Origin of the sequence: Chthonomonas calidirosea T49 (assembly GCF_000427095.1) — a bacterium.
GTDB classification, from domain to species: domain Bacteria; phylum Armatimonadota; class Chthonomonadetes; order Chthonomonadales; family Chthonomonadaceae; genus Chthonomonas; species Chthonomonas calidirosea.
Genome location: NC_021487.1, coordinates 2,880,034 through 2,995,376, shown reverse-complemented (window position 1 = coordinate 2,995,376; position 115,343 = coordinate 2,880,034). Strand labels below are relative to the sequence as shown.

The following is a 115,343-nucleotide window of genomic DNA, read 5'->3' as shown; positions in this document are numbered from 1 at the left end:
TGCGAGAGTTCTGGCGATGTTTGGGGATAGCATCACAACCGATCACATCTCCCCAGCTGGCTCCATTAAACCCACCTCTCCCGCGGGGCGCTATTTGATTGAACGCGGGGTAGACCCGGCCGATTTCAACTCTTATGGGGCGCGCCGCGGTCATGATGAGGTCATGGTGCGGGGAACTTTTGCGAACGTACGCATCAAAAATCTCTTGGTGCCTGGCACCGAGGGAGGCGTTACCATCTACTTCCCCACCGGTGAGGTGATGACCATCTACGACGCGGCTATGCGCTATAAGCAGGATGGCACGCCACTCATTGTGCTTGCCGGTAAAGAGTATGGCTCTGGGTCGAGCCGCGACTGGGCCGCCAAAGGCCCCTATCTTCAAGGCGTTCGCGCCGTGTTGGCCGAGAGCTTCGAGCGCATCCATCGCTCCAACCTCGTGGGCATGGGTATTCTTCCCATCCAGTATCGCCAAGACGAGAGCGCAGCGAGCTTAGGGCTCACGGGTCGAGAGCACTACGATATTTTGGGTTTGCGTGAAGCCATTGCTACCGGCTTCGCCCATGGCCGAGAGCTCACTGTACGGGCTACCGCAGAGGATGGAGGCCATAAAGAGTTTCGGGTGATTGCCCGCATAGACACGCCTCAGGAGGTGCAATACTACCGACATGGCGGCATCCTCCAATATGTGCTGAGGCAGCTGCTCGAAACCGCTTAGAACGCGAGGATTCGCCGCGGAGATAGACGGCCATCCACATGCCCGCTAGCCTATTTAGGAATGGGCTAGCGGGTTAGCTTCTAGTGTTGTCCCCACGGTGTGGACACGGATAAGGTTGGTAGTGCCGGGGCGATTTACGGGCACACCGGCCGTCAACACCACCGTATCGCCAGGACGCACCAGCTGCAATCGCTGAGCCACATCCAGCGTTTCACGCATCATGGAGTCGGTGTCTTTTACCGCCTCGACAAGGCAGGGTTGCACCCCCCATACCATGGCAAGAGCGTGATAGGTTGCGCGGCTCGGAGTGGCCCCAAGAATACGGACGGGAGGCCGATGCGAGGCCACCAGGCGAGCGGTTCGGCCGGTGGAGGTAGCACAGAGGATGGCTTTGGCGCCAATTTCACAGGCGATCTGGGCGGCCGCATGGCCGACGGCCTCGGTGAGTTGGTGCGGAGGCGCCAAGCGCTCCGCATAGCTGCGATTGCGGAAAAAGGCCTTTTCGGTTGTCAGCGCAATACGTGCCATGGTGCGCACGGCCTCCACAGGATAGGCTCCAGAGGCCGTCTCGGCCGAAAGCATAACGGCGTCGGTGCCGTCGAGGATCGCATTGGCCACGTCGGCGGCTTCAGCACGCGTTGGGCGCGGACACTGTATCATCGATTCGAGCATCTGGGTGGCCGTGACCACCGGTTTTGCCGCTCGGTTACAGGCGCGAATGAGCTGTTTTTGCACGATGGGCACCTCGTCAAAGCGCATCTCCACCCCGAGGTCGCCTCGCGCTACCATCACCCCATCCACAACCTTTAAGATGGCCTCAAAATGGTGAACCGCCTCGACCTTCTCTATTTTGGCCATCACGGGCACCCGCACTCCCAGCTGCTGCATGGTGGAGAAGATGGGTTGAAGGTCTTCTGCATGGCGCACAAAAGAGACAGCCACCCAATCCACCCCCTGACTTAGGCCAAAACGCAGGTCATCGAGATCGCGCGCAGTGAGAGCGGGAATAGAGAACGGAGTGCCCGGCGCCGCGACCCCTTTACGCGAAAGCAGCTTTCCTCCGGAGAGGCATTGCGCCCAAACAATGGGGGCTGGCGCCTCCCTTGTGGGCTCGGTGCGCAGAACCCGCAGAAGGATTTTTCCATCATCGAGCAGCAGCTTGCGTCCCGGCTGAAGCGCCGCCAGCAGCTCCGGCACCGGCAGCGGCAGGAGAAGCTTGTCGGAGGGGCTTGCAGGAGGTTCCAGGACATCATGCGCAATGAAGCCCACCACCTGACCTCTTTTCAGCGACACACCGTCGGCTCCAAGGTCACCTAGCCGAAGTTTTGGCCCGCAGAGGTCTTGCAGAAGGGCGAGAGGTTTGCCCACTTTTTGCGAGATTTCGCGCAGGTCGGCGATCACCTGCGCGTGCCAGGCATGGTCACCGTGGGAAAAGTTAAGACGGGCAACATCCATGCCAGCTTGCAACATACGCTCTAGCGTTTTACGATGACAGCTACTTGGCCCGATGGTGCAAACAATTTTTGTTTTTCGCAATGTCATGCCAAATTTGCTTTCGGAGCGTTTCTTTGCTTCCTTATGGTTTCTAAGTTATCAGATACTTTACCCCCTTTTCAGCCCCATTGCAAATTTCCAGTAGCTCGCACGGCCCTCTTTGGCACATCGGGCCGCAGCGTAAACGCCTGTTTGGCTCCTGAGAGATCGTTTCCAACAAGCCGCACGCGCGCGGTCTGAGGCCCCGATAGCGCTAGAAAGGTTTGTACGCCTTGCGGTACCGTGCATCCATGGATGAAGACGCCTTGCGCATCGTTTAGCAGCACCAATGGTATTTCGGTGGAGGGTGCCGAAGCCTGCAAACCGTTCAGCGTGAGGTGCTTCACGTCGTCACAAACCAGGGCGGGTCGCTCATCCCGAACCTTGGTTACAACCTCTATTTGTGAGAGCCGCAAATCGTCCACATGGCGACAGTATAAGCCGTAGGCGGGCAACCTTCCAAACATGCGCGCCTCAGGGTAGGCTTTTGGCTGCTCTGGCACCGTGCGCTCAACCCAATCGGCCTTGCCTCCCTCCACGGTCTCGATGAAGATATTCTCTAGCTGCACCTCTTGTACTCGATGGCTCGGTAGCCCTGTAACGGAAGAGGTTAGCAGAGAACCGGTGGCATAAATTTGGCTGATTCGGACGCCTCGAAGCGAGGTGGGCGTGGTCGGGCTCTCTGTTCGTGTGCCGAGGCGTACAAAAAGAGGGGTACGCACGTTGCGCATCGCAATATTCGAGATAACGATGCCCTCCACCGATCCCCCATCCACCATCTCGATGGCGATACCGGCAATCACCCGTGCATTGATGGGGTCGGCATCCGCATTGTAGATCACCGAGTTGGTGAACGTGATGTCTCGAAAGGCGCCATGGGTCGCTGTGCCCATCTTAAAACCGTTACAGCAGGTGGTAAGCACACAGTTGGTGATCGTGATGTTTTCGTTGGCTTGCACCGGACCACCGTAAGGGTTCTCGCTTTTAAGGCAGATGGCATCGTCGCCGGTGGCGATGTCGCAGTCGGAAATAAAGACGTTGTGGCAACAGGTGATGTCCATTCCATCGGTGTTGGGGCCGTAGACGGGGTTACGCACGCGGATGCCCCGAATGGTAACCGATTCGCAGAGAATGGGGCGTAGCGTCCATCCTGGCGAGTTAGCAAGCAGCACGCCTTCTATATGGACGTTTCGGCAGCGAACAAACTCCAACATTGGGGAGGGACGTATCTGCTTCCCACCTTGGCGAATGGGCCGATAGTCGTAGGCGATCACATCGCGCCAAAGGTCTTCTGGGCGAGGAGGCGGACGATGGGTAGGCTGCCAAAAGGTCGGGCCTTGCCCATCCACCGTTCCTAAACCGCAGATGGCGATGTTTTCGGCGTTCTCGGCAAAGAGGAGATGGCGCGTGTTGGCATCGCCACCGGCTGCCGGACCAGGATGGTCTTCATAATCTGCGGGGTCGGTGCTGCCCAACAGGGTAGCACCGGCATCAAGATAGAGACATGTGTTGCTCTTCAACACAAGGCCACCTGTGAGGTAGATGCCGGCGGGCACGTACACCGTTCCGCCACCGGCCGCCGAAGCCGTGTCTATTGCGCGCTGAAGGGCAGCGGTGTTCTTTGTCTTCCCATCTCCCACCGCGCCAAAACGGCGGACATCCAACCCTAGATCCTTTGCTACCGCTTCGGTTTGGCCTCCTCCCGTGAGGAAAAAGGCCCCCGAAAGGCCGAGCAGCTCACGTCGCTTCATGGTCTCGCTCCTCTATAGGAAAGGTCTCCCAGCCCCAACCCTGCAGGGCCTCCATCAGCGAATAGGCCGTCATATCGAGATGGATGGGGGTAATGGAGATGGCTCCGTGCTGAACCGCATAGACGTCCGAGCCAGGTTCAGGCTCTTCCGGTCGCACACTGCCCCCAAGCCAGTAGTAGGGTCGTCCATAGGGGTCTTCACGCACCGCGATGCGGTTGACATACTCCCTCCGCCCCTGCCGCGTGATCGCGATGGGAAGCTCCGATGCATCGGGTTTGTAGGGAATATTGATGTTGAGCAGCACATGGGGAGGAAGGCCATAGCGTTGAATACGCTCGGCCACCTGCCCAATGAAGGTCGCGATAGGCTCGAAAGAGATAGTGTTGGCGGCCACGTTTTCGGGCAGACAGAGGGAAACGGCAAGCGAGGGAATGCCGAGCACGGCCCCCTCACGAGCGCCAGCTACCGTACCGCTGTAGACCACATCCCAACCTAAATTGGCGCCCGCGTTGATTCCAGAGACCACGAGATCGCAGCGACCGCTCATAACAACCTCGTAGCCGAGGGCGACACAATCGGCGGGGGTACCGTTGCAGGCAAAGCCTTCTGCACCATCTGGAAAGGTGATAGCGGTAAGCCGAAGGGGCTTGTGAAGCGTTATCGAGTGCCCAACGGCACTTCGAGGGCGTTCGGGCGCAACAACAAAGACCTCCCCGATACGGCCGAGCGCACGACGGGCCGCATGGAGACCCGCGGCTTGCACGCCGTCATCATTTGTTAGCAGAATACGCAATTTGACTTTCTCAACAGGAGAGCTAAGCGGATATCAAAATGGATTATACCTGCTTCGAGCGCCCCCTAACCTCCGGAAAGACGGCAAAATATCTTTCCAACAGGGGCTGCTTTGCGGTATAATAAGACCACTATGGGCGAATAGCTCAGTCGGTAGAGCGCTTCGCTTACACCGAAGAGGTCCGGGGTTCAAGTCCCTGTTCGCCCACTTTTTTATTGTAAGTAAGGTACCGTTTTGTTGTAAAAATTGAAACCGTAGGCCGACCTGCTCCGTTAGAGAAGGTAAATAACTTCGGAGCGCACTCATGTCGCACAATGAGATCCAAGAGCCTTCTTTTGAATCGCGAAATGATACGTTACATTATCCTCACGCTGCCTCTCAACTCGACCCTGTCGAGCGATCGCGGGTGGAATCGCTTCTTCAGAAAGTGCGCGCTTCCAGCCCCATACGTCAAGCCATAGAGCGTTTCTTAGCCGATCCCTCTCATGCGCCGTTGCCCATAGAGCCGTTTAAAGATGCGCTGAAGTCACCCAAATACTTGCCATGGCGACGGGCGGAACAGCAACTTGCCGTCTGGGGTCTGGTGCATACGGCTCTTACGCCGGAGAACCGCGAAGAGGTCGTGTCGCTCCTCATACATGTGCTCATAGGCCAGCATAACAAAGCCCTACGGGCTCTACTAATTGGCTCAATCGCGATCCTATTTATAGCAGTAGTTTTCAGTTTGTACCACGACATGGTGCTAGTTCTTGACTTTTCGTTAAGTTCCTTGGCGACATTTCTACTTACGTGCAACGGCCCTGTGCCCTACGCCGATGCGGTACGAGAAGAGGCCTCCCACGCTGTGGTGCAACTAAAGGCCCTCGAAGCTCTGGATGCTCTTGCCCCAAGAGTCATCCTTTCGATGCGTGCTTTGGTGAAAATAGAGATTACCACTCTGTTTAGCCTTCTGCCCGCGCTGACCTCCGCACACTATGGCACCGTTGCACCGCGCACCCTCTCCTGTCTGGCATGGCTCCTCTCCGAGGAAGAAGAGGAGGCTAAGGCCCTCCTCTTGCTGGAGGCTCTTGAAAAGGTGGGAGATCAAAGCGTGCTACCCATCATTCGACAGCTTGCCAATGGGAAAGATAAGCTAGGAAAGTTTCCATCGGTTCAGCAGAAGGCGGCCTCCGTGCAACGCCACATTGAAGAGCGTCTTGCCAAGCAGAAGGAGGCAGAGACCCTGTTGCGCGTTGCCTCCCACTCTTCCTCTTCTACCCTCGAACTTTTGCGCCCCGCCCGAACTGACCCTGAACAGGAGGCTCTTGTTCTATTACGCGCTGCCATGGAGAAGGAGACGGAACAAGCGCTGGTGCTGGCCGTGCTCGACGATCTCAAACGATGTGGCGATAAGCGCGCCATCCCTCTACTCCAACAGCTCTTGTTGCTTCCCAACCTTGCTCCAGCGGTTCAGTCGGCTGCCTCCGACTGCCTACAGACGCTTCAAGCGCATGAAGAGACGATGTAGATAGGCGTCTTTTGCAGAGCAAGGTAGACTATCTGTGCAGTCTGTTTCAGTTTTCCTGCAACGGTAAACGCTCTTGACATCTCAGAACTTATCGGAAGCCATTGAGGATGCAATCCATCGCCTGCGTGAGGCCACCCGTGGCACCCCTTATGAAGGCAGGCTCTATCTTGTGGGAGGGCTCTTACGCGATCGGGAGCTGGGCATCCCTTCCTCGCCCGACCTGGACATCGTTCTCGAAGGGGATGCCGTTGAGCTCGCCTATTTTCTCCATAAAAAAGGGCTTTCAACGCATGCTCCTGTGGTCTACCCTCGTTTTGGCACCGCGCGCATCACGGTGGCTACGGCTCAGGGAGTTGCCTGTACCGTCGAGCTGGTTTCGGCACGGGCGGAGAGCTACCGCCCCGAGTCGCGCAAGCCTGAAGTGCAGTTCGCCGGCCTCCGTGAGGATGTGTATCGAAGGGATTTTACGATCAACACGCTCTTAGAAAACCTTCATACCGGCGAACTCCTCGACCTTACCGGCCTGGCCTTGGCCGATCTGCGCGCAAAAATTATTCGCACGCCCCTCGACCCGGCCGTCACCTTTTACGACGACCCCCTGCGCATGCTGCGTGCCGTGCGCTTTGCCGCGCGCTTCGATTTTGAAATAGAACCCAAAACCAAAGAGGGAATCATGAAAGAAGCCTATCGCTTAAGTCCCCCTACCATATCGTATGAGCGCATTCGTGATGAGTTCGTGAAGATCGTCCTTTTGGATGGCCCCAAAGCCCATCGCGGACTTCAGATGCTGCTCGAACTTAAACTTCTCCATCAGTTCCTGCCGGAGATGGTGGAGATGGTGGGTTGTCAGCAAGGAGGTTGGCACCGTTACGATGTGTGGGATCACACCTTGGTGGCCTTAGAGTGCTTACCCCCAAACGCCAGCCTGACGCTGAGGCTAGGCCTGCTTTGGCACGATATCGGCAAACCACGAACTCGCACCGAAGTCCAGGGACAGATACGTTTCTACCACCATGCAACGGTTGGGGCTGAGATGGTGCGTGAAATGATGCGTCGCCTCAAGTTTTCCAATGAGGAGATAGAGGGCGTAACCACACTGGTTAAGCTGCATATGCGACCTGGCGAATACCGGCCTGATTGGAGCGATGCGGCCGTGAAACGCCTGATCCGAGAGTGTGGGCCCTACCTTGAAGACCTGCTTACCCTTGCTGAGTGCGACGTTGCAGCAACCGTGGTACCCGAGCAGGCGCGGGCAGACATTGCGGGGTTGCGCGCTCGTATCGCCCAGCTCAATGCCGACAGCGTTCGCTCGCTACAAAGCCCACTGGATGGCAAAACGATTATGCAGCTCCTCAACGTAAAGCCGGGGCCGGTGGTTGGGCAGGCCAAGGAGTTTCTGATCAACGAGGTGATCGAGGGGCGGTTAGCGCCGGACGATCGCGAAGCGGCCAAGCAGAAGCTTCTCTCTTGGTGGCAACAGACCGCCCCCCAAGCTCCGCCTAAAAGCCAGGGATAGAAATGGCATCATGAGCGAGAGAACAGTCTCTTAGCTAGTTCCCACCAGGCCAATTCTTAAAGAGGCGTACAAACGAGTTCACCATAGCGTTTAGAAGGATGCGGGTACGTCTTCACGGTAATGAGAATACGTTCTCGAACGAAATCATTTCCTAGCGTGGCATGTTCTCACAGATGTTGAATAGGAAGTGGGCACTGCTTTGCAAGCCAGGCCGCTAAGCGGCTCCGATGGCAGAGAGCTGGGTCGGCCTCGAAACAGAGCAGAACCACAGGCTGTTGCGTTAAAAGGTTCAATGCACGTTCGACAAATACCTGCTTTTCTTGGAGGCCCCGTTCGTAGATGATGAAGAGTCGGTCGTAGTCGGGCCTCTCCTGAAGATGTCTGCGCGGGGCTGGTTCCACGCCCAGCACAGGAATGTGCCAATAACGCAGTTGTAGGGCCTTCGCATACTTCTTTAAGGGGCTTCCTGAAAAGCCAAACTTGTGCGAGTAGGCATGACAGCGAACGTCGAGGATGCCCCGAATACCCTTCTAGAACCTTACCCTATCACTACAGAACTGGGAGGCGTGGATTCGAACCACGATTCGCGGCTCCAAAGACCGCTGTCCTGCCATTGGACGACCTCCCAACGGCACATGCGCTCTATAGTATACCTGAGCACCCATAAAGAAGGCGCGCCTGGTAGGACTCGAACCTGCGACCTTCTGCTCCGGAGGCAGACGCTCTATCCGCTGAGCTACAGGCGCGCGCTGATAGAAATATACATTGTTTCGCGCTCTACTGTCAAGCGTCCTTTCTCACCTCAAGGGCCTACGGACAGCTCCATCTTACATGCGGTGGTTCTGTGCAGTTCCGTTTCCTTCGCACGTAAACAGGGTTAAGAAACGCTTTTTCAGATATTGTGAATACTACCATGCCACCCTCGCTAGCTTCATTTTTAAAGCCAATACACTTCACAATCTTGTTCTATGCTATTGCACAGGCTTCAATTATAACAACTTTTTCTGTTTTACTACTGTTTATTGGATATCAACCTCTCTACGGCTCTCAAAATGCAGGCAAAGAGTCGTGGCCTGAGCGCTGGAAAAGATTTTTTGTATATATCGCAATGGTTTTTATTGAAGAGCTCGTAGCACTTCAACACACCCCCATGAACACACGTGTTGTAACGAGCTGTGTAGCAGGTCTGCTTGAAGGGCCTGGTTTTGGCTTTGGTATTGGATGTTGCGCGGTTCTCTTAGCGAAGCTCTTTCAGGCAGGTTCCCTGGCCGGTCTTGGGATCAATATGCTGCTTGGAGGTCTGCTTGGGGGCGCAATTCAACGATATCAACCCCTTTGGGCAAAACGTCCTTTAACCGGTTTCGTCATTGGCACCCTAGCCTCCTGGGCACGTTACCCTATCGCATGGGGGCTACATCAGCTTGTGTCTTCCATGCCTGCACCGCCGCTTTCCATAGTAGTCGAAACTTGTACTGCCCTCATCAACGGCTTTGGAGTGGCTCTACTTCTTTTTGTGATCGCCACCATACAGTATCAGAAGCTGCAGGCCCAATCGGCAGCTAACTTGGAAGTCAGGGCGCTGCTTGCGCGCATGAATCCACACTTCCTCTATAACGCTCTTAATACCATATCAGCTCTTTCCAAAATTGCCCCTGAAAAGGTACCTCAGGCGATCGAGAGGTTGGCTTTTTTCTTGCGTTCATGCGCCTTTTGGGAAAAGGATTTGGTCTCCTTATATGACGAGATACAGGTGGTAGAGGCCTATCTCGATATCGAAAAACTGCGTTTTGGAGAACGCCTTAAGATCTCCTGGGAAGTAACAGTTGATCCGAAAACCGTTCTTGTGCCTCCTTTTCTCCTTCAGCCGATCGTAGAAAATGCCGTACAACATGGCCTCCAAAACAAAAAAGATGCGGGAGGCCTTGTTTCCATAAAGGTATTCCGAGAGCATCAGAAACTTACTATTCAGGTGGAGGATACAGGGATCGGGATACCACCCATTCGTCTTAAACAGCTCTTCTCATCAGATATTCATCCGCCTCACGCACTTAGCACTCTACAACGTCGTTTGGAGGTATTGTACGGTAAAAAGGGGCAAATAGATGTTAGGAGTACGCCCAACAATGGTACTTATGTAAAGATTTGCATTCCCATTGCTACCGACGAATCGGAGCTGTCACCATGATACGTGCCTTACTTATAGAAGACGAACCGCTCGCTCAGGAGTATCTCCGACGGCTGCTTCATGAAACAGAAAAGATAGAGGTTGTGGCTTCTGCAATAAGTGCAGATGAAGGCCTCGCCCTCTTTGCTCAACTACACCCCGATGTGGTCTTTATTGACCTCCGCTTAGCCGGATCAGATGGATTTGCACTAGCACAGCAACTTAGGAGATTCTCGCCTCAACTTGCCATTGTCTTTGTAACAGGATACTCCGATAAGGCCGTTGCCGCCTTCGAATTAGCGGCAGTGGATTATCTGCTGAAGCCCCTTCATTCCGACAGAGTACGCCAAACTGTGCTCCGTCTCGAAGAGCGCTTGCGCAATTACCATCTACCGGAGACCTTTACCATAGCCAACCTTCGTCCTGATGAGGAGAGACTTGTCGTAAAAAACATCGCTACCGATACGATTAAACTTCTCTCAAAAATGGATATTTTTGCGGCAGTACACCGCGATAGAAAGACCTTTATCTATACGCAACAAGAGCAGTATCCAACCTATTACTCCCTTTTGAACTTGGAGCACTGGTTGAAAGGTATGCCTTTTTTGCGCATCTCACGCAGTGCGATCATTAATTTAGAAGCCATTGAGAAGATCATACACTATGGGGATAGGCTCTATCAGGTTCATCTGTGCGACCAAAATCACACCATCATCGAGGCCTCACGCTCTGGAGCCGTTTTGCTGGCCTCCCACCTAAAAAATCATCGCCTGCCGTCTTCGTCCATTCAGTCAATAAAAACGGCAGTTCGAGCAAATCTGTGCAAAGAGAAGAATCCATCCTCGTAAAATAGTTGAACGGTACTCATCTCTTCTTTCTGTGGCGGGTTTGGGTACCGTAAAAACAATATGACTTAAGGAGGGAATTTCATGAAGTTTGCACTTCGCTATCTTCTCTTCGTTCTTCCTACGTTTGCTCTTGTAGGTTGCGGTGGCAGTTCAAGCAGTCCTGTATCGAATCCCCCCACACGAAACACGATAGCCAGCCTCCAGCATATCACCACTGTCTCCAGTACGGTAGACCCAACGAATGGCGATCAGAATCCCTATGCTATTGCTTTTGCGCCTACCAGTTTTACGGGAGATGGGAATCCAGCCCATGTGCAGCCCGGAGACCTTATTGTTTCTAACTTCAGCAATGCCTCTGGAGTCAATGGAGCTGGCACCACCGTGGAAGCGATTCGTAATGGGAAACCGGTAACCGTTTATAATGAGATGAACGCACCCACAGCTTCTGGCGGCACCGTGAGCACGGCCGGCCCGGTGGCTATTGCCTTTGCGCCAAACGGTAATATGTGGATAGCGAACTATGGCCTTAGCGGTACAGGCAATGATGGAAATGTACAGATCGTAACCCCCAAAGGCATCGTTAACCAAACTTTCACCGATCCGCGAGTGGTAGCCGGCTGGGGACAAGCTTTCAATGGAGGCTATGGTGGCAAACTAGCTTTCTTTACGGTGAACGTCAATGCAGGCACGGTTGTGCGCATCAACATTAGCATCGTCAATGGGAAACCGTCATTTAGCTTTGATCAGATCACCCCAGACCTGGGGCATAGCGGTAATAACGCCTCTAATATCGTTGGACCCCAGGGAATGGTGCATACGGCCGACGATACCCTCTATGTGGCCGATGGTGCCACAAATTCCATTATCGCCATTCCTAACAGCACTACTACAGGTATGACTACTGGTCGGGTGGTTTACCAAGGCAGCCCCTTAAACCAGCCAGCGGGGATGACATTGAACCCCCTAAATGGAGACCTCATCGTCGCCAACCAAAAAGACAATAACTTGGTAGAGCTTACTCCATCTGGTCAGGTTGTCGCGGTTAAACCCGTTGATTTAACCCCCGTAAATCCAATTACGGGAGCAGGTTCCGCCCTTTTTGGGGTGGTTGCTACCACGGATAGCAACGGTAATCTAGTAGTCTATTTCACTAATGACAACCAAAACACTGTCGAGAAGCTGTCACAATAACAATAACAGTAGTTCTACAAACTATGTGGGACGTGTCTTTCTACACGCCCCACATATCTGATGCAAGGAGCATAGATATGTGGCTTAAAGGTAAGAGGAGCATTCTTCCACTCTGTGGCGTTGCCGCCGGCGTCCTAGCGGTTACCTTAACAGGCTGGGGACAAACAACCGCCAAAGAAAATGCCAAATGGAGCTTGCGCGCCCCCAACGGCATCCATTTCGGGCTCATTAAGGGTTACGAGCACTGGGAAGTAGTGGCCATGCACTATCGCCCTGACATGAAGGAGATGCGCTATATTCTTGGCAACCCCCTGGCCGTTCAGGCTTACCGGCAGGGGATCCCACAAAACGGTCACAACTTTCCTACGGGCGCGATCCTTGTGAAGATAGGATACTCTCTGAAGCCGATCCGCTCTTTTCCTAGCGCCATCGAGCCGAACGTGTTGCAGCGTGTGGAGTTTATGGTGCGCGACCCAAAGTTCAAGAGCACTGGTGGCTGGGGCTTCGCTCGCTTCGTTTACCACCCCGCAACGAAAACATACACGCCTTACGGCCAAAATGCCAGCTTCGCCCAAGAGTGCTTTAACTGCCACGCTATTGTAAAAAACCGCGACTTTGTCTTTACAAGCTACGTTCCAAAAGGTTAAAGCAGATATTGGTGATAGTGCCTTCTGACCGGAGCGGGGATTTTAGGCCGAAAGCTTGGCCTCGTTACCCCTTTTTTGTCTTCACGCTCTATGTCCCTCGCTCTGTTGTCGCTAAAATTTCACGATAATTTTACGATACAGGGTTATACTAGACATGTCGTACATGCGTGTCTTCACAAGGAGGAGGTTGGTAGTAGTGAATGGAAGATGAGAGCCGTAGAACTAACCAGAAAAAGGCAGCATCTAAAGATGTCATCCCCTTAGAACCTCTTGAAGAAGTCCTCATCTCTGAGGCTGTGGTCATCTCCGATAGGCTCGATGTTACTTCACGAGACGATACCTGGCTCAACGCCTTAGTCAACCAAATACGCACCACCTATTTTGCCGATGTCGTTCAAACCTACCCCATTGTTGCCCACTTCGGGCGCAGAGCGCATCGGCGTTTTGGCTCGATTGGGGCACGAAATCATACCTCTATCCTTCGTCTCAATGGCCTCTTGGCAGACCCAGCGGTTCCTCTTTATGTGGTGGAGGCGGTTATCGCCCATGAATTGGCACACTATGCCCATGGGTTTGGTTCCGGTTCAAAACAGCGCTACGCAGCCCCACATCGCGGGGGCGTGGTTGATAAAGAGCTGGAACAAAGGGGGCTGGCGCCCCTTGCGGACCGCGCAAAAGCCTGGATAGAGAGTGAATGGGAGGCGTTTTATCAGAGCCGCTGTGCCGATCTGCTACGCGCAGCCCACGTAAAACAGAAGGCAAATGAGGTGCTATGGCAGGAATTTTTAGCCGCCCCAGGCCGACGCACATTAGCCGATATCCAAGAGGAGATGGCCGATCTGGCCGCCCGAGTCGGGTTCTTTAGGCCGCTTCCAAAAGTGGACTGGCTCTTCGCAACTCAAAGACAAAAGGCTCCATCCTACTGGCAGTCGAAGCAGCAGGTGCTGCATTTGCACGGTCTGTTGGCCGACCGCCGCGTCCCCAACTATTTTGTTCAGTTCCAAATTGCCTACTGGCTTGTTCGCCAAAAAGAGGGAGCACCGTGGAGCGCCATTCAACCCAAACTATGGGAAGCCGGTCTGCGCTCCGTTACCCAACAGGCATTGAATTGGCGCCCCCGCTGGAGCCTCTTCGTGCAGAGATATCATCCGCATAAAAAAGCTAAATAGGCTCTCTTTTATGTTTCGCTTGTGCCTGCGTGTAGGCGGCCAAAATGTTCTGAGCTGTGCGTGCAGGAGCATAGATTTCCGCATGCCGATAGGCGTTCTGCCCCATCTGCTTTCGACGGTATGGGTTGGTTAGGAGCATTTCAATAGCGGTTGCAAACGCCGACGCACTAAAAGGGCATAAAATCCCCGTCTGCTCCGGTATCACCGCCTCCCCTGCCCCTCCCTCGCTCACGGCGATGCAGGGCAGACCGCAGTTCATGGCCTCGATAACCACCAATCCCTGGGTCTCCATGGGCGAAGGCATCAGGAAAATGTCGGAAGCCGCATACCATGCGCCTATCTTTGCATGTGGCTGAGCCCCAACAAAAACGACGCGGCCTTGAATTCCTAATCGTTGCACCTGCCATTCGAGCTGAGCACGACAGGGGCCGTCGCCAACCAGCAACAAACGAAAAGCGCCTTGCGGTCCCTTCAAAGACCTCTGCTCCAGCAGCGCCACCGCCTCCAACAGAAGATCGACTCGCTTCTCTGGTGCCAGCCGTCCCACGTAAAGAAGCACTGGCACCTCTTCCGAAATCCCTATTTGGCATCGCACGGATTCGCGATCTCCCGGTGTAACATGCGGGGGTATCACTCCGCTAGGCACCACCTGAATGGGCACCGCGATCCCGCAGCGGGCAAGCGCTTGGGCGACATAGTGCGACGGGGCGATAACGACATCAGCCTGATTACAAAACCGTCGCATGACGTTACGCATGGTCGGCGGCCCGAGTCGCCTCACAAGGGCGGGTTTCGCCAGCAAAAGCATGGTATCGTAAAGCGAATGCACCGTGTAGACCAAGGGAATGCCGTTTTTGCGGGCTAAACGGGCACCGAGACGCCCCACAGGAAAAGGGTGTTGACAATGCACGATATCAATCTGCAACTGGCTAAAGTCAAGCGGTAGCGTGGGAAACGGACGAGCAAAACGATAAGGATGTTTCGGAAACGGTAAGGCTGGGAGACGATAGACCTGCTCATCGTCTGGCTGGGGATCTCCGGCCGCAAAAATAAAGACCTCATGCCCCATAGAGCGCAGGGTCTCTCGGAGGGTTTGAATGGCGATGACTACCCCGTTCAAAACGGGAGTATAGCATTCGGAAAAAAGAGCGATACGCATAGATGTTATTTAGCGCTTTCGGTTTGCCCGGCAAAAGCGCTGTGTCAAGATTACCTCAAGTTGGCACCTGCAAACAAGAGAAAACCCCGTTGATAGCCAGTGGTTTTTGTTTACAACAGACCGCTGCGCTTGCGCACAAGCCATTCGATCGCCAAAGGCACAATGAACAGGGCAAGGAAAAACGGCGAGTCCCAAAGCTCCGTCTCCCGTGTGCTGGTGACCACCAAAGGACGGTTTTTAAGGGAGCGCAGCCAGTCATCTAGTTGGTTAGGACGATAGTAGTGGCCTCCACCGGCAGCCGCAATACGTTTTAACATCCTCTCATCCAGCTCAGGCTTTTGCAGCTCCAACGCTAGGCTTTCCACCACAAAGGTGGCCGTTCCCTTCGCGTTCGGGTTTTGCGGCGAAGTCACCGAGATGGTATATTTGCCGGTAAGATTTGGCAAGTAGCGTGCCGTATAAAGACCGGGGGCATTCGGGGAGGGCTGAAGCGCGATGGTTTGCCGCACCCCATTATTGCCGACGATAGTGGCCGCAAGTGAAGAGACCTTCACCGGGTGATAGTAGGGGTCGAGCAGTCGCACGGTAATGCTTACCTGTTGTCCAAGCCGATAACTGCTGCCGGGCCTATCGGTGGCAACCTGAACGAAGCGTTGGTTCCCCGGCAGATCTCGCGGAGTAAGGAACCGAATCACCTGTCCCCAATAGCGATAGAAGTAGCGGTCGCCCACACGCCAGCGCCAACGCCAGGTGCTATCGGCCAAATCCATGTAGCACTTGCCCGCGCCAAAGTTCTGGTAGAGCGCCAACGGATAGGGGCCATACGCATTGCTTCGCGCCGAGTTCACGGCCAACACAACGGCACCGGGTCGAACCCTCTCGGCCCCTTCACACCAAAACATCCCCGGCAAGCTCTGCCAGATCTGCAAGTTACGGGTGGGATCGTCATCAAGGCGCATAATGGGGCTCTCCTGCCCTTGTGGGGTTAGCTGCCATTGGAAGGGATCGTCGGTGGTAATTGGGTTTGGAGAGGAGCTGAACACCGCGGGCATCAGGGGGTCGAGCACGGTTCCCACATACTCCTGAGGCATGTGATTCTCACCTGCAATGAGTAGAAGGCTTCCCCCGCGGTCTTCCACAAATCGGCGTATCAGCTGCAGTTGCGCGTCCGAAAAGTAGGAACGCGGCACATCGCCAAGAATGAGAATATCGTAGTCGAAAAGCGTTTGTTCGCTGGAAGGAAAACCATAGACCTTTATGTTGCCTTCTCCTCCGCTGTTGACATCGTCACCACTTAGCAAAAGGCAGGCGAACTGGATGCTTGTATCCCGGAGGATCGCGTTCTTGAGATAGCGGAACTCCCAGCGAGGCCGCTCCTCCACCATCAGCACCTTTAAGGGCTTTTGAATGACGTTCTGCACGGCGGAACGGGCGTTGTTGGAGGCCGTGATCTCGCCGGGCAGCGGCGGCACACGAACAGTGTATACAAACCGGCCGGGCTGGTCGGGCACATAGGTAAAGACGATCTCCTGTTTTTGATCGTCTGGAGCGAGACGAACGGTCTGTTGTTGAAATGGCTGACCGTTTCGCAGCAAAGAAACCGTCACCGTTTTGCCAGCGTAGCCGCGCTGTTCCAGATCGGCATAGAGGTTTACGACGTTGTGAACCCGCACGTTGTCGTCGGTCAGCACGCTTAGCACGGCCACATCTTTGGTTTTGGTTGGGTCGCCCACTCCGAGCGTGCTCACGGTGGTATGAAGCGCACGCACATCCATGGCTGCCGTGAGCGGGTCTTCCCCTTGGTTATTCTCACCGTCGCTAATAACGAGCAGGCCGGCTACGGGACGCCCTGCCAAATCTTGGGCGACCTGGTGTAACGCGGTGCCGATCTGGGTGCTATCTCCACCGGCTCTATCGAGAGCGAGTGGAAAGGCCGTAGGAACTCCATTTTTATCGTGGGGTAACTCCATCGCATGCGCCTGTGAGGCGAAGCTGTAGAGCTGAACATTGTAGCGTTGAGCGAGCGATTTTAACAGTCGGTCATGCTCAAGTAGGCGCTGTACGCGTGCGATACGAGAAAGGCGGCGGATATCTTCTGGCGATAGGCCGGTAGCCTGCGCCTCATTGGCGACGTACTGCGGGGGCATGCGGGGGTCGGTAAGCCCCATACTCTGCGAGGTATCTACCAGGATCGCTACGGAGGGGCGCAAGTGCTGTTCTTCGCGTAGGCGAAGGGTGGGCTGTGCCAGCATGATCATAAGGGAGAGAAAAGCCAGCAATCGGAGGACGAGCAAGGGGGTTTTTACCAGCCAGGAAGGGCGTGTTCCATCGCGATAGTAGCACCAAGCGAACCAAAGTGCAGCGACGATCAGGATCGTTAAGGCGACCGGGAGAACCCAAGGTGTTGCAAACACCAGGTGGGCATAGCGAATGTGACTAGCCGTTTGGGGTGAGATGCCCAAAAAACGCTGCCACAAACTAGAAGAGAGCCAAGAAAGGGATAATATCATCGTTCCATTTGTTTTACTATACCTGTTTGGACGTACCAGTGGCTCCATCTGTTACAACATTTCGCGGATTGTTCCCAGCCCATAAAAAATGGCAGCGGAAACCTGTTCCGCTGCGCACTCCTAAATCGTCACCTAAATCGTCGATTCACGCGCTAAGGACCGCCCATACCCGCTGGGGCACCGGAGAGCGTGGAAGAGCCACCCTCTTTTTCTTGAAGAGCATTCGATTTCGGTAAAGCGCTATTGGTAGAGTTTCCACCAAACCCAGGGGCTGTTTTCGACTCGTTGAGGCTGCCAAGCGAGCCTATCGTGCGACCATGGGGTCCAAAAGTCCGCACGGCCGACCAGATGGCAAGCGCCACAGCAATGACCACTACGATAATAACCAGAACGGTCTTCCGTTGCGAGTCCATCGTGTCACTCCGAATTTATTTATACTGGTCGTCCCAGCTTACAAGGTTAAAGTTCTTCTGTCCTGCGGCGGCCCGCTGAGCAATAGCTTGTGGCGTCCATGGCCACGACATAATAGAGGTTCGCTTCAGCGTCTTCACGTGGCCGTCTACGAACGCATAGTTTGACATGCCGTTATGGGCGCCCATCGAGAAATAGCCCTGTCCTCCGCACCAACTCACGCTGAAGTTATCGGGCGCTGTCGGCCAATTTGGATCGGCAAGGTTACGTTGGTCCCACCGCCAATAGGCGTAGCCATTCCACATGCTGACCGTAGTCCAAAGCTCGAAAATGGAGATCGTCGAGGCGGGAGCGCCGATGCCGGCCAACCTTTTCGAGTCCTGCCCCACATAGTAGGCATGAATGCCAAACGTCGCAGTATAACCGCCTATTTGGCCTTCATCGTAGCCATCTTGATAGTGAGTAAAGGAGTAGCTGATCGGGCCACCGGGGTCGCCGTTTGCACGGGAGATGCAGTTGACGCGTTGATAGGGATCGTCGGGACAGTGCCAAATCGCTTTGTTTTTAATGTAGGGGTTCAGTTCGTCTTGGGCACCTATCGCCCACTTGTCTCCGGTACAGACACTTGGGTTACAGGCAACCCGTATTCGTTCAAGCATCTCATCGTAGTCTTGCGTATACATCTGCTCAGCCGTGGCCAGCTGCTTCATATTTGAGAGGCAGCTAATGGCCCGTGCTTTCTCGCGTGCCTGAGCGAACACCGGAAAGAGGATCGCCGCAAGAATCGCGATAATGGCGATAACGACAAGTAACTCAATGAGTGTGAACGCTTGCTGTTTTTTCATGATCCTTCCTCCGAGAAGCGAATGAATGAGTGAGATGATTTTTAAGGAGCTATGTCTCTCTGAGATATGCTGCACTCCATTATAACATAGAACCTGTCAGGAATCAAGAAGGCTGTGCAAAAAAGTGTCAACTTGTAGGCTGAGTAGCTGTGGATAATTACTGAGGTTTTAGATGGTTCACTTTCCTTAGCCAACTCTTCGAAGTCCGCTCACCCCCTGATCTCAGTGTTCTAGCAGGAAACGGCAGGCGAATGGCGAAATTTCCTCTGCACTTGAAAGGAGTTGAATGGACGATGGCGGATATGCCTCTACAAAAAAAGCCGTTTCCTCAGCTTGCATCGGCTCTATCCGAGAGCCAACCTCGGCCTTACGGGCGCTCTCTCACCTGGCGTGTCGTCCTCCTTTGTCTCATTCTTATTCCCCTAACCGATTTTTGGCAAGTGGAAATGGAGGTCGTGCGCTACTCCGCGCATCCCACCACTATCTCCCTTTTTTTCGATACCGTGTTTGTTCTGCTCTGCCTCACAGTGGCCAATCAAGGCCTTAAACGCATCGCCCCTCGACTTGCCCTGGAGCGCGGAGAGCTGCTTCTCACCTACTCCGTTCTCTGCATCGCCGCCGCCGTCAGCGGACACGACATGTTGGAGGTCTTCGTCCCCATGCTTACTTGGCCTTTTAAGCACGCCAACTCCTCCAACAACTGGGCGCATCTCATTATCCCCCACCTAAAACCGGGGCTTTTCATCAGCGACCCTAAAATCTATAAGGGTTACTATGTGGGCAACGATACCATCTTTCGATGGGTCTACATTCGGGCCTGGCTGCCTGTCGTGTGCATCTGGACGGCTTTCGTCTCCATGTTGCTATTTGTTATGCTTTGCATTAATGTGATTTTGCGCAAACAGTGGACCGAACACGAACGCCTAACCTACCCCATCATTCAACTGCCTCTACAGATCACTTCAGAGCAGGCTTTTGCACCGAATGGGCTTTTCCGAAACCGGCTCTTCTGGCTCGGCTTCGCCATCGCCGGCTCCATTGATATGATCAACAGTCTTAACTACTACTATCCCAATATTCCCACGGTGCTGACCCCCGGTTTCGGCCAAAGTTTTTTAGATATAGGCCAATATTTCACCTCAAAACCGTGGAATGCCTTGGGGTGGACTCCGGTTTCCTTCTACCCTTTTATGATCGGATTAGGCATGTTTATGCCGCTCGACTTTCTGTTCTCTATGTGGTTTTTCTACTGGTTCTGGAAGTTAGAACGCGTCGCCGTCGTGTGGCTTGGCTACGACCGTGACCCGCGCTTCCCTTACATCGAAAATCAGTCGTTTGGTGCCTATCTCTCTTTCTTCTTCTATGCGGCTTGGCTTAGCCGCAACTACATTAAGCAGGTGCTGCGCTGTGCGTTAGGACGTCCCTCTGAACTTGACGATAGCACCGAGCCCATTCGCTATCGCTGGGCCGTATTGGGCGTTATTGTGGGTGTAGGCTCGCTCGTTGCTTTCTCAGCTTGGCTAGGAATGGTCTGGTGGATAGGCATTCTGTTTTTCTTTATGTACTTTATGCTTGCCATCGCCATTACCCGCATGCGTGCAGAACTGGGCACGCCGGTTCATGACCTCCACTTTACCGGCCCAGAGATGATCATGACACGCGTGGCCGGCACAGATAGCTTCTCGGCCAACACACTCACCGTGTTCTCCCTCTATTTCTGGTTCAACCGCGCTTACCGTAGTCACCCTATGCCCCATCAGTTAGAGGGATTCAAACTCGCTGAACAGACTCGTTCTCGCTATCGAAGCTGGTACTTTGCGATGCTTTTCCTCGGTATTTTTGGGGTGTTTGTAGCGTTTTGGAACATGCTGGGGTTGATGTACCACTACGGCGCCGAAGCCAAAAGCGTCCTGACCTTTGGGCCGGAACCTTACAACAACCTAACCGCCTGGCTCAACACGCCCACCCGTGGCAAGTTCGGCGAACTGATGTCTATTTTTGTGGGATGCGGCATCGCCTTCTTTCTCCAGTGGATGCGGGTTCGGTTCCCATGGTGGCCTTTCCATCCTTTGGCTTTTGCCGTCACCTCCTCTTGGGAGATCAATTTGGTATGGGGGCCGCTTTTCCTCGCATGGATATTCAAAGGCCTTATCCTTCGCTACGGAGGGCGAGGCACTTTTCAAAAAGCGCTACCCTTTTTTATCGGCTTGATGTTGGGGCAGTTCGTGGTAGGGAGTCTATGGAATATCTACGGCATCGCAAGAGGCCTACCAACCTATCAGTTCTGGCAATAGCCTAAGAGGTGATCTTAGGGTTTTACAGGGACATAACGCGTTGCGTTTGGATAGGTTAGAATGAGATCGTGGCTGCAGATAAGGGCGTGCGTTTTAGGGTCTATTTGAGCATCTATTGGGTAGCTGGCCTTGCCGATCTTCAGCCATAACCGATGGGGTCCCTTTAGCTCGTAGGTGCCCTGCCAGCGAATAAGGAGGGTTTGTCCATCATCGTCTGAACTTACCTGCTGCACGCTTTTATCTGGGAAGGGCATTTGGGTGGTGCCATCGGGGGTATTGGCTAAAAGCCGGGTTGTTCCAGTGACCACCCCATGCGCGAAAGTCACCTGCTGATCCAAAATAGGGCAGCCACTTTGCGGGCCGGTGGCGGTTTTACCGATGCTTTGCAAAACCCAGCTTCCTTGAAGCTTCGCCTCCGTCAGGCCGGTTGCTGCCGAATTAGGACGATGGGGCACGAAAACCGCAAACCCGAAGGCGATCAGCGCCACGAGGGCTGCAGCAAAAACCTGTTTGCGACCTCGTTGGCGTGGGTCGGGCGGCGCGATCCTCTTCTCGGCCTCCTCTGTCTCGTAAACGGCAGGCTCTACCACCTTTCAGAAACTCCTTAAAGCGCAGTTAGCACGGTGTTATAATCGGCGTTTCCAAGAGAAAAATGGAGGCTGAGACTACGGAGCCTTATCGCAACAGCTCAACGAGGCGATACAGGCGAGATCGCCATCTGCATCCCTCTAATTCTGCTCTATCTCTTTGCGTAAAAGCGCTAGTTGACTTTCAAAAGCGGCAAGCGCCTGCAGCAGTTCCTCTCGATTCTGCAGAAAAATCTCTCTCCAAAGGGCGTTGTCAGCAGCCGCGATGCGTGTGAGGTCACGAAAGCTGCCCCCTGCCAACTGCTTTGCAAGCTCTCGTTCCGGCTCGGCCTCCACCGTTTTCATGAAAGCAAAGGAAAGCAGATGGGGCAGGTGGCTGACGAGAGCCGCTAGATGGTCATGTTGCGCCGCCTCCATCGGCAGAGGATGCGCCCCTAACGCTTCGACAAATGCTGCTAGCCGTAGCGCCCAAGGGTCATTTTTCAACGTGAAGGGCTTTGAGCGGACGATGGCCCATGCGGCCTCACGAAAAAGATCGGGTTGTGCGGCCTGTGGCCCCGATTGCGTTCCTCCCGCCATGGGATGCCCCCCCACAAATCGCGCCCCCAAAAGCTCCTCACCGCGTTGCACAATCGCCCCCTTCACGCTGCCGAGGTCGGTCACAAGAGCTCGCGCGGGAATGTAAGGGGCCAAGCACGTCAGCTGCTCGATGATGGCATAAGGGGGCACGGCAAACACCACGAGATCGGCATCTGCAAGCGCCTCCACAGGTGTCCCTACAACCTTATCTAAGGCACCTTGCTTAGAGGCCATATGCAGATGGCTTGGCTGAACATCATAGCCGACCACCGTTTGCGCAAGCCCTTGCTGACGTAGGGCCATCCCCAAGGAGGTGCCCATGAGGCCCATGCCGAGGATGGCCACCTGACTGAAGAGAACAGGGCAAACCCGCTCTTCAGATGCCCTCATAAGCGCTTACCAACAGCCTCCGCCACAGGCCTCACCGCCTGCATCAGCTGCCCAAACTGCTCAAACGAAAGCGACTGCGGCCCGTCTTTCACGGCCTTTTCGGGGTTGGGATGCACCTCAATAATAAGCCCATCTACCCCCGCGGCCACGGCCCCTAAGGTTATTGCCGGCACCAAACTGCGTTTGCCTGTGGCATGAGAGGGATCGGCAAAGATGGGCAGATGCGATAGCTCCTTTATCGCAGGAATGGCGTTCAGGTCAAAGGTATTGCGCGTATAGGTTTCAAAGGTGCGGATGCCGCGTTCACAGAGAATGATCTCGTAGTTCCCTTGACTTGCGATGTACTCTGCGGCCTGGAGCCACTCCTCGATGGTGCTGGCCCAACCGCGTTTCAGCATCACGGGTTTGCGCGTATTCCCCACCTCCCGCAGAAGGCTGAAGTTGGTCATATTGCGCGTGCCGATCTGAAAGATGTCGGTGTAGCGCCCCACTAGCTCCACATCGCGCGTATCCATGACCTCGGTGATGATGGGCAAACCGGTCTCTAAACTCGCCTCCTGAAGGATTTTCAACCCCTCCTCCCCGAGTCCGTGGAAGGAGTAGGGCGATGTGGAGGGCTTAAACGCCCCGCCACGCAGGATGTGCGCGCCCATTTTCTTCACAAAGCGGGCTGTCTCCAACAACATCTCCGCCGACTCCACCGTGCACGGACCCGCCATAACGCAGAGGGTGCCGCCGCCAATCTGCACACCCCGTACGTTCAAAACGGTTCCTTCTGGGCGGAAAGCTTTGCCAACCAGCTTATAGGGCTTGAGGATAGGGATGACGCGCTCCACATAGGGCAGCGATTCGAAATGCTCGATCAATCCGTCTTTATCCCGTTCCGGCGTCCCGATAACCCCAACAATGGTGCGCTCTACGCCGCGCGAACAGTGAACGCCATAACCACGGGCTTTGAGATCGGCCAACAGTGCCTCTTGCTGTTCCTCCGTTGCATCCGGCTGCAAAACGATAATCACTTACAATCCTCCATTTATCCTCGTCCAATTCTCTATCTCTCCTCACCGACGCTGCAGAGACGGTGAGGCGCTCTTAGAGCTATTATTATAGCGCATGGCAGGGCGGCTTTAGGTCGTTATGGAGGAGGGGGTACTCTGTTTTGTCCCCAACCGCCGCCGATAACGCAGCGTAGGGCGTTCCACTGCTAGATAGAAGAGATAGGCCGCCAACACCGCTATCGGCGCTCCGATCCCAAAGAGAACGAGACAAGAGACAGCAGGCCCTACACGATGCACGCGAAGCGCATGGGCCAGTTCGTTGAGGACAGGATAGTGAATGAGGTAGAGACTGTAGGAGAAATCGCCGAGCAGCCGTACCGGAGGCGACTGTAGGCAACGCAGGGGCCATCGCATCGCCCGCGGATTCTGCACACAGCTTACAATGAAGCTGGTTGCGAAAAGGGCCACCAAAACATCGGGCAACCGTAATGGCGCGTGAAAAACCTGGATGCCGGCCTGGGTGGGAGGCCAAAGGGCAAACAGTACGACCATTGCGATACCGAGTGCCCCAACGACAGCCGGCCAGCGCCAGGTGCGACATCGCGCCGCCCACCTATCCGTAGGAGACCAGTTCACGATGGCACCGGCCACACCAAGCGCAAAAATCCCCAACATCCAGAAACCTTCCGGAATATCCCTATGAAACCACAGGCAGGGCAAAAACCCCAACACCATGGCCGCAAATACCATCTTGGGAATCCCATAGCGATGCCAAAGGGGCAAAATAAAGAAAGGAAGAAAGAAGTAGATCTGCCACTCAGTAGCGATGCTCCACATGGGGGCGTCAATCTGATGAGACCAATGGGGACTAAAGTTATGTATTAAAAGCAGATGGGAAAACAGGGTGGAACCGTTCACCGTTGGCCGTAACCGTGCCCAAAACGACGCCGCAGGCAACGCGATTCCCGGATGAAAGAGAGGCGCAAGAAAGAGAGTCCATAGCGCGAGGGCACCGTAGTAGGGAGGCAAAATGCGCCAGGCACGACGCCAAAAATAGCTACCCACCGCCATTTCCCCCTTTGGATTGCGTGCAACGGGGATCATGAGCGAGTAGCCAGAAAGCACGAGAAATACGGTGACCGCGAAATAGCCGAAGGGGCACAAAAACAGCAGATAGGAAAGCCCTTTTTGGAGGGCATTCGGCCGGTAGTGGATGGCTATTTCATGATAAAACTGATAGCAATGGTAAAGCATGACGTAGAGGGCGGCAAGCCCTCTCATCCCGTCAAGAAAATTAAGATGAATGCGATTCGTTTCACCAACCTGCGGGCTCTCCACTCCAATGCCCTTCCTCTTTGAAACACCCTATGATGACTTAGTGTAGCACGTTACCGCCTTTCATGTAGGGCCGACAGTCACGTGTGGTGGATTTGTGAACCGTACAGCTCAATCTTGGAAGGTTTTCAGGGCCTCTGCCGGCTAAGCCGCCTTTTGTAAGGAGGAAGAGGGCGGCTGGAGACGCTCCTCTAAGAGGCGTAATAACGTGGCCGGATGGTTCGCTTCCATTGGAAACCAAGCGACGCTATAGGCAAAACAGAGCGGTGAGTGGCCCCTATTCCATCCCTTTTCCTTCAGCAAGTCCTCAAACGTAGCCCTGATACGTTGCAACACCGCGCTGGCAGTGCTCCCTGTGTAGGGAAGGATCACGGCGAAAGTGTCGGTCGCATAGCGGGTTACGATGTCGGAGCGACGCACGGTTTGACGTAGGAGCTGAGCGCTTAGCTGCACCGCCTCATCTCCCCAAAGCGTACCATGGTAGTGAGTGAAGGCCTGCAGCCCTTCCATTCGCAACAGGATCACGGCCACTTCCGAGTTAATGCGGCGGGCGCGATTTAGCTCTTCCTGAAGCCGCATATCAAAATAGTGGCGATTATAGAGCTTGGTAAGTGGATCTACGATGACGGAGGGGTCTTCGCAAAGCGCCATGTCAAACTCCTGGCGCAGCTGGGCGAGCTGAACCTGGGTCGTGCGCAGATCCTCGGTGGTCAGGATTTTGCGCAGCTTGCGGGTGGAGTTGCGAATAAGATGAGAAACGTAGTTGCAGGAGATGCCCAGCTTTTGGGCGATCTCCGTCTGGTTTAAGTCCTTAAAGTAGAACTCTACAAGCACCTGTTGCTCTAAAGCTTTCAGCTTTTTCATAGCGGTTTCCAGCATAATGCGGTCTTCGATGGGAAGCTGAAAAGCCACCGCTTGATCGGCAATATCGTGTCGCTCGCCATAGCTATGAGCAGAGCCATCCTCATTTTCGCGGAAGCCATCTATCGAGGTTACCCGAAACACCTCACGCGTGGTCATGAGTTCGGCTACCTCCTCCTCACGCATCCCCATCTTTTCGGCTATCTCACCATAGGTAGGGGTTCGGCCGAGCTGTTGCGTTAGCGCATCACTGATGCGGTTCAGGCGCAGGTTTAGTTCCTGAAGCCAGGCAGGCTCCTTGATGATCTTGCCACGGTCACGCAGATAGTGTTTGATCTGGCCGATGATGAAGTGGGTCGCGTAGGTAGAGAATTTCACATTCTTCTTGGGATCGTAGAGCTCGATAGCCGTGATGAGACCAATATAGCCCTCCTGTGCCAGGTCTTCCATTGGCTCCGAAGCCCCGGAAAAGCGTCGGGCAATGCTCTCCACTAAGTTGGTGTAGTTTAATACAATGCGATCGCGCAGACGAAGGTCTTGTTGCTGCCGATAGGCTGCAAGCAGCTCAAGTATCTCCTCCTCCGAGTAGCGTCGCATGGGGTTATCTCTCCATAGGTACGTTTTGTTCGTTTGTTCGTTCTTTTGCTGCGTCATCCTTACCACAAGAGAGCGTTTCGTCGTTAGCCCATCAATGCGCGATTCGCTCTTATTCCGCCTTTCCCTCAGAATCAAAAATTATAGAGTTATCAACGTAGATGGCCTTGGACGGGCAAGGCATACAGATTATTGCCAGGATCGGGCGTTTCCTATAGACGCCAATCCTCTTCCGGGCCGTGAGCGCGCGGGGATAGTGGTTGTGGCCTATTGCGAGGAACTTTTAAGGAAGTTAGTGGAGGTATTTTTACTCTTCAAGGTTCCGAAACCGATCGCTTACCACATCGGAAAGCGTATCTTGCTCGAAGCGTTGGGCGAACTCCAAATAACGCTTAGCTTCGGCATGGTTTGGCTCGCGCTGCAGGACTTTCCGAAATTGAAAGATGGCCTCGGCATAGCGCGAGCGATCGTAGGCCTGCTTGCCAAGCTCAAAGTCTATCTGAACCTGAAGAGCCGCCATGGTCTGTGCTCGCTCAGCGGTGGGAGCGAACGCCTGAGCGCGCTCGTAGCAAGCCAGCGCCTCCTGCAGTTCGCCACGTTCGAGTCGCTCCTTCGCCTCTTTATCGGCCTCTTGCGCTCTGCCGGCACGAAACTCTTGCAGCCGTTGACGCGCCTCGAAGAGATCGGGCATGAGATGGATCGCCTTGCGCAACAGCGGCTCCACGGTGTCCGCTTGGCCCTCCTGAAGCAAGCTCTTCGCTTGCTGTAGCAGCGCTTCGGCGAAGCGTTGTCTTAGCTCGACATATTGTTGAAACAGCGCCACGTCATAGGGCGCTAAGGCGAGCGCCTCTTGCAGGAGCGTGAGGGCCGCCTCCCACTCTCCGTCGGCCTGAAGATGCGCCAGCTCCCACTGAACGTCGGCCATCCACTGGGCCTTCAGCTCTTCAAACTGCTGCCAGCACTCCACATCATCTGGGCACTCTTCTAGATAGGCATAGAGGCTCTGAAGCGCCGTCTTCATGGCGCCCTTTTCCGGCACAAGCGGTAAATAGGCTCTCCAATCCTTCCGGCTTACCGAGAGAGCCTCCACCGTTGTGCTGACCACTCGATACAAGCTGAAGCGACTCCCCTGAGCCGAGGTAGCGATGTACTCGCCACCGGGCGAACAGGCAAGACCGGTAAAAGGAACATCGCCCTCATACTCCCAAACGGGCTGACCGGCCTGGTCGAGACAGATCAGCGTTGTGGGCGCGCGTGGGTTCTCTTCGGAACCGCAAAGGGCTACCGTAAGCTGCCCCTCTTTGGCCATGGCGAGAGCGTGTACAGGCCCTGCTACTTTCGTCTGCCAACGGCGCGCACCCTCTGCATCAAGCATGCCGATCCATCCCGTCTGCGTCCCATAGGCCAGCTCCTCACCCTCTGTGGCGCACGCGAGCAGCGTAACCGGCTCTTCCGTATCGAATCGCCACCACTCCCGCATGTTCGCATCGAATAGCAGGATCAGCCCATTCTCATAGGCGGTTGCCATGCGCCGCCCCTCTTGCAGTAGGACGACACTGTTGGCCGCCGCTTCTAGCTCCATATTCCAAAGCCCTGTGCCGACAAAGGTTCCATACACAAGGGCAAAGTTTTGGCCGGAGATGTCGGAGTAGACGGCAGCCACGCGCGAGCCCCCTACATCCATGCTTGCATCGAGGTAGATAACGCGCTTTTCCATGGTGAGTCGGCGTTTTGTGCCCTCGGCAAACAGGTAGACCTCGTCCGGTCGCATACCTAAGAACGATTCCGTGACGGCGCTAAGTAGCAGCTTCTGGAGGATTTCGGCAGAAAAACGTGCCACCGCTGTCTGGTTCTGCGGATCGGTTATGCGAATGACCTCATAAGTGCGCGGTTCAATGGAATGTGGCCGCGCAAGCGTGAGGGAACCTTGATCGTCCAGCGGGTAGCCCCGTAACGGATAGGCTCCGCGGAGGCGCTGCTGCCATTCAAGTTGGAGGGTACGCACGGTTCTCATGGGCGCGATGGCTGTAGTACAACTCGTAGGAGACGGTGGTTTTGGGTATCGCTAACGTAAAACCCTTGATAATTTGGCTCTAACACCAGTCCGGTAGGCGCATGGAGAGTGCCTAGCCGCCCCGGAAGTAGCCGCAGCGTGGCCAGGGCTTCCCCTTGGGAACTGAACACAACGACTCTATCGTTCGCCGGATCGGCAAGATAGATTCGGCCTTGCAGGTCGAGGGCAAACTGGCCTTTTTCTCGGATGCGGTGGACTCCCGTGAGAACGGAGACGGGCGGGGTGTTGGCCGTAAAGCGCACGATGGTACCAAGGTAGTCGTCGGCAACATAGAGGGCTCCAGTGCTATCGAAAGCGAGGGCAACGGGATGCACAAGCCCTCTCTCGCGTCCTATGCTCACTATGCAGTCGCCGGTGTAGGGATGCAGTCGCACTATTCGGCCGTTGCCGGTATCGGCGACCCACAAAAACCCTTCCACGTCGAACACGATATCGAGAGGATTAACAAAGCCGGAGAGTCTACGGAAACGACGCCCCGTTCTATCCAAGCCATAAACGCAATGGTCGCCGAGGTCGGCCACAAAGAGCCCCTGTCCCTGTGGATGCACAGCCACTGCCTGCGGCTCTAAGAAAGGCTCGAAGCGCACCACATCACCATTAAGGGCGATACGCTGTACCCGCTTATTGAGGCTATCGGCCACATAAAGGGCGCCATCGGCATCTATGGCTAAGCCTTTTGGGCAGCGAAACTCCCCCACCTCCATGCCCGGTGCGCCGATAACTTCCACAACCTGCAACTCCACCGTTTCTCTGGGGGAAGCGCCGGAGGGGTTCGCAGCGGTCTCCTCCAAACTGGCACCCTCATCGGGGATGGGCGTTGAGGTCGGTTGATCTTCAAACTCCAAAAAGCGGAAGCGATCGAATTCCACCGTTTTATCTCTAGTTTGTGCCCGTCGCCTGCTGTTTTTCTTCCACAAGCAGGTCAAACTTACCCGACTTCGCCAACATCAGCTGCTCGGTGATCTCCTCCATCGTTTCGGTATGAGCGCTCGAGGCCGCGCGCGCTCGGGTGCGAGCCCAGTCCCTCAGCTCCTCGATGCGCTCACGCATCGTCATGGATAGAGGCACGGTGTGGGTGGCGGCTTGGACGATGGCGTCGGTGGTAAGATCGCCGTTTTTATCAAAAGCATCGTAGAGGGCCTCCACCACCAAGGCCTCGATCTCCGCTCCGGAGAAGCCGGGGGTCACGGAGGCAAGCAGGTCGAGGTCAAAGTTTTCGGGGTTGCGGTGCCTTTTCTGCAAGTGGATACGGAAGATCTCTTTGCGCTCCTTGTGGGCAGGCAGGTCTATAAAGAAGATCTCGTCGAAGCGGCCTTTCCGTAAAAGTTCCGGTGGAAGGGCGGTGACATCGTTTGAGGTGGCCACAACGAAAGCGGGCGCCTTTTTATCTTGCATCCAGGTGAGGAAGGTGCCAAAGACACGGCTTGTGGTGCCTCCATCGGAGTAGCTGGAGCTTTGTGTTCCGGAGAACCCCTTTTCGAGTTCATCGAGCCAAAGGACGCAGGGGGCCACCGATTCGGCCACTCGGATCGCTTTCCGCATGTTCTCTTCGGAGGCTCCCACAAGGCCGGCAAAGATGCGGCCCACATCGAGGCGCAGAATGGGCAAACGCCACAGCGAGCCGATGACTTTTGCAGAGAGGCTTTTACCGCACCCCTGCACCCCAAGCAGCAGCACGCCCCGCGGGTCGGGCAGCCCAAATGCCTTCGCCTTCTCGGAGAAGGCTACGGTGCGTTTTTGCATCCAATCTTTTAGTAGGTCGAGGCCACCGACGTCCTGAATGCCCTCATTGAAGGGGTAGTACTCAAGAATGCCGGATTTTCGGATGATCTGCTCCTTCTCACCGAGGATCACATCCACGTCGAAGCGGTTGCGCTCGATGAGCGATCGGGCGAACACGTTCTCCGCCTCCATGGCCGTTAGCCCCTGCGCGGCCTTTAAAACCTGGTCACGCTCCAGCTCGCTGAGGTTACAGTTGACTTTGGGGTTATCCTTCACCGCCTGGATCACGCGCTCCAGGATGAGGTCGAGGTCTTCGTAGTCCGGCAAGGCATAGTCCACAACGGCGATATCTTTCTCAAGTTCAGGAGGCAGTTTTAGAAACGGGGCAAGGATGATCAGCGATTTATGCGATGTTTTGAGGACAAGAGCGAGGTCGCGCAGTCTTCGTGTCACCGTCACGTCGTTGATGAAGGCATGGAAGTCTTTCAGAAGGAAGATGGCCTGATCGCGCGAATCGTTGACGGCATCGAGGGCGGCCAGAGGGTCACGGGTGGCGTTATCTCGGTGGTTGGGGTTTGTCACCATCCCCTGAGTCACCGTCCACACAAACAGCTTTTTTCCGCGCTCTTGGGCAATGCGTCGCAGGGCGTCTTCGACCCTCTGCTCCTCCCAAGACACGATGTAAATGATGGGGTACCGGGCCCGGATCAGTATCTCTAATTCACGATCAACCTGTGCCGATGACAATCTCGCTGCTCCTCACTCTCGCAACAATCTGCTTTAGCAACGATGTCATTATACACCCTGAGGGTTTTCCCTTGCAACAAGCGATCGCACGCATAAAAAGCGGCAGGGCAACGTCCCTGCCGCAAAGGATTTCTTCGTGTGAAGTTGAGTGGGGACCTAGGAAGTTTTCTGCCTCAAGCCTGGAGACGTCCCGATCGCAATATGGAATTCGGTTTATTCACGCTTCAGCACGTAGTCTTTAGGGCCTTTTGTTGTAGGAACGTTGCGCAGGGTTACCTCGCGCCACTCGTAAGGCCAATGGGGCGCAAAAGTGGCCTCACCACCCTGCCATTTCAGTCCCAACAGCCCTTCAAGTACCGCCCAAATAAAGGTAGGGGCCACCCAAGGCGAGAGGTGCATCCCCAAATTTACGCCGGTCTCGCCATGAAAAAACTCAGCAAACTCACCACGATGCACGTTCACCTCCGGCGGCATCGCCTCCACAACCGGCTGCGCCACAAGTCGAAGGGCATTTAGGGCGGTGTCCGGATCGTGGGGAGCCACTGCCGCCGCATACCACAGCGTGAGGTTCGGCCAGCTTCCCCCTAAAAGCCCATAAGCTCGCTCCGGATGATACTGGGGATCGGTGTTCGGTAGAGTGCGCATGCCTCGCACGCTCCAAAAATCTGGCTGGGACAGCCGAGTCAACACGGCGCGAGCCTGCTCGTCCGAAGCCACTCCACAAAGCACTGGAAACACCATGTCGCCCGTTACTTGCGGGTTCGGCTTTCCTTCAAACCGGTTTAGCAGATACAAACTGCCCGTCCAAAGATGCGTGTTGATAGCCTCCTGAAGGCACTGGGCCTCCTGCAGGTAGCGCGGCTCATGAAGAAAATCGGCCATCTGCCGAAGCGCCATTGCCGCAAGCGCGTTGATCTCGGTGACCTCCCCGGCCTGCACATAGCCCTCGATGATGTTGCGCCAACCGCATGTGCCAAAGGAGCCTGTACCCGCCGGGACGCCCACCAGCAGGCCGGACGGACCGCGCTCAGCCAGCAGATGCTCGCAGGCCATTTGGGCAGAGGCCGCAAACTCCTCTCGAAACGCCTCATCGGGATGCATCTGCCAATGATGCGCCAACGCCCAGAGGTAGAGGGGCGTATTGTCGCTGACGTTGAGGTTATAGTCGGACTGAGCGCCGCTCTCCAGGTCTACATACTCGATGATCTGCCCATTCGGTTTTTGCCGGCGTCTAAAAACACGAAGCGCTTCGGGGGCAAACCAAGGCGCCACATAGTCGGTGCCCAGACACATCCAGCCGGTGTCGCGCCCCACCACAATGGTGGTAGCATGGGGGCAGTTGCTCATTCCCCAGCCCAGCGTGTAGTAGCGCATGCATCGGGCGATGTTGTCTTTGGCATACTGAAAGGCATAGTTAATGAGAGGGTCGGGAGTTTCAAGCACGCAGGTTGCGCGCAAAGCCGTGGCATGTGGGGTGGGTAGTTCCATCGTTTTAACTGATAAGCTAAGGGTGGTTTTGGTTTTTATTCCGTTTTCCCTGGCGGGACGTAGCTCCAAGAAATGCGAGTTTTGGTATATCGAAAAATCAGAGATTTGTCAAGTAGGGGCAGGCCCCTGTGCCTGCCCGTTTTACACACGTGCCTGCCCGTTTTACACACGTGCCTGTCCGTTTTGACAACGTGTCCACCAAAATTAGGGCGACCACGGGGGTTTCCTATTAGGGCGACCACAGGGGTCGCCCCTACAATTTTGTGTGTCTATCTACCAATCTCGCCACCCGTACAAAACCCACCCACATAAAACATCCACCGATTGTAGGGGCAGGCCCCCGTGCCTGCCCGTTTCACCCCCTGTGCCTGTCCATTTTATCCCGTGCCTGCCCGTGTGTGCCCATGTGCCTGTTCGTTTCACCCCGTGTGCCCATGTGACCATGGTTTTCCCCGAAATCGGGTGGTCATGGGGGTTATTGGGCGACCACAGGGGGTCGCCCCCCACAGTTTTGTGTGTCTATCTACCAATCTGGCCACCCGTACAAAACCCACCCACATAAAACATCCACCGATTGTAGGGGCAGGCCCCCGTGCCTGCCCGTTTCACCCCCCGTGTCTGCCCGTTTCGCCCCTGTGCCTGTCCGTTGTGATAACGTGTCCACAAAAATCAGGGCGACCATGGGGGTTTCCTATTAGGGCGACCACAGGGGGTCGCCCCTACAATCCAATACCCCTCTCCCTAGAGGGAAGGTGTGAATGTTGGGTAGGGGCAGGCCCCTGTGCCTGCCCGTGTGCCCCTGTGCCTGCCCGTTTCACCCCCTGTGCCTGCCCGTTTCACACACGTGCCTGTCCGTTTTGACAACGTGTCCACCAAAATTAGGGCGACCATAGGGAGTCGCCATAGATGGGTGAATCCATTATTCCTTATTCCCCTCTCCCGCAGGAGAGGAGTAAGGGTGAGGGAAGACACCTGTCTTCCCTCCCTTGTCTCCTTGCTCACTCCTACCCTAGTGCTTCGAAGGAAGGCTATTAATGACAGGGATCGGATAGGCATCTCGACCGCCATGAGCACGCTTCCACGCCTCCCACTCCGTATCAGGCACGAGTACAAGGCAACCCCATAGATCCTGCATTAGGCAAGGATCCACTGTCTCATAAGCCGAAGGCCCTTTCTGCGCTAAGGCATACATGTGCCGCCACACCTCTATCGCCTCTTGATAGCGTTTGAATGTACACAGTAGCACATAATACTGCTGAGCCAAATCCAGGTTATTTGGCATCAGTTTGTAGCCCTCCTCTGCATACTTTAACGCCTTGTCCCAGTTGTACGAGTAACGAGGGTCGGGAGGTATTCTAAATGGCAAAGAACTTGCTCCATCATCCATAGTCACATTCCCGCTCTCCATCAAGGCCAACACCGCCCCTAACTCCTTCGGACCTACCAGCTGCGGCGTCTTCTTGAAACGCGCATAGTACAGAGGATACAGGGTCATCATACCGTACTCTTCCAAACCCGCACAAAACGTCTCCATCGCTTTGGCATACTCCCCTAAATGATACTCGCAGTAAGCTTCGTCAAAATAGGGATTGCACATCGGTAATGGGGGTGTCATAAGGTCTAATACCGACTTCGTCTTCTGCAGCAAAGAACGACCATCCGCAGATGGATACTGCGCTATCACCTCCTCCCCGCGCCCCGCATCAAACTCCTGAACCGCTTTGCGATACTCCCCCTCACACGTCAGCAAATGGCCTAAATAGATATGGGTCTGAACTTTTTTACTTAATAGACGTGCTAGCATTTCCTGCTCATAATAATCCTCCGATGAGCTGCCGATCAAACCCTCCTTCACTGAAGCCGAAGACCCCTTTTGCATCTGCTCTACCGTCTTTATGGCGGCCTTCACGGCCTCCTGAGCTTGCTGTTGGGTGTGCTTGTCTTCCACGTAGGCCAGCGCTTGCTTTGCAAGCGAAAACGCCCGAGCATACTGCCCTTTCTGCTCCCATTGACAGGCTGTGAACAGCAGGGCGTTGACATGGTCAATAAAGGGGACTACAGCCAGATAGATGAGACGAACGTCCGGTTGGGGCGCTGCGATTTGAGCCTGTGAGGATGGCATGGGCTGCAAGAGCCCTAAAATGCCTAATCCACACAGCCCCAAGAGGCGTTTAAAGCAAAGATGTTGGTGGTTCATCGCTAATGTAGCCCTCCATTCGGAAAAGTTGTCCAGAAGAAAGCTCCAAAATTAATAAAAAAATGGTTCCACGTCGGGAAGGCAGGGTATATCGGACCGTCATTTATGTTGGCGCCTCTCTGCAGAGCAACCCATGTTCCGTTCTGGAACGTCATGGTAACATTCCAAAACCAGCTCTCTTCCTTTAGAGGAACCCAGCAACTCGTGGACTGCGGTGGGGGTAGGTACATCATGGTCGTTTGAAATTGCTCATCTACACTGAAGTTCAGCACATTGTTGGGAGGTCCGATGTCAGGCGTGTCTACAAAGGAGATTACAGGCGGGTATCCATCTGCTGGGACGTAATAGCGGCCTTCGGGGAACCAATTATCTAGTCCTGTTTGTTGGTTTTCATTCGGAGGTGGTAGAGGACCGAGACCGCCGATGTTGGGAGTAATAAGTTGGCAGGTACCCCACGTACCCTTATCTTCGGAAAGGTAGAACTCCGGTGGAGTTTGTACCGTACTACCGCTTTTCGGGTCATTCGGATTGGTGATATGACTAAAGTTGATCCAGTCTAGCCCCACTGTGCCTCTATTAAGGTCTACATAGACACCCTGCTGATCAACATTAGGATTATTTTGGGGCTCAATCTGAACACTAAACCTAAATATCGGATCCCTAAATTTAATTTTAAGGCTGGTTACGACTGTTCCTGGGAACCCCCCGACCGGATGAGCTCCAGGCGGGACAGCTAAATCTACCTTGCAAGAGACGACGCCGTTGGCAGGGGTTTTGGGGTAGAAGGTCAAAGTATTTTTGGGTAAGGTCTTGATTGCCAAGAAGAAGAAGCTGGGCAGCTTGAGGTCGGCTACTATCGCCTTGGTAGTAGTTAAATCTTTGCCAATACTTGAAAGGTTGGCAGGCGGCGGGAGGTGTCCACTGGTAGTTGCTGGGCGTGAGGCCGCCGGGGATAAGGCTACACGTGACCTGCTGCCCGATGAGGTACTCAGGTTGGACGTTCAGGTTGATGCCGCTGCCCCCCAACACAATCATCAACGGGGTGGCTGATGCCTTGTACGTTACACTCGCTGTTGCACGCCCAACGCCAAATCCAAATGCGGCTGGAACGGTGATGCTGGCCGAAGGCGTACAGTTCTCTGTAAAATTGTTCGTACTATCTGTTTTGATGAGGTATTGCTGCCCTGAGGAGCTTTGCCCTACCTCGTACGTTCCATCGCCGAGATTTATCGGGGCAAACCCCAAACCGTTATCCGCGTTGCCGGTACCCAAGTGCCGATTCTTGGACTCGCACTGCCACTGAGCTGTACAGTCTTGCATCACCACGACGGCTGGAGGAGGGGGCTCGTTGGGAAAGTCGGGCACCCAAGTAAACGTTGCCGTGATCTGGCCGCTGCACGTGATGGTGAGATTCTGCATGTCGGGAGAACCGCTTCCCCCGTAGGTGCCGTTGCTAGATAAGGTATAGGGCTGCCCGTTGCAGTTTCCTCCGGCATAGGTCACGGTGTAGTGCCCAGCGAGAGCGAGAGAGGGCCGAAGCAAAGCGAGAACAGAAGAAGCATAGGGCGGAGCAACAGGCTCTGCAGCCTGTGCAGAGCAGCGCGCGGTTTAACTCACTGTTTAAAATTTAGGTGCCAACTGCGGGGGGGTACATGGTGATTGCGGCCCCATCGCGAGCACGTTACGAACAGTTGCTGTTTCATCGTTTTTAATTTGACCTCCTTTGATGTTTGGCTTGTCAAGAGCTTTCCATGTTGTTGGTTCGTAGAAACCCTGAGCTGTAGTGCTCCTCTTACAGCTCAACCTAGAAACATTATATCATACATTTATCACTACAGCAAGTAATTTTTATTTTTAAAAATTCGATAACCTCTACTTAAAGCAAGCGATCTTTTCTTAGTTTGAAACAAAAAAGCGAGCCACTAGTTGTGGACAAAGAAGCATGTTCTCTCCAAGGTGGAGTACATTGAGGCACCTGTAGCTTGATCTCCTTCGCAGTCCTCTACGCAACCCCTGGCACCCTCATGACCTCAACGTAAGCGCGTGCACGCGGCCGTTGAGGGTGCCAAACGCCAAGGAGATCCGAGCCCCACACACGTCGCAGGCACGCTAGCGAGACATCAGGCTTGTGACCTGTGTTGGACGATAGCCCAGCCTATAGACGCGGCCATCGGGGCAGCATAAAAAAGCATAAAAAGAAGGTGGGGGGTTGAATCAACATGGCAGCGTTCGGCAAGCTTTATATCGGCGTATACGCGCTGTCTGGCAGCGGCCAGTTGGGTTGGTGGCGCAGTGCTATAAGCGCACAGTGCGCAGACGTAGCGAATTCGAGACAACGGCAACGCTGCTAAAGGCCATGGCCAAAGCGGCGATCATGGGGTTGAGGCCGCCAAAGGCCGCTAGAGGAATGCCAATCGTGTTGAAGAGAAACGCCCAGAAGAGGTTTTGCTGAATGACTCGCATCACCGCGCGAGAGAGACGAAGCGCCCGTGCCACGTTCCGCAAATTCGTCCCCAACAAGGTGATGTCGGCTGCCTCCTTGGCCACATCTGTGCCCTTTCCCATCGCGATGCCGATATCGGCCTGCACCAAAGCGGCGGCATCGTTAATGCCGTCGCCCACCATGGCGATCGGCCCGCGCCCCTCTGCTTGCCACCGTTTTATGATCGCCACCTTTTGGTGAGGCTGTAGTGCAGCGTACACTTCGGCAATGCCAAGCTCCTCCGCCACCACGCGCGCCACTTTCTCCGAATCGCCGGTTAACATGGCGACCTCTAGCCCCATCGCTTGGAGGTCCGCAATGGCCGCTTTTGCCTCCGGTCGGGGCGTATCGGCGATGCCAACAAGGCCTAGCAGGCATCCATCTACCCCGATAAACACCACCGTTTTTCCCTGTGCTTCCAACGCCTCGGCGTGGGTGAGGAGCGTGGGGTCAAGCGCGATTCCCCGCTGCTCCATCAGCCGGCGGTTGCCCACGCACACGAGCCGTCCATCCACAAACGCAACCGCACCCGCGCCGGCTTCGGCCGAAAAACCGGTTACCTGAGCCGTCAGCAGCGCGGGGCCGGCCTTGGTGACGAGGCTCTTTGCTAGCGGGTGCTCCGAGCCGCGTTCGGCGTTGGCGGCCAAATAGAGCAGTTCGCGCTCCCGCTGGCGTGTGTCCGCCTCGTCTATCCCCTTTACCGTGAAGATATCGGTTACGGACGGGCGTCCTTCGGTGAGGGTGCCCGTTTTGTCGAAAACGACCCTACGCACCGCCTGCGCACGCTCCAACGCCTCTCCGTTGCGGAAGAGAATGCCCATCAACGCCCCTCGCCCAGTACCCACGAGGATGGCGGTGGGCGTGGCCAAACCGAGCGCGCAGGGACAGGCGATGACCAGCACGGCTACGGCCGCCGTAAGCGCCGCAGTGGCGCCCTCATGCAGGGCCCAAAAACGGATGCCAAAGGTAAGCAGCGCCACGGCAAAGACGATCGGTACAAAAACGGCTGCCACCGCGTCGGCCAACCGCTGCACCGGGGCTTTGCTCGCCTGCGCCTCTTCCACCATCTGCATCATATGGGCCAGCACGGTGTCGGAGCCGGTGGCCGTTGCCCGATAGAGCAGAGTGCCGCTCTGGTTCAACGTCCCGCCGACCACCCTATCCCCCGGACGCTTCTCCACAGGGAGGCTCTCTCCGGTAAGTAGCGATTCATCTACGGCCGAAACGCCCTCCGTAACCACTCCATCCACCGCGATCTTCTCTCCAGGGCGCACCCGCAGAACATCGCCTGGCTTTACCTGCTCCAACGGAATCTCCTGTTCTCCACGCTCGGTAACCACCGTGGCGGTTCTTGGAGAAAGCTCCGCCATGGCCTGGATGGCACCGGCGGCTTTGCGCTTCGCTCTCTCCTCCAAATAGCGTCCGAGCAGGATAAAGGTCACGATGGTCGCTGCCGTTTCAAAGTAGAGCTGAGGATGGTTGGAAGTGGCCAGTTGGAAGAGGCTGTAGGTGTAGGCCGCCGTGGCGCCCACCACGATAAGGGTGTCCATTGTGGCGCTGTGGCTGTAGCGAAAGGCGCGCCAGGCGCCCACAAACAGCTCTCGTCCAAACCCGAACACCACCACAGCGCTGAAGACGGCCAGCAAGCTGTTGAGGGCGAACGAGCGGTGAGACATCCCCATGGAAAGCCCCAAAACGGGAGCCGTGAGCACGGCGGCAGCGATAAGCTCCCTCAAGCGACCTGCATCGGAGGCCGACGCGTGCGTTGGGATGGCAGCGGCCTCTTTTTCGGGCATTAAGGGCGCCTGATGAGAAAAAGCACTCCTTTCAGACACCGGCTGAGCCCCATAGCCCGCTCTCTCCACCGCGTGAATCAGCGCTTCGGCCTTCGTCTGTTCAGGGTCGTAGACCACGATCGCCCGATTGGTCGCCAGATTGACTCGGGCCTCGCGCACGCCCTCCACCTTTTGCAAAGATCGTTCAATGCGTCTCACGCAGGAGGCGCAATGCATCCCCTCGATATGAAGCGTGCAAACGGCCTCTTGGCCTTGAGATGACGGAGGCAGCGTGGCCTCTGTCGCCCCTTCATTGCGAGCCATTGGTGTGTTCCTCTTTGCCACCCAGCGAGGGGTCATCGGCAAACGCCTCATACCCCTCCTCTTCCACGGCCTTCAAAAGCTGCTGCAGATGCACGCGATCGGGGGCGTAAACCACTTGGGCGCTCTTGTTTTGCAAGCTTACCTCCGCTCTCTCCACACCCTCTAAGCGCTTGAGCGCCTCGGTAACGTGCCTTACACAGGCCTCGCAGCTCATCCCCTCAATGCGCAACGTGATCGTTCTGGTCATCCTAACTCTCCTCTCTAACTTTTGAGAAAATGGGTCAAAACCTTCTGTACCTCCTGCAGCATCTCCTCTTGGGTAAGCCGCTGGGCATCAGGGTGTGCGCTCTCGACGTTATGGCCGATCACACAGGTTTGGAGATGTTGCACCAGCAGCTCGATGCCCAAGGCATCCAATGCCGAGCGGGCCGCTGCTATTTGATGGAGGATATCCACACAGTATCGTCCCTCCTCGATCATGCGGCCAATGCCGCGGATCTGGCCTTCGATGCGGCGCACACGATTATGTAGTTTTTGGCGCTTATCAGAGCTCGATGATAGGGCCATAGAAGCCTCTTAATGAGAAATATACCCCCATGGGGTATTTCTAGATTACGTCTTTAACGACATCAGGAGTTCCCTTGGGGGTGATGTGAGGAGAAGCGTCTTTAGTAAACCGTCTGGTCAGACTACGCCGTCGGGTATGATAGTGTCTGTATTTTTCTCTTTGCGCGCTGAGAGAGCGAGGCCTTGCGTGTCTGGCCCATTCGACCCAAATCTATTCCTGCCGCTGTTTTTAATCGCCGTTTTCGTCGCCCTCATTGCGCGAAAACTGCAGATTCCTTACGCGGTGGCGCTCGTGGGGGCGGGGCTGGTCGTCGGCTTTAGTCATCTGCTGCCGCGGGCGCGGCTCGATGCTCATGTGCTGCTGACCCTCTTTCTTCCACCGCTGCTGTTTAAAACAGCCTTGCTTTTAAACTATCAAGACCTAAAAAAGAACGCTCTGCCCATCGTCATCTACACGCTCGGTGCCTGCCTCTTTTCGGCACTGGTGGTCACCATTGGGGTGGCCTGGGCGCTAGCCATCCCCCTGAAAGTGGCGTTTGTCTTTGGTGCGCTCATCTCGGCCACCGACCCCATTGCCGTCATCGCGCTGTTTCAAAAACTGGGTGCCCCGGCCAGGCTCACGCTTCTTATCGAGTCGGAAAGTCTCTTCAACGACGGCATCGCCGCCGTCCTCTTCACCCTTGCCACCCAAACGGCGCTAGGGCGACACCCTACCCCGGTAGGTATTGGGCAGCACTTCGCCATCCTGCTTTTAGGGGGCGTCGGCATTGGGGGCCTTATCGGTCTGCTGGCCTCGCTGTTCCATCGCCATGTAGACGACCACCTCTTGGAGCTGATGCTCACCACCGTTACCGCGTTTGGCTCGTACCTGGTTGCCGATCGTCTTCATGCCTCAGGGGTGGTGTCGGTGGTTACGACCGGCTTGATTGTGGGGCATATCGGCTGCGAGGCGATGTCGGCCACCACAAAAGAGGCGGTCTATGCCTTTTGGGAGTATGCCGAGTTTGTGGTGAATTCGTTAGTATTTCTGCTGATAGGCGCGGAGCTGGCCTCGTTGCCCTGGTTCTCTTTGTGGAAAGCGGCCCTAGTGGCGGCCGCTTTAGTTATCGTGGGGCGTCTGAGCGTCTATCCTCTCTCTTTTTTGGCAAACCGTCTCAACGCTTCCGTTCCGTTGCGCTGGCAGCCTATTCTGTGGTGGGGTGGGCTTCGCGGGGCGCTCTCCATGGCGCTGGTGCTGAGCCTCGCGCCTCGATTTCCCTTTCGCCCGCAACTTATCGCGATGACGTTCGGCACCGTCGCGGTCTCCATCCTGTTGCAGGGGCTTACTATGGCGCCTCTTCTCCACCGTCTGCTTTCCAAGGAAGAACAGCTTGCCCCACCTACTCCAGCCCATAGGCCTTCGTGAGGATGCTCACTTTACGAGAGAAGGTGAAACGATTTCCCCTCGATAAGAAGCGCCTGACATTCCATTCGGGTCTATTCCCTCCGTCAAACCATCTCCTCCTGTCCACGCTAGCTGTGCAGGAGGGCTTTCTGCTCGGCAGAGCAGAAGAAGGAGATTTCCAGACGACCGTAGAAAAGATGATCTTAAAAAGCTATTCCGATTTCGCCTGCAGCAGGAATGGAACAACCATAAATTTGCTAACGATGTGCCAGAGCATGCACCAACGTCGTGGATAAGCCTGTATCTTACCGACGATCCAGCCTATTTGCTGAGAGAAGTCAAACACCGCAATGTACGTGGTGCTGGCTATGCATTTCCGTGTATTTCTCAGAGCTGCTTGCCGAAAATAGAGACAATACAATTTTTCGCCTACCAAATGCTCCGAGGAATACCGGTTTATCAAAAATTTTGCAACAACGGGGCGGAGGGGGTGTCTAAAATTTATGTCATAAAAGCAGGCCGAGCGGCCTATAATGTGCTATTCTTAATGAAGGCGTTTCATAAAGATCGCTCCTGCCAAAGGAGAAGCGCAATGATGAGACAACATTTGCTGATAACATCCTCTCTCTGCCGAGCCTCAGCGCTTGGAGGTCTGCTCTTTGTGCTAGGCGGGTTTTTGTCGCCCGCGCAAGCGGCGCCACGCAACCTCTCGCCTACCAGTCAGCTGCACGTGCAGCCTCATCTCCCGGTTGGCTACGTCAGTTTTGTCAATGACGTAGAGCCCACCCTCACGCGGCTTGGCTGCAATCAGGGCGCCTGCCATGGCTCTCAATATGGCAAAGGGGGGTTTAAGCTCTCTCTCTTTGGTACCGACAGCGATCTCGATTACATCGCGCTAACCCGTCAGGCCAAGGGGCGGCGTGTGAACGTGGCCGACCCAATCCACAGCCTTATTCTGCTTAAGCCCACCATGACGGTTCCTCATGGAGGTGGCCGGCGTCTCATCCCCGGTTCAAGCTACTATTACACCCTTCTTCATTGGATACAAGAGGGCGCCCCCGGCCCAAATCCCAACGAGCCGAAGCTGGTTTCCCTCTCGGTAACGCCTTCCGAGAAAGTGGCCTACAAGGGGAGTTCGCCTTTTCATATCATCGTAAAAGCAACCTACAGCGATGGCTCCGTCCGTAATGTTACCTCTCTTGCAAATATCAATACCATTGACGATGGGGTCGCGTCCTGTACGCCGGATGGAGTCGTGCGTGCGGTGGGCAGCGGACAAACACCGATCATGGCACGCTTTGGCGGGCTCGCCACGGTGTGTATTGTCATGGTTCCTTATCCGAGCCATGCCCCTTACACCCCCCAAACCGCCGGCTACCACGCCAACCCTGCCGACCCCGATCAGAAAATCGTCGACGAGATTGATGCGCTTGTCGAGCAGAAGCAGAAAGCGCTGCACCTTTCCCCATCCCCAATCTGTAGCGATCGCACCTTCATCCGTCGCGTGTTCTTCGACCTCATCGGAACGGCACCAAGCCCGCGCGAAATCGAGGAGTTCGTCGCCAGTAAAGATCCCAACAAGCGCGCGCACCTTATTGACACCTTGCTGAATCGACCAGAATATGCCGACTATTGGGCTCTTAAATGGGCAGACCTGCTCCGCGTGAACCGAAATGACCTCCAAGTGAAGGGCATGTGGAGCTTCGACAACTGGCTTCACAATGAAATTCAGCAAAATGTTCCTATTGACCAGATGGTGCGCACCCTCATTCTTGCTGAGGGCAGCACCTACACCAACGGGCCAGCCAACTTCTACCGTGTCTCCCACGACCCCTCCGAAATGGCCGAGACCACCAGCCAGGTGTTTCTAGGCGTACGGTTGCAGTGCGCAAAATGCCATCACCATCCCTTTGAGAAATGGAGTCAGGAGGACTACTACCGTTTTGCGGCCTTCTTCGCCCGCATCGGTCAAAAGGGCAGTCAAGACTTCGGCATTTTCGGCAACGATACGGTTGTCTATGTGCGTGACAATGGAGAGGTAGTAAACCCCGCCACTGGCAAGGTGGCCCCTCCCGTTCCGCTCGGCGTTCATCTGGCGGCCCTGGAGAAAGATGGGAAATACAACCCAGATGCCACCGGAGATCGACGCCTTATTTTGGCAAACTGGATCACTAGTCCTCAAAACCCATGGTTTGCCACGAACTGGGCTAACCGCTATTGGGCTTATATGATGGGAGCCGGCCTTGTGAACCCTATTGACGATCTGCGCGTTACCAACCCGCCGACCAATCCACCTCTGCTCAACCTGTTAACGCATACCCTGGTTCAGTTTCACTTCGATGCAAAGCACTACCTGCGCGTGCTTTGTCTTACTCGAACCTATCAACGCAGCAGTAGAGCTACGGTAGATAACGCCAAAGATACTCTCTTCTTCACACACTATGTGCCAAGGCGACTTCCGGCCGAGGTGCTCTCCGACGCCATAGATAAGGCTTGCGGTACCACCCCACATTTCGGCGGACTGCCCGCAGGCATCCGTGCTATAGACCTTCCCGACCCAAATGTCGGCTCCGATTTCCTCAATATCTTTGGGCGACCACAACGCTTGACCTCCTGCGAGTGCGAGCGGAACGAAACTCCCAATCTCTCTCAAGCCCTCGAGCTGATGAACGGCAACGACATCAACAATCGTGTCACCTCGCCGGATGGGCGCATTGCCAAACTCATCAAATCGGGAGCATCCGATAATGCGATCATCAACGATCTCTATCTCGCCACGTTGGGGCGCTTACCTACCCAACGCGAAAGAGACATCATCTTGGGCGCCCTTATCTTCAGCGAGCATAGAGAGCATGTCTTTCAAGATGTACTTGCCACACTACTAGGCACAAAGGAGTTTATCTTCAACCACTAATATGAAGGCCTTTTGGCCATAATCCTGCGCAGTGCAGAGGAGGTTAAAACTTATGATAGAGATCGAACTAGGTAAACATCGTGATTGTGACGGCATTACGCGTCGAGACGTGCTTCGCATCGGAGCCTTATCGGTGTTGGGTCTGACCATGCCCGACCTGTTCCGCGCGGCCTATGCCGAGAAGGTGTTAACGGGCAAAACCAACATTAAAGACATCTCTTGCATCCTGTTATGGATGGGAGGTGGGCCAAGCCATATAGACACCTTCGACCCCAAGCCGGATGCTCCGCAGGATATTCGCGGCCCGTTTGGTGCCGTCGCTACGAATGTGTCGGGTATTCAGATCGGGGAGCATCTGCCAAAATTGGCCAAACACGCGGACAAGTTCTCCATTGTTCGCTCCGTTACCTCGCCCGATGGAACCCACGAAACGGCCACAAGCTATCTACTTACCGGCTATCCTTTCTCAAGAGCCATCGAATATCCGGGCTACGGAGCCGTTGTCGCCCGTGAAAAGGGCTACCAAAACGCCATGCCGCCCTTTGTATCGTTTGGAGGCCTTCAATTTAACCATGGTGGAGGGGGCTACATGGGCGATCAGTACAACCCCTTCATCATCAATGGCGATCCGAACAACCCAGGCTTCACCGTCAACGATATCACACCACCGAATGGGATCGATCAGACTCGCATGGAGCGACGCCAACTGCTGCGCACCGCACTTGACGACTGGCAGCGCAACACAGAGACGGCAGCCCCGGCAGCGCTCACGATGGATGAGTTTTATCAGAGGGCGTACGCACTGGTGACCTCGCCTGCCGCTAAAAAGGCTTTCAACCTTCATGAAGAGCCGGATAAGCTGCGCGATGCCTATGGGCGCAACTACTTTGGACAGTCCTGCTTACTCGCAAGGCGATTGGTAGAGGCTGGCGTGCGTTTCGTGCAGGTTAACTTCGGAGGATGGGATACCCATCAAAACAACTTCGAGTGGCTGAAGAATAATATGCTTCCTCCCTTAGATGCCGGCTACTCTGCTCTGTTAGAAGACCTGCACAATCGCGGAATGCTCGATACAACCCTGGTTCTGTGGATGGGCGAGTTCGGCCGAACACCGCGCATCAACTCCGCCGCAGGAAGAGACCACTGGCCTAACGCCATCAGCGTATGTATGGGCGGTGGTGGCATAAAAACAGGAATCGTCGTCGGCAAAACCAACGAGCGAGGAGAGGCCCCTGTAGATCGGCCGGTTCGCGTGGAAGACGTTGCGGCCACCATCTATACGGCTTTCGGCATTGACTACACGAAATCTTACATGTCGCCCCAAGGTCGTCCGATTAAGATCAACTATGATGGGACGCCGATCCAAGAGCTGCTGTAGCGTGCTGCGTTCTTTTGGAGCGCAACTGGTGGGAGGGTGGCTTCTGTTGTGCCTGTTTGCAGGACATGGACAGAGCCTCTCTCCCGCTGCTTCTCCTACTTATACCGACATTGCACCTATTCTTAAAGAACACTGTATCGTTTGTCATAGCCAGCAAAACATCAAAGACGTCTCTATCTCTGGTGGGCTAGCGCTTGATAGCTACGAGGCCATTCGTAAAGGCGTAGTTGTGGGAAAACCCCATGCCATCCTTATTCCGTTTAAAGCCGCACAGAGCCCCATTGTTCAGCGCGTCAAAGCCACAAGCCCCACCCTTCTCATGCCGAAAGGTGGCCCTCCGCTGCCTCCCAACCAGATCGCCCTTCTTGTCCGATGGATCAATGCCGGAGCTCCCTTAGGGACGACGGTTAAAGCCACAGCCTCTTTGCAAGATGCCAAAGCGGCTTTTGCCCTACGCCCCCTGCCTCCAGCTCCTATGCGCCTCTTCATTTATCTGCCCACCCACATAAAGCCGCCGCTTGCTCTGCAGACACAAGATAAAAACGAAACTTTGGAGTACGCCCTGCATGTAGGGCCACTTCCTCCCATTGGGGCGCTCGCCTTTAGCAACGACGGCAACACTTTGGCCATCGGAACCTACCGTGCCGTTGTGCTTTGGGATGTCCACAACGCAAAACCCTTGGGTTGCTTGCGAGGGCTTTCCGGACAGGTGCTCTCTTTGGCTTTCCATCCTTCTGGCAAGTTTCTTGCCGTGGCCGATGGCATCTCCGGTATGATCGGTGAAGTGCGTATCTTCGATCTAGAAACCGAACAGCCTACCCAAAACCGTTTTCCACAAGAGCCCGATCAAATTACAAGTATCGCCTTTAGTCCCGATGGCAACCGTTTGGCCATAGGAACCCAACGGCACGATGTGCGTGTTTACGACTGGACATCTGGTATTCGGCTTAAAGCCTTTTCCGATGCAGGTGACCCTGTGACCAAAGTGCGCTTTTCACCGGACGGGCGCTATCTCTATGCGGCGAGCATGGACCACAATATCCGCCGCTACGATCTGAACTCCGGTAAGTTAGACCATCTGTATGGTGGACCTGAGGATGGGGTTGTAGGCCTCGCCGTTTTGCCAGATGGACATCGTTTTATCTCCTCCAGCTCCTCCCAACGTCTTCGTTGGTGGAACGCCGACAACGGCAATACCGATCGTTTCGTCTACGGAGTCAACGGCCCTGCCTATGATATCGCTGTCAGCGCCGACGGACAGCGTGTCCTCACCACCTCCTCCGACGGCATTGCCCGCGTTTGGAACGGCAACGGCGACTTCCAGCGCGGTTTGGAGGGAGGCAGAGATTGGCTCTATGCGGCCGCACTTACGCGAGACGGCAAACTGGCAGCCGCTGCCGGAGCGAGCGGTGTCTGCTACCTTTGGGATGTAAATTCAGGCCGACTGCTTGCCAGCATTGTGCTCTGGCCAGAACAGCACCAGGTGCAGTGGTGCATCGTCACACCCCAAGGCTACTACGCGGCCTCACCGGATTGGGAAGGGATCATTGAACCCGCCCTGCATGAACAAAGGCTCCATCAGCAGGAGCTAACCATTCAGATGCGAAATTTAGATCAGCCCGATCAGGTCCAAAAAATCTGTCAAGGTACCGATCTGCCGGTGGCTTCCATCACAACCGCAGAGCGCTAGAACGGTTTTCCATGCAAATTCAGCAAAGAATGCTAAGAGGAATGCGGGTATGAAGCGAATCGTTCTCTATGGTCTTATCGTCCTACTTTTCTTGCCACCTTTCACCCAAGCACGAGCTCAGACCTCTTTTCCCATGATCTTCTCCACCTTCCCACTTGCTGTGGAGCGAGGAAAGACATCGGATGTCACCGTTAACAGCGATGCGGAAGGGGGCAATCTCTATGGCGCCTATAAAGTTATGTTCGACGACCCCCATCTGTCGGCCCAGATCGTGCCACCAGAGAAGGGCTGGCCGCCCATAGATCCTAAAAATCCGGAGAAGATTCCTCAGGTAAAAAGCGTAACAATGCGTGTTACCGTCGCTGCCGATGCCCCACTCGGCTTGCATGAGTTTCGCATTGCTACTCCTCATTTCGGCATCTCCACGGTAGGTCAACTCTATGTCGCTCGTCACCCTATTGTGGTGCAGCAGGTGCCAAACTACGATATCGAGCATGCCCAACGCATCGAGATCCCTTGTGATGTAGACGGAGTTATCAATAGCCCCACCGCTTTTCAGTTCTATCGCTTTCATGTTAACGCCGGGCAACAGGTCGTTTTTACCATCCTCTGCGCTCGAGCAGAAAACAAGATTCATGGCCTGCAGGATCATGCGGATCCTATTCTCACCTTGTGTACTCCAGACGGTGTAGAAATAGCCGAAAACGACGACTATTATGGCCCCGACTCCCTGTTAGCCTATCGTTTTGAAAAATCCGGCGACTATCTTCTAAAAGTTCGTGATGTGAACTACGGGGGCAATCCCCACTGGGTATTCCATCTCATCATCACAACAGCACCCTATGTGATCGCCGTCACACCCTGCGCGGTAACGGCAGGGCAAACGGTTACTCTGCACGTAGAGGGATACAATCTAGGCGATACGAAAACGGTTACTTTATCCGTCCCTTCCAACCTACCGGACGGTATCTGGAATACACCGCTCTCCTTCCCAAATGGAGAGTCGAACCCGGTAAAGCTGCTTGTCACCCACTTGCCGGTCACTGCGGTAGATGCCTCTGCCTTCCAAAACAACTCCGATTCCCCGCTGGCCGGTGCTAAACCGATAACCGTTCCCTGTTGTGTTTGCTCTTGGATTGCTTCGGCGAATCAGCTGCAACCGTTTACCTTCCACGCCACGAAAGGAGAGAACTGGAGCTTTGAGACCGCGGCGGAGCGGCTCGATTCCCGAATGGACACTCTGCTGCGTCTCTTTGATGCCAAAGGGAACAAGATCGCCGAGAACGACGATGCGCCAGGCCTCGGCACCGATTCCCATATAGATTGGACCGCTCCTGCTGATGGGGATTATACGATTCAGGTGAGTGACAGGACGGGACAATATGGCGCCAACTGCTACTATGCTCTCACAATCGTTCCGAACAAGCCCGATTTTTCCTTGCGGCTTGACCCCGATCGGGCGATGATCGCTCCCGGCAACCGAACGGCATGGTTTGTACTGCTCGACCGGAAGAACGGTTTCAACGGCCCCGTCACCATCTCCGTTCAAGGTCTGCCTCCTGGTGTAAGCGCCTCTCCCCTCACCATTCCGCCCGGAATAGGGCAAGGTGTTATTCTGCTCTCTGCCGATTCGAACGCCAAACAGGATGCGGCACTGCTTAATGTCGTGGGCACCGCCCAAATTCCCACAGGCCCCAGCGGCCAAATGGAGACTGTGACTCGGCAAGCTCAAGATCAAACCGAAATCTACATTCCCGGTGGTGGGCGCGGCCTCTACCCAGTGGATACGGCCGGGGTCGCTATCACCGATCCCAACGATCTCACGGTTACCGTTGCCAACCCCAATATCACGCTGCAGCCTGGTGGCACGGCCAAAATTGAGGTCACCATCCAACGGCGCCCCGACTATAAGCAGCCAGTGACGCTCGATTTACGTGTCAACCATCTCGGTGCCATCTACACCGATCCGCTTCCACCCGGAGTGCATATCGAGAGCGATGCGGTGACCATTCCGGCGGATCAAAATAAAGGGGTGATCACCATTAAAGCTGATGCCAACGCTCCTCCCATCTCCAACTGGCCTCTTGCAGTTATGGCCAACGTCAGCATCAATTTTGTGATGAAGGTTTGGTACGCAGCCCCTATCTTCCTTACCGTCGAACCCAAAAATGGTATGAAGAAATAGCGAAAAAACAAAAGAAACCTTTTGAGAAAAAGAAAGGGAGCTACCAAGCGCAAAATGGCTCCCTTTCTCTTTCAAGCCGATATATGGTACTGAGTCGCCATCGCCTTTACACTGTCCTCGGTTACTGGAAAGCGCCATCGCTGGAACAAAGGTACCAGGTCGCCCTTCGTCAAAGCGTTTAAAATGGCAGCGATGAGCGATAGCTTCTCCTCAGGCGTGGAGGGAGGTTTCATGTTCTCCGCCTTCAGCCGCTGATAGGTGCGAAAGAACTGCTTAAAAACATCCCAACCGTAAACGATCTGAAGGCGCTGAAAGAACGTGTGAATATCGTCGGAGCTCATGGATTGCCATTTACGCGAGGGATCGGCCAGATACTCATCTCCCCATAGCCCGAAGAACTTCAGAAGCAGGTCTTCGCCGGTCATCACGACACGACCTCCAGGGGTGGGGTAGCCACGAGCATAGTCCCATTTAATGCGAATGTAGGACGGGATGTGGGTGAGAGCGTAAGCTAGCTTGAAGTTCGCCCAAAACTCCGCTGAAGGGCCGTTCCAGATATACCACTGTCCGATGCCATCGTCAAAATCGTGCCCCATCTCATGAACCCATCCGAAGGAGATAAGCCCCTTGTTAAAATCTTGAATGGTGCTGCCGACGTAGTTCGTGTTCAGGGTAATGCTTTCCCCCGCGTAGGCCCAGTAGGGGTTCGCGGGCGACTCGGTGTAGATGATTCGGCGTCCCTTATAGGGAGTGTTGCCCGTTAGGTCGCGCATGGCCACATAACAGTCGTCCATCCAGCTAAGTGCCCTGTGCAGAGAGGTAAAGTCTTTGTAGCGTGACTTCATTAAACGGCATCCCACATATCGGCTTGTGGCGAGCACCAGCGGTTCGGGCAGCGTGGCAGCGGGCACAGCAAACCGAAACGGCAACTGAAGCGTCTGTCCGTTGTCAAGGACCTCCACAGTACCGGCCATATAAGGCGTGGCTGCTCCCGCCTTCGCCACTACGTCCTTGGGCAGATAGCCGATCTGCTCAACGGTTTCGGTAGCATCGGCTGCAAGGGTTTTATGGAGATCGCCGCCCCATTCGCCGGGCAGTGCGGTACCGTTGATCTCCCAATGAGCCGTCCATTTAACGAGGGTAACAGGGTGGTCTGCGTTATTCTTAATGGTAATACGATAGTTACCATAGCCCCCGGCCATCCATCCTGAACGGATGAGATTCACGGCATCCACGGTAACGCTCGGCATCTGCTGGGCCGATGTTTTGCCGGCTAGAAGAACTAAGCTAAGCCCCAGAAAGGCTATCGTGAACAGGCGAGTTTTCATGAATTTGTTCACCTCACTAAAACAAATAAACGTCGCCGAGATATCTGGAGACATGCTCATTATACCATTTTTTATCTGAACTACAGTCAAATGCTGAAGTGATCAGGAGAACTATTACTTAAATACAGAGAAAAGAGATACTTCTGTCTAGTGACCAAACGTTAGCAAGTCTAAGATTTTTATTTCGCTTACTCCGACTCAACAACCAACTAACTTTCCTCATTTTGTGGAACTGGTGCGGAGAATGTTAGTTTGCGTTTCTATTATTAAGCTTTAGCAAGTCTCGTACCCCTCCACAGCAGGGGGATCGGCCAATAGGGTACAATAGGCACAGAGAAAGTAAGCGACCACACGGCTAATAAGCAACGGCTTTTTGCCCTGGGGCTAGCGTGGAGGTGTCGGCATCAACGTGATCAGGGTGGAGGCGCTGTCTTGAATAGGGCGATAGTGTTGGGCACTCATAGGCTAAAGTCATCAAGTGAAAGGGTGTGACATTGCTCCGTATGGTGAAAGCCAGCGGTTTCCTGCTCTATTTTCTATGAAGCGGTTTGTGCTTGGACTTACTTTAGTTGGCACTATCCTTGGAGTCGGGCTTTGGATATGGCATCGGCATCGCCTTGCTTCGACGACGAGACAACTTGTGATGGCCATCGAGACCAATGATCTGCGAACGCTGCAAACGTTGCTCTCTCAGAACCCTAAGGCCGTAAACCTAACCACAGCAGAAGGGACTCCTCTTTTGTTAGAAGCTACCCTCTGTAACCGTTACCATATCGTTGCTCTGCTCCTGACGCGCTACAGGGCCAACCCCAACGCGCCCGATGCCGATGGGGAAACGCCACTTGAGTTGGCCGCCCAGTGGGGCAACATCCGCCTCGTCCACCTTTTATTGCACTATCATGCGAACCCAAACCGGCCCGACTCGAAAGGGGTAACCCCTCTCTACTGGGCCGTGGACAAAGGTAACTTGAAGCTGGTGCGGCTGTTGCTAAGCGCTAAAGCCTCGCCCAATATGGCGGACTATAGGCATCAAACTCCGCTTCATCTGGCTGCCCTGCACCGACAGTTTGCCATCGCAAAAGCGCTCTTGATGGCAGGGGCTTCCCCCGACAGCCCGGACGACCATGGCGATACACCTCTCCATATCGCAGCTGCCGTAGACGATGCCAAAATCGTTCGTCTATTGCTAAAAGCCCACGCCGACATCGAAGCGCGCAATCGTCGCGGCCAGACCCCTTTACTGGTTGCCATTGAGAGCGATAACGTGGCGGCCGGAAAGGTGCTGCTTCAGGCGGGGGCCTCTGTGGAGGCACAAGACGTTAAAGGTGATACTCCGTTGATGCTTGCGGTATCCTTGGGCGATGTTGCTCTCGCCAAGCTCCTAGTGCGCTTTGGAGCCCACCTAACCGACACCAACCTACAAGGGCAGACGTTGCTGCATTTGGCGGCCCAGCGGGGGCACTTAGCTATGGTAAAGTGGCTGCTTCAGGCAGGCTTAAACCCCAGCTCCTTGAACGCCGAGGGGCAGACACCGCTGCAGCTTGCGATGGATAACCGCTTTTATGAGGTGGCCAACTTCCTTAAAAGAGCCACTCAGGTCACTGACCACCCCTTCCTTACCGGTAAAACAGACTTCCTAGCGCCCTAAAAAGAGTAGGGCGACCTGTTGTCGCCCTACTCCTCTTGCATGCGCTCGAAGCTAGTTTTCTTCTTCTTTCGGCTCCTCTTGCAACTCTTCAGCAGGTTCTGTATCCCCGTGAAGGTCTTCGGAGTCTTGGGCACCAACCGTCTTCAAAGCAGCAACAGCCTCCTCGGGGGTATAGCGCTCCGGTTCCTCTTTGGGAAGTTCGGCGCTCTCTTCGGGAAGGGCTTTTGCCAACCGCTCCGCCTCTCGCTTTGGCGGCTCGATGATGATCGGTGTGCCATCCGAAGCGGCCACCTCGAGGCTCCGGTAGTGCGGGAGGCCCGTGCCAGCGGGAATGAGACGTCCGATAATGACGTTCTCTTTCAAGCCCACCAGCTCGTCCTTCTTACCTCGCACGGCAGCATCGGTCAGCACGCGCGTGGTCTTCTGGAAGGAGGCAGCGGAGAGGAAGCTTTCGGTCGCAAGCGCGGCATCGGTGATGCTCAGCAACACCCAATCCGCTGTGGCCTCTCGAAGGCCTAACTTCCTTACTCGCGCGTTTTCATCCTGGAACACGAACTTATCCACGATCTGACCGATAAGGAAACGCGTGTCGCCTGGATGGCGTACCTTGCGCTTGCGCAGCATCTGCCGCACGATCACCTCGATATGCTTGTCGTTAATGTCCACTCCCTGCGCCTTGTAGACGGCTTGTATTTCGCGCACAAGGTAGTCCTGCACGCCGCGCGGGCCTTGTAGCTCCAACACTTTGTGGGGGTCTAGCGGACCATCGGTGAGGCGATCACCACGCTCCACATGCTGCCCCTCCTCCACGGCCAAATCGCCACGATAGGGCACGAGGTAGGAGTGAAGCACCTTAATCCGCTTCAAGCCCGCCTCAAATATCTTGCGTAACTGCTTATCGGCAAGCGGCTCCCACATTTTAGCGATTGGCTCGCCTGTTTCGGGGTCGAAGATGTCTTCACCAGCGATGGGGTCTGTCCCAAGACCATAGTGCGGCTGATCTTCGTGCAGCTCTACCTCAGAGCGGATGTAGACCTTACGTGCGCCTTCACTGCGTATGGCGACCACGTCGCCAGCATACTCGGTAACGATGGCACGTCCTTTAGGACTACGCGCCTCGAAAAGCTCACTGACACGCAGAAGCCCGCGCACCTGATCTTCCAGCACTTTCAGCATTGCTTGGATGGAGGCGCGCCGCTCTCGCTCGGAGCCACCCGTTTCTTCGAGGTTTACAATGCCCTTCTGGATGTCGTCATGGAGCTCGCGAAGGGTAGATTGACGGCGCTGTTTGACGTTGGCCACGCCGGTAAGGTACTTACCGGCGACTCCGCCCGTGTGGAACGTGCGCATGGTGAGCTGCGTACCCGGCTCACCGATTGACTGCGCTGCGATAATCCCCACAGCCACCCCGATCTCAACGAGCCGACCGGTGGCCAGATCCCGCCCGTAGCAGTGAGCGCAAACACCCTGACGCAGCTCACAGTTCAATACGGAGCGCACCGACACCCTAAGGGAGCGGGTGATCTCGTAGATGTTGGATGCCAGCTCGCCGCGCTTTGCACGTGCGCGTGTCACCCCCCGATCCACCAGTTCTTGCGCCTGTTCGACCGTCATCAGATCGCCTTCATGTGCAAGCACCTCTTTGGTTTCCGCATCGAGGATGGTATCACGCGCCACTCGAATCTGCTCCAATCGGCTGGCGACCGCATCGGATATCTCCTCATTGGCGCCAACGAGTATTTCGCCTGTCAGGGGGTCTTCGATCTCCGAGAGTGTGTAGCGGCCTCGGATACGCTCGCTCAGCGATTCGAGCACCTCGGTTCCGTCGAGGATCTCCTCTACCTCGATGCCCTCGGTGGTGCCGCAGTCCTTATCGCGCACGATCACGTCCTGCGACACATCCACCAGGCGGCGGGTAAGATAGCCTGCGTCGGCGGTGCGCAAGGCGGTGTCGGCCATTCCTTTTCTGGCGCCGTGTGTGGAGACGAAGAACTCCAGTACCTTGAGCCCCTCATGGAAGTTGGATTTAATGGGCAGGTCTTCAATGAGGTTTCCAAAGGGGTCGGTCATCAAGCCGCGCATACCGGAGAGCTGAGCCACCTGCTTCGTTGAGCCACGGGCGCCGCTATTGGTAATGATGTAGATGGGGTTAAACTGGTTATGCTCGTCGAAATCCTTCATGATGGCTTTGGCCACATCATCGGAGGCTTGCAGCCACTCCTCCAGGACACGACGTTTTCTTTCGGCGGCAGACAACATCCCCATATCGTAGGATTGGTTGATCTCGCGAACCCGCTCTTCCGCCCGTCGGATGATCTCGTCCCGCTCACTGGGACTATCCATATCCGTCATGGCGATGGTGATGCCGCCCTTCATGGCGTACTTGAAGCCGAGCGACTTCATCTCATCCAAGAACTGGACACATCGCTCTTTGCCATGCTTGTCGTAGACCGTGGAGACAAGCTCCGCAAGAGCGCTCTTGTTCATGGTGTTGAAGAGGTAGGCATCGGCATATCTTAGCTTCTCGGGCAGAATCTGGTTAAAGATCAGCCTACCTACCGTCGTGCAGTGACGGGTAATGGCCTCTTGAAGCTTGCCAGGAGGAACCTCCTGCCAGCCCTCGGCCGTTCGGTAGCGCCACTGGCCATCGCTTCCTTTCACAAGCCCTACAACCTCTTGTCGCCATTGGGGCGTATCGTCGCCGTCGTTGTAGAAGGGGCGCGGCATCTTGAGGGTAATCGGGTCGTGCAGCCCCAACTCGCCGCTGCTATAGGCCAGCAGCGCCTCATCTGGCGATGAGAAAACATAGTTTCTAGGCTCCTCGCCCTCCTTCAGCATGCGCATCATGGTGAGGTAGTAGCAGCCCAAGACGATATCTTGTGTGGGAGCCACAATGGGCCCACCATGAGCCGGGCTAAAGAGGTTGTGCGAGGAGAGCATCAGGATGCGCGCCTCCGCTTGGGCATAGGCCGAAAGCGGAACATGCACCGCCATCTGGTCACCGTCGAAGTCGGCATTGAAGGCATAGCAGACCAGCGGATGAATCTGGATGGCCTTTCCCTCGATGAGAATGGGCTCAAAGGCCTGAATACCCAAGCGGTGCAGGGTAGGTGCCCTATTCAAAAGCACCGGATGCTCTCGGATCACCTCTTCAAGAGCGTCCCAAACTTCGGGTTTCGCCTTCTCGATCATGCGCTTGGCCGTCTTGATGTTGGTGGTGTAGCCGTGCTCCACAAGCGTTTTCATAACGAACGGCTTAAACAGCTCAAGCGCCATCTCTTTTGGCAGACCGCATTGATGCAGTTTTAGGTGGGGCCCCACCACGATAACCGAACGCCCCGAGTAGTCTACGCGCTTACCCAACAGGTTCTTGCGAAAGCGTCCCTCTTTTCCTTTCAACATGTCGGAAAGGGACTTCAGGGGCCGACCGTTGCTGCCGAGCACGGGGCGTTGGCGGCGGCTGTTATCAATGAGGGCATCAACGGCCTCTTGAAGCAGGCGTTTCTCATGGTTTACGATGCTTTCGGGAGCCCTGATCTCTATAATGCGCTTCAACCGGTTGTTGCGGTTGATGATACGACGATAGAGATCGTTCAGGTCCGATGCAGCAAAACGCCCACCCTCCAGCATGACCATGGGGCGCAGCTCCGGAGAGATAACGGGCACCGCCTCCAGGATCATCCATTCGGGTCGAGTACGAGAGGCAAGAAAGGCTTCCACCAGCTCAAGACGCTTTGTGGCACGCACGCGTTTAGGGCCTTGGGTGTTCTCCACCTCCTGGCGCAGCTCGCGCTTCAGCTGTTCGAGGTCAATCCGTTGTAGTAGCTCTTTGATGGCCGCCCCTCCCTGACCTGCCCGTACCACCTCGTACCATGAGTTATCACCGAAGTGATACGCCAACACCTGCTGGAGGTTTTCGAGGGCGCGATACTGATCTTCGGTAATCAAGTCGTGGGGTTTCACCTTTTCAAGGACGGCCAGGGCGTTGCGGAGGTCTTGAATACGAAACTCCACATCCTCCTCATCATGACGCAGCCGCACCTCGAGATCGGCTCGTTTGCGCGCGATGATCTCTTCAGACCACCCCTCAGCGGCCACCTCTGGGTCGTCCGAGGCGGCTGCGCTGCGCCGGCGCTGTACCTCGCGATTAAACTCTTGAATGCGCCGCTCTCTGGTTTCGGCTCCTTCTTGGCGGATCTTCTCCTCTTCAGCGGCCACCACGGCGCGTATCTCGCTGAGGTTCTCGGCGATGCGCACCTCGTCCACATCAATCACAATATAGGCTTGGAAATAGAGCACACGCTCCAGATGGCGCGGGCTCATATCGAGAATAAGCCCTAGGGGGCTGGGTACGGCTTTGAGGTACCACACATGGCATACGGGCGCGGCCAGCTCGATATGCCCCATGCGCTCGCGCCGCACTTTGCTGCGGGTTACCTCCACGCCGCAGCGTTCACAAATAACCCCCTTGAACTTCATCTTTTTATAGCGGCCGCAGTGGCACTCCCAATCCTTAACGGGGCCGAAGATCCGTTCACAAAACAGGCCGTCCCTCTCCGGTTTAAAGGTTCGGTAGTTAATTGTCTCCGGCTTCTTCACCTCGCCATACGACCACGCTCGGATCTCTTCGGGAGAAGCTATCCCGATCTTTATTTTTGCAAACGTGCTGGCATCTGCCATAGGAAACGTTTCCTCCAGACCGTAACGATCAAAAACGTTGACGACAAAGAGTTCCGGCCTACCCTAGCGGTACAGACCAGGGTAGGGCCAGAACTCTCTTGCGTGCGCTTGTAGCGACTTATTAGAAATCATCACGCGGATGTTCGCGTAGAGCTCTCTGCTGACGCCGTGCGGCAGCTTTGGCAGGATCTTCACCTGGCTCGATATCATCATCCCCCGCATTGAGGTCAATAGGTTCGTCCTTATCGTTCAAAACGGTGACTTTCAGGCAAAGGCTTTGGAGCTCATTCACCAGTATTTTAAACGACTCGGGCACGCCAGGCTCCAGAATGGTATCGCCTTTTACGATGGCTTCGTAGGTTTTTACGCGCCCCTGAATGTCGTCGGACTTGATAGTGAGAATCTCTTGCAGGGTATAGGCGGCGCCGTAGGCTTCGAGCGCCCACACCTCCATTTCGCCGAAGCGCTGTCCTCCAAACATCGCCTTGCCTCCAAGCGGTTGCTGGGTGACAAGGGAGTAAGGCCCTGTGGATCGCGCGTGGATTTTGTCGTCCACCAGGTGAGCGAGTTTCAGCATGTAGATCACGCCTACCGTCACCGGCATATCGAACGTTTCACCGGTAAGCCCATCACGAACCCAAGACTTGCCGGTATGCGGGTCAAATCCCACACGCGCTCGACAGTTCTCCTCGATCTTTTGCACGATGGCCTCTACCATATCCTCTCGGGAGGCGGTGTTCGTGACAGCGGCTGCCAAAAGCAGCGAAAGCCGTTTTAAGTCGTCTACCGACCTCTCCATCAGCGCCTCGCGCACTGGCTCTAGCAGGCGACGAATATAGGCTTCGTAGATGGCACGAGACTGCTCGGCCTGTTCTGGAGTGGCTTGACCGTTCTGGGTGGCGTCGCTGGGCAGCGGGTGTTCCTCACGGTAGACTTTTGCAAATTCGTTGAAAGGCTCTACCGTATCCAGCGATACAGACAGGCGTAACTCGCTGTTCAGATATTTCTGCAGCCGTTCGCGCCAGAACTTAGCGCCCAGGATCTCCATCTGCTCGATGATCTCGCTCTCCGTCATGCCTTCGAAAGAAGGGTTGACGAAGCTACAGTTCAGATGGTGGGCCACATAGCCCAGATGGGTTTCTAGAATCTGGCCGATATTCATACGCGAGGGCACGCCAAGTGGATTGAGCACAATGTCTACGGGCGTGCCATCCGGTAGGAACGGCATATCCTCCACGGGTAGTATCTTGGAGATGACCCCCTTGTTACCGTGGCGCCCTGCCATCTTGTCGCCTTCCATGATTTTACGTTTCTGGGCGACGTAGACTCGCACCAGCATATTTACGCCCACGGGCAGCTCGTCTTGCGGAAGGCGAAGCAGCTCGCCATCTTGCGAGTCGCGCATGCCGGGTTCTGGCCTTTTGCAGAAGTTGTAGATACGCCCGTCACGCGCCCCTTGATACTTATAGCGGCTAAACACCTTTACATCTATCACGCGTCCGCCGTTGCCATGGGGAACGCGCAGGCTGACATCGCGGGTCTCTTCGGCCTTCTTTCCAAAGATCGCGATGATCAGGCGCTCTTCGGCCGTCAGCTCTCCCTGCCCTTTTGGCGCCACCTTGCCTACCAGGATATCGTCCGGCCGAACTTCGGCCCCCACGCGAATGATACCGTTCTCATCCAGGTCGCGCAGGGCATCTTCGCCCACGTTGGGGATATCGGGCGTGATCTCCTCCGGACCTAGCTTGGTGTCGCGCGCCTCGGTGTCGAACTCCTCGATGTGAATCGAGGTATAGACGTCGTCCTTCACCAAGCGCTCCGAAATGAGAATGGCATCTTCAAAGTTGAACCCGCCCCAGGGCATAAAAGCTACCAACACGTTTTGCCCGAGAGCCAGCTCGCCATTTTCTATGCAAGGGCCATCGGTCAGCACCTGGCCTTGGCGCACATGCTGTCCCTTGCGCACAATGGGGCGCTGCGTGATGCAAGTGGAGTTGTTCGAACGCAGCATATTAAGCAGAGAGTAGCTGTCCACACGCCCATCGGGGGTTGTCACATCAATCTGTTCCGAGGTCACGCGTGTTACCACTCCGCTGCGGCGCGCGCGCACCACCGCCCCTGAATCGAGAGCTGCCCGTCGCTCCATTCCCGTTTTTACCAACGGGGCCTGAGGGCGAAGCGTCGGCACGGCCTGGCGCTGCATGTTAGCTCCCATCAGGGCGCGTGTGGCCTCGTTGTTCTCAATAAACGGGATGAGCGCGGTGGCGATGGAGACCAGCTGAACAGGGGCTACATCCATGTACTGCACTTGAGAGCGATGGACTGTGGGATAGCCATCCTCATAGCGCACCTGAACATACTCATCCTTAATCCGCCCGTTTTCATCGAGGGGAATATTGGCGGGTGCGATATAGTAGCGGTGGTCCTGATCCGCCGTCATCCACACGATTTCGTCGGTAACCACCCCATCTATCACTTTGCGATAGGGCGTCTCCAAAAAGCCGAACTGGTCTACGCGGGCGTACACCGCCATGGAGCCGATGAGGCCGATGTTTGGCCCTTCAGGCGTCTCGATGGGGCAGATGCGTCCATAGTGGCTATGGTGGACGTCGCGAACCTCCAGTTTCGCATTTTGGCGCGACAGCCCACCCTGTCCTAAAGCCGAAAGGCGCCGTTTGGAGACCAGCTCTGCCAAGGGGTTGGTCTGATCCATAAACTGTGAGAGCTGCGACGACCCAAAAAAGCTCTTAATGCTGGCGCTAATCGGCTTAGTAGCCATAACGAACTGAAGATTAATGTTTTCGGAGGCGGTCATACGCTCCTTTACCACCTTTTCCATCCGTTGAAAGCCGAGGCGCAACTGCGCAGACAGCTGCTCGCCTACGCTGCGGATACGCTTGTTCTCAAGGTGGTCAATGTCGTCGGTCGAGCCGACACCAGCGCTCAGATTGATAATGTAACGTAGGATACCTACAAGGTCTTCCTTCGTTACAACACGGCACTTCAGGTCAAGCTGAATGCCAAGCTTTTTGTTGACCTTATAGCGCCCCACACGAGCGAGGTCGTAGCGGCGCACATCATAAAACTGCGCCTGCAGCAAGCTTTTGGCCGATTCGAGCGACACGGGGTCGCCAGGCTTCAGCTTGCGATAGATCTCTAGCAAGGCCTCTTCCGGCGTATTGGAGGTATCTTGCTCTAGCGTGGCCTCCACGTAGGGATTGACCTCCAAGACCTCAATAGAGGCGAGTTTAAGATCGGCGATAGCTTTGGCTACGTTTTTATCGGGGATGCGCTGCGTCGCCCTCACCAACACTTTGCCTTTTTTATCTAAAATATCGGTAGCGGGACGACGGCCAACAAGCTGTTCAGGCGTGGGGTTCTCGATGAGGGTGACCGTAGAGAAGGCGCGAAGAATCTCCTCTGTAGAGCCAACAGGCGAGTACAGGGCGACAACGAAATCGGGGCCGAGCTTCTCCGCAAGAGACTGTAGCACCTCATAGGTCGCCGGGGCGTTCTCCTCTGCCAAAATCTCTCCGGCGACATGGACCACTTGGGTTTTGTAGCGCTTTGAATCTATCGAGCTCTGCTGAGAGGTGTAGCCGACAATTTCACCGGTTGTTTTGTCCACTTGAGCCACGATGTCGTTCGGGGCTACTACTGGTGCGGCAAAGCGGGTGACGAAGAAATAGTCTCTCTCTGCTTCCTTGCCATCGGCGCCCTCTACCTGCTTATAGACCCAAAGGTTTTCCATTGCTTGGCCGAGCGAAAGGTGCATGGGCTCGTGGGCCTCGGGAAACACCTGCAGCGCGCGCAGCAGCATGGTTAGGGGGATAACTTTGCGGGCCGACCCAACAATATGGGCCATAATTTGATGTTGCGGATCGGTTTCGACCTCGAGCCAGTTCCCCTCTTGAGGAATGAGGCGAGCCCGAAAGAGCACCTGGCCGGAGAGATCGAGCCAGTCTTCAAAATAGACGCCAGGAGAGCGCGACAGCTGGCTCACCACCACGCGCTCGGCACCGTTGATAATAAAGGTACCCTTATCCGTCATGAGCGGCAGATCGCCCAAATAGACCTCGCTCTCGATCTCCTCAGGGCCGCTCGTCTCATCCCTATAGATACGAAGCAGTACTTTCGCTTTAATGGGCGACTCGAAGGTGAGATCGCGTTCACGACACTCTTCCATCGAGTACTTCGGCTCGCCCAACACAAAATCTACAAGAGAGAGCGAATTCTTTCCTGAAAAATCGTAGATGGGTGAGAAGCTATCGAAAAGCTCTTTTAGGCCTTCCTCTAGGAACCAGCGGTAGGAGTTGAGTTGAATCTCGACGAGGTTGGGGACATCAATGACATGACGCGTTCGCTTCGCACGACCTTGAATCTCTCGCATGAAGAGCCTCCCTACAAATGTGCCGGAGACGAAAAACAGAGGACTGGTTGCAGACAACCTGGCTCCGCGCACGAAACTATATTATATCACAGGATCTAGGCCTTCGTCAACATCGCCTTGCAGCATTATCTATCCAAATGTCGAGAGGCGCTCTCTTATTGATACGTGGGAACCGAGGCGATTTGCACCCTCCTAACACCCATAGCGGCTCCTTCTGCGACACCACAGCGAAACAGGATGGTCGTAAGGTAGAATCGCAAAATAAAGTCGGGTTTGGATTCACTTAGGGTACATCCTTTGTATTGAGGTTCTTTCTAGACAATGATAAAACCGCTTTCGCTGTATGTGCACATCCCTTTCTGCGTTCACCACTGTGCCTACTGCGACTTCAATACCTATGTGGAACCGGCCCAGAGCGTTCTGGTTAAGGAGACGGTTGAGGCGATCGGCCTCGACATCGCCAAGGCAAGTCAGGAGCGTGTAGCGGGTCAGGTGCTTTCCGAACGCCCGCTTGCCACCGTCTACTTTGGAGGCGGTACCCCCACCTTCTTAAGCATTGAACAGCTTACGGAGATTATGGCGGCGATCCGCTCCCATTTCCACCTGTTACCCGACGCCGAAATCTCCAGCGAAGCCAACCCTACCTCGGCCGATGTTGCCAAATTCGCTGCCATGCGTGCCCTCGGGTTCAACCGCCTTAGCATCGGTGTACAGGCCTTCGACAATGGGTTACTCACCGCGCTCGATCGCTTCCATACCACTACAGAGGCTGTACACGCCTACCAAGCGGCGCGAGCCGCCGGCTTTACCAACGTGAACCTCGATCTGATGTTTGGACTTCCGAACCAGACTCTGCCTCTTTGGAAAGCCTCCCTTGAACAGGCCATACAGCTTGCTCCAGAGCACCTCTCCCTCTATGCCCTCACCATTGAGCCAGGGACTCGCTTCGAACGGCTCCATGTTGGAGGGCGTTTGGTCTTACCCGACGATGAGACGGTTGTAACTATGTATGAGTATGCCCAGCAACGTCTAACCCAGGCCGGATACATCCATTACGAGATCAGCAACTTTTCTCTACCAGGATTTGCATGTCGCCATAACCTTGTATACTGGCACAACGAGGAGTATTTGGGTGTAGGCCCAGGAGCCGTCTCTTATCTAGGAGGGTGGCGTTGGAAGCGCGAGCGCCTCCCTAAACGCTATGTGCAAAAGGTGAAGAACGGCGAAAACCTCTGTGTGGAAGAGGAGTGCCTAGCTCCCCCTGAGGCGCTAGACGAAACCCTTCTGCTAGGTCTGCGCCTTCGCGCCGGCGTCTCGCTTCATGCGCTGCGCGACCGATTTGGCCTCGACCCTCTAGAGCGCTACAAACGCGGAATAGAAAAGCTTGTGCAGCAGGGCTTGCTTGAGCAGCATGGCGACATACTGCGCGTTAGCGACAGAGCTCTCCCGATTACCGATACGGTGATCGTAGAGCTTTTGGCCAGCGCCGAGGCGTAGCTGTTGCATGGCAACCGTTCTACCGTTTGCTTCTGATAAAGCACCATGCTACTTTTGGCGGCGCTTAGAGGTCTGAAGGGTAACGCTGCGTACCAGCACGGTGCCGTCACGTTTGTGCTGCAGATGCACCGTCACCAAAAGCCCCGGTTTCAATTCGTTCGCCTCTAGCGTTTTTAGCCGGGAGGCTCGCTCGTGGGTAGCATCGGATGGAGTCGGCGTATTGAGTGTGCGCCGCTCTCCTAACTCTGTTTGAAGCACAAAGGTGTGTGCCTGACTGTCCACAGCTACGATCTTTCCACGTAGAGTGGTGGCTAGCTGCTCCTTGAGCAACAAGGCCTGATGGTGTGTGTCGGCCACGGCGCGCGCCAGCATGCTGCCATCGGAACGGGTGCGGGGAACGATCCAGACCTGGTCACCTGTGTGAAAAGGATTGGCAGGCACTTGAGAGCCTTTAATGCCCCACAAAGTGTCGCTACTTAGTCCATAGGTGATATCCGCGCCGGTGCCGTTTGGTCTTACCTGAAGCTGGTCTTCCGTAGCGGATTCGAAGGTGGCCTCCACAATGTCGCGACGTAGGTGCTGGAGCCAGCGCCAACTTTGGAGATCGGCAAGGTCTACAACAAGGCGTTGGCTCTCGCCATGAAAGCGGCGCAAGTGGGCGATAACCGTTTGTCCCTCTTTAAAGGCGTCACGAGTTACCGCCTGCCGGTTGCGCCAGTAGTGGGTTTGGTCGGAGAGACGCACCGTCTCCGTGCCACCGCCGACATGGAGGGTAAGCATCTCGGCCGTCAGCTGGAGGATGGAACCCTGAACGATGTTGGAGCTGCGTTTTTTAGTGGTCTTTGGCGAGGCGACCGGCGGTGTTTTACCACCGGAGGAGGGCGCAATGGCAGGCGCTTGCCAACCGATGAACAGTAGGCAGAGAGACGAAAAGACAATGGGTTTCATAACGGCGGATGCTTTCTATGCCAATCGGTCTCTTGTTGAAAGGTCATCCCCAGCGCGAGCAGGGTCTGTTCGCCGCCGGGCGGGCCGATGATCTCGAGCCCAAGCGGCAGGTTCTCCTTGCCGAAACCCATAGGGATGGAGAGCGACGGCCAACCGGCCAAGTTGCCTGGCCCTCCGTTACCACCCCAAGGCTCGGTGCTTGCGCTGAGCGGTTTGGAGATCTCAGGGGCCACGGTGAGGAGTGTGGGCGCGATGAGGAGATCGAAGCGCTCCCAGAGCGAGTTGAGGGCTTCGATAGCCTTTTTTCGAACGCGTTGGGCGCGCAAATAGTCTGCAGCGGAGACGGAAAGTCCGGCAATGAGGCCGGCCTGCTGTTGAGGGTCGGCCAGGAGTTGAAGGCGCTCGCTGCGAATAAGCTCTTCGAAGGCAGCCGAGCCTTCGGCCGCCACGATAAGCCCCGTGGCTGCGTTGTAGGGGATATCCGGAGGATAGGAGGCCTCTGCCACATGGAAGTTCCGCTTGCGAAACACCGCTAAAGCCTCCTCAAAAGCTTTTTGAACCTCAGGCACCTTAGAGGTATCGTGCGGCAGCACACCGAGTCGAAGCGGGTGTGATTTACGGCTCACAAGCGGACGAGCCCGGAATCGAAAACCGATAGGAGCGCAGGTGGCATCGAGCGGGTCTGGGCCGGCGATCGCCTGCAAAATAAAGCCACAATCTTCGGCAGAGCGCGCCATAGGGCCGATCTTGTCGAGAGTCCAACAGAGCGCCATAGCGCCATGGCGGCTTACTCTTCCATAGGTGGGGCGTAAACCGCTAATGCCACAGAAAGCGGCAGGAACCGTAATACTGCCCCAGGTCTCTGTGCCTAGGGCAAACCCCACCAAACCCGCTCCCACGGCGGCTCCGGAGCCCGAAGAGGAACCACCAGCCCAACGATTAGGGTTCCACGGACAGCGACAAGGCCCATCCAACGACGCTGCCGGCATGTCGTAGCCTCCGCCTCCCGCCAGCTCGATGAGGCTCAGTTTGGCAACCAACACCGCGCCGGCCTCCTGCAGTTTGCGAATGACGGTGGCATCGTAGTCGAAAACCTGGTCTTTATGGGCAGGCGATCCCCACCGAGTGGGAATATTTTTAGTGGCTAAAAGGTCTTTGGCACCGTAGGGAACGCCATGTAAGGGACTGCGAATGCGGCCTTCGGCAAGCTCCTTATCCGCCTGACGCGCTTGTGAGAGGGCAAGTTCTGGCGTTAGCTCGGCCACGGCGTTCAAGGAACGACCGATCGTCTCCAGCCGTTCGAGATAAAGACGTGTTAGCTCGACCGAAGAGAGCCTCTTTTCCCGAAGGCGCCTCCCTAACTCTACGGCGCTAAGATAGTGGAGGGGAATCTCTGCCATGCGAACGCCTTTCAGGATCGGCGATGGCCCAAAGGAAGAAGCAAGAGAAGCGTGGCAGGCTCACTGGCTCCATCCTGCAGAGGAAATTTGCGGAGCGCTGTGATGGTATCTTCTAACTCCTGCAGCTGCTTTGGCAGCAGACTGCGTTGCACCTCGGTTAGCGAGAGGTTGTGCCGTCTAATCAAAAGCGCGATATCATCCTCCTGATTGTTCTCCTCCTTCGGAGCCGATGCGGGCTGTGAGGACATTATCCTTTCCTCCGAACGATTTGGTGGGGCTAGCAAGCCGAGTGAGGCCGCCAAAAATTCACGACGGGTTGCGCTGAAGGCTCGATTTTTGTTTGTAGGCTGTGGCATCTTCCCTTATGCCCCGATCACGCAGTTTTTGCCGGCGCGTTTTGCGCGGTAGAGCGCCTCATCGGCTCGTTCAACCAGCTCGGCGGGGTTGAGCGCATCTTCCGGATAGGCGGCCACTCCAATACTGATGGTACGTCGCACAGGGCCTCTATCGGTAAGAATAACCCCGTACTCTTCCACAGCTGCACGGAGCCGCTCGGCCAGCAAGCAGGCTTCGTGCTTGCCGGTTTCCGGCAGAATCACCAGAAACTCCTCTCCTCCATAGCGCCCCACATGATCTACAGAGCGCACGCTCGTGCGCAGCACCGTAGCAATGCTGCGTAGGAGCTGATCGCCTTGAAGATGCCCATAGGTATCGTTAAAGCTCTTGAAACTATCCACATCGAGCATAAGAATGGAAAAGGTGCGATGGTAACGTGCGGCACGCTGCAGCTCTTCTCGAAGCAGCTCCATGGTATGGCGCTGATTCCAGAGGCCTGTAAGGCCATCGGTGATGGCTTGAACGCGTATCTGCTCGTGGACGAAAAAGTTTTCGAGAGCGATGGTGGCTAGAGGCATAAGCGCTTCAAGACGCTCTAAATCCTCAAGGAGAAAGGGATTGCTTGCCGGGCGCACCCAGTGGGCAACGCCCAGTATCTGCTCGCGCACCACAATGGGATAGAGTATCCAGGAGCCGGAGGCCATCTCATGATGGGCGCGATGGACGTCGGTGGCGGCATCGAGAATCAAACGCGGGCGCACCCGGGCGGCTGCGTGGCCCACCAGGCCGTTTCCGAAGTGGTACTTGCGGCCAGCAAAGGGGCCTTTGTCGGGAAGGGCAACGGCCGGATAGAAATCGCCCGTTCCCGCTTCCGGCAGCCAAACGAGGGAACGCTCGCACTGGAGAAGCTCTTGAGCGAGCTTAAGAAATCGTTCAAGGAGCTGTTCTGGTCGTTCGGAGCCGGCCGCTTTTAGCCCGGCGCGGCCTAAGGCCTCGGCGATCTGAAGCTGACGATGCAACCCGTTCACCTCATGACTAAGGCGTAGGGTTGTGGCAGCTAGCAGCAGGAGCAGGCCAACAGGTAAGCAGAGGATGGGGCCGTAGGCAAGCCGGAGAGGAATGAGCAAGAGAATGGGAAGCAGCCCCACGCTGTACACAAGGGTATTCATTGCCAGATTGCGGCGCATCTCCACCCTTTTAACACGCGGTGGCGGAGCGAGAAACGACATGGCAAGCTCAAGCCCAACGAAGATGAAAGCGGCGAGCAACCCTAAAGAGAGCACGTGCGAGAGGTCGTTTGGGGTGAAGTGCACCGGCAGTTGGTTCCAAAAAATCGCTATGGCCAGCGAGGCCAAGGCAAGTTGTCCCCCCTGAAAACGCGCATAGCCTCGATAGGCTCCCCCTTTTACCCAAAACCGCGCCCTCAGGAAATGGGCCGCGAGGGCGCTTGCCGCGGCCACTCCAGGGGATATCCATATGGCCAGGCCAAAGGCTGTTGGACCGGTGAAGGTGAACGGGCGATAGTTTGAGTCGACAAGGGGAAGAGAGCTCACCAACAGCAGCAGTAAGGTTGCAATGCCAAAAACACCAAACTCATGGGGATGGAACGGCTTGTGCAGAGCGTAGGCGAGAAGCGCCAAAAGGGCTGTACCAAAAACAAGGTCGTAAAGGCGCATACGTCGCCCAGTTTTTGGGGGCGAAGCGGAAGATGTTTTTGCGATGGAGGTAGAGGAGGAATCGAGAAACTCCTCGTGAGTAGTTGAGCCATGCCCCATCTGTGGTGGATCGAAGTTCATTTCGATAAGTTCCGTCCTCGTCAGCCCCGAACAGCGGAAACAACAGATACAACAAAGCCATGCCGGTGTCACCCTGATACAACGCTGGGAGACTGAAAAGGATTATATCACTTTTCAGCAACCTTTACAAGTGCGGGCGAAGATATTTATGTTGATGCGCTCGCATCCCTAGCATCGCACGCTACACCAAGGAATGCAAGCGCATGATGAGGAGGATGTCGGCTTGGGCGTCAGCAGAGCCCACTCTTGTTAAACCTTATCGAGCACAAGCACCCAATCTTCCCCTCTGCCTACCGAGGGAGCAACGAACTCTATCTCGCCGCGCGCGATGTGCTCTCCCAGCGGGTAATAGATTCCGGTGCGCGGATCGAACCACTGGGCAAGAAAGCGCTCTTCCGGCAAAGGCCTTAGGTTTGCAACGAGGCGTCCACCGTAAGGCAGGTAGAAGAGCGCATAGCGATTTTCTCGATCGCGGGTGACGGCGATGTGACGAAGCGGATCGTCCGAGTCGGCAGCCAGGAGGTTTTGATCGGGGACTCGGCTCAGGAAGGGGCGCGATTCGATGAGTTTGCGGAGATGGCGCATCTGGCCAGCTCCGGGCAGATGCATGGCCTCTTGCCAAGTTGTCCGTGCCCAGCTGATAGGTGGGTGCTGTGTCGGGTCGTAAAACTGCCAAATAGCGTGGCAGCCGTAGGTGTGCCCGAAAGCGCCGGAAAACAGGTCCCAGTAGGCGAAGCGGCGCACGTCGTTTGAATCGAGATAGCCTTTTTGCGGATTGAAGTCTATGGGGTGGTCTTCATAGCCCGGCTCGCCGTCCATACAGGGTTTGGTGGGTTGGTGCGCATAGTCCTGGGCTATCAGTTGCCATGTGGCCCTATCGCGGCTATGGCCGGTTTGATACATATGGAAGTCCAGCCAGGGTTCATCTGGGAAATACTCGGTGGAGGAGTGCGTGCCAGGGGGGTGAAACGTGCGTAGATGGGCACCGGCATCCCCTCTCGACAGGCCTTCGGCCATAGCGCGCAGAATAGCGCGGTGGGCTTCGGTTTCCACCGGCCTATCGCCCCCCAATATCCAGATGATAGGTGCATTTTGGTACCGTTTGCCAAGAAACTCCCCATAGACCCGCGCGTTCTCTGGGGTAAAGATCTCAGGTCCAACGCCCCACTTCTTGTTCCATTTATCGCCCCAGGTGGGCAGCATTCCGATGGTAAGGCCCAGCGATTCGGCATACTGCACCACCCGGTCAACATGGGCAAAGTAGGCCTCGTTCGGTTGGGTGGGGTCGTTCCCGTGGAGGGGGGTATGTCCGTAGCGATTCGGCTCGTTGAGGCCGTCGAACTCCGCGAGTACGACGGCTTGGATCACGGTAAATCCCTTTACAGCTCGATCGTGCAGATAGTGCTTGGCCTCCTCAAAGGTAAGGCGATGAAACAGCTCCCAGGCGGTATCGCCTAAATAGAAAAAGGGCGTTCCATCTTCATAGATAAGGAATCGGCGGTTGTCACTAACTTTTAATTTCATGATGAATCCATTTCACCTTTCTGCAGATTTTAGACGATACGGTTTAGCGGCTCCTGTCCCTGCAGCACGCGGAGCACGTTTTCCGCAACGCTCTCTCCCATGCGCCGCAATCCCTCTTGGGTCTGGCCACCGCAGTGAGGCATCGCAATGAAGTTAGGCAGAGAAAGGAGAGGATGTTCTCCAGGCGGCTCTTTCGAGAACACGTCTGAGGCAGCCCCAGCGATCCATCCCTCTTTTAAGGCCTGATAGAGAGCCTCTTCATCTACAAGCTCACCTCGTGAGGTGTTGATAAGATAGGCCGTCGGCTTCATGCGATGCAGTTGCGGCTCGCCGATAAGCCGCTGCGTTTGTGGGGTTACTGGGACGTGCAAGGAGACAAAATCGGCTTGTTCTAGCAGCGCTTCAAGGGGTAGCAGCTCCACACCCCAAGAGGTTACAAAGGTTAGATCGGGTTGAGCTTCTGTGGCGATCACGTTCATTTCAAACGCTTTAGCGCGCCTGCAGAGCGTTTTGCCGATCTGTCCAAGTCCCACAATCCCTAGCGTCTTTCCTTTCAGTTCCACCCCCACAAAGCGTCGCCACTGCCCGGCTTTTACCGAAGTATCTCCTTGCGGGAGTTGTCGCGCCAAAGCCAGCATAAAGCCAAAGGCGAGTTCCGTCACCGATTCGGCAATGGTACTTCCTGTGAGATTCACAGGAATACGACGTGCCTTTGCTGCCTCAAGAGCGATTTCTGTGGGCGCACGCTCCATGTTGAACAAGAAGAAGTGTCTTTCAGTAACCCTCTGTTGGCATAAGTCCGATCTTCGCCAGCACAGTGCTCACGCTCTGGCCGTGCACAGTGACATAGAGGCGCCGAACGAGCGCTTTATCGGCCATCCGTAGGTCGCGTTTTGCCGTGACCATACGTTTAGGGAAAGAGCCCCGGTTGTTAGGAGAAAGAGCTTACCAGAGCGTACGAGGTCAGTATGCATTTTTGAGACCATACCATGGTATGCTAGTTCTCTTCAGACTATTGCCAATAAGCGTACAATTCAAAAAAACATTATAGTCCCTATCATAGCTTTCTAAAAGCGCTAGATCGCTCAAATTTTTGTTTCTCTGCTTTTTTGTCGGGGTTCCAGCAACCCAAATTTAGCAATCAGTTGACACCCCAAATGCCCTATGTTATAATAGAGTCAGACTGTTCGGAACAGCGAGCTGTTCTGAACAGTAAGATAAGAAGGAGAAATAGCGACGATTATGCGCCGCTCGTTGCCACAACAGATCGCAACGGCTGTTCTAAAGGACTACCTGGAGAGCGGTGTCCTGAACTCAGGCGATCGATTGCCCTCCGTTCGGGAGCTGGAACAGCAGTACCGCGCCTCGCGCTCTACGATTCTCGCGGCCTTAGGGATTCTCGAACAGCAAGGTGCGATCGTACGCCGACATGGGCTAGGTTGTTTCGTGGCTGAAGATGCCCCTAGAGCATCCTCGATGCGACCTCCTCATTTCCTGGGCTATATCTCCCCAAGCACCGATTCGGAGCTGATGCTGCGCATCTACGAGGGGGTTGAAGAGGCAGCGCGGCGATACGACCTCCATGTGCTCGTGGCCAGCGTCTGTCATGACTACAACCTCGAACGCAAACAAGTGGCCCGCATGATCGAAGCGGGATGCGGAGCCATTGTGCTGTCCCCCACTACCCGTACCCCTCAACAGCTTGCAGAAGACTACCTTAATCACGAGTTTCTCGATTTTCCCATCGTGCTGGTGGATCTCGCTTACCCTCAACATAAGCGACCGCGCGTAGTGTTCGATAACTACCATGCCGGCTACGACGTCACCACCACGCTGTTGCGGGCCGGCCATACGCGAATCGCCATCATGCGCCTGAATCCCGACCCTGAAGCGCCTTTCGCCTGCCGGCACTATGCCGTGGAGGAGCGGTTTCGTGGCTACTGCGATGCCCTGCGCCAGGCGCACATTCCCTTGCGCGAAGAGTACGTTTGGACGCTTCAAAGTAGCGCCTTCCATTCCGACCTCGATGCGGATCACCTTGAGAGGCTGCTCGCGCTCCCTCATCCCCCGACAGCTCTCATCGCGCTTGAGGACATCGCCGCCATGAGCGTTACCGAGCTATTACTGGAACGTGGGGTGCAAGTGCCCGAAGAGATCACCGTAACCGGCTTCGATAACCTTTTACCCGCCCGTAACTTTCATCCGGCTTTTCCAACAACCTTTCCCGACTTCCGCAAGGCAGGCGAACTGGCGACCTGGTTGGCCTATTCGCTGATGAAGGGAGAAACCCTGGGCGCGATCACCTATATGCTGCCGGTCCCGCTGTGCAATCGCCGTCTTTCCCTAAAGCGGCGTCACTTCTCACGCGAGGGGGTAGGTTCAGCAGATGCGTAAGACTTCTCGAAACACCAAAGCAGAATAAGGAGGTGAAACCATGAAAACCGAGGTAAATCCGGTTGCCGCGGCCATTATCATCATCGTCGTGTTGGCCATCGCCGGCTTTGCCCTATGGCGTTCGCTAAAGCCCGAGACGCACTACGGCGAGAAACCACCGGGGATACCACCCAGCGTCGCGGCTGAATTTCAACGGCGAATGGGAGGGGTAACGCCACAAAACGGCAACATCCCTCAAACGAACAACGGTGGGATACCGAATGGAGGGTATATCGCACCTCCCACAGCACCCCACTAAATAGTACTTTCTAGAGTACCTTTAGAACCAATCGTTAGACGATCAAAAATCTAGAACGTCAGGAGATGAATCGCAATGCAAAGAAAAACAGCTTTCACGTTGATCGAGCTGCTTGTTGTTATCGCGATTATCGCGATACTGGCAGCCATTCTCTTCCCCGTGTTCGCTCAAGCTCGGGAGCAAGCGCGGACGATCTCATGCCTCTCAAACCTCAAACAGATGGGTCTTGCCATCCACATGTATGCGCAAGACTACGATGAGCAGTTCCCAATGGGAACCTACGACGGGCCTCGTAACTGGGAGGTGAATCCGGATGTAGATCCCTATGCCGGAGGGCCTAAGCTGGACTGCTACATCAACAGTCAGGGACAAGGGCCCATGGCCTGGAAAGGTTTCAACCCCGGGGATGGCGGCCCGAACTACGTTGGGTGCGCCTATGGAACCGAATTCTATCGCACCCTGATGAACGTGCAGCTCGGCCCCTACATCAAGAACAAACAGATTTGGTACTGCCCATCCGATAAATACTACCAGCCGAACCCCACAGATATCGGTCAAGGTCTCCAATCGTATCATTGGTTCCCAAACTGGATCTATAACACTTGGTGCCCCAACGGCACGGGGCCGTTCCCCTGCGTGAAGTATCCAGATGGAACCACGCGCAACCTTTCCGGCATGATGCCCAACGAGCTGTCGGACTACGTTTCCGAGCGCATTCTGATGACGGAGCGCGGCGTCTTCGGTTGGGACGGGGCAGATGGATGCGACCATCAGTGCGTCAACACCCACGACAACCATCCGCGGGGCTATAATGCGCTCTTCTTCGATGGGCACGCCAAACTGATTCCTTTCGGCCAGAAGTGGCGCACCACCCCCGCAACCGGCTGGCCGCCTCAAGACGCGCCCCAATAGAGCCTTCATCTGCATTCATCCTGTGCGGAGATGAAGGGGTCTTTCCCCCTTCATCTCTTTTTCTTTTGAGCGCTTGAAATACATAGCATAAAACTTTCCGCTTTTTACCTTGTAACATGGGCACAGGACACACAAGCCCCCGATCAAAACCCACCCACCAAGCAGAGCGCCGACTTTTCTGAAAATATTGCGTTCGCAGATACCTGGCAGGTGCTGCGTGGCTTGCCGGGGGTTTACGTTTTGGTGGGAGAGCTAAACGATGATGTAAAGGGCACAGGGCTTACGAAGGAATCTATTCAGACCGCCTTGGAGCAGGAGCTGCGTCGCGTAGGCATTCACGTCTACGATTGGGATGATCCAAAGCAGAAACAGGAGATAGATGACAAAAACGTTCCGATGTTGTACACCAATGTGAATTCCGTGCGTGGCGATGCGCCGTTCGATGACTCTATGCCGCCCATATTGAAGTATCCCGTGAGGAGGATGTTTGGACAGGGCTAAGAATAGATAGCAAAGGCACATCCATTAGCAGGCCGCTGATAATAAAAGGAGTTGATATATGGCACAGCGGTAGTACGACACTGGCTAGCGAAGCCCGTATCTCTGCCAGCGTTCTAGAGGGTGTTAAACAGCTCACCGATAAATTTTGCAACGATTTTCTAAAAGCCAATCCCAAAACGAAGTAGTTGTTTAGGGAGTGCTCTGGGCCAAGCTAACGTTCAGTCCCTCTTGCCACACGAACGAGAGGGTCTGCTCCTGAAGAATAGCTGGCGGTGCGTCGTGAAAGAGGAGGCGGGCAGGATCGTTCGCGATAAAGCGTAGCGTGAGCGTGCAGCGTGCCCCTTTCGGCGGAGGCGCTTTAAGCAGAAGGGTAACCCTATTCCCGTCCACAATGGCCTTTTCAAGCGCGCCCCCAGAGAAGGTGTAGTGCAGCGTATCTCCCGCGGATGAGGCCCCCACACAGCTCGTGAACACGAGCTGAATCCGATGGGGTAGAACCCGCACCTTCACCACTTTCGGGGGCTCGTGATAGGTGGCATCTCCCAGCGAGTAGGCGTAGAGCAGGGTGCCCTGCAGCCCAAGATCGGCGCAGGCTTTTTCAAAGGCCCGTATCCACTCGATGCTGCGCCGATCTTGCGGTTCAGAGCCGATGTCGGCCTGCATGATCAGCGGCATCTGCGGGGCCACTTGCCTAACGGCATTGAAAAGGCTCGCATAGCGTTTCACGTAGTCGGGCGGCAGATCGGGGCGCGACCAGTCCGGCCAATCGGTTTCAAAGCAGATCGCGTCGGGGCGCACCTGGGCAGCGATCGCGGCCGCATCGAGGCCGTAGATATCGGCAAGCTGTTGAGCTGCATTTGGCACATCTAGGGCTAACGTCCAAACACACACCGGTTTGGAGGGGGTTTCTGCACGAATGCCGCCGGGGCCGTTGATGAGATCGTTGAGAAAGGCGATGACGCTGGCGCGTCGAAAGGTGAGCCAGTTCTGCCAAAGCGCCGGATTCCGATTGGGCGCGTTGGGCGATTCGGGGTGCAGGATATCCGGTAGCGGCGAGCCGGGAAACATCTTTTGGAAGCTCGCTTGGCAAGAGGCGCAGAAACAGCCGTACTCTGGGCTTTGCGGGCCGGGATACTCCGGCCAATAGGGCTCCATGAGCGCCACGCCATCGAAGGGATAGGTCTTCAGCATCTTCACGATCTGCTGCTTCTTCCACACACGGTACTGCGGATTGTTGAGGCAAAGGCGCGTAAACCCATCCTGCACCGGATGGCCTTCGAGGTCGCCTCGCGTTACCATTCGCCACGCAGACCAGCCGGCAGGGAGATCTTTACGGCTGTAGACCCCGTTGAGGAACGTGGCGTACCATACGCGCATCCCATGGCGATGGAACGCACGGATGAGGGCGGGTTGAACGTCCGAATCGGCGGTGAGAACGTAGTAGACCACACGATAGCCGTGAACTTTCAGCTCTTGGGCGATCGAGTCGGGCGAACGGTTCTGAAAGTAAGGAAAGCTAGGGTCTATTTCGATGGCGCGCCCGTAGAGGGAGGAGAGTGGGTTTGCCGGTGCTGAGCCGCGAGGCAACGAAAACCCTTTTTTCAAAGAGCAGCCAAGCAGCAGACAGGCGACGAAAACCCACAGCCACCGTTGTCTTTTGTCGCAAGGAGGTTGATACCGCATAGGGTTGGGTTTGCAGGCCCGCTGCGTGCCACAGCGAGCCTGCTCTGTGATGACTTGGGAGTTTGCGGGATGGTTGTTGCTATTTACCCATGGCGCGCAGGTTCTTGAGGCAGCGGTCTACGCACTCCAAGGGTGGATAGGCATAGCTCTCCTGCTCCACGATGTACCACTGCGTTCCCCCAATGGTTTCGCAGAGATGGAAGATCTCCTGCCAGTTAATATCGCCTTCCCCAATTAGCGCTTTATCGTTGGTAGCCGAGTACTCCTTAATGTGCACGGTAAGCGCCCGTCCGGGGTAGCGACGCAGGAACACCGCCGCGTCGGCGCCGCCATGTCGCGCATTGCCCACATCGAACTGCATAACCACTTTGGGCGAGGTGTTGCTGAAAAAGACGTCCCACGGCAGCTCCCCCGTCTCAAGAGGTTGAAACTCCGTATGGTGGTTATGATAGCCGGTGAACATTCCCTCTGGTTCCAGCTTATCTGCGATCTCGTTCATAAGTGCAGCCGTTCGAAGCCAGGCTTCTTTGGACTCGGTGTATTGCCGCGGCAGGCCTGGCACAATGAGGAACTTGTTGCCTATGGTCTTATGAAACTCGATACTTTTGGCCAGCTCATCGCCGAGAAGCGTTTCGATTCCCACATGCGCTCCGCAGCATTTGAGGCCAAAGTCATCGAGCATCTTTCGAAGCTCTGCGGCTCCGTAGCCGTGGTAGCCGGCGAACTCCACCCCCTCATAGCCCATCTGCGCTACCGCTTTCAGCACGCCGGGAAGGTCTTTGGCGCACTCTTCGCGCACCGAATAGAGTTGAAGACCAATAGGTATTTTTGCCATTGTCAGCTCCTTTGTTCTGTTGCTTTTCCGAACACCGCTCAGTATTCTACCACACTATCTCCCCTCAGAAAAGGTAAACGGAGCCCAGGGCGTTCTAGCCCTGCGGGCTAGGCGGTTCCCCTCTCCGCGAAAACGGTTAGGCACGGTAGAAGTGTTCGGCTTGGTCTTGCAAACCCGACTCCCAGTTATCGTGTGCATCGGCCGGTGGCAACCAGGGCGGCAGTTCAAGGAGCAACGCTTCCGCAAGGCCCTCCACATAAGGCTCGTACTCGCGGCGTAACCTGCGAAGGGCAGCCCATCGCTCCGGCTTCCCTATGTCAAGCCCACTGCCCTGTAAGAACTGCGCAAGCGCCCCCTGCTGCGAATCCGGTAACCTATTCAGCGCGCGATTTAGAGGAAGGGAAGCCACTGTGATGTAGCTGATATCTACCACCGCATGACGTGCCATCGCATAGCAGCAGTGGGCGCGCCAGGCCAGTTGGCGTTGAGCGTGCGTGGTCTTATTCAGCCCCACCTTCAGCAGTGCAGTGGCATCGAGAAGCGCCGTGATGGTGGAAAGCCAAGACACCCTATCGTGCTGGGAGCGATAGGCCGTCAGGGTGGGATACGACAGATGGCTCTCCAGCAGTTCGGCACACCAGCGTTCAACCTCCTGCAAGAACACACAAAGAGCTTCAAGGCCGACGGTGCTGTGCACAGCGTCCCCCTCCGCCAGTCGATCTATCTCTGCATGGCGCCGAATAAGCTCGGCCCCACAAGGTGCGAGCCCGCCCGCGAGTCGAGCAGCAGAATGCCGCTCTCCCTGCGCGAAAACGCCTGGTAGAGGGTCGGCACATAGCCGATGACCAGGGCGAGAAATCCGAGGCCTATTCCAGCCGTGACAACGGCCAACGTGCGGGTTCCCAAGGAGGCGCCTTGGCGCTGTAGCCCAAGGGTTACAAAACAGGAGGCGGTATTCAGCACCTCCATCGGAAAACTGGGCGTTCCTTTGGTGAAAGCAAGCGTATCGAACCCCCACTGCACCAAGGCGATGCCGAGCACAAGTCCTAGCGCCCAAAGAGGGATCAGCAGCAGCGTCGCAAGCGGACCATACATGCCAAGCAGAAGCTCCCTTTCTCTGTTACCGCAGAGTCGGGAGAGAGCGACCCAGAGCTGCCAGAAAAGCTTGTGGAAATAGCGGGTAAAGCGAAAGAAGCTTATCACCGAGCGGGGCATAACCACCCACTCGAACGCATCCCATGCAGTTAATAAGGCTAGGGCGGTGCCAACAACGATGCTCAAAACCCCCATGACGGCGCGATCCCTCCTCTCCGTTTCGATGTTATTATGCGCTATTCCCTTTGCAAAGCGTTGTACGTCTTTTGGATAGAATGAGGAGAGCGTTCCTTTTCATGCAAACTTCTATGGCTTGACATCGGAAGAGAGAGGAGTGTAAAATAGGCTCTGTTTTGGGCGGTTGGCTCAGGGGTAGAGCGCTTCCTTGACACGGAAGAGGTCAGTGGTTCAAATCCACTACCGCCCATTTTTGGTTTTGTGTCGGTTGCCAAGTCTTCCAGATAGGTCGAAACGGTTGTTGAGTTAGCAGATCGGCCTGCATGAGGTCAGGCAGGAATAGACGCCTAGCACACCGAATAGGTCTTTAAAAGTGAACCACCTAGAAGGGAGATAGGGGATGGGCTTTACCGTTCGCGAGCTAAACCACGTAGCCATTCACGTAAAAGACCTCGACACCTCTGTGGACTTTTATGAGCGGGTGATGGGGTTACCCCGTATTCCGCGCCCTAATTTTAACTTCCCAGGGGCCTGGTTTGCTCTTGGGAACCAAGAGTTGCACCTCATTGAAGATAAGAATCTCACACCGTGCACACGCCGACACCACCATTTTGCACTTCAGGTTGAAGACACCTACGCGGTCCGGGAGGAGCTAGAAGCGAAGGGCTGGAACCATTTCGTGAGCCATGGCCCTCGCCCCGATGGAGCCATTCAGCTGTTCATCCTCGACCCCGATGGCTATGTCATTGAGCTTGTCTCACCGCCTAAATAGCCTAATCGCCCTTTGCATATTCTAAGACCAACAGCCGATGCGGGTAGTCGATGGTGGCACGTTTGGCGCTCGCCACAAACCCGGTGCCTAAAAGGCCGCCAAATTCAAAATCCTCTGCGGGGTTTATCTGCGAATCGAGCAGATCGGCCCCAAAAGCCGGATTGATCTGCCATTTAAGCGGCGTGCCCTCTTGCGATTCTATTTGAAGGGTTAACGGCTCACGAAACACGATCACTTTCTGATGCGTGTCGCTGGTGCCGATACCAAACTGCCCCTGAATCTGCAGCTCTCTAGCGCTATTCGCTCCCATCTTCTGCTGCAACAGGCGCGCCAGGCGAAGCGAAACAAGCCCCTCGGCATCGGCGCCTGTATCTACCAAAGACCAGGTGGGTTGTGCGTTGAACAGGGTACGTACCACAATATCGCCCTCTTGAAGATGAAACGGAATGGTGACGCTATAGTCATCGGGCTCAGGCGGAGGCGCCTTTGCATCCTTTCCACGGGCAAAGAGGAGGGTCTTTTTCGTGTAGTCAATGGTGATCACGTAGTCGGTAAAGGCGCTGACCCCCAAAATGCCGTCGAAGTTGCCGGGCAGGCTGGAGGAAGTCTCTATCGGTATGGTAGCGAAAGTTTCTGTACCCATCTGCATGCTCGGCGCCAGATAGATGCGGGTAGGCTCTTTGCCGTTCACCCCATAGATAAGAGAACGGGAGATAAGCGGTAGCTGTAGCTTATCGGCCAACGCGCTACTGAGGGTAATGTCGGCACCGCCCCCCGTATCAAACATCAAACGAGCCTGAACATCGCCGATCTGCACCGGCACAACCACATAGTTGCCGGCCAGCTCCACGGGGACGGAAAAGGACTGAACTCCGCCGCCGGTTTCCACCGCCTTCATCTGGCTTTGAGAGATAGGAGCGATCGGCTCGAAGGGGGTACGATTGATAAGACGGCGTAGCAGGGGCAGATGCGATGGCAGCGCCTCCATGGTCAGCGTGTTGGGATGCCCTTTTGGGCAGAGACTGAGGTAGGAAGCGAGGTCTACAAAGTCGCTGAGTCCAAGGGTGTCCTTATTGCTTGCTTCATCTACCACGTAGTACCAAGCCTCGGGCCACAGCGGATGGATATCGGTAGCCTGTAGCAGCAGAGTGCGTGCTCGAGCGTCATCGCCGTTCCACTCATACAGACGTCCTTGGGCGATAAGGCCCCAATAATCTTTGGGATCAAGTTGCAGCGACCGACTAGCTTCGTCTTGTGCATGGTCTGGCTCGCCGGCTCTTAGAAGGGCGCAGGCCAGTATACCGTGGGCGTCCGCGTTGCGGGGATCCAGGCGAATGGCCGCCTCGGCTTCCGAAATCGCTTCCTCCCAGCGATCGAGACGAAGCAACGTGCGGACAAGCCCTATTCTCAGTCCGATCTGTTGGGGAGCCCGTTGGATGGCCTGCCGATAAGCCTTGGCAGCGGCCTCGAACTGGTTTTGTAGAAAAAGCTTTTCGGGGTCGGGGCTTTGCGCTGTGGGCGATGTCTTTACCGAAGGAGGGGCTGCGCCAGGGAAGGACCACGCGGCAGGAGAGACACCAATGCAGAGGCCACATAAAGCCCAAAGTAGGTTGACGGTTTTCCAAAAACGTAACATATTTTGCACCTTTGGCGCCTAGCACGCGGCGCGTCGAGAGAGAGCAGTGAGACTGTGCTCAAGCAAAATTATGCACTATGTTACCCACAATCCCGACAAAACATCATCCACTTGTGCGGAGGGCTTCTTGCAGGCGGCGGCTCTGCTTTTCTAAGCCAAACTCGATTCGCCAAAACAGAGAATTGGGGTAATCTGTAATGTCATGGCTGAAGCGTCCGTACCGAAACGTGTGCTCTGCGTGTTTGGCACGCGCCCCGATACGGTGAAGATGGCACCAGTGGTTCATGCCTTAAAAAGGTACCCACAAGACTTCACCGTGCGTGTAGTGGTTACCGGCCAACACCGAGAACAGATGGAACAGGCCCTACGCGTCTTCCAAATAACACCCGACTGCGATCTCGCCATCATGCAACACGGGCAAACACTTGCCCAGATCACCATACGGGCTCTGGAAGGGCTCGATGCCGAACTTTCCTCTCACCCTGCCGATATCTGCCTCGCCCAAGGCGACACCACAACAACCTTTGTGGCGGCCCTGGCCGCTTTCTACCATAAAGTGCCCTTTGGTCATGTGGAGGCTGGGCTACGCACCGGCCAGCGCTACGATCCTTTTCCGGAAGAGATGAACCGGCGTCTCACCGCTCCTCTTGCCACATGGCACTTTGCCCCCACCGAGCAAGCCCGCGAGAATCTCTTACGAGAGGGTATCGCCCCTCATACTATCTTCGTTACAGGCAACACGAGCATAGATGCTCTGCTTTCTGTAGCGGCCCAACCAGCCACATTCGACGATGCACGGCTGAAGGCCATTGTAGAGAGCGACCGGCGTCTGATTTTAGTGACGGCCCATCGAAGAGAAAACTGGGGGGCGCCTATGGAGCGCATCGCGCGCGCCCTAGCCCTGCTCGCGCAACGCTTCCCCGACTGCACGATCGTAGTCGCCATGCATCGCAACCCCATTGTGCGGCAGACTCTGCAATCCGTCCTGGCAGACGTAGAGGGAGTCGTCCTTGTAGAACCCCAAGAGTATGTTCCTTTTGTGCACCTCATGAAACGCGCAACGCTGATTTTAACCGATAGCGGTGGTGTGCAGGAGGAGGCCCCGGCGTTAGGTGTGCCCGTACTTGTTCTCCGAGAAACCACAGAACGACCGGAGGGCGTGGCAGCAGGGACCAACCGTCTCGTTGGCACCGACGTCGAAACGATCGTGGCTGAGGCAAGCCGACTTCTGAACGATCCGGAAGCCTATGCCCAGATGGCTCGTGCTGTAAACCCTTACGGCGATGGCCACGCCGCGGAACGCATCGTTGCGGTTCTTCGGCAGTCTGAAGCGTACTGAGGCAAAGAAAAATTTTTGCTAACCCCTTGAACGCTCCTAGAAGGCCTGCTACGTAAAGCATTTTCCTCGCTCAGACGATGCCTTTATCGAATTTCAAGGAAAGGGAACAAAGTTTTCTTGAAATCAAGTATACTAGGCTAAGAGGGGACGAGATTCTTTATGTCTAGGCTACAGAGGCGATCGCTCCATAAGCGTTCCAACTATCTCCGCTGGATTCGGCAAACAGCTCGGCTTGTGCTGTTTGCCTATCTGCTGCTTGCGGTTCTTGGAGAGGTCACCCATGCCTACGAGCACCAAGGGGAATGGCAGGCCGCTGTCCAACAGATCGCTTCGGAAAAGTCCTCTCATCAACCGCATTTTTCGGCGATCGAGCAGGTACAACCGCATCCTTGCCCTCTGTGCACTTGGCAGGCCAACAACCTCTCTCCCAGCCTTTCCGTTCAGCGCTCTGTGACACGTCTGAACAACTATCCTCTTCCTCCTTCTACCTACTCCATCGCCGTTTTGCTCATCTATCCGCCAACTACATCCTCTCGCTCACCGCCTCGCGCCTAACCCCATTAAACATTTTTCTTCTGTCGTCGTTTCGTTAGGCTCTCTATTCGTGGCATCTACTTTTTGGTAGGTGGCCTTCACATAAGGCCTTTGCTTAGAGGGCCACGAGAACGAACACGAAAACGATTCGTTTCAAATCCCAACTTTTATAACAACCCTTTGAGAGGAAAACACCATGAATGAGGTTCTAAAGTTCATTCACGGTGGAGGTTTTATGATGTATCCGCTCATCTTCGCCTCCATCGTGCTTGTCGCTGTTATCATCGAGCGCGCTATCTCACTTCGACGCTCCATCACAGACGGAGATGAGCTGCTCGAGCTGATCAAGGAGGCCGATCGGCAAGACCCCTCCCATAAGCGGGCCATTGCGGTGTGTGAAGGAACCCGTACTCCTCTAGGTCGTATCTTTGCACGCGGTCTAAGAAACGCCCATCGCGATGTAGAGGCCATCGAAATGGCGATGGAGCAAGAAGCCGCTAACGAAATTCCCGCTCTTGAAGCCAACCTCATCGTCATCAAAACGATCGTCAACATCTCTCCTCTGCTTGGCCTGCTGGGAACCATTGCCGGCATGATTCGCTCTTTCCGTGCAGCTTCGGAACACGGCCTCTCCAACCCAACCCAAATTCTTGGAGGCATTGCGGAAGCCCTCATCTCCACGGCAACCGGTATCACCCTCGCGGTCATAGGCTTTATCGCCTTTAACTACTTCAGCAACCTCGTGCGCAAGATCAACGAAGACCTCGAGTTCTATAGCGCCGAACTGGTGAACTATCTCACCGGTCGCGTAGACTGAAGGAGGGTGCCTCATGCGGAAGCTTGTAAGGATTCCACGCAGAAAACCCTTAGAAGAGGCCGAGATCATCGTCATCCCGATGATTGACGTGATGATGTTCCTCCTCTTCTTCTACATGGTCGCCAGTTTGGCTATGGTCATTCAGGCGGGGCTGCCGGTGAACCTTCCTAAGGCCTCAACGGCCTCAAATCACTCCTCCCAGAACATCACCATTACGATTCAGAGGGACGGCGCCACCTTTCTCAATACAACGCCGACGCCTCTTAATCGCCTTGCGGATGCTTTAAGAGCGCTCCATGTTACCGATAAAGACCTCGTCATCATCAATGCTGATAAGGATGTGCTTCATGGAGTAGTGGTGGAGGCGATGGATCAGGCGCGTCAGGCCGGCGTCACCCAGTTCGCCATTGCGGCGGTAAAGTGAGGAGGTTGTTAAAATGCGACGCCGACGTAGAGGCAACTCGCTGCTTACCAAAACACTTATTATTTCGATTTTGATCAATCTTGTGCTTCTGCCTATCCTAGCGAAGTTCGGAGCCTTCAAAAAGGTAGAGGGCGAATTAATTCACGTTACCATGGTACAACTGCCACCTCCAGCTCAAGAGCGGCAGCAGCCAAAAGTGGAGAAGAAACCGCCCAAGAAAGCTCCTCCCAAGCATCTAGAGAACAAAAGTAAAACCCATATGAAGGCTCACCCTCAACCAACCGTCCATGAGCATCCCTCTAACCTGCCTAAAGTGCTTGCCACCTCTGCCGGAGGCGGAGGTGGAAGCGGAGGTCCTACTGTGGATAATACGGGCACTGGCGTGGCCGGGCAAGTACCTAAACCTATTACGACCCCTACCCCACCGCCTCAACCAAAGCCTACACCACCGCCCAAACCGCAACCCAAGCAACCGACACCGCCTCCTACCCCCCAAAAACCCACCGAGGTCGCTGTGGCAAAACCGACCCCGCAACCAGAGCCGCAACCGCAGCCAGCGCCTCAACCCGTCTTTACTCTGGCCGAGCCGGCGCTTCCATTGGCCGAGGAACCGCAACCTCAGATTCCCGATGACCTACGCTATCAGCCTCTCGATGCGATGTGTGTTGTGGAGGTGACCGTAGAGCCGGACGGCACCGTGGCTTCTGCACACATTGTGCAATCTTCCGGCCACGATACGCTCGATCAGCTTGCCCTTGAGGCCGCACGTCAATGGAAGTTCAAACCCGGTACGCGCAATGGTGTTCCTGTAGAGAGCACTGTTAGACTGCATTTTCACTTCGAGGTAGATTAGGGGAAGATCGTTATGCCATTTATCAATGCGCCTATCCCGTCCGATGCCCAAACTTTCGTTCCACGCTACGTGAGCTTTATTGTGGTGAATCCAGCCACGCAGCAGCCGCTAACTACCGCCGTGGTTACGCTGCAGAGAGGCCAAAACCGCAAGGATGCTATTGTGCTCACCCCCTCTCTTATGGAAAACAGCCATGCAACCCCGGTCTTCGATCTTTGCACCTGGCACACGGTGTCGTCCGTGCCTAAACACCAGCAGGCTGCCATCATTCATCTGCTCTTAAACCATAGTCTCTGCCTTCAGCTTAGCCCTCAGCGCTCTTCGTCAAGCCAGTCTCCACCCACAGCTGATATTTTCGTTGTCGTGAAGGCCTCCTTGCTACAACGCCGCCAGGTAGAGCAATCTACCACCATTACCCATAACCAGATTCAACAGTTTGGCGGGGGAGCAGGAGCCACCATTCAGTCCATTACGAAAGCTCAGGCTGGTGTCGCTAACGACTCCGCTGGTCAAGAGCATATTCGTGGAGAACATGCCGAGATTTCCTACGTGGTAGATGGCGTCCCTCTACCCGAAATTCTCTCAGGGCAGCAGAGTGCGGTCGTCGTCCCCTCTACCATTCAAACCCTTCAGCTGCTCACCGGCTCTTACCCACCCGAGTTCGGCATGCAGACGGCTGGCATCCTCAACATCACCACCCTTCCTGGCGCCAGAAAACCCGTTGGGGAGTACGACCTTCAGGCCGGCAGCTACTCCACCACAAACGGCGATTTGAATTTCGAAGGGCCCATCGGAAAAAGAGGCGACTATGTGTTCGATTTCGCTGCCACCCGCACATTGAACGCCCAAGACCCTCAACAACCCGATGATCAGACCGCCCATAACGCCGGCTCCAGCGTAAACGAGTTTGCCAAGCTGCGTTTTCGGCCAAGCTCTAAAGACACTCTCATTCTTACCCTCAACCAATCGCCCGATACCTATCAGATCAATAACCGCACCGGCCTCCCCGATTCGTTTGCCCAAGCCGGTGAGGGCTTCGGCTTCCTCGGCCTTCGTAACCGTGATGGCTCTATTCCTCCCATTAACATCGTGAACCCCAACGGACTTGGTGCCGCTCCCATCGTTCTGCCTTCTCAACAGGCCGAACATATGGATATTGACCAAAGGGAGGTCAATGAATACTCCACGCTCTCATGGCAGCGTCAGCTTAATCGCACCGATTCGCTGCTCTTTGCCGTTACCTTTCTCCATGCCGGGGCCAATCTCACCAACCATAATCCACCAGTAGATGTACTTAACCTACCCATAGATAACTCCATAGAGTACAACCCAACGGCCATTCGGAACGTGCACCACTCTCAAATCTATGTGGCCGTTACGCTCCCGCGAAAAAACCACGAGATCAAGTTTGGCATTCTCAACGACACGCAGATCGGCAACGAGTCGTATCAGTTCATTCCAGCCAGCCAACTTGCCCTAGACGATCTGGCGGTTGTAGACCCGGCGCTCGCGCCTCCGGGTGCGCCAAAACAAGCGACCGATGCCCAGGGGCATCCACTGTTTGATTCAAGTGGAAAGCCGGTTTATGTTACCGATGTCTATGGCAATCCCGTCTATGTGCCCACCAGCAATACCGTGCCAACGCTGAATGTTCACCGTTCCGGCTTTTATCGCGCCGCCTACATCCAAGATACTTGGAAGGTCTCTTCTCGTTTTACCTTCAACTATGGCTTTCGCTTCGACTGGTTTCGGCAAGGGCAGAACTTGGGACAACCCATTGTGGATACCAATTCGCTCTGCCCACGTCTCAACTTTGCCTACAATCCCGATCGGCTTACCTCAATTCGGTGGTCTTTTAACCGGCTCTTCAACATACCGCCGCTGGCTCAAGGCAGCATTGTAGGCGCTCCGATTCAGCCGGAGACCTTAAACCAGTACGACATCAGCGTTCAACGGCTGATAGGCCGTGGTCAAACGGTGAAACTCGCCTACTACATTAAAGACATTCGCAACCAGGTGGATACCGGTCTGCTTATTCCCGGCAGTCAAATCGGGCTTTTCTCCTCCGTCAATTTCCAGATAGGAGGAGTGCACGGTGTTGAATTCAGCTACGATCTCACCCCGCCTAACGGTATAGGCCTTGATGGATTTGTCAACTACACCTACTCTATCGCCTCGCCTGCAGGCTTCGACAACACGGGTGCCCCTGCGCCCTTCTTTAACGATCACGATCAACGTAACACCGTGGGGGCGGGGTTTGGCTACACTTGGAAAAATCAGGCCAACGTCTCCTTTGTCTTTACCTATGGCAGCGGCCTCGCCAGCAGCGTCGTGCCACCCAGCCCCTTCCGAACGCCCAACAGCGAGTTAGACTTGCATCTCTCTACCGGCTCTCGCTTCCTGAAAGGTTTAGGGGCGCTTAACCTCGATATCGAGAACGTCTTTGATAGCCGCAGCGTTATCAACTTTCAATCGGGCTTCAGCGGTACCCGCTTCCAACAAGGCCGTCGCATCCTTCTCTCTCTATCCAGCAAGTTCTAAGCGATGTTGGGAGCTCCTCGTGCGCCCCAAGCCATGATGCAGTTAAGGCAGGGCAGAGCTGCTACCGCTCTGTTTTGCCTTCTTCTTAAGAGGTGGACGACGGATTGGGCCTAGCTGTACCGTCACCTCCTGTTCTACTCCGCGAGAGACGGTGATAGTCGTTGTCCCTGGATTACGAGGCGGCCCCATACTCGTCGCCGTGATGGTGTACTCTCCGGGAGAAAGCGTCTGACCTATTGGATTACTAAATACATAGTTCCCCTTTCCATCAGACTGAGTGGTGCCCGTCATTACCGGATTGCCTTTGACATCTGTAATCGTGATGTTGGCCGGTATTGCCCCACTATCGGGACTAGTGGTGTACACCTTAAGAATGAGCAGCACTTTTAATAAGCAGGGAACGGATATCACGCCCGATACAGGGGTATCAAAGTTGTGCTTTCCAGCCTCATAGCCTTCGTAAGCCCCACTCACCTCATACCTCCAGCCTTTGTTGAGCTGTAGAGTGGCCTTGCCGCTCGCATCAAAAACGAGTGGAGGAGTATCGTCTATTAGGCCGGGAGGTGGGGGTGTTGTCCAAGCTCCTTGATCGCTCAATTGTCCATATGCCGGCCAACCTGCGGGAGGAGCAATGTCCGGCGCTAACTGAAACGTTACCTCCTGCGTGAGAGGATAGCCCTGAACCCCACAATACCTCTCCAACACATCTACGCGGTATAGATTCCCAATCTCCAACAGATCCCCAGCAAAATAACCGCTTCGGTTCTGCTCCGAACGCAAATAGGCTTCGGCCGCGTCTAACAACATCTCCGTGAAACTCTTGTCTGAACACTTAAACAACTTTCGTATCTGCTCTAACAACATATTTAAATCCGTCCCCACATTCTCCGTGCGACGATAGGGAACCGCTAGAACCCCTATCACCGTCCCACTAAAATCTACATTCCAATAACCGCTCCCTAACGAATACGGCGGCAGCTCTAAACAAGATAACGCCGGTGTCGTATCTCTCGAAGATTGATCCTTTACCTCCTTGATAAGCCAATCTAGATAAACAGGATTACTCACTGGCAACATGTCTAGACCCTGGGACAATGTATCCAAGAGCACATTCCGTTTGATGTAGTTTTGGAAGGGCGGAGGTGGTAGTAGGGGTGCCTTTGTGGAGTCATCATTGACCGCATCGGCGTTGGCGGAACTCCAGCTCGTAGGAGCCCCTGCCCCACCGCCGTTTATACTTGGGATGAAGACCCCACGCCACTGGTAAGGGTTCCCCACCGGCGTGTTGCTAGCATCCGCCACATGCCCCTTCGCGCTCTCTATCACCGCAGGACGATACGGAACAAAGCCCACATTCCAATCCAACAGAACCAGCCTATCCGCCAAACCGTTGGTGGCCGCCAACGCAAACATCGGTTGCCCATCCCGTGAGCTGACCTCCAACGTCACATAGTCCACCTCCCATGGCAACTGCACCGCCCCTTTCAGTTGCCGACCATCCCGGCTCGCACTCCACCTCCTTATCAACATCCCCGTCTGTAAACTCTTCACCACCATCTGCCCCAACCGACCTTGAGAGTCGTGGAGCAGAACGGTCAAGGTGTACTGGTCATCCACAGGATAGAACCCACCCCAGTCCGCCTCTTGGGGCACCTGCATACTCACAAACTAGTAGGTCACAAAGTTGTTAAGGGAAGGGCTGATCCCAAGAGGATAGCAGGCCATATCGGTCTGCAGAGCAAAGTGACGGGGGGCTGCATGCTGGTTGGCCAGGCTCTGCCACGTTCCGGAGACCATTATGGAGACGGTGATATGGTTATCTATAGGAAGAGGAACGGGCTGAGGGGTTTTGGAGGGGGTTTTGGCGAAAGAGGAGGAGAGCACGAGAGGTGTTGTGAGGCTAGCGAGGGCGCAGGTCAGGAATTGGCGGCGCGGGATGCCGAGAGAGGGAGGGGAAGGTTGTGGGGAGCAACCGCTTACCTGAGGAACAGCCCTCCATTCTTTCTGCTGCTTTGTGTTGTAGTATCGGTTGTTGTCAGCCATTGTGCGAGTTCTCCTTGATGAGGGCTGGGGGAGGCCTCTTGGAGGAGGGTTAAGGTTAGAGAGGTCTTCCTCAGGAGCCTCAGAATGGCCACAGGGAAAGCGTTATAGGGTTTTTAAGAGAAGAGAGCGGTATAGAGTCTGCTTACTTATGGTTAGAAGTATAATATGCGAGATGTATTGTTGGCAATAGTTGGTTGAAGGAAATTTTTTGTGAGGAGCAAGCGCGTTTCCGCTGTTAGGCTGATCAGCTTTCCCTCCCAAAGTGCTAGAAAAAAGATCTCTCAAAAATCAATAATAGTGCAGCGCGCCCCAAACACTTGGGCTAGAAGAACAGAAATAACCGGCAGTCTTTGCAGACTACCGGTTTGGTATTCCAGAGACTTTTTAAAGGCGCCGCGCTAGGCCTTTATGTAGCGCATGGCTGGACGCTCGTTACGCCCTCTCCCTTTAGGGTTGATCCCACACAAATAGAGCGCCGTAGCGTATACATCGCCATGATTGGGCACCCAAGCGTCTTTTGAGGGAGTCCTTCCCGGCAGCAACTCCCCGGTAATCGGATCGTAGGCTGGGTCCATGGTGCCGTCCGGCAGAAGGGGTATCGGCATTCCGGTTTTTTGGCCTACGCCACCAAACTGTGAGTTTCCGCGAACGCCCGCACCCAAAAAAGCTGCCCCAGTGACGCGCCAATGCTGGGAGATATCCTGGTCGTAGATGAGTTTGTCTTTCTCCGCATCGCTGATATTCATCTGTTGGATGGCTCGCACATCGCCGCGAATCGTGCGTCCGAACTCGGAGGTAATGACGATCGTCGTAAGGTCGAACAGGCTCTTGCCGGTATTCTTGTAGGGTGTGCTCTTTAACAACTCGACCAACGTGTTCAACGGCTTCCAGAGGTTCTCACGCATCATGTTGGTCTGATCCGGCATGCCGATCGGGGTTCGGCGGTCTGGCCCCCAAAGGCTACGACGCGCATAGTGGCTATCGAACAGACGAATATCGCGCGACTCGATGAAGAAGCAGGTTGAAAGCCCTGCCCGCATTAGCTCATAGGCCATCATCGCCTGCACGTTTGTCGCTGGAGTGAACTTGGTGCGCGCCTTATTGCCATTCACACTGGTATAGGTGATCATCTCATCTTCGGGCTTAATGTCGAACTTCTCGCGCAGAACGGGGTCGTTGAAGAGGTTGTTGATAAGGTTCGCATCAAGCCGCTTGCCGGCCCGTGCCAAGTTGTTGTAGATGCCAAGCGCCGAATCGTAGCTGCGAACGATCTCCATGTGGTTATCGCGGGTGAGATAGGCGCTCATGTTATCTACAAAGCGCTCGATCTGGCTATTGACCACATCGGAGGAGTTCTGTTGCATTCGTATGAGGAATCGCTTTAGATTCGCTGGCGTGCCCGCATAGATGGTATGTGCCCATACCGGCCCCAGGTTCGGATAGAAACCCCTGCGCCCCGTGTACTGCTGCTCGTTCAGCTCCCCATCGGCAAGCCACCAAAACCAACCGATGTTGGGCAAAACATAGGGACGCCCGTAAACCTCGGCAAAGGCCTGCATTACATCTCGCTCGTCCGGCTGACGTTCATCGGTGAGCACAAGGTTATAGGAACCCATATGCACGTTCAAGCGTTCTCCCGAATGGAACTCGCCGGTATCCATTGAGCTAAGCACGGCCATGTAAGGAAAATGCTCTTTACCATCCTCGGCTAGATAACCATACCGAATATTGCCCTGTTTGTAGATGCCGTAGTGTGGCTCGCCAAAGTGAAGCACACGATAGAACTCATCGCTGATCCGGTCTGGTGGGAGGCGGTGGATCACGTTGTTGGGCGTCATTAGGGGGCTGAACATGTCGTAGCTTTCCCAACCGCCCTCTAGGTACCAATAGATAAGGAACCGCGGCTCATCGCCCTCCTGCGCCATCTCATGCACCATCTCCGCCGTACGCCGTGTTGTTACCGGGGCGCCATAGGCCTTGAAGTAGGCCAGGAAATCCAAAGCGCAGATGGAGGCAAGTCCCATGCCAGCACGACGCAGGAACTCCCTACGGCTGAAGAAGCCAGCATTTCCCGGATGCTCACTGGGTGCCGGACGATAGATGATCTCGTCCGACACGCGACACTCCGGTATGCGCTCAGAATGGAAATCATGCATTGCTCTATTCTCCTTTCGTCGGTTCCACCCCTTACGAACCTAGCCGTGCAACACGTGGGCTTGTGCGCTCTCTTGTCGGCTCTTCTGGGCTAGATGCAGGGGAGGGACGTACGCTCCCATTAAGATATTGCGGGCTGAGCACAATCGCCCGAATCAATCCCTCGATATCGTAGTGATTGGCCTTCTCGGTCTCCCAAAGATGGTGGTAAAGGCCTCTTTCATCTTTATCCCAGCGCATCTCACGACCGAAGTAGAACACGAAATGCGTTTGGATGATCGTGCGAATGAAGCGCTCTGTGTTGACGGCCTTCTCAGCAAAGGCCTGCATGCCCTCCCCTTTAAACGGATAGCTAGGCACCAGCTGATGATCGGTATCGTCAATCAGATTGCCCTGACTGTCACGCTCATGATAGACTCCATCGTCCGTAAAGCGCGAGCGTTGATAGGCGAGAGGCGTTAGTACCTGATGGCATGTAAAGCAGACCGTCCCTGGTGTAGTGGTCTGCACGGCAGTAATGCCCTCGCGCATCTTCACGATCGCTTCCGGTACAATGAACACATAGCCGAGGAACTTCTCAAGCACCTGGGCGGAATAGTTGAAATGCGGTAGCCCAGGTTTGCCCTCAATAAATCCTTTCATCGTTAAAACGCCGCTATGGCCATAGTAGGCCGGGCGTGGTTCGACCTTCCAATCCGGCGTCACCGTGTAATCCGCCGTGAGAATCTCCTTAAAGGGATGATGATGAAGCGCGATCCATGTCCACAATCGCACCGGCTCATCATCTGTAGGGGAACCGTGGCTCTCTAGGTACAACCGGATACGGCGGAAGTAGAAATCGGCAAACTCCTTAGAGTGCAGGTAGTTATCTACAAAAGAAGAGAGCGGGGCACCTGCATCCAACCGTGCGATTTCGGCCTGCGTGGGCGGCCGGGCCACTAAATCCTGAGCGATTTTCACCAACTGCAACCTTCGCCGTATCTTGGGGTTTGTGGTTACCGCCAACGAGAGCGGCCGGGTAAACAGGAAGTCGGGATGCTTCATTAACAGCCGGCAGAGCCCTTCCCAAGCCGCCTGTTGCGCGGACATGGGCGGCACTTGAAAGCGCAGAACAGCCGTATGGACATCCTTAATCGCTACGTGCGCTCCTCCGATCTGCTGCCAGGTATATTCGAGAGGAGAGCGCTGCAAGTTGAAGGAGGCGCTTGCATCTAACGTGATCAGGGCTCCTACATGGACGTGAGGCGGCGCAACGATGGTAAGAATGGGGGTAGAAGCTAGGGCGTGCACAGTGAGAGGCACGTGACTTGAATGCCCTTCATGCCCCGGATAGCCGAAAGCAATGTGATAGAAGACCGTCGGTTGCCACTCCTTGGGGTGCGTATCCGGCCGATAGTACAGCCGTAACTTGCCTTTTAGGGCCTCGTTATTGCCGTCGCTGAGAATATGCGGGCTAACGGCTTGATAGAACTGGCCATACTCCTCTCCCAAGGTGCTCCAGCCTTGTTGCCCATCCGCTTCGTTGCTTTTCACATAAAAGTCGGACAGCTGTGGCTGGCTTCCCTTAGGGACATCGGGCATAAAATCTACGGCGTCGGCCGCAACCAGACCGTGCGTATCTGCATTGGAGATCTCTACTCCATCGCCCTTGCCGAATTGAAAAGCGACGTCGGGGCTGAAGGCAGAATGGGTATCATCGGTCTCATCCACATAGAATGTCACTTGGCCTCGTGGCGGCAACGGAGGCAGAGGGGGTTGTGCGGACGTAGAGGGACTGTGAGAGTGAATCTCGACTAGGGTCTCGGCGGCGTTGCGTCCCTCGTAAACGGTGCGTCCATCTACCTGTTTGGTCAGCACCGGATGATAGCGCCAATCTAATGTCAACGTATATTTGCCGGTCTGAGAGACCCTCAATGGGATAGTGATCTGTCCTTCGCCTCCATCTCTATCATCCTCTTCGTAAGAGGCTATTCCGTCGCGTTCATTAAGATGCCATGCGCCTTGAGCGATGACACCAGCATCTTTCATGGAGATCATGTGGGTTGTTCCACCGGGCAGCGGCCCTGTGATCTCAAGACCGCTTACCTCAACAACACCCTGGCGCCCCTCGTTAGAGATAGTCACAAACTGGCCATCATCTCCGGCTTTTAGCAGCACAGGAGCGCCCAATGTCCAGCGGGCGAGCTTCTTATCGGGGCTTGCATGGGATGTATCGTTCTCATTAACGAGTGTCTGCTGTAGGCCGTAGGAGTCGTTTAAGACTTCAATACGCACCTGGCGCGTTGCCACATGTCCTTCAGGGTCCTTGGCTGTCAGCTGGAACTGAAGCGCATAGCTGCTTTGGGCCACTTGAGGTGCTGCACGATAGATGGCTCTTAGGAAATCGTACGACTGCTGTAACTCCATAGGGGTTGGAGGCCGAAACAACATGCGCTGATAGAGCAAGGCGATGTCATGCTGGTAAAGGGGATCGGGTTTTGGACTAGCCAACGGGGAGCGCGTTGGAATGCGTATCCCCTCAAAAGGCCCAGTATGATTGAGGTAGGCATTCGAGGCCACATCCTCTGACAGGGCATCCATGGCAGCAAGATATTCCGCGCTAGGATGGGCGCTTTCATTGAAGCTGTGCACGAAATCGGCCCCACCAAACTGGGCAATGTTCTTCTCGAACATATCTTGATTATCGCGACGCCAGTCGTCGCCAAAAATGGTCTGTATCTTGTTGCGAAGCTGGTAGTAGGTCAGAAACGTATTATCCCCGCTATCGGAAGGAATAGGGCCGTGATAGGGCATCAAGAGCGCCGGGGGGAAGTGGCTTCCATCCCCATCATCGGCCATCGTATCTTTAGGGCCGCTAGCATAGAGCTTGCTGCAGAAATCACGCAACTTGGCAATATTGGCAGCACTCCAGGCGTGACGAGGTGGAGGAGGCATTCGCGTCGCATCCGACGTAGAGCTAACGCGCGCTAGTAGGGAGGAAGGGTTATTTGGATCGAGATGACCATCCGTCAATAAGAGCTGATAAGTGGCTGCCCCATCGGGCATCAGGCGCAACTGAGAGGGATTGCTGCCCATATGGCATGGGGCACAATCCTGCTTTAAAAGCGGCCAAATCTGCTGCGTGAATATTTTCGAGTAGGCCGCGATCTTATCTGGTGTTAGTCCAGCTCCCGCTGGGGGTTTTGTCTGGGCAGTATGTTCCCCCTTGGGGCCAAACCCACACAAAGCCACCAAAGCTCCTGTCAATCCGAGACACAGAGCGTGTAGTGCTTTCTGTTTGTTCATATCCCTCTCTCCACAGAACCTATTTTCGGCGTCCGCGCCTAAAGAGCCTTATCCTTACCATTATTCTGCATTCGCTTCGCTATTTCCTAGAAGAGGAAGTTAAAGCTTAGCTCCCCTCTTAATTCGTTCCGTAGCAACCGGCCTGCCGCATCCCTCCCATCGTGGGTTACCCAGGTGGCCCCAATGGAGAAGAAGTCGTCACCACTGAGCTTGCGTTCAAAGGCGATATTGAGTTGATCCGATCGATCATAACCGATGGCGGATCCGTTTACGCCCTTGCTAAAGGAGAAGGTAAAGCTCTCTTTGGGGTCGAGCTTCTGTTGAAGGCTAAAGCCGAGCGAGCGCGTAAGCAGTTTTGTAGCCGTGTTGCGGCTTAACCGATAGAACAGCCCTACGGTTAAGTTGTCACGGAAGTCGTTTTGCAGGCTGAAATCCACCGCCGTTTCCGGAATAAACTGCCCATGTCCATCATCCGGCAAGCTTCCATAGTTGTAAACAAGGTGGGTCATAGGTGTTAATTTGGCGTCAGCCATGAACTTGCGTGTCAGGATCACCTTACCATCCAACATCGTCCAATCGCGATAATAGAAGCTTGCGTGAAGCCAACGATGCGGATTGGGGTCGGTTGCGAACGAGTAGAGTCGCGTGGTGGTGCTTTGGCCGCTTGGCAACGTCTGTCCACTGTAGTCCAAGGCAAAGGTGTTCTTCCACAGGGTCCATTCAATGTGGCCTGTCATGGTCTCGTTGATCAGTTTCCGATGGTCGTTCAAAGAGGCGTAACCCGCTTGAATAGTGAGGTTTTGTAAAGGCCCAATGCTAATCGGTTTCGTGTTTCGAATAGAGAAGTTGGCCACATCGTGCGTATTTTGGTCAGCCTTGGTATGCAGCTCATCGAACTGTGCTGCCAGCGTAATATCCTTACAAGGCTCTCCCTGAAGTCCCAATGAGACGGCACTCTTCCCGTTCTGATCGTCGGCGACAGTAGTTGTGGTATTAACTGTTAACGCTAACTGCTTTGTAGCCTGATACTTGACTCCGTACCCCTCTGTGTTTTCCACAATGACCGGTTTATCTTTCTCCACCGGGTTGTTCGCATCTGGTGAACGCCTTAGATCGGAGCGCGTGTAGTCTAGGGTGAGATACTGAGTAGGCTGCGTATGCAAGCTCATCGAGGTAAAGTCAGTGAATTTCCCATCGAGCGACGCCGCTTGCTGAACCTGATAATCTACCGCGCCCCCCGGTCCTAATTGAGTTGTATCTATATGAACGTTTTGTTGATGGATCGTCTCCCCTACGCGGCTATCGGTGAGGTTAACCCGCACTTCGTCTGAGAGCTTAAGTCCTATCCCCTTCTTCACCAACGTATTGAGGGCCACCACACGATGCTGATAGCCGTTTGCTAACCCCTTGGTAGTAGCCAAATCTCCATCATCACTGTAGGTTAGGCTAAAGTTCTGGCGTGGGGTGTAAACGAGATTATGGTGGAAGATAGCGTGGGTTAGTAGATCGAAGAGATTGGTTGCCCCATAATCGTAGGTATCTAGCGTCAGCCCCTTGATTTTATCAAGATGTAGGCTGATAGCTGCCCGACGAAAGCCGCGTTCAGAGTTGAGTAAGTTCCGGTCGGCAGCTGGCAAGGCCAAATCTGTGGCGCGTGTGAAGTACTTGTCTACGTTGGCAAAGTCGGCGTTGAGCGTAAGCCCCTGTGTCGTGAACGACAAAGTTTGATGTTGCAGTCCCGCATTCGCCATCTGCTGCGCGGTGGCTTTATCTATACCCCGCGCCCTTGTTTGAGCTAGTGTTGCGGCGACAGCGTCGGGCGTGGGAGAAAAGCCTAGAGATGTGAACGCTAGATGGGTTGTTTTGTTGATTTGCCAATTAAAGTCGAGCAGCAGGCTACGAAGGCCATATTCGTTGCCGAACTGCGCCTTTTCCACATCGGAAAGCTGCGGCAAGCGCGTAAAGTTATTGGAGATCGCTTGCTGAGTGATGCCCAGTTGAAATTGAGGCGTAGCGATGGCAAAACTTTCACGAGCAATAGCGGGAGTTGGCGCGGCAGCAAGGGACGTTGCCTTAGAGGCAGACGTGCTGCTAGCTGTCGCTGAGGTGTCTTTGATGGTAACAGCTGAGAAGGAAAGAGAGGACGCCTTGTTGCCCTTGCCCAGCTGCAAACTTGCATTGAGCAGAGTCCGCGCCAAGCCAGCCTCATGAAGGGCAGCCTGAGCGATGAGAGGCGGCGGTAGTTTGCTCAGGTCGGCCGTGGGGTCGAATTGATGCAGAATATCTAGAGCGAGATAACGTTTGTCAATATCCGGCAGCGCAGACAGCTGATCGAACGCAGCACTGGTGCGCCGATTTATGAGAGCAAAATGGAACCCACCCAGCTGTACCTCAAGGCTCTGCCGAAGCATCCCGATGTTGGGTACGCTATCGGACTTAGCTCTCAAAGCGCCAGTAAGCCGCAATGCCAACTGTGAAAAGGCGAAACGGCTCTTTGGTGAGGGATCGAGCAGTAGATGAAAACCACTTCTATCGAGGCCGTCATTGGCCACCACCTGCGCTAAATCCACCGGCGAGACGACATTTGTTGCGATCGTGGGATCATAGAGATGGTAGGTATCCAAAGCCAGTTCGGTTTTATCTGAGAGACTCAGATCGCCCAAACGGCCAAAACCTTTGGTGATCGCATTGTGGGTGTAGCCAATATCTAGCCCTTTCGTTTGCAATGAGAAGGCACTGCGATCGAAGGCCCCGCTCTTGGCCGAAATATGCTCATTCTCGAAATCAAGGCCGCCGGCGGTAGGACTTTTCTTGTTGCCTGCAAAGGCGACATTGAGTCCAAACTGCGATTCACGAAGTCCTGTTTGGTGCATCCAGTCGGCTTTTTGGGCCTCGCGCAAACCGGAGAACAGTTTGAAGTTTTGCCCTATCTGCGCGAAGTTATAGTGCACCCCCAAAAGCCCTGCATGCAGCTCGGCGGAGCGCTGTTCGATAGTGCCACTGCCATCGTCTATCCGGTTCCAGTTCAGTGCCAAAACCGATGCCGACCCGTTTTTACCCCCATTCCAGTCCAAGCCGAACCCAAGCCGCTTGATTCCGCGTTCACTCTCAAGCTGATTCAGCTGTTGCAGCATACTTTGATTGCCTTGAAATCCCTGCTTAAGGGCCGCAAACCCGTTGAACTTAGCACCTACATCTTGGTAGTTCGCAGTAAATGTGAGGCCACCCGAATGAAGCGCCAAATTTTGTAGGATAAGTTGCCCTCTTCCTGTAAGGTTGTTTGGCGGTGGAGTGCTGAAGAGGGCTTGCGGATCAAAGACAATGTTTTGGCTGCGCTGTACGTTAGAAAAATAGGCTAAACCGCTGTAGCTGCCCAAACCTCCCTTTCCAAACGCGCTGCTCAGAGAAAGGCCTTTCAGGGTGGTGTTAAAACCATGTCCGTCACTTGCCGTTAGACCGAGGAGAAGACCAAGCTGCGCGTTCGCCCCTAAGTTGAACTGCAATCCGGGGGCTATAGGGGCTACGCTTGGGCCGCTGGGCTGATCAAGATAGCGGTAGGTAGCGCTAAGGAGATCACCAGAAGGCACTGGAACCGAAAGAACCAGGGAGCCGGTGGCCGGGTCTAGCAGATAGTCCTTTCCTGGGGTTAGTTCTCTACCGTCCAGAAAGAGGTGAAGCGTATTTGGGATAACGTTGCCGTGAGAAAGCACATAGTTCCCCCCGCCACTGCCAGCCAGCCATTCATGCACGAGATGTCCGGGGTTTTCCGGGGTAGGCTGAAGAGCCGGAGGAGTAGACGGCGTGTTGGCGACAGGAATGGCAGGCACGGTCTGCGCCCGTGTGGCAGCAGGAAGGAGTACAAGAAGAGACAAAAAGGGCGAAAGGATTGCCGTGATCAAAGCGTTTCGACAATCTCTTTTCGCAGCTTTTGACACCTTCATCCTTCCTCCCTCCTCATGTTAGACGCTTCGGCAGTTCTAGAAACGGCCACTTACTAACACGATTCGGGCTTGGCGTTGCTCTGTATTTTCTATAGCGATGCGACTAAGCCCTAAATTACGCTCGGAGAGCTCGCGCTTGATAGAGGCTGTTGAGCGAAACTTAAGGGCATCGGGTGGCAGATAGGCCATGTAGGCTAACGGGGTATCCCCTTGGTTGGTCACCGGCTGCTTATCGGCCACGGGCTGAACCGTCGTGGCACTTGGAGAAGTTGTAGCGCTACTATTTGCCGTCGTAGTGGCCCCGCTCGGCTTTTGTCCTGTCGTTTGGGTTTGGCTCGACGGCGAGGAACCAGCACGTGGAGAGGCGGTATCCATCCCCGCCATATCACCGACACGATGGCTAAAAGCTGGTTGATTGATCTGATCCATGCCAGGAACCGGCGAGAAGACAGCCGCCATCTGAACCATTGTGTCGGAGGCATTGCTGGGAGTCGCTTTCGTCGGCTCCTCTATAGATGAGGATCTGTTAGTTTGAAGACTCGTCTGTCGTCGTACTGGTTGTGTGGTCTGGGCCACCTTAGAATGGTTTTCAGAGGGGAGAGAGGCAACGGTAGAGTGGCTTTGTTGTTGCGCGAAGTTCGGAGCTAGTGGATTAGAGCGCAACGGCGCGACAAGCTTGGCAATAAGCGTTTCAGCTGATCGGCTCGATGTAGCTGTCGTGGTTCTGTTCTGCAGCGGATGATGAGAAGAGGGAACTAGGCTGCGGTTGCGCCGCTGTAGAGTGGGCGTCTGTGGTAAAACAGCCACACGCGCTGATCGCCAAGAGGGACTATGAGAAGCCGGCAGGGCGCTAAACCTGAAAAAGGCTACCCACAACGCAACCGCTATAGCCAAAGCCCCACCCGACAGCACTACAGAGCCGGCGATGCGTTTGCGCATCCATAGCTCCGTTATCTGCTGACGCCATGTGCGCCGCTTCACCGTAGCAGCGAGAATGGCATCGCGTAGATGGGCTGGCGGTTCCACCTCCGACTCTTTGCGCAAAATTTGTGTGGTAGCCTCCAGCCTGGCCAGCTCTTTCTTCCACTGCGGCGACTTGGCGAGAAGGCCATGAAGTACCTCTTGTTCTTCCTGTGTCAACTCGCCATCTATATAGCTACTTAGCAGATTCCATATCCGTTCTTCGTTGAACGGTTCGAACTGCTGGTTCCCATTGGGTTCAAATTCTGTTGATTTGGGCATCTTTTGCTCCTCGAAGGGCAACATCCTCTATGTCATTTCCCTTCCGCTTGTTCGCTTAAATTGCAGAAGGGAGACCGTGTTCTTCTGTTTTCTATTTATTGAGACACCGACTAACAAGGAATGTTGCAGGTTGGAAAGGAGATGCCAAAGCACCCCTCTTTCCAACTCGAAAGAGGGGTAAGCATGGGATTGGTTAAGAAGCCCTCCATCTTCCTAGGGACGGCCTCTGATACGGCTTCTACTGATCCTCGGTTAAAATCACATCGAAATGCGGGGCCCCATTTATGGGGTTGACTTCGCCAATGAAGAACATGGTATAGGCATGTCCTGCTTGAAGAGTAACATGGCTGATGTCGCTTTGTGTTGGAATTGGGGTATTAGAGCCGGCCGCTACCACGCTGAAATCGAATGTAGAACCGGCAACCACCGATAGAGGCACATAGTTGGACGAGGAAGAGGGCGTTCCGTAGCTGATGTTGGTGAGTCCTTGTATCGGCAACCCGTTGTTCAGCAGGGTAATTCCCGCGGTTCCTGCGGTATCGGGTGCAAGGTTGATCACGCGCAGATAGGCGTTCGTTGTACCGTAGGAGATAGAAGGTACGTTGTCAATAGCGCGGAACAGGGTAGGTCCTTCGGCTCCTGTTTGCCCAACAATCCCGGCCACGATAATGGTATAGGTCCCATCGCTTTGGCCTGGAGTATGTGGACTAAGCAAGAAGGAGGCCTCCGGCGCCAAAGGAGTACCGCTGACGGCGGGTGCCGCATAGACATCGGTGTTGACTCCGGTGCCCGTAATGGCATCGCCTCCAGACACAACGGTGTAGTAGGCGCTAATCCCGCCATTTGCCGACGGCAATATCTGTCCATAAAGCAGAGGCTGTGTGTTTACAGGCATTCCCCGTTGCACGATGTTGACCCCGCCCGACGGCCCGCCGATGAGGGCATTTAACAATCGCACGCGACTCGTGGTGTTCGGCCCAGTGCCTAACCCTCCACAGCCCACAAGGACAAAGGCAAGCCCTATTCCCATTAACGTGCCCATGACCTTCCGCATGGTTTCGACTCCTTTCCAAAGGCGATATGGTGATGTACGCTAAGAATTACGCCACTTCTGCAGGGTTGTGACAAGGTAAAATATATCCCACGTTGTTCGATAACTTCTGAGAATATAAGGATAGCGAAGATGATCATAGTGATGAAAAAAGGCGCCACAAAGGAAGACGTTCACAGCGTAGAGGAGCGCATTCGGGAGTGGGGCTATAGCGCTCATACGATCTATGGAGCGGAGCGCACGGTTGTTGGAGCGGTGGGCGTGCCGGAGGCCGATAAAGCGCGCTATATGGAATCCTTGGAGGCGATGCCCTGCGTGGAAAAGGTTATCGCGATTCTGCGTCCGTACAAATTCGCCAGCCGAGAATATCATCCTGAAGGCACTGTGGTAGATGTGAATGGGATACCGGTAGGAGGGAAACAGGTAGTTATTATGGCCGGCCCTTGCACCGTGGAGACCTACGAGCAGACCTGGGAATCGGCCGTAGCCTGCCATGCGGCCGGTGCCACCATCTTAAGAGGTGGAGCTTACAAGCCCTCTACATCGCCCTACTCTTTTCAAGGGCACGGAGAGGAGGGGTTAAAAATCCTTCGGGATGTGGCAGACAAACTTGGCATGCGTGTTGTTACCGAGGTGATGGACCCACGTAATGTGGAGTTGGTGTGCCGCTATGCCGATATTCTCCAGATCGGCACGCGCAACATGCAAAACTACGATCTCCTCCGTGAGGTAGGCCGTGTGCGGACGCCCGTGCTACTAAAGCGGGGCATGTGGGCACGTATAGAGGAGTGGATGCAGGCCGCAGAATACATCCTTGTGGGCGGCAACCCAAATGTCATTCTTTGTGAGCGCGGCATTCGCACCTTTGAGACCCATACGCGTAACACACTCGATCTCTCAGCAGTGCCCGCAGTAAAAGAGCTTTCGCACCTTCCGATCATCGTGGATCCAAGTCAGGGAACCGGTAAGCGCAGCCTAGTTGAAGCGATGTCAAAAGCCGCCATCGCTGCTGGCGCCGATGGACTGCTTATCGAGGTGCATCCTCATCCCGATCAGGCGCTCAAAGATGGAGCCCAATCCCTCACCTGTGAAGGTTTTTGCAACCTTATGCGCAATCTGCGGCCGGTGGTGGAGGCAGTAGGCAGAACGCTTTAGAAAGCGAGCTGAAATCAGTTCGTAGAAGCTATCGCTCTTCGGCGAAAGAGACGCCTTAAGACGTTCACCTCCTCCATGCGAAGCCAAAGCGCCATTCCCAAATAGACCACTGTGGAGAGCGTTAAACAGACCGTAACGATAACAAAGGCCTCGAAGGTTACATGCGGTCGGTAGCCGGGGTTTATAGAGAAAGCGTACCGTTGTCTTTGCACGAAGAACCCCTGCAAGGCGTTGCGTAGCACCCAACAGACGATGCCGGCAACGCCGGAGGCCAACACGGTTCGCAGTACGGACTGCATGAGCCTATCTCCGTTGATGCCACGCAACTTTATCCGCAGCATATAGACCAATGCGAGCATATCAAGAATGGCGGTTATCGAGATGGTGAGAGCAATATTGGCTACGGCGTGAGTCTGGTCGTGACGATCGAATAGCTTGAAGAAGACCAAATTCAGCCCCACCAACACGAAAGTTACCAGCGTCCCTATGATCACGGGCGTTTTGGTGTCTTGCATGGCATAGAAACCCCGTGCGGCCACGCTAATGGCGCACCAAGCAAAAGTACCAATCGCAAAACAGCGCAGCACCGCTGCGGCGATAAGGGCATCTTCATAGCTATACTTGCCTGTTTGCAGCAAGAACTGAATGATGGGCAGCGCCAGCACATAAAGCAAGATGGAGGCCGGAACGCTCATAAAGAGAATGGCACGCAGTCCAAAGTTGACACTTGCCCTCAGGGCGGCCATCTCTTTGCGTGCCGCCTGTGCTGCCATTACTGGAAAGATAGCAATACCAGCTGCCTGACCAAAAAGGGCAATGGGTACGTGCATCAACTTATTTGCGTTCATAAGCGCGGACTGTGCTCCGTTACCGAGGTCGGAGGCAAACATCTTTCCAATAATTGTGGAGACCTGCGGCAATGCCAGCCCTAAAATGACCGGCAACATCAGCTTAAACACCTGAATGACGCCGGGATGGCGCAGATACCGCAGCAGATTTTTGGTTACAAGATAGCCGCCGGTAGCCCGCACAAAAATCCATTGCAGCACGAAATTCCCGAAGAAGGCTCCTCCCACCGCCCCCCAGCAAAGCCCTGCTACCCCATAGCGTTTGGTGAGAAAGAGCCCTCCAAAGATGATTCCAACATTGTAGAGAATAGGGCCGAGGATCTGTCCACTAAAGATATTGCGCGCGGTAAGCGTGCCCATCATAAGTCCGCCGAGAAAGAAACAGAGCTGAGCGGGCAGAAGGATCCGGGTAAGGCGCACGGTATCCTCTACTTTATGCGGGATGTGCGCAAAACCAGGATTTGTTAGCAGCACCAGCGTTGGCGCGAAAATTTCGCCCAACACAATAAGTACCCCAATGAAAACTGTCATCACAAACAACACAACACTGAAGATGCGCCAGGCCTCACGCTCTCTGCCGGTATGGATGTACTCGCTGAAGACGGGGATAAAAGCGCTTGAAATAGCTCCTCCCGCGATGAGAAAAAAGATGAGATCGGGTATTGTAAAAGAGCCATTATAGATGTCGGTATAGTACTGTTGTCCAAACTGATGCGCGATGACGCGCTCTCGGATGAAGCCGGCGATTCGGCTGCCGAGCAGACCCACCATCATGATCAGCGTATTGGAGGTGAGTCGACGGCTGTGGTAGGAGGCCGTGGTGATGCCGGCGCTCTGAGAAGGTGTTGTTGACGACATGGCGGAATTATACCAGAGAAGCGCAACCTCTTTAACTTAAGCAGGATGAGGCCCTTATAACACGAAGCGATGGTTCAAGATAACGACAATCAGGCTAAGCAACTTCCTCCAGGTCCCCCTCTTGCACCCGGTGCCATTTGTGCCCGATGCGGCCATACAGACGTTATCCCCTTCCCCACTTTTTCGATAGGCTCTGGGATCAGCCGGCGTCCATGGGCGGAAGACGTCTTCTGTCGCCGCTGTGGGCATATTGGGCTACCACGATTTCCAGACGATTCTTCTCAAAACTATACCCAAGACATCAACAAAGAATCGGGGTGACAGGTCTCGAACCTGCGACCTCATGCTCCCAAAGCATGCGCTCTTCCAACTGAGCTACACCCCGCTCTGCACGCACTATTATACCCCATCGGGCTTCCTATCTTCTCAGTGCCGCCGACGTCTTATGTGCGAAGCGGTTAAAGAGCAACACGATGAACGATTTTTTGGTTTCTAAAGCGGCACCTATCCGTAGGCTACGGTGTTGACAACGAACACAATAGGGGTCAGAAATACGGGAGCGCTCCTTGATTAAAAGAATCGCGGATCAAGGAACACTCCACTGGCCACAAGATAGACATAGAGGTCGGCACACATAACGGTCACCAAACTTATCCAGAAAAACTGACCATGGTATTCGTTGAGCCAGCTCACCCATCGCCACGTTTTATAGCGCCAGCCGGCTTTAGAAAACCAGTTTACTGCCCCTCCAATGAGATGGCGAAAGGCGTGACAAGAGAAGGTGTAGAGGGTTAGCGCAAGAGTATCTATGAGAAAGATAAGCGTGCCTAAGCCGGCTCCTACGTGCACCTGCCCAGCCTCGGTATAAAAGAAAGCGTTATAGAGGTGCCACCAATGAAAGCCCACTAGGATCACGGCAATGTAGAAGGTGTAGCGATGGAGATTGAAGATCTTAGTAGGCCAGCGTGTCTCGCCAGTGTAGTGACGGTGCTTAAACAGTTCGCGCACGGCACAAGCGCCGGGGTCTTGAAAGAAGGCGCGATAGTAGACACGACGGCAAAAATAGCAGGAGAGGCGGAAAGCCAGAGGCAAGATCATCACGTAGAGCGCTGCGGAGATAGGCCAAGCCCCTATTCGAAGGTGAACGGGGATATAGGGGGAGTAGAAAGGCGACCAATAGTGAGGCTGAAGCCGCATTGGTGCCAGCCATGGAAAGTTTTCTCCCTCGTTGTAGGTGGCAAAATAGCGGCCCATGAAGGCGCGAATGGTAGCATAAATTATGAAGACAACGAGCACCACAATCGTTGTCGTAGGGGCCAACCAGTAGGCGTCTTTACGTGGGTTCTCGATAACTGGCGTGCGTGCTTCTTTTGTTTCTGGCGTAGTGTAAGTTGCCATATCGCTTTTTCCTCGACATCGAAAATCGCATTTTAGAAAGCCGCCACAGCAGCTTCTCTCTTTACTACGCTATAATAGCACAGAATGGAAATGTAAGAAAATGAAATTTTTCAATAGAAACTATTAGAAAAGCTTATCTCTGCTTCTTCTACGCTTTTCCTACCTTCGCCGTAAGCGACGAATAAGCTGCGTTATCCCATCCGCCGCACTGCCTCGCACGCGGTAGAACAGTATCGCCAGATCGTCGAGAATCGAGTAGATAACCGGTGTCGCCAGCAGGGTGAGCAACAGGGAAAGCGTCTGCCCTCCCATAACCGTGTAGCCGATATCTTTATTGGTCTCTGCTCCCGCTCCCTTTGAGAGCACCAAAGGAATAAGCCCTGCCACAAACGCGATGGTCGTCATGAGAATAGGGCGTAGTCGATCGCGGTTGGCCTGTATGATGGCATCGAATCGGTTCATACCGCGGGCACGCAGCTGGTTGGTGTGGTCAATTTGGAGAATGCCGTTCTTTTTAACCACACCAAACAGCACTAGGATGCCCAAAATCGAAAAGATATTCACGGTACGATGGAAGAGGTAGATCGAGAGGAAGGCGAATGGCGCCGTAAGCGGCAGCGCGCTCATGATGGCAATCGGATAGACCCACGATTCAAACTGTGCGGCCAAAATGAGGTACATAAAGATAATGGCTAAGAGGAAGGCGACCACAAACGCCTTAAAGGCTCGGATCAGCTCGCGTGACGTGCCGAACGGAATGATTCGGTATTGAGGCGGAAGATGCATCTGATCGAACATCTTCACGATCTGGGCGCCTATCGCCTGCTGCGAATAGCCCGGCAGAATATTACAGGTGATCAGCACATTTCGCTGGCGATTGAGGCGGTTGATCTGCGCCGGCCCCGTCGTCTGCACCAGATGCACCACCTGATCGAGGGGCACGCTGCCCACTGTGGTGGAAGGAACCGTTAGCTGCTTAAGAATCTCCGGATTATCGCGGTATTGCAAAGCGGCTCGCATGTGCACCTCATACTGCTCACCGCCCTCAAAGTAGTCGGTTACCTGCTGATCGCCCACCAGAAGGTGCAGTGTATTGGCCAAATCGGCCACGGATACCCCCAAGTCGGCAGCACGTTGTCTGTCGATGACAACGTCTATTTCCGGCACACCGAGAACGAGGGAGGTATCGGCATCCACGACACCCGGGATTTTCTTCAACCTAGTTAGAATCTGCTGCGAGTATTGCGCCAATAGATTAAGATCGGGGCCTGATAGCGAGTAGGTGATAGCTGCTTGCGGCGCTCCCGAAGAGAAAGCCGGAATGGGGCCTGCGGTGGCGCGAATGTTGCCATATTTCGGAAGAATCTCAGTCCGCACCATCTGCTGAACGTCCTGTTGGGTATAACCGTCGGTTCGATCCTCCACCTGTTTCATTTGAACATAAATAGAGGCAAGATTTTGGGTTTTCTGTGGGTTATCACCGATGGTAACCACCGCATACTCGACATCCGGCAGCTTCAGCGTCTCACGCGCGATTCGGTCGGCGAGCGCCTGTGTGGCCACGAGGCTTGTGCCTTCAGGAGCGCGAACGGAGATTTGAAACTGGGATTGATCGTTATCTGGCAAAAAGTTTTTAGGAACTAGGGGTACTACGATCGCCATGCTCATCAGAGAAAGAAGACAGGCGATCAACACAAAGATGCGGTGCCATCCCCATTTACCGCCTAAACACCATTTAAGAATAGCCGTATAGGTGGTATCTATCCAATGGAAAAATCCACGCTGTTTTGAGGTTGCCACTAGGCGCTTCTCGGTCGGCTCTTCCTCACCCGGCACGCCAACAGGCATCCATTCTGGAGCATCTGTGCCACCAGGCAGGCCTCGCGGTTTTAGCCATCGCGAGGCCAACATGGGGGTGAGGCTGAAGGAGACAAAGAGCGATACAAGGATAGAGAAGGCCATGGTAAGGCCAAAAGATTTTAAGAAGCGCCCAGTGATGCCCGTCATAAAGGCGATCGGCAGAAAGATAGCCACCAGAGATAAAGTCGTCGCAAGTACGGCTAAGCCGATCTCGCGCGTAGCCTCGATGGCAGCCTCGAAGGGGCGCATCCCCTTCTCTTCGATAAACCGATAGATATTTTCCAAAACCACAATCGCATCGTCAATCACGATGCCAACGGCCAAAGTAAGCCCAAGTAGTGTGAGCAGGTTAAGGGTAAAGCCCATCGCATAAAGCAGCACAAAAGTGCTGATGATAGAGGCCGGGATGGCCAAACCGGAGATGATCGTCGTGCGAAAGTTCCATAAAAACACTAACACCACCAGAGCCGCAAGCAGACTACCGAGTTTCAGATGCGACATCACCTCTCTGGTAGAGGCAAGAATATAGGTGGACTGATCGCGCACAATGCGGATGTTGTAGCCGGGGGGCAATGTGGGGCGGATCTCCGCCAATCGCTGCTTTACCGCTTGCACGGTCGCCACCGTATTCAGCCCTGACTGCTTGCGAATAGAGAGAAGCACGGTGGGAATGGGATGTGAAACTCCGGGCTCTACCAAATCGGCCACTGTGCTCGGCTCTTCCGTGCCATCCACCACCTGGGCGACGTCTCCCACATGAATAAAGGAGCCTCCAGGCCCTTTGGCGATGACAATGTCGCTAAACTGCTGCGGGCTTGTTACGCGCCCGAGTGTGCGTACGGTGAGCTTGACGGCCCCTTCATCTACATCACCGCCCGGCGTTTGCAGGTTCTGAGCTTGTAGAGCCCGTTCCACATCCAAGGCGGTAAGGCCATAAGAGCGCAGTTTATAGGGGTTCAAATAGATATTGATCTGGCGCTTGCGCGTACCCAACAACGTCACCTGCCCTACGCCATCTATCGACTCGATTTGGCGGCGCAGCACCTTGTCGGCATATTCGCTGATGTTACGAATGTTATCCGGCGCAGAGAGCGCTAACTGAAGAATGGGCGCAGCATCGGGGTCTACTTTGTCAATAACCGGCGGCTTTATATCGGAGGGAAGGTCGGGCAAAACCTCGTTGACCTTGGCGCGCACCTCCTCCACAGCGACGTCTATATCTTTCTCGAGCACGAAGGTGACGATAACCTGCCCTACCCCATCATAAGAGACCGAGCTGAGGCTATCTATACCGCTGATGGTATTCACCGCCTCTTCAATCTTATCCACCACATCGGTCTCGATCTCCTGAGGAGAGGCACCCTGCTCTGTCACGGTAACGGTGACCACGGGGAAGTCCACTTTGGGAAAGAGATCCACTTGCAGTTGGGTATAGCCGTAGATACCCACTACCACAAGAACAAGGACGAGCACGGTGGCAAACACCGGTCGCCGCACGCAGACTTCCGCTAGCCACTGCATAGTTCGGTCACCTCATGCTGAAACAGATATTTGCGTTAAATCCTTTGGATTTCCTTAGCATTATAGCTCAAAAAAGATTCCTTACAGCACCTTGTTATTTGGAAGGAATATTTCCTCTGAATACGCACAGGCCGCAAGAGAGGTTTCAGATATCCAACACACCGTGTGGGCCGTTTGTTTGAGGCACTTTTACTCTAGCGCTTTGCGCGCGGGAAGTTTGTCTGGCCAATCGTCTGCAGAACCGCATGTCTAACGGCCCTTTCTCCCAGACTAGGAGAAAGAAGGGATAGGGCAAAACAAGTAGTTGACGCCCTTCCAGCAGATAGAGTAGACTTTACCCTACGTAGATTCCGTTTTTGAAAGTGAGACCTTACTTTCAATGAAAACCTATCATGTGGCCATTGTGGGCGCCACGGGAGCTGTAGGTACAGAGCTGTTGCGGCTTTTAGAGGTACGTGAGTTTCCGGTAGCCTCGTTGCGCCTGCTCGCCTCGGAGCGCTCGGCAGGTCGGACGCTCCCATTCCGCGGTCAATCGCTTGTGGTAGAACGGCTTGACGCAAACGCCTTCGAGAACGTAGATATCGCCTTTTTCTCTGCCGGAGCCTCTCGAAGCCGCGACTTTGCTCCTCTTGCGGTTCGCTCCGGTGCTCTTGTCATTGACAACTCCTCTGCCTTTCGAATGGACCCAGCCGTGCCTCTTGTTGTGCCCGAGATCAACCCTGAAGACATCTGCCTACACAAAGGTATCATCGCCAATCCTAACTGCTCGACCATCATCCTCTTGATGGCGCTTGCTCCTCTACGCAAACTCGCTCCCATCCGTCGCGTTGTGGTATCCACCTATCAAGCGGCAAGCGGCGCCGGTGCCCAAGCCATGGCCGAGCTTATCGAACAGACCGGAGACGTGCTTCGGGAAAAACCCATTGTTCCGCGTGTGTTTCCCTACCCCATTGCCTTCAACCTCTTTTGTCACAACACAAAAATAGACGAGACGGGCTACAACGAGGAAGAGCGCAAGATGATCTTCGAATCGCGCAAAATTCTCCACGACCCTCACCTTAAAGTCACCGCAACCTGCGTGCGGGTGCCCGTGGTGCGCGCGCACTCGGAAAGCGTCAATGTGGAGTTTGCTCCAGGAACGCGCCCTTCACTTGAGGAAGCAAGAAAAGCGTTGGAGGCCTTCCCCGGTGTAGCCCTCGTGGATAACCGTGAGGCAAACCACTTCCCTATGCCCATCGAAGCCAGCGGCCGAGACGAGGTACTTGTTGGTCGGCTGCGTTACGACCTATCAAATGAGAACGCCATAGACCTCTTTGTCTCCGGCGACCAGATTTTGAAGGGGGCTGCGCTTAACGCTCTACAAATAGCGGAATGGTGGATTAAGGAGGGTTCTCAACATGCATAGTGCGCGATTTGGTCAAGTGCTTACCGCCATGGTGACCCCCTTCGATAGCCATGGGGCCATTGATGATGCCGCCGTAGAGCGCCTTGTAGATTACCTTTTTGAAAACGGTTCTGATGGCCTCGTGGTGGCTGGTACAACGGGCGAGTCGCCCACGCTAAGTCATGAGGAGAAGCTGCATCTGTTTCGTCTGGTGAAACGCTGTGCGCGCGGCCGTGGGCCGGTCATCGCCGGCACCGGTACCAACGACACCCGCACCTCTATTCGATTGACCCGTGAGGCCGCAGAGATCGGAGTGGATGGTGCTCTACTTGTCGTTCCGCCCTATAACCGTCCTTCACAAGAGGGACTTTACCAACATTTTCGCGCCATCGCCGAAAGCGTGCCCGGCCTCCCTTGCTTGCTCTACAATGTGCCAACCCGCACCGCCCAGAACATCGAGGCGGCCACCACCTTGCGGCTCGCCCACGATGTGCCGAACATTGTAGGCATTAAAGAGGCGTCGGGTAATCTGCTGCAATGCACCGAGATCGCCGCGAATGCGCCGCAGGGGTTCTCCCTCTATAGCGGCGAGGATGGCATCACACTGCCTATGCTTTCGGTGGGTGCAGGGGGCGTGATCAGCGTAACATCGCATTTGGTAGGACGAGATCTTAAAGCGATGCATCAGGCCTTCTTTGAGGGGCGCTATGCAGAGGCCGCACGTCTCCATGCGAAAATGCTGCCCATTGCTCGGGCCTGTTTCCAGCCTACCACCCCAAGCCCGGCTCCCCTCAAAGCGGCTCTAGCGATGCTTGGTCTGCCGGTGGGAGGGTTGCGTCTTCCTCTTGTGGAGGCCAACGATAGGGAGCGCGCTGTGATACGTGACGCGATGGAGCAGTATGGTCTGCTTCCCTAATTTCGCTCTGCGTGATGAAAGTAAAACGGTTTATCAAACAAAGAGAGGAGAGCTAACTTGAAAATCGCTGTGCAACTTGGACTTCTGCCCGGAGAAACGGTTGCCGACAAGGCCAAATGGGCCAAAGACCATGGAGTAGACGGCATCGAGCTAGGCGCTTGGGGTGGCTTGAACCAGATGCGTCGGGAGGCTGAACAGATCAACGGCATCGTCCCCATCTCCAGCGTCTGTGGAAACGCCGATCTCGATGGCCATGCGAGCTTCGATTTTCTCGATCCCGACCCCAACAAACGGCGAAAAAGCATCGAAGGCAGCAAGGCCATTCTAGCTTTTTGCGGAGAGGTGGGAGCAGCAGGTCAGATATGCCCGCCCATTTTCGGAGGGCCGCGTGTGCCCGACCTCTCGCCCGTAATGACCCCTCTGGAGATCGAGGATAAACTGATGGTGGCTATCTGTCGAGAGATCGGCCCCTTTGCCGCCGCCCACAACACTCTCTTTCTCCTTGAGCCGCTCAATCGCTATGAGCAGCACTATCTGCGCCGTCAGAGCGATGGGGTGCGGGTTATTGAGGAGGCAAACGTCGAAGGCATCGCGCTTCTTAGCGACTTTTTCCACATGCATATCGAGGAGACCAACACGCCCCAGGCCTTTCGAGAGGCCGGCAAGCATGTCGCCCATATCCATCTCGCCGATAACACGCGTATGGAGCCAGGCACCGGAGACATAGACTTTGTGGCCGCTTTCAAGGTGCTACTCGATATCGGCTTTACTGGTTATATGGCCTACGAATGCGGCATAACCGGCAGTACTCCACAGGAGAAGGCACAAAACTTGGCGAAAAGCCTAGATTATGTAAGAAACTGCATTGAACAAGCAAAAAAATCGTGAAGGAGTAAGGACATGTATCGCTGTATCCTCGCAGGGTTGGGAGGACAGGGCCTTTTTTGGCTGCGTGAGGTGCGCAAGCGCAACGACTGTGAAATCGTTGCCTATGTAGAGCCGTCCTCCGCGAACCAACAGCGCGCGATTGAGCAGCACGGTGTTCCCAAGGAGCGCCTTTTCGCCTCCCTCGACGATGCGCTCGAAAAGGTTCAAGCCGATTTCGTGCTCGATGTTACGCCTCCAGCCGTCCACCACGTTATTGCCGAAAAAGCGTTTGCTGCCGGCCTCCACGTTTTAGAAGAAAAGCCCCTCAGCGACAACTACGCCACGGCAAAGCGAGTGGTAGAACAGGGCTTAAAGCACGGATGCAAGCACATGATCACGCAAAACTATCGTTTCGGTAGTTTCCCCCGCACCACCCGACGCCTGCTTGCTGAAGGCAAGATCGGTAAACCGGGGCAGTGCGATATTCGGTTCTACATACCATGGGCCGACATTCCCGGCTCCCACTATGTCACGCAACCCTACATGCTCATCAACGACATGATGGTGCACCACTTTGACATGCTTCGCTATGTACTTGGCACCGAACCGGAGAGCGTACAGGCCATCACTTGGAACCACCCTTGGGGCTGGCATAAGGGAGATGCGGCGCATTCCATTGTCTTCTTCTATCCCGACGGCCTCATTGCCACCCATGTCGCCTGCGGCTGCGCCGTTGGCTCGCAAACCGGATGGAACGGGGACTGGCGCATCGAAGGCCCGAAAGGCAGCATAGATTGGGACAAACACCAGATGACCTACTCTCATCTGCATCGCGTGGAACAGCCAGTGCAAGAAAAGATCGAGCCTTTGGAGGTGCCGCCTGCTCACCAGGCGATTCTCGATGAGTTCTTCACGGCCATACGCGAAGACCGCGATCCGGAGTGCAGCGCTGCCGATAACCTGAAATCGCTGGCTATGGTGTTTGCAGCCATCAAGAGCGCCCAAGAGGGACGTAAAGTAAGTCTTAAAGAGATCGGCTAATCCTACGGGAGAGCTATTGTAAAAATGCGTGAAACCTTCTGACAGGGTTTTACGATCTATACAATAGCTTTCTCTTTTTATGAGGGGGCTTTAACCTTACATCGGCATTCGCAGATAACTTTAAGGAGGACATTCCTAGCATGAAGGGAAGAACAAGAAAGTCGGCCTCACTGGCGCTGCTGTTGGTTTTTACGGCCCTGTTTTTTGCTCTACCGTTGGCGATGGCGCGCCCCGGAAGCTTTGGCGGTGGTTTCCATGGCGGGAGCTTCGGGCGTAGCTCCGGCTCCTTCGGAGGGTCTCGAAGTTATGGAGGCTTTTTCGGCGGTCGCAGCAGCTCCTTCTCTGGCACTCGAAGCTATGGCGGTTCGTTTGGCCGAAGTGGCAGCTATGGAGGAACGTTTGGTAGCAGCCGCAGCTACAGCTCCTCGACGCGAAGCTACGGCGGCTCGTTTGGGCGTACGGGGGCCTTTGGAGGAAGACCAAGCTATACCCACTCCTCTTCCTACATCTACCAAGGACGCGCCTATCCCGCTCACTACTATGGCGGTTGGAGCGACTATAGCTTCTACTGGGGCGCTCCCCATTGGTACTACTATCTGCCTTTCCATCCGGCCTTTTACTACTATCCCCCCTACCTCGGCCCTGGAGGATACTACTATCCCGGCGGGTTCAACTGGTTCCACTTGTTCATTAGCCTTGCCGTTTTTGGGCTGATTCTGTGGTTCATAACCCGAATTATCTTTCGCGGCTTCGGGGGAACGCGCTATACGAGCTACGGACCTTAATGCCCATAGCGATAGTCGTGATGAGCGATGATCCATTCGGCGCGCTTAATGCGTTCGGGGGTAAGTGGGTGGTCTTGCAACCATTCTGGGGTGTTGTTACCCCCTTCCCACTTCTCCACAAGCTCTAATTTGTGGAAGAAACGGATAAGGCCATTGGGATCATAGCCGGCATAGTAGGCGTAGGAAAGGCCACGCCAGTCAGCCTCATATTCGTCGTCACGGCTGTATTTTAACTGGATGATCTGATCGACAAGGCCTACAGCATTTTGTACGTTGGCATTGGGGAAGAGGATGGAGATAAGAGCGCTGTGGATGATATCGGTCGAGATATGACGTGCCACATGGCGCGCATTGATATGCCCGCACTCATGCCCAATAACACAGGCCAGGGCGCTATCGTCATTGCCCACTAGATCGAGAAGGCCTCGAAAGACGTAGACAGGGCCGCCGGGCAACGAAAAGGCGTTGATCTGATTTGAGATAAGCACCTTAAAGGAGTAAGGCACGTCGCGCCGGTCCATATGGGGCAGAAGGCTTTCCCCTATTCTCCGTACCCTTTCGGCATCTGGAGAAGTGGTATCCACACGGAACTCTTGCTCCACCTCGCGCGCACCCTCTTTCCCAAGCTCAATCTCCTGTTTTGTGGAGAGGAAACTCCGTGTGCGGCATCCGCTGAGCATGGGGAGCCACAACAAAATAACGCACAACACCACAAGATGACGACGCCGCATGGCTTTGAGACCTCACTTTCTAACACTTAAGAAGAGGCTTCTCCTTTTTTCTGCAAGCTCGACTTGACACGGGCTTCCACAAACCGCTCAAGGCGATTTAATGCAAAACCGATGCGCCCTGCCAAGGTGGCTCTCTCCCAAACGGAGCCGTGCGCCTGCAACAGCAACAACCGCTGGTTCCACCGCTCCTGAGGCCGCCACCGATACTTATAAGATTCCTGACCACGCAAAAAATCGAACTCTACATGACCCTCCTCGATAGCTTGCCGAATAGCCTGAGCCACCAAAACTGTGCCGGGGCTGTAGCGGGCGTACTCCGGTGCGAAACCGGCCTGATAGTAGTAGGTCTTATTTCGAAAGGCAAAACAGTAGATCACAGCCCGAACGCCTCCATCGGCCTGCAAAACATGCAACCGGAGCCATCCCTTATCGAGGAAGCGGCCGGCTACCTCCTTATGAAACGCCTGAACCCTACGACTGCCAAACACACCCGGAAGCCATTTTGCGTTCCAACGTCGTTGGTGCAGTGAAAAAAGAGCCTCCATGCTCTCCTCTAAAGTCTCTTGTGTGGCGAGCGTAAAGGCCATATCGGGGAAGGTGCGTTGAAGCAGTCGAGCGTAGTAACCGATGTTGAAGCGCATCTTTTTCCCTAACTGCGCCGTTAATGCTTCCCAACGTGGCGGCAAAGGAAGATAAGGGCAGGGTTCAGTGGACTGAACTCCCACGACAGAAGGCCATATCGTCTGGTCGAGCAGTGGAGAACTTGGAGGGAGCTGTTGAAGATCGGCAATGTTCCAGCCGTCTAATGAGGTGCGGAGATGGTTAAACAAGGCTTTTGCCACGGCTTTTTCATAGCCAGGAAGCGCTAAAAAACCGAGGTAATCCGAGGAACCCGTACCGATCCATTCTAGACGGCGCAAAGGTGTTCCAAGGTAGCGCCCCACACAGAGTGGAGCCAGGGCTATCACCTCGCGATTATGGTAGAACACGAGCACGCGAGCACGCCGATTCGTTCCCACATGGCGCCACCAGGCCTCATTCCATTCCCACGTCTGGAAAGGCGTAATATTGGTGGCCGCCTCCTGCAACATGTGCCAAATTGGCTTAAGGCGCTCCAGGGCCTCGCGTTCATGATACTCTTGAACTTGCAAAGCTCCACTCCCTCGTACAGACGTCCCTCGAAGGCTACCTGTTAGATTGTACCTCTAAGCCCGATGTTCGCATGGAGCTGTCTAAGAGGCCCAAGGAACGAATTCCAAATTATCGTGGCCGAAGGTGGTGGCGAATGCGGCAGCAGTTTGCCTTCCAACCTCTTCTATCGAATAGCTGTGGCCTGTTTGCCGCAACAGCGAAGTAACCCCATAGGCCTGTATGCCGCAGGGCACAATGAGCTGAAAGAGAGAGAGATCGGTGGTGACATTAAATGCAAACCCATGATGCGTTATCCAACGATGGATGCGAATACCAATGGCAGCGATCTTTTCGGGACGGCCTTCCGGCCCGTCTACCCAAACACCAGTATAGCCCGGAAAGCGCCATCCTTTGAGAGAATAAGTTTCCAATGTCCGAATAAGGGCCTCTTCCACAAGCCGCAGGTAGTTGTGCACATCCGGCTTGTGAGGGGGCGATTGCAGATCGAAAATGGGGTAGCCCACCAGTTGCCCAGGCGCATGCAGCGTGATATCACCTCCCCGATCCGAGGGCACAACCTCTACCTGCAACCGCTTCAGGGTCTCTTGAGACGCCACCAGGTTCTTCGCGCTCGAAAATCGCCCCAAAGTGATGGTTGGGGGGTGTTGCAACAGTAAAAGCGTGTCGGGAATATGCCCCTTTCTACGCTCCTCTACAAGGTGGCGCTGCAAATCCCACGCCTGACGGTAGGGCACGATACCGAGCTGGTGTACACGCAGTATCATTGCAGACCGTCACCCGGAGAGTTGGGCCGCCGTGGAGTTGACAAGGCGACTGTAAAGCTCCTCGATCTGATGCGCCGTAACGGAGGAGGCGAAACGGGCTTTCGCCACCTGCAGGGCGGCTTCGCCCATGCGTCGGCGGCGTGAGGTGTCGGCCAATATCTCCACGAGGGCCTCAGCCAGGGCCTCTGGAGTTCGTTCTATCAACAGCCCCGTCTCGCCGTCCTGCACCAGTTCAGGGTTACCTCCGGCGCGTGTAGCAACCACCGGTTTTCCAACGGCCATCGCCTCAATGATGGCCATACTACAAGCCTCATAGCAGGATGGTAGAGTGATCACATCCATGGCGGCCATCAGGCGGCGAACATCGTTGCGCGTTCCGGTAAAACGCAGTCGCTCCACATAGCCTTTCGCCAGCGCTTTAAGATCAGCCTCTACCTGAGGCTGAACGGCTCCCACAAAAACGAAGTAGGTGGAGGGGTAACACTCTAGTACGCGCCGAGCCGCCTGCACCAGAAGGTAGCTGCCTTTAAAGGCGTTGATCTGGCCGAACAGCCCTACCAAAAGGGCATCATCGGGCACACCCAGTTCTCGCCGCACCTTGCGTTGCTCCAGCGGATCGAGGGTTGGAAACTCTGTAAAATCCGTGCCGTTATAGACGGTACGGA

The 115,343-nt window shown here is 55.0% G+C and carries 87 protein-coding genes and 5 tRNA genes (2 of these 92 only partly in view); 36 read left to right on the top strand and 56 right to left on the bottom strand.

Annotation, left to right across the window (positions count from 1 at the left end):
* On the top strand, positions 1–715 hold the 3' end of the coding sequence (gene acnA / locus CCALI_RS12575) for an aconitate hydratase AcnA (RefSeq protein ID WP_016483851.1). Its footprint begins 2,006 nt before the window's first position; the window shows 715 of its 2,721 coding nt (coding positions 2,007–2,721); the start codon falls outside the window, past its left edge; the stop codon is at positions 713–715.
* A 54-nt stretch (positions 716–769) separates the two neighbouring features.
* Here the strand turns inward: acnA and pyk are convergent, their stop codons facing one another.
* The 3 genes from pyk to surE form a co-directional block, all read right to left on the bottom strand.
* Positions 770–2,257: a pyruvate kinase gene (gene pyk, locus CCALI_RS12570; RefSeq protein ID WP_016483850.1), complete on the bottom strand. Its 1,488-nt coding sequence runs from the start codon at positions 2,255–2,257 to the stop codon at positions 770–772.
* 71 nt (positions 2,258–2,328) lie between these two features.
* On the bottom strand, positions 2,329–3,999 hold the full coding sequence (locus CCALI_RS12565; RefSeq protein ID WP_016483849.1) for a glycoside hydrolase family 28 protein: 1,671 nt from the start codon (positions 3,997–3,999) through the stop codon (positions 2,329–2,331).
* Positions 3,986–4,792: a 5'/3'-nucleotidase SurE gene (gene surE / locus CCALI_RS12560; protein WP_016483848.1), complete on the bottom strand. Its 807-nt coding sequence runs from the start codon at positions 4,790–4,792 to the stop codon at positions 3,986–3,988. Before surE ends, CCALI_RS12565 begins: the two co-directional genes overlap by 14 nt.
* A 134-nt stretch (positions 4,793–4,926) precedes the next feature.
* On the opposite strand from surE, the gene CCALI_RS12555 reads away from it, so the two are divergent.
* The 3 genes from CCALI_RS12555 (at position 4,927) to CCALI_RS12545 (ending at position 7,815) form a co-directional block, all read left to right on the top strand.
* Positions 4,927–4,999: transfer RNA gene (locus CCALI_RS12555), tRNA-Val, on the top strand.
* Between the two features lie 97 nt (positions 5,000–5,096).
* Positions 5,097–6,299 (top strand): hypothetical protein, encoded by a 1,203-nt coding sequence (locus CCALI_RS12550; RefSeq protein WP_016483847.1) that lies wholly within the window; start codon positions 5,097–5,099, stop codon positions 6,297–6,299.
* Between the two features lie 73 nt (positions 6,300–6,372).
* On the top strand, positions 6,373–7,815 hold the full coding sequence (locus CCALI_RS12545) for a CCA tRNA nucleotidyltransferase (RefSeq protein WP_016483846.1): 1,443 nt from the start codon (positions 6,373–6,375) through the stop codon (positions 7,813–7,815).
* A gap of 167 nt (positions 7,816–7,982) precedes the next feature.
* Here CCALI_RS12545 and CCALI_RS12540 read toward each other — a convergent pair whose 3' ends face one another.
* From CCALI_RS12540 to CCALI_RS12530, 3 genes are all read right to left on the bottom strand, one after another.
* Entirely contained in the window at positions 7,983–8,330 is a 348-nt protein-coding gene (locus CCALI_RS12540) for a DUF488 domain-containing protein (protein ID WP_231730014.1), read from the bottom strand.
* Positions 8,331–8,372: 42 nt separating this feature from the next.
* Positions 8,373–8,443: transfer RNA gene (locus tag CCALI_RS12535), tRNA-Gln, on the bottom strand.
* 45 nt (positions 8,444–8,488) lie between these two features.
* Positions 8,489–8,561, bottom strand: a tRNA-Arg gene (locus CCALI_RS12530).
* 167 nt (positions 8,562–8,728) lie between these two features.
* Here CCALI_RS12530 and CCALI_RS15470 point away from each other — a divergent pair.
* From CCALI_RS15470 to CCALI_RS12505, 5 genes are all read left to right on the top strand, one after another.
* Positions 8,729–10,000: a sensor histidine kinase gene (locus CCALI_RS15470; protein WP_016483845.1), complete on the top strand. Its 1,272-nt coding sequence runs from the start codon at positions 8,729–8,731 to the stop codon at positions 9,998–10,000.
* Positions 9,997–10,827, top strand: coding sequence for a LytR/AlgR family response regulator transcription factor (locus CCALI_RS12520; protein ID WP_016483844.1), 831 nt, complete (start codon positions 9,997–9,999; stop codon positions 10,825–10,827). The genes CCALI_RS15470 and CCALI_RS12520 overlap by 4 nt, the downstream gene beginning before the upstream one ends.
* Before the next feature lie 81 nt (positions 10,828–10,908).
* Positions 10,909–12,018 (top strand): NHL repeat-containing protein, encoded by a 1,110-nt coding sequence (locus CCALI_RS12515; RefSeq protein WP_016483843.1) that lies wholly within the window; start codon positions 10,909–10,911, stop codon positions 12,016–12,018.
* A gap of 77 nt (positions 12,019–12,095) precedes the next feature.
* On the top strand, positions 12,096–12,665 hold the full coding sequence (locus tag CCALI_RS12510) for a cytochrome P460 family protein (protein ID WP_016483842.1): 570 nt from the start codon (positions 12,096–12,098) through the stop codon (positions 12,663–12,665).
* A 200-nt stretch (positions 12,666–12,865) separates the two neighbouring features.
* Complete coding sequence (locus tag CCALI_RS12505; RefSeq protein ID WP_016483841.1) at positions 12,866–13,834, top strand: M48 family metalloprotease; 969 nt, start codon at positions 12,866–12,868, stop codon at positions 13,832–13,834.
* Here CCALI_RS12505 and CCALI_RS12500 read toward each other — a convergent pair.
* The 4 genes from CCALI_RS12500 to CCALI_RS15465 form a co-directional block, all read right to left on the bottom strand.
* Positions 13,827–14,993: a glycosyltransferase gene (locus CCALI_RS12500; RefSeq protein WP_016483840.1), complete on the bottom strand. Its 1,167-nt coding sequence runs from the start codon at positions 14,991–14,993 to the stop codon at positions 13,827–13,829. The genes CCALI_RS12505 and CCALI_RS12500 overlap by 8 nt on opposite strands.
* Positions 14,994–15,103: 110 nt before the next feature.
* Positions 15,104–17,503: a VWA domain-containing protein gene (locus tag CCALI_RS12495; RefSeq protein WP_016483839.1), complete on the bottom strand. Its 2,400-nt coding sequence runs from the start codon at positions 17,501–17,503 to the stop codon at positions 15,104–15,106.
* Between the two features lie 152 nt (positions 17,504–17,655).
* The gene (locus CCALI_RS12490; protein WP_016483838.1) at positions 17,656–17,916 is read right to left on the bottom strand and encodes a hypothetical protein; all 261 of its coding nucleotides are present in this window, start codon (positions 17,914–17,916) and stop codon (positions 17,656–17,658) included.
* 15 nt (positions 17,917–17,931) lie between these two features.
* Positions 17,932–18,759, bottom strand: a complete 828-nt coding sequence (locus tag CCALI_RS15465) for a prepilin-type N-terminal cleavage/methylation domain-containing protein (protein ID WP_016483837.1) — start codon at positions 18,757–18,759, stop codon at positions 17,932–17,934.
* Positions 18,760–19,052: 293 nt separating this feature from the next.
* Between CCALI_RS15465 and CCALI_RS12480 the strand changes: the two genes are divergently transcribed.
* Entirely contained in the window at positions 19,053–21,053 is a 2,001-nt protein-coding gene (locus tag CCALI_RS12480; protein WP_016483836.1) for a DUF6785 family protein, read from the top strand.
* Between the two features lie 14 nt (positions 21,054–21,067).
* Here the strand turns inward: CCALI_RS12480 and CCALI_RS12475 are convergent, their stop codons facing one another.
* From CCALI_RS12475 to CCALI_RS12405, 16 genes are all read right to left on the bottom strand, one after another.
* Complete coding sequence (locus tag CCALI_RS12475) at positions 21,068–21,643, bottom strand: hypothetical protein (protein ID WP_016483835.1); 576 nt, start codon at positions 21,641–21,643, stop codon at positions 21,068–21,070.
* 138 nt (positions 21,644–21,781) lie between these two features.
* Positions 21,782–22,609 (bottom strand): prephenate dehydrogenase, encoded by an 828-nt coding sequence (locus CCALI_RS12470; protein ID WP_016483834.1) that lies wholly within the window; start codon positions 22,607–22,609, stop codon positions 21,782–21,784.
* Positions 22,606–23,628 (bottom strand): 3-deoxy-7-phosphoheptulonate synthase, encoded by a 1,023-nt coding sequence (gene aroF, locus CCALI_RS12465; protein WP_016483833.1) that lies wholly within the window; start codon positions 23,626–23,628, stop codon positions 22,606–22,608. The genes CCALI_RS12470 and aroF (CCALI_RS12465) overlap by 4 nt, the downstream gene beginning before the upstream one ends.
* Before the next feature lie 108 nt (positions 23,629–23,736).
* Positions 23,737–24,945 (bottom strand): acyltransferase family protein, encoded by a 1,209-nt coding sequence (locus tag CCALI_RS12460; protein WP_016483832.1) that lies wholly within the window; start codon positions 24,943–24,945, stop codon positions 23,737–23,739.
* Between the two features lie 141 nt (positions 24,946–25,086).
* Positions 25,087–26,400, bottom strand: a complete 1,314-nt coding sequence (locus CCALI_RS12455) for a sigma-70 family RNA polymerase sigma factor (protein ID WP_016483831.1) — start codon at positions 26,398–26,400, stop codon at positions 25,087–25,089.
* A gap of 304 nt (positions 26,401–26,704) precedes the next feature.
* Complete coding sequence (locus CCALI_RS12450) at positions 26,705–28,411, bottom strand: outer membrane protein assembly factor BamB family protein (RefSeq protein WP_016483830.1); 1,707 nt, start codon at positions 28,409–28,411, stop codon at positions 26,705–26,707.
* Complete coding sequence (locus CCALI_RS12445) at positions 28,408–29,340, bottom strand: NHL repeat-containing protein (RefSeq protein ID WP_016483829.1); 933 nt, start codon at positions 29,338–29,340, stop codon at positions 28,408–28,410. Before CCALI_RS12445 ends, CCALI_RS12450 begins: the two co-directional genes overlap by 4 nt.
* A 10-nt stretch (positions 29,341–29,350) precedes the next feature.
* The gene (locus CCALI_RS12440) at positions 29,351–30,940 is read right to left on the bottom strand and encodes an AAA family ATPase (protein ID WP_016483828.1); all 1,590 of its coding nucleotides are present in this window, start codon (positions 30,938–30,940) and stop codon (positions 29,351–29,353) included.
* A gap of 213 nt (positions 30,941–31,153) precedes the next feature.
* Positions 31,154–32,428, bottom strand: coding sequence for an amylo-alpha-1,6-glucosidase (locus tag CCALI_RS12435; protein ID WP_016483827.1), 1,275 nt, complete (start codon positions 32,426–32,428; stop codon positions 31,154–31,156).
* Between the two features lie 523 nt (positions 32,429–32,951).
* Positions 32,952–33,110 carry a hypothetical protein gene (locus tag CCALI_RS16230; protein ID WP_155850557.1) on the bottom strand — a complete coding sequence of 53 codons (159 nt, stop codon included), beginning with the start codon at positions 33,108–33,110 and terminating at the stop codon, positions 32,952–32,954.
* 327 nt (positions 33,111–33,437) lie between these two features.
* Positions 33,438–34,625 (bottom strand): hypothetical protein, encoded by a 1,188-nt coding sequence (locus CCALI_RS12430; RefSeq protein ID WP_016483825.1) that lies wholly within the window; start codon positions 34,623–34,625, stop codon positions 33,438–33,440.
* Positions 34,626–34,627: 2 nt separating this feature from the next.
* The gene (locus CCALI_RS12425) at positions 34,628–35,191 is read right to left on the bottom strand and encodes a hypothetical protein (protein ID WP_044949239.1); all 564 of its coding nucleotides are present in this window, start codon (positions 35,189–35,191) and stop codon (positions 34,628–34,630) included.
* A gap of 106 nt (positions 35,192–35,297) precedes the next feature.
* Positions 35,298–36,128 (bottom strand): hypothetical protein, encoded by an 831-nt coding sequence (locus tag CCALI_RS12420; RefSeq protein ID WP_044949236.1) that lies wholly within the window; start codon positions 36,126–36,128, stop codon positions 35,298–35,300.
* Between the two features lie 792 nt (positions 36,129–36,920).
* Positions 36,921–39,206, bottom strand: coding sequence for a heavy metal translocating P-type ATPase (locus CCALI_RS12415; protein ID WP_016483823.1), 2,286 nt, complete (start codon positions 39,204–39,206; stop codon positions 36,921–36,923).
* On the bottom strand, positions 39,193–39,453 hold the full coding sequence (locus tag CCALI_RS12410) for a heavy-metal-associated domain-containing protein (RefSeq protein ID WP_016483822.1): 261 nt from the start codon (positions 39,451–39,453) through the stop codon (positions 39,193–39,195). Before CCALI_RS12410 ends, CCALI_RS12415 begins: the two co-directional genes overlap by 14 nt.
* A gap of 14 nt (positions 39,454–39,467) precedes the next feature.
* A complete protein-coding gene (locus CCALI_RS12405) occupies positions 39,468–39,773 on the bottom strand; it encodes a metal-sensitive transcriptional regulator (RefSeq protein WP_016483821.1) in 306 nt (101 codons plus the stop codon).
* A gap of 187 nt (positions 39,774–39,960) precedes the next feature.
* On the opposite strand from CCALI_RS12405, the gene CCALI_RS12400 reads away from it, so the two are divergent.
* The 5 genes from CCALI_RS12400 (at position 39,961) to CCALI_RS12380 (ending at position 49,324) form a co-directional block, all read left to right on the top strand.
* Positions 39,961–41,178: a cation:proton antiporter gene (locus tag CCALI_RS12400; RefSeq protein WP_016483820.1), complete on the top strand. Its 1,218-nt coding sequence runs from the start codon at positions 39,961–39,963 to the stop codon at positions 41,176–41,178.
* 571 nt (positions 41,179–41,749) lie between these two features.
* On the top strand, positions 41,750–44,071 hold the full coding sequence (locus tag CCALI_RS12395; RefSeq protein WP_052572417.1) for a DUF1549 and DUF1553 domain-containing protein: 2,322 nt from the start codon (positions 41,750–41,752) through the stop codon (positions 44,069–44,071).
* Positions 44,072–44,123: 52 nt separating this feature from the next.
* A complete protein-coding gene (locus CCALI_RS12390) occupies positions 44,124–45,449 on the top strand; it encodes a DUF1501 domain-containing protein (RefSeq protein ID WP_016483817.1) in 1,326 nt (441 codons plus the stop codon).
* Between the two features lies 1 nt (position 45,450).
* Complete coding sequence (locus tag CCALI_RS12385; RefSeq protein WP_016483816.1) at positions 45,451–47,139, top strand: c-type cytochrome domain-containing protein; 1,689 nt, start codon at positions 45,451–45,453, stop codon at positions 47,137–47,139.
* A 49-nt stretch (positions 47,140–47,188) separates the two neighbouring features.
* Positions 47,189–49,324, top strand: a complete 2,136-nt coding sequence (locus CCALI_RS12380; RefSeq protein ID WP_016483815.1) for a PPC domain-containing protein — start codon at positions 47,189–47,191, stop codon at positions 49,322–49,324.
* A gap of 71 nt (positions 49,325–49,395) precedes the next feature.
* Here CCALI_RS12380 and CCALI_RS12375 read toward each other — a convergent pair whose 3' ends face one another.
* On the bottom strand, positions 49,396–50,652 hold the full coding sequence (locus CCALI_RS12375) for a hypothetical protein (RefSeq protein WP_016483814.1): 1,257 nt from the start codon (positions 50,650–50,652) through the stop codon (positions 49,396–49,398).
* A gap of 550 nt (positions 50,653–51,202) precedes the next feature.
* Here CCALI_RS12375 and CCALI_RS12370 point away from each other — a divergent pair.
* A complete protein-coding gene (locus tag CCALI_RS12370; protein ID WP_172636653.1) occupies positions 51,203–52,300 on the top strand; it encodes an ankyrin repeat domain-containing protein in 1,098 nt (365 codons plus the stop codon).
* Between the two features lie 51 nt (positions 52,301–52,351).
* Here the strand turns inward: CCALI_RS12370 and CCALI_RS12365 are convergent, their stop codons facing one another.
* Together CCALI_RS12365 and rpoB are read right to left on the bottom strand one after the other, a co-directional pair.
* Complete coding sequence (locus CCALI_RS12365; protein WP_016483812.1) at positions 52,352–56,980, bottom strand: DNA-directed RNA polymerase subunit beta'; 4,629 nt, start codon at positions 56,978–56,980, stop codon at positions 52,352–52,354.
* Between the two features lie 121 nt (positions 56,981–57,101).
* Positions 57,102–61,370, bottom strand: a complete 4,269-nt coding sequence (gene rpoB / locus CCALI_RS12360; RefSeq protein WP_016483811.1) for a DNA-directed RNA polymerase subunit beta — start codon at positions 61,368–61,370, stop codon at positions 57,102–57,104.
* A gap of 321 nt (positions 61,371–61,691) precedes the next feature.
* Here rpoB and hemW point away from each other — a divergent pair, with 321 nt between their 5' ends.
* Positions 61,692–62,867: a radical SAM family heme chaperone HemW gene (gene hemW, locus CCALI_RS12355; protein ID WP_016483810.1), complete on the top strand. Its 1,176-nt coding sequence runs from the start codon at positions 61,692–61,694 to the stop codon at positions 62,865–62,867.
* A gap of 48 nt (positions 62,868–62,915) precedes the next feature.
* Here hemW and CCALI_RS12350 read toward each other — a convergent pair whose 3' ends face one another.
* The 7 genes from CCALI_RS12350 to CCALI_RS16780 form a co-directional block, all read right to left on the bottom strand.
* A complete protein-coding gene (locus CCALI_RS12350) occupies positions 62,916–63,815 on the bottom strand; it encodes a S1 domain-containing protein (RefSeq protein WP_016483809.1) in 900 nt (299 codons plus the stop codon).
* Entirely contained in the window at positions 63,812–65,215 is a 1,404-nt protein-coding gene (locus tag CCALI_RS12345) for an amidase (RefSeq protein ID WP_016483808.1), read from the bottom strand. Before CCALI_RS12345 ends, CCALI_RS12350 begins: the two co-directional genes overlap by 4 nt.
* 11 nt (positions 65,216–65,226) lie before the next feature.
* Positions 65,227–65,463 (bottom strand): hypothetical protein, encoded by a 237-nt coding sequence (locus tag CCALI_RS12340; protein ID WP_016483807.1) that lies wholly within the window; start codon positions 65,461–65,463, stop codon positions 65,227–65,229.
* Positions 65,464–65,577: 114 nt separating this feature from the next.
* Positions 65,578–67,347, bottom strand: a complete 1,770-nt coding sequence (locus CCALI_RS15460) for a GGDEF domain-containing protein (RefSeq protein WP_016483806.1) — start codon at positions 67,345–67,347, stop codon at positions 65,578–65,580.
* A gap of 249 nt (positions 67,348–67,596) precedes the next feature.
* On the bottom strand, positions 67,597–68,871 hold the full coding sequence (locus tag CCALI_RS12330; RefSeq protein WP_016483805.1) for a glycoside hydrolase family 140 protein: 1,275 nt from the start codon (positions 68,869–68,871) through the stop codon (positions 67,597–67,599).
* Positions 68,872–68,900: 29 nt separating this feature from the next.
* Entirely contained in the window at positions 68,901–69,623 is a 723-nt protein-coding gene (locus CCALI_RS12325; protein WP_016483804.1) for an NAD(P)-dependent oxidoreductase, read from the bottom strand.
* A 22-nt stretch (positions 69,624–69,645) separates the two neighbouring features.
* On the bottom strand, positions 69,646–69,777 hold the full coding sequence (locus CCALI_RS16780; protein WP_269431613.1) for a hypothetical protein: 132 nt from the start codon (positions 69,775–69,777) through the stop codon (positions 69,646–69,648).
* A 336-nt stretch (positions 69,778–70,113) separates the two neighbouring features.
* Between CCALI_RS16780 and CCALI_RS12320 the strand changes: the two genes are divergently transcribed.
* The 4 genes from CCALI_RS12320 to CCALI_RS12305 all read left to right on the top strand — a co-directional run bounded on the left by CCALI_RS12320 (position 70,114) and on the right by CCALI_RS12305 (position 72,976).
* Positions 70,114–71,265, top strand: a complete 1,152-nt coding sequence (locus CCALI_RS12320; RefSeq protein WP_016483803.1) for a GntR family transcriptional regulator — start codon at positions 70,114–70,116, stop codon at positions 71,263–71,265.
* A 40-nt stretch (positions 71,266–71,305) separates the two neighbouring features.
* Entirely contained in the window at positions 71,306–71,563 is a 258-nt protein-coding gene (locus CCALI_RS12315; protein ID WP_016483802.1) for a hypothetical protein, read from the top strand.
* A gap of 75 nt (positions 71,564–71,638) precedes the next feature.
* Positions 71,639–72,475, top strand: a complete 837-nt coding sequence (locus CCALI_RS16655; protein ID WP_016483801.1) for a DUF1559 family PulG-like putative transporter — start codon at positions 71,639–71,641, stop codon at positions 72,473–72,475.
* 210 nt (positions 72,476–72,685) lie between these two features.
* Complete coding sequence (locus CCALI_RS12305) at positions 72,686–72,976, top strand: hypothetical protein (protein ID WP_155850555.1); 291 nt, start codon at positions 72,686–72,688, stop codon at positions 72,974–72,976.
* 189 nt (positions 72,977–73,165) lie between these two features.
* On the opposite strand, the gene CCALI_RS15450 is transcribed toward CCALI_RS12305, so the two are convergent.
* From CCALI_RS15450 to CCALI_RS15440, 4 genes are all read right to left on the bottom strand, one after another.
* The gene (locus tag CCALI_RS15450) at positions 73,166–74,563 is read right to left on the bottom strand and encodes a putative glycosyl hydrolase (protein WP_016483799.1); all 1,398 of its coding nucleotides are present in this window, start codon (positions 74,561–74,563) and stop codon (positions 73,166–73,168) included.
* A 175-nt stretch (positions 74,564–74,738) separates the two neighbouring features.
* Complete coding sequence (locus tag CCALI_RS12295) at positions 74,739–75,494, bottom strand: sugar phosphate isomerase/epimerase family protein (protein ID WP_016483798.1); 756 nt, start codon at positions 75,492–75,494, stop codon at positions 74,739–74,741.
* 136 nt (positions 75,495–75,630) lie between these two features.
* Entirely contained in the window at positions 75,631–76,191 is a 561-nt protein-coding gene (locus tag CCALI_RS15445) for a hypothetical protein (protein ID WP_052572414.1), read from the bottom strand.
* Between the two features lie 23 nt (positions 76,192–76,214).
* The gene (locus CCALI_RS15440; protein ID WP_052572412.1) at positions 76,215–76,784 is read right to left on the bottom strand and encodes a hypothetical protein; all 570 of its coding nucleotides are present in this window, start codon (positions 76,782–76,784) and stop codon (positions 76,215–76,217) included.
* A 160-nt stretch (positions 76,785–76,944) separates the two neighbouring features.
* On the opposite strand from CCALI_RS15440, the gene CCALI_RS12285 reads away from it, so the two are divergent.
* Together CCALI_RS12285 and CCALI_RS12280 are read left to right on the top strand one after the other, a co-directional pair.
* A tRNA-Val gene (locus CCALI_RS12285) sits at positions 76,945–77,016 on the top strand.
* Between the two features lie 150 nt (positions 77,017–77,166).
* Positions 77,167–77,538: a VOC family protein gene (locus CCALI_RS12280; protein ID WP_016483797.1), complete on the top strand. Its 372-nt coding sequence runs from the start codon at positions 77,167–77,169 to the stop codon at positions 77,536–77,538.
* 1 nt (position 77,539) lies between these two features.
* Here CCALI_RS12280 and CCALI_RS12275 read toward each other — a convergent pair whose 3' ends face one another.
* The gene (locus CCALI_RS12275; protein ID WP_016483796.1) at positions 77,540–79,174 is read right to left on the bottom strand and encodes a tetratricopeptide repeat protein; all 1,635 of its coding nucleotides are present in this window, start codon (positions 79,172–79,174) and stop codon (positions 77,540–77,542) included.
* 202 nt (positions 79,175–79,376) lie between these two features.
* On the opposite strand from CCALI_RS12275, the gene wecB reads away from it, so the two are divergent.
* From wecB to CCALI_RS12245, 6 genes are all read left to right on the top strand, one after another.
* On the top strand, positions 79,377–80,513 hold the full coding sequence (gene wecB / locus CCALI_RS12270) for a non-hydrolyzing UDP-N-acetylglucosamine 2-epimerase (RefSeq protein ID WP_016483795.1): 1,137 nt from the start codon (positions 79,377–79,379) through the stop codon (positions 80,511–80,513).
* A gap of 159 nt (positions 80,514–80,672) precedes the next feature.
* Positions 80,673–81,068, top strand: a complete 396-nt coding sequence (locus CCALI_RS12265) for a hypothetical protein (protein WP_016483794.1) — start codon at positions 80,673–80,675, stop codon at positions 81,066–81,068.
* A 175-nt stretch (positions 81,069–81,243) separates the two neighbouring features.
* Positions 81,244–81,864, top strand: coding sequence for a MotA/TolQ/ExbB proton channel family protein (locus CCALI_RS12260; protein WP_016483793.1), 621 nt, complete (start codon positions 81,244–81,246; stop codon positions 81,862–81,864).
* 13 nt (positions 81,865–81,877) lie between these two features.
* Positions 81,878–82,288: an ExbD/TolR family protein gene (locus CCALI_RS12255; protein ID WP_016483792.1), complete on the top strand. Its 411-nt coding sequence runs from the start codon at positions 81,878–81,880 to the stop codon at positions 82,286–82,288.
* A 13-nt stretch (positions 82,289–82,301) separates the two neighbouring features.
* Positions 82,302–83,141, top strand: coding sequence for an energy transducer TonB (locus tag CCALI_RS15435; protein ID WP_016483791.1), 840 nt, complete (start codon positions 82,302–82,304; stop codon positions 83,139–83,141).
* Between the two features lie 12 nt (positions 83,142–83,153).
* Entirely contained in the window at positions 83,154–85,682 is a 2,529-nt protein-coding gene (locus CCALI_RS12245) for a TonB-dependent receptor (RefSeq protein WP_016483790.1), read from the top strand.
* Between the two features lie 42 nt (positions 85,683–85,724).
* On the opposite strand, the gene CCALI_RS12240 is transcribed toward CCALI_RS12245, so the two are convergent.
* From CCALI_RS12240 to CCALI_RS12210, 7 genes are all read right to left on the bottom strand, one after another.
* The gene (locus CCALI_RS12240) at positions 85,725–87,335 is read right to left on the bottom strand and encodes a carboxypeptidase-like regulatory domain-containing protein (protein ID WP_156415931.1); all 1,611 of its coding nucleotides are present in this window, start codon (positions 87,333–87,335) and stop codon (positions 85,725–85,727) included.
* Positions 87,336–87,350: 15 nt separating this feature from the next.
* Entirely contained in the window at positions 87,351–87,725 is a 375-nt protein-coding gene (locus CCALI_RS12235; protein WP_016483788.1) for a hypothetical protein, read from the bottom strand.
* Between the two features lie 398 nt (positions 87,726–88,123).
* A complete protein-coding gene (locus CCALI_RS12230) occupies positions 88,124–89,881 on the bottom strand; it encodes a DUF1501 domain-containing protein (protein ID WP_016483787.1) in 1,758 nt (585 codons plus the stop codon).
* Between the two features lie 31 nt (positions 89,882–89,912).
* A complete protein-coding gene (locus CCALI_RS12225; protein ID WP_016483786.1) occupies positions 89,913–93,164 on the bottom strand; it encodes a hypothetical protein in 3,252 nt (1,083 codons plus the stop codon).
* A gap of 86 nt (positions 93,165–93,250) precedes the next feature.
* Entirely contained in the window at positions 93,251–97,063 is a 3,813-nt protein-coding gene (locus CCALI_RS12220; protein WP_156415932.1) for a hypothetical protein, read from the bottom strand.
* Positions 97,064–97,141: 78 nt separating this feature from the next.
* On the bottom strand, positions 97,142–98,347 hold the full coding sequence (locus CCALI_RS12215; RefSeq protein ID WP_016483784.1) for an anti-sigma factor family protein: 1,206 nt from the start codon (positions 98,345–98,347) through the stop codon (positions 97,142–97,144).
* Positions 98,348–98,585: 238 nt separating this feature from the next.
* Positions 98,586–99,401 (bottom strand): DUF4397 domain-containing protein, encoded by an 816-nt coding sequence (locus CCALI_RS12210; protein WP_016483783.1) that lies wholly within the window; start codon positions 99,399–99,401, stop codon positions 98,586–98,588.
* 129 nt (positions 99,402–99,530) lie between these two features.
* On the opposite strand from CCALI_RS12210, the gene aroF (CCALI_RS12205) reads away from it, so the two are divergent.
* Positions 99,531–100,553 (top strand): 3-deoxy-7-phosphoheptulonate synthase, encoded by a 1,023-nt coding sequence (aroF, locus tag CCALI_RS12205; protein WP_016483782.1) that lies wholly within the window; start codon positions 99,531–99,533, stop codon positions 100,551–100,553.
* Positions 100,554–100,567: 14 nt separating this feature from the next.
* Here the strand turns inward: aroF (CCALI_RS12205) and murJ are convergent, their stop codons facing one another.
* A complete protein-coding gene (gene murJ / locus CCALI_RS12200; RefSeq protein WP_016483781.1) occupies positions 100,568–102,259 on the bottom strand; it encodes a murein biosynthesis integral membrane protein MurJ in 1,692 nt (563 codons plus the stop codon).
* A gap of 69 nt (positions 102,260–102,328) precedes the next feature.
* Between murJ and CCALI_RS16225 the strand changes: the two genes are divergently transcribed.
* A complete protein-coding gene (locus tag CCALI_RS16225) occupies positions 102,329–102,580 on the top strand; it encodes a hypothetical protein (protein ID WP_155850553.1) in 252 nt (83 codons plus the stop codon).
* On the opposite strand, the gene CCALI_RS12195 is transcribed toward CCALI_RS16225, so the two are convergent.
* The 3 genes from CCALI_RS12195 to CCALI_RS12185 all read right to left on the bottom strand — a co-directional run bounded on the left by CCALI_RS12195 (position 102,572) and on the right by CCALI_RS12185 (position 107,038).
* Positions 102,572–102,644, bottom strand: a tRNA-Pro gene (locus CCALI_RS12195). The two genes, CCALI_RS16225 and CCALI_RS12195, sit on opposite strands and share 9 nt — an antisense overlap.
* A gap of 185 nt (positions 102,645–102,829) precedes the next feature.
* Positions 102,830–103,657: a hypothetical protein gene (locus CCALI_RS12190; RefSeq protein WP_016483780.1), complete on the bottom strand. Its 828-nt coding sequence runs from the start codon at positions 103,655–103,657 to the stop codon at positions 102,830–102,832.
* Between the two features lie 159 nt (positions 103,658–103,816).
* Entirely contained in the window at positions 103,817–107,038 is a 3,222-nt protein-coding gene (locus CCALI_RS12185) for an efflux RND transporter permease subunit (RefSeq protein WP_016483779.1), read from the bottom strand.
* 379 nt (positions 107,039–107,417) lie between these two features.
* On the opposite strand from CCALI_RS12185, the gene CCALI_RS12180 reads away from it, so the two are divergent.
* From CCALI_RS12180 to CCALI_RS15430, 5 genes are all read left to right on the top strand, one after another.
* The gene (locus CCALI_RS12180; protein WP_016483778.1) at positions 107,418–108,443 is read left to right on the top strand and encodes an aspartate-semialdehyde dehydrogenase; all 1,026 of its coding nucleotides are present in this window, start codon (positions 107,418–107,420) and stop codon (positions 108,441–108,443) included.
* Positions 108,436–109,338 (top strand): 4-hydroxy-tetrahydrodipicolinate synthase, encoded by a 903-nt coding sequence (dapA, locus tag CCALI_RS12175; protein ID WP_016483777.1) that lies wholly within the window; start codon positions 108,436–108,438, stop codon positions 109,336–109,338. The genes CCALI_RS12180 and dapA overlap by 8 nt, the downstream gene beginning before the upstream one ends.
* Positions 109,339–109,395: 57 nt before the next feature.
* On the top strand, positions 109,396–110,226 hold the full coding sequence (locus CCALI_RS12170) for a sugar phosphate isomerase/epimerase family protein (protein WP_016483776.1): 831 nt from the start codon (positions 109,396–109,398) through the stop codon (positions 110,224–110,226).
* Positions 110,227–110,238: 12 nt separating this feature from the next.
* Positions 110,239–111,246, top strand: coding sequence for a Gfo/Idh/MocA family protein (locus CCALI_RS12165; protein WP_016483775.1), 1,008 nt, complete (start codon positions 110,239–110,241; stop codon positions 111,244–111,246).
* 140 nt (positions 111,247–111,386) lie between these two features.
* Positions 111,387–112,031, top strand: coding sequence for a hypothetical protein (locus CCALI_RS15430; protein WP_016483774.1), 645 nt, complete (start codon positions 111,387–111,389; stop codon positions 112,029–112,031).
* On the opposite strand, the gene CCALI_RS12155 is transcribed toward CCALI_RS15430, so the two are convergent.
* From CCALI_RS12155 to CCALI_RS12140, 4 genes are all read right to left on the bottom strand, one after another.
* Positions 112,028–112,762: a M48 family metallopeptidase gene (locus CCALI_RS12155; RefSeq protein WP_016483773.1), complete on the bottom strand. Its 735-nt coding sequence runs from the start codon at positions 112,760–112,762 to the stop codon at positions 112,028–112,030. The genes CCALI_RS15430 and CCALI_RS12155 overlap by 4 nt on opposite strands.
* Positions 112,763–112,788: 26 nt before the next feature.
* Positions 112,789–113,913 carry a GNAT family N-acetyltransferase gene (locus tag CCALI_RS12150; protein WP_016483772.1) on the bottom strand — a complete coding sequence of 375 codons (1,125 nt, stop codon included), beginning with the start codon at positions 113,911–113,913 and terminating at the stop codon, positions 112,789–112,791.
* A gap of 81 nt (positions 113,914–113,994) precedes the next feature.
* A complete protein-coding gene (gene lipB, locus CCALI_RS12145; protein ID WP_016483771.1) occupies positions 113,995–114,678 on the bottom strand; it encodes a lipoyl(octanoyl) transferase LipB in 684 nt (227 codons plus the stop codon).
* A gap of 9 nt (positions 114,679–114,687) precedes the next feature.
* Positions 114,688–115,343, bottom strand: partial view of a glycosyltransferase family 4 protein gene (locus CCALI_RS12140; RefSeq protein WP_016483770.1) — the 3' portion only. 445 nt of this gene lie beyond the right edge of the window; only the last 656 of its 1,101 coding nucleotides appear in the window; the start codon falls outside the window, past its right edge; it ends in the stop codon at positions 114,688–114,690.

Excerpts from the sequence above, each read along its gene's own strand:
- pyk (WP_016483850.1), bottom strand. The coding sequence starts at position 2,257 with ATGACATTGCGAAAAACAAAAATTGTTTGCACCATCGGGCCAAGTAGC.
- CCALI_RS12565 (WP_016483849.1), bottom strand. The coding sequence starts at position 3,999 with ATGAAGCGACGTGAGCTGCTCGGCCTTTCGGGGGCCTTTTTCCTCACG.
- CCALI_RS12550 (WP_016483847.1), top strand. The coding sequence starts at position 5,097 with ATGTCGCACAATGAGATCCAAGAGCCTTCTTTTGAATCGCGAAATGAT.
- CCALI_RS15470 (WP_016483845.1), top strand. The coding sequence starts at position 8,729 with ATGCCACCCTCGCTAGCTTCATTTTTAAAGCCAATACACTTCACAATC.
- CCALI_RS12520 (WP_016483844.1), top strand. The coding sequence starts at position 9,997 with ATGATACGTGCCTTACTTATAGAAGACGAACCGCTCGCTCAGGAGTAT.
- CCALI_RS12515 (WP_016483843.1), top strand. The coding sequence starts at position 10,909 with ATGAAGTTTGCACTTCGCTATCTTCTCTTCGTTCTTCCTACGTTTGCT.
- CCALI_RS12510 (WP_016483842.1), top strand. The coding sequence starts at position 12,096 with ATGTGGCTTAAAGGTAAGAGGAGCATTCTTCCACTCTGTGGCGTTGCC.
- CCALI_RS12505 (WP_016483841.1), top strand. The coding sequence starts at position 12,866 with ATGGAAGATGAGAGCCGTAGAACTAACCAGAAAAAGGCAGCATCTAAA.
- CCALI_RS12500 (WP_016483840.1), bottom strand. The coding sequence starts at position 14,993 with ATGCGTATCGCTCTTTTTTCCGAATGCTATACTCCCGTTTTGAACGGG.
- CCALI_RS12495 (WP_016483839.1), bottom strand. The coding sequence starts at position 17,503 with ATGATATTATCCCTTTCTTGGCTCTCTTCTAGTTTGTGGCAGCGTTTT.
- CCALI_RS12490 (WP_016483838.1), bottom strand. The coding sequence starts at position 17,916 with ATGGACTCGCAACGGAAGACCGTTCTGGTTATTATCGTAGTGGTCATT.
- CCALI_RS15465 (WP_016483837.1), bottom strand. The coding sequence starts at position 18,759 with ATGAAAAAACAGCAAGCGTTCACACTCATTGAGTTACTTGTCGTTATC.
- CCALI_RS12480 (WP_016483836.1), top strand. The coding sequence starts at position 19,053 with ATGGCGGATATGCCTCTACAAAAAAAGCCGTTTCCTCAGCTTGCATCG.
- CCALI_RS12470 (WP_016483834.1), bottom strand. The coding sequence starts at position 22,609 with ATGAGGGCATCTGAAGAGCGGGTTTGCCCTGTTCTCTTCAGTCAGGTG.
- CCALI_RS12455 (WP_016483831.1), bottom strand. The coding sequence starts at position 26,400 with ATGCGACGCTACTCGGAGGAGGAGATACTTGAGCTGCTTGCAGCCTAT.
- CCALI_RS12450 (WP_016483830.1), bottom strand. The coding sequence starts at position 28,411 with ATGAGAACCGTGCGTACCCTCCAACTTGAATGGCAGCAGCGCCTCCGC.
- CCALI_RS12435 (WP_016483827.1), bottom strand. The coding sequence starts at position 32,428 with ATGGAACTACCCACCCCACATGCCACGGCTTTGCGCGCAACCTGCGTG.
- CCALI_RS16230 (WP_155850557.1), bottom strand. The coding sequence starts at position 33,110 with ATGGTCGCCCTGATTTTTGTGGACACGTTATCACAACGGACAGGCACA.
- CCALI_RS12430 (WP_016483825.1), bottom strand. The coding sequence starts at position 34,625 with ATGAACCACCAACATCTTTGCTTTAAACGCCTCTTGGGGCTGTGTGGA.
- CCALI_RS12415 (WP_016483823.1), bottom strand. The coding sequence starts at position 39,206 with ATGGCTCGCAATGAAGGGGCGACAGAGGCCACGCTGCCTCCGTCATCT.
- CCALI_RS12410 (WP_016483822.1), bottom strand. The coding sequence starts at position 39,453 with ATGACCAGAACGATCACGTTGCGCATTGAGGGGATGAGCTGCGAGGCC.
- CCALI_RS12405 (WP_016483821.1), bottom strand. The coding sequence starts at position 39,773 with ATGGCCCTATCATCGAGCTCTGATAAGCGCCAAAAACTACATAATCGT.
- CCALI_RS12395 (WP_052572417.1), top strand. The coding sequence starts at position 41,750 with ATGATGAGACAACATTTGCTGATAACATCCTCTCTCTGCCGAGCCTCA.
- CCALI_RS12390 (WP_016483817.1), top strand. The coding sequence starts at position 44,124 with ATGATAGAGATCGAACTAGGTAAACATCGTGATTGTGACGGCATTACG.
- CCALI_RS12380 (WP_016483815.1), top strand. The coding sequence starts at position 47,189 with ATGAAGCGAATCGTTCTCTATGGTCTTATCGTCCTACTTTTCTTGCCA.
- CCALI_RS12375 (WP_016483814.1), bottom strand. The coding sequence starts at position 50,652 with ATGAAAACTCGCCTGTTCACGATAGCCTTTCTGGGGCTTAGCTTAGTT.
- CCALI_RS12365 (WP_016483812.1), bottom strand. The coding sequence starts at position 56,980 with ATGGCAGATGCCAGCACGTTTGCAAAAATAAAGATCGGGATAGCTTCT.
- rpoB (WP_016483811.1), bottom strand. The coding sequence starts at position 61,370 with ATGCGAGAGATTCAAGGTCGTGCGAAGCGAACGCGTCATGTCATTGAT.
- hemW (WP_016483810.1), top strand. The coding sequence starts at position 61,692 with ATGATAAAACCGCTTTCGCTGTATGTGCACATCCCTTTCTGCGTTCAC.
- CCALI_RS12350 (WP_016483809.1), bottom strand. The coding sequence starts at position 63,815 with ATGAAACCCATTGTCTTTTCGTCTCTCTGCCTACTGTTCATCGGTTGG.
- CCALI_RS12345 (WP_016483808.1), bottom strand. The coding sequence starts at position 65,215 with ATGGCAGAGATTCCCCTCCACTATCTTAGCGCCGTAGAGTTAGGGAGG.
- CCALI_RS12340 (WP_016483807.1), bottom strand. The coding sequence starts at position 65,463 with ATGTCCTCACAGCCCGCATCGGCTCCGAAGGAGGAGAACAATCAGGAG.
- CCALI_RS15460 (WP_016483806.1), bottom strand. The coding sequence starts at position 67,347 with ATGAACTTCGATCCACCACAGATGGGGCATGGCTCAACTACTCACGAG.
- CCALI_RS12330 (WP_016483805.1), bottom strand. The coding sequence starts at position 68,871 with ATGAAATTAAAAGTTAGTGACAACCGCCGATTCCTTATCTATGAAGAT.
- CCALI_RS12325 (WP_016483804.1), bottom strand. The coding sequence starts at position 69,623 with ATGGAGCGTGCGCCCACAGAAATCGCTCTTGAGGCAGCAAAGGCACGT.
- CCALI_RS16780 (WP_269431613.1), bottom strand. The coding sequence starts at position 69,777 with ATGGTCACGGCAAAACGCGACCTACGGATGGCCGATAAAGCGCTCGTT.
- CCALI_RS12320 (WP_016483803.1), top strand. The coding sequence starts at position 70,114 with ATGCGCCGCTCGTTGCCACAACAGATCGCAACGGCTGTTCTAAAGGAC.
- CCALI_RS12315 (WP_016483802.1), top strand. The coding sequence starts at position 71,306 with ATGAAAACCGAGGTAAATCCGGTTGCCGCGGCCATTATCATCATCGTC.
- CCALI_RS16655 (WP_016483801.1), top strand. The coding sequence starts at position 71,639 with ATGCAAAGAAAAACAGCTTTCACGTTGATCGAGCTGCTTGTTGTTATC.
- CCALI_RS12295 (WP_016483798.1), bottom strand. The coding sequence starts at position 75,494 with ATGGCAAAAATACCTATTGGTCTTCAACTCTATTCGGTGCGCGAAGAG.
- CCALI_RS15440 (WP_052572412.1), bottom strand. The coding sequence starts at position 76,784 with ATGGGGGTTTTGAGCATCGTTGTTGGCACCGCCCTAGCCTTATTAACT.
- CCALI_RS12280 (WP_016483797.1), top strand. The coding sequence starts at position 77,167 with ATGGGCTTTACCGTTCGCGAGCTAAACCACGTAGCCATTCACGTAAAA.
- CCALI_RS12275 (WP_016483796.1), bottom strand. The coding sequence starts at position 79,174 with ATGTTACGTTTTTGGAAAACCGTCAACCTACTTTGGGCTTTATGTGGC.
- wecB (WP_016483795.1), top strand. The coding sequence starts at position 79,377 with ATGGCTGAAGCGTCCGTACCGAAACGTGTGCTCTGCGTGTTTGGCACG.
- CCALI_RS12265 (WP_016483794.1), top strand. The coding sequence starts at position 80,673 with ATGTCTAGGCTACAGAGGCGATCGCTCCATAAGCGTTCCAACTATCTC.
- CCALI_RS12260 (WP_016483793.1), top strand. The coding sequence starts at position 81,244 with ATGAATGAGGTTCTAAAGTTCATTCACGGTGGAGGTTTTATGATGTAT.
- CCALI_RS12255 (WP_016483792.1), top strand. The coding sequence starts at position 81,878 with ATGCGGAAGCTTGTAAGGATTCCACGCAGAAAACCCTTAGAAGAGGCC.
- CCALI_RS15435 (WP_016483791.1), top strand. The coding sequence starts at position 82,302 with ATGCGACGCCGACGTAGAGGCAACTCGCTGCTTACCAAAACACTTATT.
- CCALI_RS12245 (WP_016483790.1), top strand. The coding sequence starts at position 83,154 with ATGCCATTTATCAATGCGCCTATCCCGTCCGATGCCCAAACTTTCGTT.
- CCALI_RS12235 (WP_016483788.1), bottom strand. The coding sequence starts at position 87,725 with ATGGCTGACAACAACCGATACTACAACACAAAGCAGCAGAAAGAATGG.
- CCALI_RS12230 (WP_016483787.1), bottom strand. The coding sequence starts at position 89,881 with ATGCATGATTTCCATTCTGAGCGCATACCGGAGTGTCGCGTGTCGGAC.
- CCALI_RS12225 (WP_016483786.1), bottom strand. The coding sequence starts at position 93,164 with ATGAACAAACAGAAAGCACTACACGCTCTGTGTCTCGGATTGACAGGA.
- CCALI_RS12215 (WP_016483784.1), bottom strand. The coding sequence starts at position 98,347 with ATGCCCAAATCAACAGAATTTGAACCCAATGGGAACCAGCAGTTCGAA.
- CCALI_RS12210 (WP_016483783.1), bottom strand. The coding sequence starts at position 99,401 with ATGCGGAAGGTCATGGGCACGTTAATGGGAATAGGGCTTGCCTTTGTC.
- aroF (WP_016483782.1), top strand. The coding sequence starts at position 99,531 with ATGATCATAGTGATGAAAAAAGGCGCCACAAAGGAAGACGTTCACAGC.
- murJ (WP_016483781.1), bottom strand. The coding sequence starts at position 102,259 with ATGTCGTCAACAACACCTTCTCAGAGCGCCGGCATCACCACGGCCTCC.
- CCALI_RS16225 (WP_155850553.1), top strand. The coding sequence starts at position 102,329 with ATGGTTCAAGATAACGACAATCAGGCTAAGCAACTTCCTCCAGGTCCC.
- CCALI_RS12190 (WP_016483780.1), bottom strand. The coding sequence starts at position 103,657 with ATGGCAACTTACACTACGCCAGAAACAAAAGAAGCACGCACGCCAGTT.
- CCALI_RS12185 (WP_016483779.1), bottom strand. The coding sequence starts at position 107,038 with ATGCAGTGGCTAGCGGAAGTCTGCGTGCGGCGACCGGTGTTTGCCACC.
- CCALI_RS12180 (WP_016483778.1), top strand. The coding sequence starts at position 107,418 with ATGAAAACCTATCATGTGGCCATTGTGGGCGCCACGGGAGCTGTAGGT.
- dapA (WP_016483777.1), top strand. The coding sequence starts at position 108,436 with ATGCATAGTGCGCGATTTGGTCAAGTGCTTACCGCCATGGTGACCCCC.
- CCALI_RS12165 (WP_016483775.1), top strand. The coding sequence starts at position 110,239 with ATGTATCGCTGTATCCTCGCAGGGTTGGGAGGACAGGGCCTTTTTTGG.
- CCALI_RS15430 (WP_016483774.1), top strand. The coding sequence starts at position 111,387 with ATGAAGGGAAGAACAAGAAAGTCGGCCTCACTGGCGCTGCTGTTGGTT.
- CCALI_RS12155 (WP_016483773.1), bottom strand. The coding sequence starts at position 112,762 with ATGCGGCGTCGTCATCTTGTGGTGTTGTGCGTTATTTTGTTGTGGCTC.
- lipB (WP_016483771.1), bottom strand. The coding sequence starts at position 114,678 with ATGATACTGCGTGTACACCAGCTCGGTATCGTGCCCTACCGTCAGGCG.